Raw genomic sequence first — 112,096 nt, 5'->3', positions numbered from 1 at the left:
CCCTCAGTCCGCCGCCCCGCAGTCCGCCGCCCCGCAGTCCGCCGCTCCGCAGCCGGGTTCGCCGTGGCAGCAGCCCCAGCACCCGCAGCCGCCCCAGCCGGCCCAGGCCCACCCGCAGTCCCCGTGGCAGCAGCCGGGTTACCACCAGCAGCCCCAGCCGGCCTACGCCGGATATCAGCAATATGCGCAGCAGCCGGCCTACGCCGGCGCCTGGAACGGCGGCGCCCAGCCGCAGCCGGGCGTCGAGACCGACCCGCACGGCCAGGCCTGGTCGTCCGCCGAGGGCCAGCCGATCTGGGCCGTCCCGGTCGGCACCGACCAGCGCCCGCCGTCCAACGGCCGCGGGCGGAAGATCTTCGTGGCCGGCGCCGCCGCCGTGCTGATCGCGCTCGGCGCCGGCGGGGTGGGCGCCGCCACCGCGCTCGCCTTCGACAAGGGCTCCGGCAACAGCCCGAAGGTGCAGACCGGCAGCTCGTCGGTCACCCGGGTAGTCGACCGCTCCTCGCTCGCCCAGATCGCCTCGGCCGTGCAGGACAGCGTCGTCTCGATCACCACCGAGTCGGGCGAGGGCTCCGGCGTGATCCTCTCCGCCGACGGCTACATCGTCACGAACAACCACGTGGTCGCCACCGCCCAGGGCAGCACCGTCACGGTGATCTTCGCGGACGGCAAGAAGATGACGGCCACGATCGTCGGCACCGACCCGCGGACCGACCTGGCCGTGGTCAAGGCGACCGGCGCCTCCGGCCTGCACGCCGCGCAGTTCGGCAGCAGTGCGAACATGCAGGTCGGCGACACGGTGCTGGCGATCGGCAGCCCGCTCGGCCTGGAGGGCTCGGTCACCGCCGGCATCATCAGCGCCAAGGACCGCACCATCCAGTCCAGCGGTGAGGACCAGGGCCAGCAGAACCCGCTCGGCCAGCAACAGCAGGGCGCCAGCACGACGATGTCCGGCCTGCTGCAGACCGACGCGCCGATCAACCCGGGCAACTCCGGCGGCGCCCTGGTCAACACCAACGGCCAGGTCATCGGCATCAACTCGGCGATCGCCACCCAGGGGCAGAGCTCCGGCAACATCGGCCTCGGCTTCGCGATCCCGAGCGACAAGGTCAAGCAGGTCGCCGACGACCTGATGGCCGGCAAGAAGGTGAGCCACCCGGCGCTCGGCGTGAGCGTGGCCGACGCGGAGAACGGCGGGGCCCTGGTCTCCACGGTCGCCGCCAACAGCGCGGCGGCCAAGGCCGGCCTCCAGCAGGGCGATGTGATCACCTCGGTCGACGGCAAGGCCATCGACAACTCGAACGACCTGGTCGCTGCGGTGCAAGGCGGCACGGTCGGCCAGAAAATGGCGATCGAGTTCACCCGGGACGGGGCCAAGAAGCAGGTCACGGTCACCCTGGCCGAGGCCCAGTAGGGCCCCTCCCGCGGCGGCGGGCGGTGTGACAAGGGGGTTGTCACACCGCCCGCCGCACGCTTTTGTGGCATCTCGCATTAATCGCCGCGCGGACTCGCCAGGGGGCTGGCCGACCGCCTAGTCTCCAATCCGCCATCGACGGCGAGCAGCGAAAGGCCCCCAGTGACCTACGTCGAGACCCGGATGAACGTCTGGGAAGCCCTGGCCGGGCGGGCTCCGGGCGAGCCCGGCGGTCCGGCCGACCCTGGGCTGTGGGGCGCTGTCGTCGACCGGCTCAACCCGGCCAGCGCCCGGCCGGTCCTGCGGGTCGGCATCGAGGCGGTCCAGTTGACCGCGGCGCGCGGCGACGCGTACATCATGCTGCGCTCGCCGGACGGCGCCACCCGGGCCGGCTACCTGCGGCTGACCCCCGAGGAGTGGCAGCTCGCCCTGCTGATGGACGGGCAGAACACGGTCACCATGCTGGTCGCCGAGTTCGCCCGGATAGCCGGCCGGCTCGCCCCCGACCAGGTCCGCCGGGTGGTGGCCGACCTGGCCGGCAACCGGATGCTCGACGAACTGCCGATGGACGCGTTCCGCCCGCTGCAGGAGGCCCGGCACAAGCCGTTGCCGGAGCGGGTCGGCAACGGGATGCTCGCCGCCGCGCGCGGCCGCAAGACGCTGGTCTTCGACGTCGACGGCCTGATCACCGCGCTCTACCGGGCCGGCGGCCGGTTCCTCTTCGGCACCGGCGCGTTCGTCGGCATCGGCCTGTTCGCCGTGCTCGGCATCGGCCTGTTCCTGGCCACCTGGGTGCGCGGCAGCCGGTCGCTGTTCCTGACCTCCGACTCGTACCTGCTGGGCGCGATCGTGCTGATCGTGCTGAACGGCATCGTGCTGGTCACGCACGAGCTGGCCCGGGCGCTCGCCACCAAGGCGGCCGGGCGCGAGGTCCCCGCCGCCGGCCTGCTGGTCTACTTCGGCATCCCGTCGGTCTTCGTCGACACCACCGACGTCTGGATGGCCGGGCGCCGGGCCCGCCTGCTGGTCGCCGCGGCCGGTCCGGCCGGCGCGCTGTTCCTCGGCGGCCTGGTGCAGCTGGGCGGGCTGGCCGTCCCGGCGCTGGCCGGCCTCGCGTTCAAGCTCGCCTTCCTCTGGTACGTGAACGCGTTCTTCCAGCTCAGCCCGTTCCTCCCGCTCGACGGGCACTACCTGCTGATGGACTGGCTGGAGATCCCGCAGGTGCGCGCCCGCGGGCTGGCCTGGGTCGGCGGCCGGCTGCGCGGGCGTACGCCGCGCTGGTCGACGCTCGACCGCGAGGGCCGGCTCATCGCGCTCTACGGCATCCTCTCGGTCGCCTGGCTGGCGATGGCCGCCGTGCTGACCTACCGGGTCTTCGCCGACCGCATCTCCGGGCTGGCCACCGGCCTCTGGCAGGCCGGCCTCCTCGGCGGGTTGCTGTTGCTGCTGATCGTGCTCGGGCTCGGCGCGCCGGTCGTCTTCTTCGTGCTCGGCCGGGTCGCCCGCTGGTGGGGCCGCTCCCGCCGGCGGCGCGCCGAGAACGACCGGGAGGCCGACGCCCCGCGCCGGCTGGCCGCGCTGCGCGCCTCCGACCTGGGCGGGCTGCCCGAGGCGGCGCTGGCCGCGCTGGCCGCCCGGGCCCGCTGGGAGTACCCGAGGACCGGCCGCCAGATGGTCCAGGCCGGCGGCTCGCAGTCGGGCGTCTACGTGGTCGTCGAGGGTGCGCTGCAGGGCCGCAAGCCCGGCGACCCGCCCGGCACGATCCGCTACCACGTCGGCCCCGGCGGGGTGGTCGGCCTGGTCAACGCGATCGCCGGCCGCCCGACCCAGCTCGACTGGCACACCGCCGGCACCACCCTGCTCTACATCCCGGCCGCCACCGTGGCGTCGGTGGTCGGGCCGCTGCCCGGGCCGCCGCCGCAGGACCGGGCCGAGGCCGAGGCGCTCTTCGCGGACACGCCGGCGCTGGCCGGGCTGGCCGTCGACCAGCGGCTCGCGCTGATCGCCTCGGCGCACCCGGTCGACCTCGAGCCGGGCGCGCCGGTCATCCTGCCCAGCCCGACCCACGCGGTCGTGGTCGAGTCCGGCGTCATCGCCATGCCGGACGGCGTGGAGTTGCGCCGCGGCACCCTGGTCGGCCCGGTCGGCGACGGCATCCCCGGCATGGTGGCGCAGACCCTCGCCCCGGTACGCCTCTGGGTGCTGCCGGACGCCTCCGACCTGCCGCCGCTGGTCGGCACGGCCCACCGCCCCGGCTCGCCGATGCCGGCCGGCGCGCTGCGCCCGGGCGCGCCGGCCCCGGAGGCGTACCCGCCGCTGGCCGTGCCGCCGGGCCCGCCGGACGGCCTCGACAACCAGGCGCTCGACCGCCGCTTCGAGGGCCGTCTCTGGTGGCTCACCGTGTTCCTGCTGGTGGTGGCGCTGGTGCTGGTCGGGCTCAGCTTCCGGCCCGGTCCGGCCTGGGCCGAGATGCCCCGCGACCAGGTGCTGCTGACCGTCGACCGGGGGCACGCCAACGCGACCGTCGACGGCGCGGTGACCACCTTCGGGCCCGGCGACCGGGAGTACCTCGGCCAGGGCGCGCGGGTCGAGGTGCCGACCGAGTCCACCGCCCGGATCACCTTCCCCGGCGGCGGCGCAGCCGTGCTGTGCGCCGGCGCCCGGATCCAGCTCGGCGCGCTGGCCGTGACCGCCGGCCGGCACCAGGCGCCGCTCGGCGCGCTCGCCCTGGAGGCCGGCCGGGTGCTGGCCGACACCACCGGCACGAGCGGGGCGTTTCAGCCGCTCGGGCTGACCGTCACCCGCGCCTCCGGCGACGTGGTCAACTCCGGCGCCGCCTGGTTCGCGATCGACCGGGACGCGGTGACCGTCTCGACGGGCAAGGTGTCCGTCGGCGGCGCCGCCACCAAGACCACCGGCGCGCAGCTGAGCTGCGGCGACGGCGTGGCGGTCACGCCGCCCTCGACCGAGGGCACGCCCTCGGAGCAGCCGTCGCCGTCCGAGACCGACCTGCCGCTGCCGAGCGAGTCGGCGAGCGTCGCCCCGGCGGCCAGCGCGACGGCCACCACCACACCGGCCACCACCAGCCCGACCGCGACGCCGACCACCACGCCGGCGACGACGGCCGCCACCACCAAGCCGCCGGTCACCACGAAGCCGACGACCAAGCCGACCACGGCCGCGCCGACGACCTCGCCCACCACCACGGCGCCCACCTCGCCCCCGACGAGCGATCCGCCGTCGCCCGCCTCCGCCAGCACGTCGACCCCGGCATCGTCGGACGCGGAGTCGATCAGCACCCCGTGAGCGGAGTCGATCAGCTCCCCGTAAGTGGTGCTGCCGGAACTGGACCGACGGCCCTATCGTCTAGGAATGAGCACGCGGAACGACGATGACGACGACCTGGGCCCGTGGTCGGAGTTCGGCATGGCGCTGCACGCGCTGGCCGAGAGCGGCGATGCGCCGGTCGAGCCGCACAGCGGGCTGGGCGACCGGCCCGATCTCGACGGCCTGCCGCCGGTGACGCACAGCGGCCTGGGCGACGCGCCGCCGGCAGGCATCGGCGAGGCCCTGCACGAGGTGGCGCGGTACGCGCCGCCGAAGGGTTACCACAACCGGGTGGACGCCGACGGCGACGGCCACTTCGACAAGGCCACCTACCTGGGCGACGGCCACGGTGGCGCCGAGATCCTGGTCGACCTCAACGGCGACGGCCAGCCGGATTTCATCGGTCACGACACCAACCTGGACAACCGGGTCGACTTCGCCGAGTACGACAAGAACCACGACGGCTTCTTCGAGAAGCGGATGTACGACGACAACGGCGACGGCATCCTCGACCGCACCGAGTGGATCCACGACAGCTGATCGGCAATCTTCTATTTACAACTACAGTTAACAGTCCTAATAATTGGCCATGCCCATCCAACCGCCCCACCCGCCACCCAAAAAAGGACTAAAGGCAAGCCGGCCTCTAATCCTCGCCATGGCCGTCTCCATCGCAGCGGCCGGCACCACCTTCTACCTCGCCTCCTCGGCCAGTGCCGCGACCGCCTGCGCCCCGGCCTGGAGCGCGACGGCCGTCTACGTCGGCGGCAACTCGGCCTCCCAGAACGGCCACAACTACACCGCCAAGTGGTGGACCCAGAACGAGTCGCCCGCCACCCACTCCGGTCAATGGGACGTATGGGCGGATAACGGCGCCTGTGGAGGAGGCACGACGCCGCCAACGACGTCGCCCCCGACAACGACGCCCCCCACTACCGCGCCGACTACGGCCCCACCGTCGACCACCGGCATCCCCAAGCACGCCCTGATCGGCTACCTGCACTCGAGCTTCGCCAACGGCTCCGGCTACCTGCGGATGGCCGACGTCCCCGCCGACTGGGACATCATCGACCTGGCCTTCGGCGAGCCGACGAGCGCGACCTCGGGCGACATCCGGTTCACGCTCTGCCCCGCCACCGAGTGCCCCGGCGTCGAGTCGGAGGCCGACTTCAAGGCCGCCATCCAGGCCAAGCGCGCGGCCGGCAAGAAGGTGCTGCTCTCCATCGGCGGCGCCAACGGCCAGGTGCAGCTCACCACCACCGCCGCCCGGGACACGTTCGTGAGCTCGGTGAGCGCCATCATCGACAAGTGGGGCCTGGACGGCGTGGACATCGACTTCGAGGGCCACTCGCTGTCGCTGAACACCGGCGACACCGACTTCAAGAACCCGACCACCCCGGTGATCGTCAACCTGATCAGCGCGCTGAAGAGCCTCAAGGCCCGCTACGGCGCGAACTTCGTGCTGACCATGGCGCCGGAGACGTTCTTCGTCCAGCTCGGCTACCAGTACTACGGCTCCGGTCCGTGGGGCGGCCAGGACCCGCGCGCCGGCTCGTACCTCCCGGTCATCTACGCGGTCCGCGACTTCCTGACCATCCTGCACGTCCAGGACTACAACTCCGGCTCGATCATGGGCCTGGACAACCAGTACCACTCGATGGGCGGCGCCGACTTCCACATCGCGATGACCGACATGCTGATGGCCGGCTTCCCGGTCGCCGGCAACACCGCCAACATGTTCCCCGCTTTGCGCGAGGACCAGGTCGCCTTCGGCGCGCCCAGCTCGGTCAGCGCGGGCAACGGCTACGTCGCCCCCGCAGCCGTCCAACAGGCGGTCGGTTGCCTGGTCAACGGCAGCAACTGCGGCGGCTACACCCCACGCAGCGGCACCAATCCCAACTTCCGCGGCCTGATGACCTGGAGCATCAACTGGGACAAGTACTACGGTTGGGAGTTCCAGAACCAAAACGGCAAATACCTTAAAAGCCTTTGACCGTACGGGTGCGACCAGTCCCCGGTGAGCCCGGGCCGCGAGCTGCCACAACAGCTCCGCGCCCGGCCGCCGGGCGGGCCCGGCCCAAGACGTCGCCGCGTGCCAGGATGAATCATGGTCGACAAGCCGGTGGCGTTCGTACTCGGTGGCGGTGGCGTGCTGGGCGCCGTCGAGGTGGGCATGTTGCGGGCGCTCTTCCGGGCCGGGTTCCGACCCGATCTGGTGGTCGGCACGTCGATCGGGGCGGTCAACGGTGCCCTCGTGGCCGCCGATCCGAGCGAGGGGGTCACCGACCGGCTGGTTCGGCTGTGGACGTCGCCGGAGGCGGCCGCCGTCTACGGCGACTCGATCGGTCGGCAGATGCGCCGGTTCGCCGCGCGTACCCACCTGCACTCGCCGCGTCCGCTGCGCCGCCTGCTCGAGGGCGAGCTCGGCGAGCACACCACGTTCGGTGACCTGAAGGTGCCGTTCCGCTGCTGCGCGGCCAGCATCGAGCGGGCCGCCGAGCACTGGTTCGACAGTGGACCGCTGGTCGACGCCGTGGTCGCCTCGTCGGCGGTGCCGGGGCTGCTGCCGCCGGCGGAGATCGGCGGGGAGCACTTCGTGGACGGTGGGATCGTCAATTCGATCCCGATCGGTGAGGCGGTCCGGATCGGTGCGAAACTGATCTTCGTGCTCCAGGTGGGGCGGGTCGAGCGCCCGCTCAGCGTGCCCCGCCGGCCGTGGGAGGTGGCGCAGGTGGCGTTCGAGATCGCCCGCCGGCACCGGTTCGCACGCGAGCTTGCATCGCTGCCCGACGATGTACGGGTGCACGTGCTTCCCAGCGGCGGCGGCGAGACCCGCGACGACAGCCCGTGGGCGTACCGCGACATGGCCGCCGTCGGCCGGCGAATCAGCCGCGCGTACGTGGCGTCCCGCCGCTACCTGCACGCCAACGTGCTCCCGCTGCCGGGCGGCGGCTGATGCCGCTGGCCCCGGCCGGGGTCCGCCGGCTGATCATCGCGCCGGCGGTCGTGCTGCTCGCGGTCGGCCTGCTCGCCACCCTGCCGGTCTGGCTGCTGCTCGCGCTGGCCGCCTCCCCGCTGGTCCCCGGGCACCTGCGGGTGCCCCGCCTGGTGTTCCTGGCCATCGTGTACATCGTCTGGGACGCCGCCGCCCTGGTCGCGCTCTTCGTCCTGTGGATCGCCTCCGGCTTCGGCTGGAAGATCCGCAACCCGGCCTTCCAGCGCGCCCACTACGTGCTGACCGGCAAGTTCCTCGGCGTGCTGTTCTGGCTGGCCCGCTGGTCGCTGCACCTGACCGTGGAGGTGGTCGGCACCGACCCGGACACCGCGGTGCCGGGCCGGCCGGAGATCGTGGTGAGCCGGCACGCCGGGCCGGGCGACTCGTTCATCCTGATCCACGCGCTGGCCAACTGGTTCGACCGGGAGCCGCGGATCGTCCTCAAGGCCACGCTGCAGTGGGACCCGGCGGTGGACGTACTCCTGAATCGCCTGCCCAACCGGTTCATCTCGCCCGGCCGGGGGCGGAGCGGCAGCCTGGAGGAGGAGGTCGGCGAGCTGGCCGACGGCCTCGACGACAACGACGCCTTCGTGATCTTCCCGGAGGGCGGCAACTTCACCCCGCGCCGCCGGATCAAGGCGATCGCCTGGCTACGCGCCCGCGGGCTGGCCGACATGGCGGAGCGGGCCGAGGGACTGCGCAACCTGCTGCCGCCGAAGCCGGGCGGCCTGTCCGCGGCGATCGAGGCCGCCCCGGACGCCGGGGTGATCTTCGTGGCGCATACCGGGCTCGACCGGCTGATGACGGTCGCCGACGTGTGGCGCGAGCTGCCGATGGACAAGCAGCTGATCATGCGGTTCTGGAGCGTGCCGCCGGAGGAGGTGCCGGCCGGCGAGCAGGAGCGCGTCGACTGGCTCTACGACTGGTGGGCCCGGATCGACGCGTGGATCGAGGAGAACCGGCCGGCGGCCCGCCCGCTGGGCACGGACTGGACCGCCCGCCGCCGCGGTCCTCGAGAGCAGACTCAGGAGCCGAGCGAGCTGTAGAAGCTGTCCGGCGCCTCGGTGATCTCGTTCGGGGCCGGCGCGGTGACCTGCACCGGCTGGCCGTAATTCGCGTAGGTGACCCGCAGCGGCTCGCCCTGCGGCAGGTTCACGGTCAGCGTGGCGAGCCGCCCCTGCGCGTCGAGCGTGGCCGTGAACGGCACGGTGGTCTGCACCGGCGCACCCGAGGCCCCGACGCTGACCTGGCCCAGCCCGGCGACCCCGGCCACCTTCGACAGGTCCACCGAGCCGGCGTAGCTGGTGTCGCCGGTCGCCTTCACGTCGGTGGTGGCCTTGAGCAGGTTCGCCGTGTTCACCGGGTCGATCTGGCCGGGCCGCAGGCCGATGGTGGCGTTCGCGGGCAGCCGCGAGCCGTCGACGTGGGTCCAGGTGCCGGCCTTGGTGATCCCGGGCACCTGCGCGTACAGGTCCTGGCCGATCAGCGTGGTCTTGACGTTGATCTCGGCGTTCGGGCCGCTCGCGGTCAGCTGGGCGGCCGCCTTGCCGTTCGGGGCGTCGATCGAGCCGGTCATCCGGAAACCGGAGCCGGACGACGCCGTGAGCGTGAAACTGGTCTGGTCGAGCTGCTCGACCGCCTGGGAGAGCTTCGCGGCCGCCTGGGGATCGGCGGAGGTGGTCGTGGTCGGCGCCGCGCTGCCGGCGGCGCTGGGGGTGCTGGTGGCGGCCGTGTTGTCGGCGCAGCCGGCCACCGCGAGGGCCACCGTGGCCATCGTCGCGAGACCGAGCCCGGCGAGCCGTGGTGTCCGCATATGTCCGTCCTCCTTGACGCCTGTCTGGCTGAAGGACATCAATTCCCGACGGCCCCGGTGGGCAAACGGGTCGGACCGGCGCGGCATGATGGCGGGAGGCGAACAACCTGGAGGATCCGTGAGATTCGAGGTCAGCAAGGTCCTGGATGCCATCGAGGGCCGCCTGAGCACCGACCCGGCGCTGGCGCGCGCGGTGGTCGACCTGTCGGAGATCGTGCGCTACGCCGACCTCGACGGCGGCCGCCCGGCCAGCTCGGTCCGCCTCGGGTTGGTCATCGACGCGCTGGGCCGCTACCTGACCGAGGACAACGTGCCGGTCTACGTGATCTCCCCGCGCGGCCTGCTCTCCGACACCGACCTGACCTCCAACGAGCGGATGGTGATCCGCCGCTGGGCCGACGACGGCAAGGTCGAGGTGGTGCCGGTCCTGGAGGACCGCGTCTTCGAGGTGGCCGAGATGCTCGGCCTGCCGGTGCTGACCCGCACCCGGGGCGAGCAGTTCCGCGGCCGCCGCCCGTGGATCGACGAGCCGGGCCGCTTGCTGGCCGCGATCGCCGGCGAGAGCGGCCAGCCGGTGCTGGTCTCCCGGGTGGGCCGGGGCGACCCGGGCGTGCAGCCGGAGCGCTCGCCGATGGGGGAGCGGCTGCTGGCCCGGGTGTGGCAGTGCCCGGAGTCCAACTGCACGAGCTTCGGCTCGGGCGGCGACCCGGACAGCCCGTTCGCCGACATGCGTACCTTCACCAGCCCGGTCTCGCAGCCGCCGCCGGCGATCCGGGCCGGGGCGCCGACCTGCCCGCGGCACGGAACGAAGCTCAAGGACGCCGGCGCCCGGCCGGCCGTCGAGGTGCTGTCCGTCCGCATCGACGGCGTGGTCCGCAACCGCTTCGTGGTCTCCACCGAGGCCCCGGTGGTGGTCGGCCGGGCGCCCGAGGGCGGCGGGGGCATCATGCTCGGCCAGTGGCTCAGCGAGGACGCCCGGAAGTGGATCAGCCGCGGGCACGTGCAGTTCACCCTGATGCCCGGCGGCGGCCTGGTGGCGCAGGATGTGAGCACCAACGGCACCGGCGTCCGCCCGGGCGGCTCGTTGGACGACGACGAGCGGATCACCCTGAGCCGGAACGAGTCCCGTCAGCTGGCTCCGGACGACGTGGTCGAGCTGTACGGCGGGGTGAACGTGGGCCGCTCGAAGCTGTGGGCCACCGGCGGCCTCACCCAGACGGAATCCGTGATGGGCGAGGCACCGACGATGGCCCTCCGCAAGTTCGAGCGTTAGAGGATCGCGGCCAGCTGGGCCACCGCGTGGTCCAGCTCCTCCTCGGTCACCACCAGTGGCGGGGCCAGGCGGATGGTGGAGCCGTGGGTGTCCTTGGCGAGCACCCCGCGCTCGGCGAGCCGCTCGCAGGCCTGCCGGCCGGTCATCAGCGCCGGGTCGATGTCGACGCCGGCCCACAGCCCGCGCCCGCGTACCGCCACCACGCCCTTGCCGATCAGCGCGGTCAGGCCCGCGTGCAACCGGTCGCCCAGCGAAGCCGAGCGCCGCTGGAACTCGCCGGTCGCCAGCAGCCGGACCACCTCGGTGCCGACCGCGCAGGCCAGCGGGTTGCCGCCGAAGGTCGAGCCGTGCTCGCCCGGCTTCAGCACGCCGAGCACCGCGCGGTCCGCGGCCACCGCCGACACCGGCACGATGCCGCCGCCGAGGGCCTTGCCCAGCACGTACATGTCCGGAACGACGTCCTCGTGCTCGATCGCGAAGGTCCGGCCGGTGCGGCCCAGCCCGGACTGGATCTCGTCGGCCACCAGCAGCACGTTGTGGTCGTCGCAGAGCTCCCGCACGCCGCCGAAGTAGCCCTCCGGCGGCACCAGCACGCCCGCCTCGCCCTGGATCGGCTCGAGCAGCACGGCCACCGTGTTCGGGGTGATCGCGTCGGCCAGCGCGGCCAGGTTGCCATAGGGAACAACCACGAATCCGGGGGTGTACGGGCCGAAGTCGGCGCGCGCGTCCGGATCCGTGGAGAAGCTCACGATCGTCGTCGTACGCCCGTGGAAGTTGTCCGACGCGACGATGATCTCGGCCCGGTCGGCCTCGACGCCCTTCACCCGGTAGCCCCAGGCCCGGGACACCTTGATCGCGGTCTCGACGGCCTCGGCGCCGGTGTTCATCGGCAGCACGAGATCTTTTCCGCAGAGGGCGGCGAGCGCGTGGCAGAACTCGCCGAACTGGTCGTGCACGAACGCCCGGCTGGTCAGCGTGACCCGGTCGAGCTGGGCGTGCGCGGCGGCGATCAGCCCCGGGTGCCGGTGGCCGAAGTTCAGCGCCGAATACCCGGCCAGGAAGTCCAGGTAGCGGCGGCCGTCGACGTCGGTGACCCAGGCGCCCTCGGCCTCGGCGATGACCACCGGCAGCGGGTGGTAGTTGTGCGCGGTCCAGCGCTCGGCCTCGGCGAGCGCCTCGGGCGTACGCATGTCGACACTCGTCATCAGGAACGCACCTCCAACGTGCAGCACTTGGGTCCGCCGCCGGCCTTGCGCAGCTCGGAGACGTCGACCCCGACGGTCTGGTACCCGGCCGCGCGCAGCTCGGCGGTCAGGTGGGTGGCCTGGGCGGGCAGCACAACCGTACGGCCGTCGCTGACCGCGTTGAGGCCCAACACCTCGGCATCCTCCGCATTCGCGACGATCGCGTGCGGGAACAGCTGGCGGATGACCGCCTGCGAGCCGGGGGAGAAGGCCGGCGGGAAGTACGCGACGTTGGTGTCGTCGAGCACGCACAGCGCCGTGTCCAGGTGGTAGTAGGCCGGGTCGACCAGCTGCAGCGAGATCACCGGGCGCCGCAGCACCTCCTGCGTCTCGGCGTGCGCGGCGTGCGCGGTGCGGAACCCGGTGCCGGCCAGCAGCACGTCCCCGGCGAGCAGGATGTCGCCCTCGCCCTCGTTGGTGTGCTTCGGCTCGGTCACCGCGAAGCCGCGCTCCCGGAACCAGGCGGCGTACGCCGGGGCCTCGTCGGCCCGCTCGGCGTCACGGAACTGCACGGCCAGCACCCGCCCGTCGACCACGGTGGCGCCGTTGGCGGCGAAGACCATGTCGGGCAGGCCGGGCAGCGGGTCGATCAGCTCGACGGTGTGCCCGAGGTCCAGATATGTCTGCCGGAGCGCCTCCCACTGCGAGACGGCCAGGGCGTTGTCATAGGGCGCCGTGGGATCCATCCACGGGTTGATCCGGTACGTGACCGCGAAGTGGGTGGGGCGGCACATGAGGTATCGGCGCATGACTGAAACGCTAGGTCGCACCGGTGGTGCGAACCCAGCGTTCAACCGTGCGTGCCGCGTTCGATCGTTGCGTGCTCAGGCGCCCGACCGGCGAATCGTTAAGACCCGCCCGCCGGCGATCAGAAGTGGTTGACCGTGTGCACGTCGAGCCAGTGGCGGACGGCCGGCACCGTGTCGGTGTTCGTGCCCAGCCAGTGGAGCGAGCCGGTCAGCGCCAGCACGCCGAGCACGATCGCGCCCAGCGCCAGCACCATGCCGAGCAGCGCGTCGGTCTTGCCGGCCACGTGCCGCTTGCCGGTGGCGTGGACGCCGCTCAGCGACAGGACCAGCGCCAGGCCGGCCGCGCCGATGCCCCAGCCGAGCAGCGGCCCGGAGAGCACCAGCAGCACCGCCGCGACGCCGAGGATCAGGCCGAGGGTGGCGAGCAGGCTCGCCCGCGGCTTCGGCCCGGCCAGGACCGGCGGCGTCTTCTCGGTCAGCGTGTCGTCGTCGGAGCGCGGGAAGACCGGTCGGGAGACGGTCGACGGCGGCGGGGGCGGGGGCGGCTGCTTGCGCAGGTCCGCGGTCGTCGGCTCCTCGTCGCGTCGCGGTCGAACAGGCGTGGACGCGGCGGCCGTCGCCGGGGTGGGACGTTCCGCGTCCGCGGTTTCGGGCTGGGTCTGGCGGGAGAACGTCGGGATTCTCACGTCCAGCACCTCCTTGAAGATTCAGGGATGCCACCGCCTATACCCCGATCACCCGCCCGGCACACAAAAGGACGCGGAACCGACGGCCCGCGCCCTTTTCCCGGTGAATCTCAGGCGGGCAGCGACGCCACGTCGCTGGCCCGGCTGATCACGTGGTCGACCAGGCCATACGCCTTGGCCTCGTCGGCGGTGAACCAGCGGTCGCGGTCGGCGTCGCGCTCGATCTCCTCGGCGGAGTGGCCGGTGTGGAAGGCGATCCGCTCGTTCATCACGTTCTTGATGTGCAGCATGCTCTCGGCCTGGATGGCGATGTCGGCCGCGGTGCCGCCGATGCCGCCGGAGAGCTGGTGCATCATGATCCGCGCGTGCGGCAGCGCGAACCGCTTGCCGGGCGTGCCGGCGCAGAGCAGGAACTGGCCCATCGAGGCGGCCATGCCCATCGCGATCGTGGCCACGTCGTTCTTGATGTACTGCATCGTGTCGTACACCGCCATGCCGGCGCTGATCGAGCCGCCGGGCGAGTTGATGTAGAGCGCGATGTCCCGCTCGCTGTCGTTGGACGCGAGCAGCAGCATCTGGGCGCAGATGCGGTTGGTGACCTCGTCGTTCACCTCGCTGCCCAGGAAGATGATGCGCTCTCGCAGCAGCCGCTCGAAGACCTGGTCGTCGAAGGAAGCGCCGCCACCGCGCATCGTCAGCTCGTCAACACTCATGTATTCACCTTCCCGCATCGGCCCGCCGTCACCCAGCGATTCTCCTATGGGCATAACCGCGCCGCGCCCGACCGGATACCGGTGCTCAGGCGCGGCCGTGCACGAGCGGCACGCGTCGTACCTTACGAGCGACGAGTTGCAGTGCGACGCGGTGCGCATCACCGGCGGAGTCCAGGACCGGCTGGAGACGGCCGCGCGGTTCGCCGCCGAGGCCGGGCTCGAGGTGTGGTACTGCCCGTTCACCAACGGCCTGGACCGCGCCGGGCTCCTGGCGTTCGTGCTCGACGGCGCCGAGCGGGCCGAGCGGCTGCGGCAGGGCGGCGCCGCGGTCGTCTACCTCACCGGCTCCGAGATCTCCATGTTCACCGACGGCTTCCTGCCCGGACGCGACCTGGCCGAGCGGATGGCGCTGTTCACCGACCCGATGCGGATGCGCGCGGCCATCCCGGCCGCGCGCGCCGCGGTGCAGGACTTCCTCGCCGAGGCGGTGCCCGCGGTGCGGGCCTTCCACGCTCTGACCGATTACGGCCGCACCCGCCGGATGGCGCGGAATCGGGCTACTTGAGTACCGTTGCTCCCCGTGCCAGAGGGACACACCATTCATCGGCTCGCCGGGCGGCATCGGGAGCTGTTCGCCGGGCGGCGGCTCGCGGTCGGCAGCCCGCAGGGGCGGTTCGCGGCGGGGGCGGCTCTGGTCGACGGGCGCACTTTGCGGGACACCGAGGCGTACGGCAAGCATCTGTTTCACCACTACGACGGTGATCTCACCGTGCACGTCCATCTGGGACTCTACGGAAAGTTCAGTGACGGGGAGCCGCCGGTGCCCGCGCCGGTCGGCCAGGTGCGGATGCGGGTGGCCGGCGACGCGCACTGGCTCGACCTGCGCGGACCGACCGCGTGCGAGGTCTTCGATCCGGTGCAGTGCCAGGCGCTGCGCGACCGGCTGGGCGCCGACCCGCTGCGCGACGACGCCGACCCGGAGGCCGCCGGCAAGCGGGTACGCACCAGCACCAAGCCGGTCTTCGCGCTGGTGCTGGACCAGTCGATCGTGGCCGGCTGCGGGCTGATCTACGCGAACGAGGTGCTGTTCCGGGCCGGGCTCGCGCCGACCACGCCGGGCCGGCTGGTGACCGCCGGGCAGTGGGACGAGATCTGGGCCGACCTGCGCGCGCTGATGAAGGAGGGGGTGGCCCGCGGCCGGATCGACACCGTGCACACCCAGCACACCCCGGAGGCGATGCGGCGGGCGCCGCGGGTGGACCGGCACGGCGGCGAGGTGTACGTCTACCGCCGCCCCGGCCAGCCCTGCCTGGTCTGCGGCACGGCGGTGGCCCGGGGCCCGCTGGCCGGCCGGAATCTCTACTGGTGCCCGGCCTGCCAGCCGGGCACCTGACGGCCGGCTACCGAGGGGGCCGGCTACCGGGCGGGCCGGCTACCGGGCGTCGCTGTCGTCGCCCGTCGCGGGGGCCGCGGCCGGGTCGACCGACGCCGACGGGCTCGGTTCCGGCGTCGCCGTATCGGTCGGCGTCGGCGTCGCGGCCGGGGACGTGGTCGCCGCCGGGGCGGCCGGCTCGCCCGGGATGCCGAGCGTGAAGTTCGCCTTGAACCAGGGGAGCAGCTTCGCGTACGCCGCAATGGTGTCCGGCTGGTTGAAGTCGTGCGACAGCACGATCGCGCCCGGCCGCACGTCCTTCTTGATCTCCGCGACCACCCGGGCGGTGTGCGCGACGTCGGTCTCGCCCGTCTTGTGCAGCCAGTCCTGCGGGTCGACCTGCCAGTAGAGCGAGGTCATCCCGTCGGCCGCGGCCACGTCGACCAGCCGGTCGGTGAAGTTGCCGCCGGGCGCCCGGAAGAACGGGATCTTCACTCCCGGCGCCGCCGCCTCGATCGCCGCGTCGGTCCTGGCCAGGTCGGCCCGGATCTGCTCGGGCTTGTCCTTACCGATCGTGAGGCTGTGATTCCACGTGTGGTTGCAGAGCGTGTGCCCGTCCGCCACGATCTCGCGCACGATCTCGGGGTGCTTCACCACGTTCTGCCCGACCAGGCAGAAGGTCGCCTTGATCTGGTACTTGTCGAGCAGCGCGAGGATCTGCGGGGTCTGCGCCGGGTCGGGCCCGTCGTCGAAGGTGAGCGCGACCGCGGTCGAGCCGGTGACGCGCAGCGAGTTGGCCGGCCCGGCGTCCTTGTTCTTCGGCTTGGCGGGGCCGGTCGAGGGAACGACGGGCACGTCGGCGGGCGCGGACGCGGCCGGGGTGGGTTTCGGCTTGGCGGGGTCGGTCGCCGCGGTGCCGCCCTTCTGCTGCTGCGCGTGGTTGCCGGTGGCCCGGGCCGCGGCATTGATCGCGTCGAGGCCGTCCCGGGAGCGGGCGCCGGGCACCGCGATCAGCACCAGGCCGACCGCGACCAGCGAGGCGAGCAGAATCTGCTGCCGCTTCTTGCCCATCAGCAGCCAGGACTCGAGCGGTATCGTGCCGGGCGCGCGGTGGCTGCCGGTGACCGGCGGGCGGGTCGGGGCGGCCGCACGATGCGACGCCGTCCGCCGTTGCGAGGCCGGCCGGTGGTGGCGCGCGGAGCGCGGACCAGGGACCCAGGTGTCGCTCTCCAGCAGCGTGCTCACCCGGTAGACCGGGACCGGCCGGGGCTCATCGGCCAGCGACTCCGGACGTCGGTGCCGGCCGGTGCGGTCGGCGACGGGGGGCGCGAGCGGCGACATGGGACATCTTTACCGTGCGGCAAGATCTGACGCGAGACCGGTTCGGTGATCTCATCTGTACGGTGGGTAGTAACACCTGCTGGCGCTCCGTGATCGAGAGCTCACAAAATCGACCGGATCCTACAAATTCGGCTCACATCGCATGGTGGACGGCGTCGGTCGCCTTGCGGGCCGCGATCAGCACCGGATCCCACACCGGCGCGAACGGCGGGGCGTAGCTGAGGTCGAGGGCCGTCATCTCCTCGACGGTCATCCGGTTCCACACCGCCACCGCCAAAGCGTCGATCCGCTTGGCCGCCTCGGTACGGCCGACGATCTGCGCCCCCAGCAGGGTCCCGGTGCGGCGCTCGGCGATCAGCTTGACCGTCATCAGCGCGGCGCCCGGGTAGTAGCCGGCCCGGCTGGTCGACTCCACACTCGCCGTCACGAAGGCGAACCCGGCCCGGCGCGCCTCCTTCTCGGTGAGGCCGGTGCGGGCCACCTCGAGATTGCACACCTTCGTCACCGCGGTGCCGATCACCCCCGGGAACGTGGCGTAGCCGCCGCCGATGTTGATGCCGGCCACCCGGCCCTGCTTGTTCGCATGCGTGCCGAGCGGGATGTGCACGGGCTCGCCGGTCAGCAGGTGGTGCGTCTCGACGCAGTCGCCGGCCGCCCAGACGCCCTCGACGCCGGCCACCCGCATCCGCCGATCGGTGCGCACCCCGCCGGTCACGCCGACCGGGAGGCCGGCCTCTTCGGCGAGGGAGCTGTTCGCCCGTACGCCCAAGCCCATCACCACGATGTCGGCCGGCAGCGCGCCGCCCGGGGTGAGCACTTCCCGGACCCGGCCGCCGCCGGTCCCGATGCCGGACACCTCGGCGTCGGTGACCACCTCGATACCCATCTCGCCGATCGCCTTGCGCACCAGCGAGCCCATCTCCGGGTCGACCGTCTTGGCCATCGGCTCGGGCGACTTCTCCAGCAGCGTGACGTCGAGGCCGCGCAGCACCATCGCCTCGGCCATCTCCACCCCGATGTAGCCGCCGCCGATCACCACGGCCTTCCGGGGCTTCGGCTCGCCGTCCAGCCAGTCGTGGATGGCCGCGCCGTCGTCCAGCGTCTGCACGCCGAAGATGCCGGCCGCCGGGATCCGCGCCCACTCCGGGGTGACCGGGGAGGCGCCGGTCGCGTACACCAGATGGTCGAAGCCCTCCCGCACCTCGCCGCCGCCGACCAGATCGTGCGCGACCACCTCGCGCCGATCGAGGTCGATCCCGACCACCTCGTGCCGCAGCCGCACATCGATGCCGGCCTTGCGATGGTCTTCCGGCGAGCGCGCGACGAGCGCGTCGCGCTCGGCAACCGAACCACCGATCCAGTACGGGATGCCACACGCCGAATACGACGTGAAATGCCCCCGCTCGAACGCCACGATCTCCAGCTTCTCCGGCCCGAGCCGCTTGCGAGCCTGCGAGGCGGCCGACATGCCGGCCGCGTCCCCGCCGATGACCACCAGCTTCACGGGTCCAGCGTAGGCTCCGCGAACGCCTTCTCCATGACGATCGTCGGCCGCCCCTTGGCCCGATCCGGCCGCAGGTCGATCCGCCGGTAGCCGAGCGCGTGCCAGAACGGCTGCGCCGCCGTGTTCGCGACGAGCACTCCGAGCCTGATCGCCGGCACGCCCTCGCCGCGGAACCGCTCCTCGACCGCCCCGACGATGGCCCGCCCGTAGCCGCGCCCCCGACGCTGCCCGTCGACGAGCAGCAGCCCGATCCACGGGCACCCATCGACCGGATGCCGCAACAGCAACTGAGCGAACCCGGCGACCCGCCCGCCGTCGTCGCGTGCCACGACCGTCTCGCAGCCCTCGGCCGTGGCGTCCTCGCGCAGCATCGCGGCGATCGATTCCCGCGTCATGGTGTCCGGGTCCTGATCGCCGCTTACCCGCCAATACTCGGAATGCGACCGGCAGATCGCCTCGAGCTGCTCGATCTCGACGGCATCGAGACGCGCCGTCGCCAGTGTGATCACGCGAGGACACTATCAATCGATCATGTCGCCCCGGGTAGCGTTCGCGAGCCAGGTGACGACGTCGTCGACCGAGCCGCGCTGGGAGAGGATCGCTCGCTGGCGGGCCGCGCCGGTGCCGTGCGCCCGCAGCCGTCCCATCAGGACGGTGGCTATCCTCAGGTCGCCGTGGCGTTCCAATTCCGGGCGTACGTGGTCGAACAGCTGCCGCATCAGGCGCCACGCCGGGCGGGGCTCGCGGGTGGCCAGGTCGACCGCCAGACCCTCGAGGCCGTCGTGCGCGGCTCGCCAGTGCGCCGCCATCAGCAGCGGGTGCGACACCTTCGGGGCCGGAACGTCGTCCCGCACGTCGCGCAGCAGGGTGGCGACCAGGGCCCGGGCCAGCGCGGCCAGCAGCATCGCGTCGTCGAGGGTGGGCGTGACGTCGCCCATCCGGATCTCGACAGTCGGGTAGTGCGCGGAGAGCCGGGCGTACCAGTAGAGCATGCCCTCGTCGAGCATCGCGCCAGTCTGTTCGAGGTCGGCGACCAGCGTCTCGTACTCCGCCAGCGACTCGAGGTACGGCGTCGGGCCGACGGTGGGCCAGCGCTCCCACATCATCGAGCGCCAGCTGGCGTAGCCGGTGTCCCGGCCGCCGAACAGCGGCGAGTTGGCGGTGGCCGCGTGGAAGACCGGCAGCCAGGGCCGCAGGTGGTTCAGCACCCGCACGCCCGTCTCGCCGTCCGGGATGCTGACGTGGACGTGCGTGCCGCACATCCCCTGGCCCGGGGAGAGGTCGCCGTAGTGTTCGCGCATCCGGTGGTACCTCGGCCGGTCGACCACCCGGGCGACCGGGCCGGCGGCCGGCCCGGTGCCGACCGCGAGCAGGCGGGTGCCGGCCCGCTCGGCGGCACCGGCCACCTCGCGGCGCAGCTCGCGCATCGCCTGGTACAGGTCGCTCAGCTTCAGCTGCGGTGGGCTGGCTACCTCGATCTGGCTGCGCAGGTATTCATGCTGCACCGAGCCGCGGATCGCGTCGGGGATCAGGTCGACGACCTGCTCGACCGCCTCGACGCCGCGCGGCTCGACCGCGTCTACCAGGATGTACTCCTCCTCGATGCCGAGCGTGAGCAGATCGTGCGATTCGGCCCGCTCGGCCATCTCCGCGGAGATCGTGGTCCCACCTGATGCCGCGTCCATGGTTGTCGAAATACCCGATGGCGGCGCCGCGCTAACGTTGGGCCCATGCTGCTGCAGGGGATAGGGGCCTTCGTGGCCCTCGTCGACCCGACCCGCGCCGGTGCGCCGGGGCAGCTCGTGCTCGGCCTCGCCCTGGTTGCCACGGCCGTCCTGCTGATCGCCGCGGCCGCCGCGTTGCCGGTGCCTGCCCTGTTCGCCGCGCCGACCGTGCGCGCCTTCGCCCGCCGGGCCCGCGTCACGTGCCGCCCCCGCCTGGCCGACCCCGATGCGGCCGGCCGCCCGCGCTCCCGAGCGCCGTCGCCCGCCCTCGCGGCGGTTTGACGACGCACCTGGTTTTTGGGGTTTCGCGCAACCACTCACGCAGAATGAAGGGCCAGGGGCAGCGATAGCTGGGCCCCTGGACCGGCCTCGGCGGGAGCGACGATCTGTACACCCCACCCAGGCACGACCAGAATTTGATCTTCTGAATTTCGCGTCGGGAATCGCCGCCTCGCGTCCTTTTCTCCGTGGATCGCAAGGGGTGTCTCCATGTCCATTTTCGCCGTTCCGCATGCCATCGTCGGCGCCGCGCATTCCGCCATCACGTTGCTCGCCGGCCTGTTCGTCCCGATTGCCGGCGGGGCCGCCGCGGCCCTCGCCATCGTCGTCTTCACCCTGCTCATCCGACTGTTGATCAGCCCGCTCACCTATCAGCAGGTGCGCGCCCAGCGGCGGCAGGCCGCGCTCGCCCCGGAAATCGCGAAATTGCGCGAGAAACACGGCAAGGACCAGATGACGCTGGCCACCGAAACGCTCGCCCTGCAACGCGCCGCGGGGATCAGCCCGTTCGCGGCGATTCTCCCGGCGCTGGCGCAGGCGCCGTTCTTCATGGTGATGTACCGCGTCGCGCTGCGGGCGCCCGCGGGTGCGCTGATGGGGGTTCCGCTGACCGCGCATCTGGCCGCCGGGCTGCCGGTCTTCGCCGTGCTGCTGGCGCTCTCGGCGGGCCTGGCGTGGTGGTCGTCCCGGCGGATGATCTCGGCGGTGACGACGGGCAGCGTGGGCCTTCTGAAATACCTGCCCTATTTGTCGGTCCTGGCGGTGGCGTGGATGCCGCTCGCGGGCGGAATCTATCTGGTCACCTCGACTGCCTGGACCGCGGTGGAGCAGGCCGTCTATCGCCGGCCGGTAACATCGGGCAATCGTTGACCGCCGATATTGACACGCCACCGTAACGGGCGTGAAATGCGGCGAGAGAGCGCTCTCACGCCTCCTCACCCCCCTATGGAAAGGCGTATCTCCGATGGCATCTCGCAGCAGAAGACGGCTACGCGTGGCGCTGGCGGTATCGACCGCGGCCGTTGCCGTCGCGGCCACCGCCGTATTCACCATGGACGCGAACGCGGCCGTCCCGTCGGCCCCGGCCGGCATGACGACGGTATTCAGCGACGACTTCACCGGCGCGGCCGGCACCGGCCTGAACACGGCGAACTGGCTCTACGACACCGGCACCTCCTACCCGGGTGGCGCGGCGAACTGGGGCACCGGCGAGGTCGAGACGATGACGAACTCGACCGCGAACGTGTACCAGGACGGCGCCGGCAACCTGGTGATCAAGCCGATCCGGGACGCGGCCGGCAACTGGACCTCGGGCCGGGTGGAGACCCAGCGCACCGACTTCGCCGCGCCGGCCGGCGGCAAGGTGCGGATCGAGGCGCGGCTGCAGCAGCCGAACGTCAGCGGCGCGGCGGCGGCCGGCTACTGGCCCGCGTTCTGGGCGCTCGGTGCGGCGGCCCGCCCGGTCGGGGCCACGAACTGGCCCGGCATCGGCGAGTGGGACGCCATGGAGGACATCAACGGCCGCTCGTCGGTCTTCGGGGCGCTGCACTGCGGCACCAGCCCGGGCGGCCCGTGCAACGAGACCACCGGCCTCTCCAGCGGCGAGCACGCCTGCTCCGGCTGCCAGACCGGCATGCACACGTACGCGATCGAGTACGACCGCAGCGTCTCGCCCGAGCAACTGCGCTGGTACCTCGACGGCACCAACTACTTCACCGTGAACTCGTCCCAGGTCGACGCCACCACCTGGAACAACGCCACCCACCACGGCTTCTTCATGATTCTGAACGTGGCGATCGGCGGCGGCTTCCCGGCCGCGTTCGGCGGCGGCCCGACCTCGGCGACCCAGTCCGGCGTGCCGATGCTGGTCGACTACGTGGCCGTCTACCAGTCGACGGGCGGCACCACGACCCCGCCGACCACGGCACCGACCACCGCGCCGACCGGGACCACCCGGGACGCGTACTCGCAGATCCAGGCGGAGTCGTTCGACGCGCAATCCGGCACCCAGACCGAGACCTGTTCCGAGGGCGGCCAGGACGTGGGCTACATCGCCAACGGTGACTGGCTGCAGTTCAACAACGTCAATTTCGGTACAGGCGGCGTCAAGGACTTCCTGGCCCGGGTCGCCTCCGGCGCCGGCTCCGGGGTGAGCGGGCTCGTCGAGGTGCGGATCGACAGCCGGAGCAACGCGCCGATCGGCAGCTTCGCGCTCGCCAACACCGGCGGCTGGCAGACCTGGACGTCGATCCCCGGCAATGTGTCGAGTGTGACCGGCACGCACACGGTCTACCTGACCTTCACCAGCGGGCAGTCCGCCGACTTCGTCAACGTGAACTGGTTCCAGTTCCGCAAGTAGCGAGCCGAGTCGATGGAGCCGAGGGCGCGACCTGCGCCTTCGGCTCTTTTCGTGTGCTTGCCGCCATCCGAAAAGATTTAAGGTTGTTTAACGTTCGGCCGTCTGGACTTTACTGTTAATAGTCCTAAAGATTGATGCATGCCCTCCAGATCGGTGATTCTGGCGACCGTCACGGCGCTCGTCGCCGGCGGCGCGGCGGTCTACTTCGGCGGCGACGCGAGCGCCGCGACCGCCTGCGCGCCGGCGTGGAGCGCGACGGCCGTCTACGTCGGCGGCAACACCGCCTCGCAGAACAGCCACAACTACACCGCCAAGTGGTGGACCCAGAACGAATCCCCGGCCACCCACTCCGGCCAGTGGGACGTGTGGGCCGACAGCGGCGCGTGTGGCAGCAGCACACCGACCACGACGCCGCCGACCACGACGCCCCCGACCACCTCGCCGACCACCGCCCCGCCGACCACGAAGCCCCCGAGTGGAACCCTGCCGGCCCACTTCCTGACCGGGTACTGGCAGAACTTCTACAACGGCGCCGCGGCCCTCAAGCTGGCGAGCGTCCCGGCCACGTACGACCTGATCGCGGTGGCCTTCGCCGACGCGACCTCGACGCCGGGCGCGGTGAGCTTCACCCTCGACTCCGGCCTCGCCGGGCAGGTCGGCGGCTACACCGACGCCCAGTTCAAGGCCGACATCGCCACGCTCCATTCGCGCGGCCAGAAGGTCATCATCTCGGTCGGCGGCCAGAACGGCACGGTCAGCGTGGCCGACTCCGGCTCGGCCACCAACTTCGCCACCTCGGTCTACTCGCTGATGACGACGTACGGCTTCGACGGCGTCGACATCGACCTGGAGAACGGCATCAACCCGACCTACATGGCCGGCGCGCTGCGCAGCCTGCGGGCCAAGGCCGGCGCCAACCTGATCATCACGCTGGCCCCGCAGACCATCGACATGCAGAGCACCGGCTCGTCGTACTTCGCGCTGGCGCTGTCCATCAAGGACATCCTGACCGTGGTCAACACCCAGTTCTACAACTCCGGCTCGATGCTCGGCTGCGACCAGAACCAGGCGTACTCGCAGGGCACCGAGAACTTCCTGACCGCGCTCGCCTGCATCCAGACCCAGGGCGGGCTGCGCCCCGACCAGGTCGCGCTCGGACTCCCCGCGAGCGCGGCCGCGGCCGGCGGCGGCTACCAGTCCCCGGCGAACGTCAACGCCGCCCTGGACTGCCTGACCCGCGGCACCAACTGCGGCAGCTTCAAACCGCCGGCGACCTACCCGGGCCTCCGCGGCGCGATGACCTGGTCGATCAACTGGGACGTCAGCAACGGCAACTCGTTCGCCAACACCGTGCACCCCCACCTCGCCACGCTTCCCTAACTCCCCACCCCACATAGAGGAGTCCCCCGTGAAACTCGGCAGAAAACTGCTGATCGTCGGCTCGGTGACCGCCACCGCCCTGGCCGCCGCGATCGTCCCCATGCTGGCGTCGAACGCCGCCACCGCCTGCGCCCCGGCCTGGTCGTCGACGGCCGTCTACGTGAACGGCAACAGCGCCTCGCAGAACGGCCACAACTACACCGCGAAGTGGTGGACGCAGAACGAGTCCCCGGCCACCCACTCCGGCCAGTGGGACGTGTGGGCCGACAACGGCGCGTGCGGCGGCACCACGCCACCGACCACCCCGCCCACCACCGGCCCGACCACGAACCCGCCGAGCGGCGGCGGCAAGATGGCGAGCGCGCCGTACGTCTACCCCGGCTGGGGCAACCCGCCGGCCCCCTCGACGGTCACCGGCGCGACCGGCATCAAGGCGTTCACCATGGCGTTCGTGCTGGCCAGCGGCGGCTGCAACCCGGCGTGGGACGGCGAGAGCGGCCTGACCGGCGGCGTGCACGCCAGTTACCTCTCGCAGATCAAGGCGGCCGGCGCGGACGTGATCCCGTCGATCGGCGGCTGGCAGGGCAACAAGCTCGGCCCGAACTGCGGCTCGGTGGACGCGCTGGCCGGCGCGTACCAGAAGGTGATCAACGCGTTCGGCCTCAAGGCGATCGACATCGACATCGAGAACACCGACGAGTTCGAGAACACCGCCGTGCAGGACCGGATCCTCGGCGCGCTCAAGGTGATCAAGCAGAACAACCCGTCGGTGAAGACCATCGTCACCTTCGGCACCTCGACGACCGGCCCGACCTACTACGGCACCCGGCTGGTCCAGCAGGCCAAGGCGCTCGGCACGAACATCGACGTCTTCACCCAGATGCCGTTCGACTTCGGCGGCGGCTCGGACATGTACACCGCCACGGTGAACGCGTCCGAGGGCCTGAAGAACCTGCTCAAGACGACGTTCGGGTACTCCGACTCGCAGGCGTACTCGCACATGGGCATCTCCGGCATGAACGGCCTGTCCGACCAGCAGGAGCTGACCTCGACCGACACCTGGACCCGGATCCGCGACTACGCCAAGGGCAAGGGCTTCGCGCGGTTCACCTTCTGGGCGGTCAACCGGGACCGGGGCTGCGCCGGCGGCGGGGTGGTCTCGAACTGCTCCGGCATCGCGCAGGCCGACTGGGCCTTCACCAAGATCAGCGCAGGGTTCTGACGGGGACGCCACGCCAACGCCGTCCCCTTCGGGCTAGGAACCCACCGCTGATCACGACGGGCGGCCGCTACGCACAGCGGCCGCCCGTCGGTTTCGCCGGTGCCGATCGTGGCAAGTAACCTGGGCATGAGTGATCGGTGGTACAAGAAGGCCGTCGTCTACTGCCTCGACATCGACACCTTCGCCGACTCGAACGGCGACGGCGTCGGCGACATCCGCGGCCTGATCGGCCGGCTCGACTACCTGGCCCGGCTCGGCATCACCTGCCTGTGGCTCAACCCGATCCACCCGTCCCCCGACCGGGACGACGGCTACGACGTCGCCGACTTCTACAACGTGGACCCGCGCTTCGGGAACCTGGGCGACTTCGCCGAGCTGCTGCACCAGGCCGGCAACCTGGGCATCAAGGTGATCATCGACCTGGTGGTCAACCACACCTCGGACCAGCACCCGTGGTTCCAGTCCGCGCGGTCGTCGCCGGACTCGCCGTACCGCGACTGGTATGTCTGGAGCGAAACCGCTCCGGCGGACCGCCACCAGGGCATGGTTTTCCCCGGCGAGCAGGGCGAGACCTGGAGCTACGACCGCACCGCCAAGGCCTGGTACTACCACCGGTTCTACAAGTTCCAGCCGGACCTGAACATCAAGAACCCCGAGGTGCGCGCCGAGATCAAGAAGATCTGCGCGTTCTGGCTCCAGCTCGGTGTGGCCGGATTCCGGATGGACGCCGTGCCGTTCATCATCGAGGAGACCGAGCCGGGCAATCCGAACTCGCCGGAGGACTTCGACTTCCTCAGCGACCTGCGGCAGTTCGTGCAGTGGCGCAAGGGCGACGCGATGCTGCTGGCCGAGGCGAACGTGGAGCCGGCCCAGCTGGTCCGGTACTTCGGCGACGCCGGCGGCTCCAACGCCCGGCTGCACATGCTGTTCGACTTCTCGCTGAACGCGAAGCTGATGCTCGCGCTGGCCCGGCAGGACCCCGAGCCGATCATCGAGGCGCTCCGCGAGACGCCGAAGCTGCCGGTCGGTGGCCAGTGGGCGACCTTCTTGCGCAACCACGACGAGATCGATCTCTCCCGGCTGACCGCGGAGCAGCGTGCCGACGTGTTCGCCAAGTTCGGACCCGAACCCGAGATGCAGCTGTACGGGCGGGGCATCCGTCGCCGGCTCGCCCCGATGCTGGGCGGCGACCGGCGGTGGCTCGAGCTGGCGTACTCGTTGCAGTTCACCCTGCGCGGCACGCCGGTGCTGCGCTACGGCGAGGAGATCGGGATGGGCGACGACCTCTCGCTCGAGGGGCGCGACGCGATCCGTACGCCGATGCAGTGGTCACATCTGCCCAGCGGCGGCTTCACCACCGGCGAGCCGGTACGCCCGGTCGTCTCCGGCGGAGAGTACGGCTACCACCGGGTCAATGTGACCGACCAGCGGCAGGACGCGGGCTCGTTGCTGGCCTGGTTCGAGCGCATGATCCGGACGCTCCGCGAGGCGCCCGAGATCGGCGCCGGCTCCTGCACCCACGTCGATGTGCCGGTGCCCCGCGGCGTGCTGGTGCACCGCGCGGACGACGTCACCGGCACCATGCTGTTCGTGCACAATCTGTGCGCCGAGGACGCCGTCGTCGATCTCAGCTCGGTGTACCCCGACGCCGAGTTCCCGAACGACGTGCTGACCGACCAGGCGTACCCCGATCTGGACAAGTTCGCCGCCGTGCCGGTCGCCGGGCATGGCTATCGGTGGATCCGCCTGCGGCGCTGCGCGTGAGCCGGGATAAAGTCGCCGTCGGTGCTGAGATCACTTCCCGGAGGCCGCAATGTCGCAGTCCGCACCCAGCCGCGTAGCCATCGTGACCGGAGCCGCCCGCGGCATCGGTGAGGCCATCGCCCGCAAGCTCGCCGCCGACGGCATGTCCGTCGCCGTGGTGGACCTGGACGAGGGTGCCTGCGCCAACACCGTCACGGCCATCCACGACGCCGGCGGCACGGCGCTGGCGGTCGGCGCCGACGTCTCCGACTCCGCCCAGGTCGCCGCCGCCACCGAGCGGGTGGTGGCCGAGCTCGGCGCGCCCACGGTGCTGGTCAACAACGCCGGCGTGCTGCGCGACAACCTGCTGTTCAAGATGACCGAGGACGACTGGGAGACGGTCATGGCCGTCCACCTGCGCGGCGCGTTCCTGTTCAGCCGGGCGGTGCAGAAGCACATGGTCGATGCGGGCTGGGGCCGGATCGTCAGCCTCTCCAGCACCTCGGCGCTGGGCAACCGCGGCCAGGCCAACTACGCGGCGGCCAAGGCCGGCATGCAGGGCTTCACCAAGACCCTCGCGATCGAGCTGGGCCGCTTCGGCATCACCGCGAACGCGGTCGCCCCCGGCTTCATCGTGACCGACATGACCGCCGCCACCGCCGCCCGGGTCGGGATGGATTTCGCCGATTTCTCCAAGGCCGCGGTCAGCCAGATCCCGGTCGGCCGCGCCGGTCGTCCCGAGGACGTCGCGAACACCGTATCCTTCCTGGTCAGCGAGGGCGCCGGGTTCGTCTCCGGCCAGGTGATCTACGTGGCGGGCGGCCCTCGCGACTAGTCTGTGGGCGGTTGTCGGAAGGCGCTACAAAGAGATGATGAACCGACGCATGAGCTCCCGCAGCGTCACGCTGACCAGCAGCTTTCTGATGCTGGCCGCGGGCGGGGCGGCAGCCTGCGACAGCGGCAACCGCTACCACAACGAGGGCTTCTACTGCGCCGACGCGAACGGGCGGATCGTCGACGAGGACTTCTGCGACGACAACCGGTACTACTCGGGTAGCCATCCGTATTACATCTACCACTCGCCGTCGTACGCCCGTGGCCTCGCGGTCGGCAGCCTCCTGCCGGCCGGCGGCTCCCGGTTCGCGTACAACGACAAGTCGGCGCGCTCCTCGTTCGGCCTGCCCACCACCGGCAGGATCGGCAACGGCACGATCAAGACCAGCGTGGTGGGCAAGGGCGGCGGCAGCAAATCCTCGGGCGGGCACTCGTCCGGCGGCCACTCCTCGGGCAGCTGAGCGTGCGCCGAGTTCCGTACGGTCCGGTCCGCGACGGCTGGAAGCTCACCAACTACAGCCTCGGGCTGACCTACAACGACACCGAGCTGCCGGACGGGTCGATGACCTCGTACTGGCAGGAGGGTCCGTACTACGACTTCACGGCGGCCGAGATCGAGGAGCTCGAGTCGGCCACCTCGACCCTGTTCGCGATGTGCCTCGAGGCCGGCGACTGGATGGTCAAGCAGTGCCCGCGGCACACCGTCGAGGGCCGCCGGCAGGGCTACTTCGCCTCGGTGTGCAACCCGTCGAGCTGCTTCCTCGCGAAGATCGGCATTCCCGAGTTCGCGCACGAGCAGATCATCCGTACCTGGTTCGACGGCGACGCCGAGACCTGGACGCACTACGACAAAGACCCCGACATGCGGCTGCCGATGGAGACGCCCGACTTCTCGCCGAGCGTCTACGGCCGCTTCGACCTCTGGTACAACGGCGCCGGCAGCACGCCCAAGCTGCTCGAGTTCAACGCGCAGACGCCGACCTCGCTGGTGGAGAGCGCGGTCATCCAGTGGCACTGGGTCGACCAGACCGGCGTCACCCAGCACCCGTGGCGCCAGTGGAACTCGATCCACGACCGCCTGGTCGGCTGGGAGGCCGCCGACGGCGAGCCGGCCAATCCGGGCGCCTGGCGCCGCAACATCGACAAGCTGCGCGAGGCCCGCACCTGGCTGCCCGCCAAACCCAAGATCTTTTTTGCGTACGAGACGAGCGAGACGTCCGGCGAGGACCGGATGAACGTCGCGTACCTGATGTCGACCGCCGAGGAGGCCGGCTATCCGGTCGAGCTGATCGCGATGAGCCAGATCGGCTGGGACGTCGCCGGCGACCGGGTGGTGTTCGTCCCCGAGCCCGGCAAGGAGCACAAGGCGCAGCCGATCGACATCATCTTCATGCTCTACCCCTGGGAGTGGTTCTGGCACGAGGAGGGCGGCAAGGCCTTCTTCCGCAACATGGCCGACCCGACCAAGCACGGCACGGTCTGGATCGAGCCGCCGTACAAGGCCGGCCTGCTGGGTAACAAGGCCCTGCTCCCGGTGCTGTGGAAGCTCTTCGGCGACGACCCCGAGCGCTCCCGCTTCCTGCTGCCGAGCTACTTCGCCGGCTCGTCCGGGGCCGCCAGCTTGAAGAGCTATGCGAAAAAGCCGGTGTGGGGCCGGGAGGGCGGCTCGGTCACCCTGGTCCGCGAGGGCGAGACCATAACCGAAAACCCTTCCGAGTACGGGTCGGACGGGCTCTACGTGGTCCAGGAGCTGTGCGAGCTCCCCTCCTTCGACGGCCTGGAGGGCACGGTCCACCCGGTCCTGGGCGCCTGGCTGATCGACGGCGAGCCGGCCGGCCTGGGCATCCGCGAGGGCCTGGGCGTGGACGGCCTGGTCACGAAGAACCACTGCTTCTTCGTCCCGCACGCGGTCGAGTCCACGCCCTGACCGCTCTCAGTGGGCGGCTCGCCGTCTGCGCAGCGCCACCGCCAGGCCAATGAGGGAGAGGACGGCGGCGACCAGCTCGGCGACCGCCGAGGGGACCTTGCCGGGCGGCCGCCAGGTGTGCTCGTACAGGTCGGGCAGCGGGCCGAGCGCGCCGACGTCCACGTAGGTGTACAGGGTCACCGCCACGACCGCGCTTCCCGCGACCAGCAGCGAGAGGAGCCAGGTGAGCACGCCCGGCCAGATCAGGAGCAGGACGCCGACCACGATGGCCACGACGCCCTGGATGCGGAAGAGGGTGCCCTCGCTCATCGTCGAGGACTTGAACTGGTCATAGCTGTGGGCATAGTGCAGGTGGACGTACGCGTCCACGCCGAGCAGCGCGGCAGTGATCACGGCGAGCACCCGCTCGCCGGCTCTGTTCATCGGTCCGGCTCCTTTCGGCAGAAACTGTCCAGACCGATGGTCGTCCTCCGGCGCAAGCCTGGCTACGCCTTGTCGCGGGGGCGGTGCCGCCAGATCCACCAGAGGCCGACGAACGGCAGGAGCAGGGGCACGTAGCCGTACCCGCTGCCGTACCGGGACCAGACCGTGTCGTCCGGGAAGGCCACCGCGTCGGCGATGCTCAGGGTGCCGACGACCAGCACGCCGACCAGCTCGATGCTGCAGCTGACCAGGGCGATGCGCCGGCCGCGCTCGCCGCCGATCGCCAGGCCGACGGTGGCGACCAGGTAGACCAGGCCGGCGAAGGCGGACAGGACGTACGCCAGGGGAGCCTCGGCGAAGTGCGTGAAGACCTGGACCAGGCCGCGGGAGCTGGCCGACAGGGCGCCCAGCCCGTACACGAAAAGCAGCACGCGGCCGAAGCCGGTGTTGAGCGCGGAGTCGGCCGGCCGGGTGCGCCCGGGGGTGGGGGAGTCAGGCACCGGTGGTCACCGACGCGATCTGCTCGAGGCGCAGCACCAGGACCGGCAGCACCAGGCAGGCGACGCCGAGGATCAGGTTGCCCCAGCGGGTCGGCTCCATCCGCGCGAGGTACAGCGCGACCGGGGCGAACGCGATCGTGGTGATCAGGTAGCCGGAGAAGGTGGCCGTCTCGGACGGGCGGGAACCGCCGAAGAGGCCGATGACCGCGACCACGACGAGCACCGCGACCAGCACGCCGAGGGCGGCGGTGGCGATCAGCTCGGCGCGGCCGGGGGCGCGGTTCAGGGCGGCGCGCAGCAGGAACCACGCCGCCAGCACGAGGGCGACGACGATCGTCGCGACCGACAGGGGACCGTTCACCCGGCACAGCGTACTGATCCCGGATTGCCTGGCGGCTCGCGGCCGGATAGCTTGCGGATCATGCGCTTCGGATTGTTCGGCACCGGACCCTGGGCTCATCTGGCGCACGCGCCGGCTCTGGCTCACCACGAGGACGTCGAGTTCGTGGGGGTTTGGGGGCGCGATCCCGACAAGGCGGGCGCGCTCGCGGCCGAGCACGGCGTCCGGGCGTACGGGGAAATCGAAGAACTCATCGGGGCGGTCGACGCGGTCGCGATCGCCCTCCCGCCGGACGTGCAGGCGCCGATCGCCCTGCGCGCCGCCCGGGCCGGCCGGCACCTGCTGCTGGACAAGCCGGTGGCGTTCACCGCGGCCGAGGCCGACGAGATCGCCGCGGCGGTCGACGAGCGCGACCTCGCCTCGGTGGTGTTCTTCACCCGGCGACTCGTGCCGGTGACCGACGACTTCCTGGCCGAGGCCTGGGCGCTCGGCGGCTGGCGGGAGGGGCGCGTCGACCACCTCGGCCAGATCTTCACGAACGGCAGCCCGTTCGGCGAGTCGCCGTGGCGGCAGCAGAAGGGCGGCCTGTGGGACATCGGGCCGCACGCGCTCGCACTCGTGCTCCCGGTGCTCGGGCCGGTCATCGAGGTGACCGCGATGGCCGGGCCGCACGACATGACGCACGCGCTGCTGCGGCACGAGGGTGGCGCGATCAGCACGCTGACGCTGAGCCTCGATGCGGCGCCCGATCAGGGACGCCAGGAGGTCGTCTTCGCCGGGGAGGCGGGCCTGCTCCGGGCTCCCGACGCGCAGTGGCGGCCCGATGAGGCGCTCGGCGTCGCCATCTCCCAGCTGATCGCCGCGGCCGCCGGCGGCCCCAAGCCGGCGATCGACGTGCGGTTCGGCGCGGCGGTGACCGCCGTCCTGGCGGCCTGCCAGGAGGCGATCACCACCGGCCGGACGGTCGCTATCGGCACCGCCAGATGAACGGCCGCTCCGGCTGCGCCTTCGGGTCCGCGTGGGTGCTGAGGCCGTAACCGGCCACCACATGCGCGTCGGCACTGATCGCGGTGATCTCGAACGAGTACGTGCCGGACCGGCCGGCGATCGGGTTCCCGCCGAGCCGCAGCACCTCGCGGCCGACGAAGACGGATAGTTCGTCCGCGCCGGTGACCTGCGCGTCGCCGGCGCCGGTGCCGGGGAACTGCGCCTTGTGACCGGCGTCGGTGAGGTGCTGCCACGTGCCGGTGCGCGGCTCGTAGCGGGAGACGCCGTCCCGCAGGCTCACGCCGTACAGCCAGCCGAACCCGAACGACTCGGGTCCGGGCCGGAACACCCCGTCCGGGCTCGGCGGCGCGAGCTTGCGGACCTGGCCGTCCGGCGACCAGACGTACGTGTCGCTGAGGTACATGCCGGAGATCCAGCCGTCCGGGGCGACGTCCAGCACGAACTGGATCGTCGCGCCCGGCGGCATCGGCAGCGTCTCCGGCTCGGCGTCGGCCGACTTCCAGCGGACCGGATGCCGGTTGTTGACGCCGATGGTCCCGACGATCTCGCCGGAATCATTGATCGCGGACGCCACGCCGCGGCCGCCCTTGAGCCGCTCGATCTTGCCGTTCCGGTAGACGAACGGGTACGTGTCCCAGGCCGAGTTGTTCGACCCGACCGCCACCCCCGACGAGTTGATGTCGTGCAGCGTCGCGTCGCCGTTCGGCGGCGCGATCTGGGCGACCAGCTTGCCGTCGTGCCAGATCAGCATCGGCCCCTTGTCGCCGGCGTTCGGCGCCGCCGTGCCCACGTGCCACCGCCCGGTCGAGTCGCCGCCGGTCACCGTGACGGCCCGGTGACCGCCGTCCGGCAGCGGGCTGCCGGTGCAGGCGGCCGGCACGGCCGGCTCCGGCGGCAGGGTCGGCCTCGGCTTCGGCCCGGTCGAGGCGGGCGCGAGCGCCAGGCTGCCGGTCACCAGGGCGGCGGTCAACGCCGCGACCAGCGCGGCGAAGCCCGACCACCGGCGGCGGTGCCGCATCCGGCGGCCCTCGCGCATGGCCCGCTGCACATCGACCCGCGGCGACCCGGCCGGATCGCCGGCCAGCGGGCGCAGAAGCAGCGTGCCGAAGTCGTCGTCGTTCATCGTCGCCTCCTCCTCCTCACCCGCAGCGCCAGATGACCGGGCGGTCCGGCTGGGACGGGTCCCCGCTGCCGCCGCGGCTGAGCACGCCGGTCACCGTGTGCGCGTCGTCGCTGATCGACTGCAGCATCGCGTTGTCGACCTCGGGGTCGGCGAGCGGCATGGTCAGCGGCAGGTCGAGAACGGCGGTCCCGACGTAGACCCGCGGCCGGATGGTCCCGGCATGCAGGAAACCCCGGCCCGAGGAGGGCAGTTGTGGCCCGTCGGTGAACCTGTCGCCGCCGATCTTCTGCCATGTCCCGCTCGCCGGGTCGTACCGCACGAGCTGGATTCCGGCGATGACGGGCGTGTTGTCACTCCGATCGCTGAGCACCTGCTCGGCGTAGAGCCAGCCGTTCCGGAACGTCAGCGGGTTCAGGGCCGCGAGGGTGTCCCGCGCCGGCGGCGGCGCCGTGATCCGGCGGGTCGTGCCGTCGGGCAGCCAGAGGTACGTGGCGGTCTCCGCGAAGGTCGCCCCCGGGGCGAGGGGAAGGATGACGACACCGGCGACGGTGCCGTCCGGCGCGATCGCCAGGTTGTACATGGCGATGGGCGATCCCTCCGGGAGCCGGAGCCGCTCGGGCTCGGCACCCGCCGAACGCCAGCGGACCAGGACCGGATGCGTATCGCTGCCCAGCCGGCCCACGATCGTGCCGTCGTCGTTGATCGCGAGCGCCTCGCCGAGGCCGCCCTTGAGCGCGCTGAACTTGCCGTTCCGGTAGACGTACGGCCGGATGCCGGTCGTCTTGTCGTTGACCTCCCCGACGATGACGCCGGACGAGTTGACCGCGCGCAGGTTGACCTCGGAGCCGGGCTGCGCGGCGTCGCCGACCAGGACGCCGTCGTGCCAGACGAGGGTGTGCTGGGTGCCGGTGTTCGCCTGCGGGTTCGACTGCCCGAAATGCCACCGGCCGGTCGAGTCGCCGCCGGCGACATCGGCGCTGTGGTACTTGCCGGTCGGGAGGGCGGCCAGGGTGCAGGACTTCGGCAGCGGCGGGTCGGGCGGCAGCACCGGCTGGTGCGGCGTGGCCGGGGCGATCAGCAGGCTGCCGGTGACCAGCGTGGCGGTGAAGACGGCCAGGAACGCGCCGCCGAACGCCCAGCGCCGGCGCCGCATCCGCCGGCCCTCGCGGATGGCCCGGGCGACGTCGATCAGCGGCGGTCCGGCCGGCTCGCCGGCCAGCGGCCGCAGCAGGAGGGTGCCGTACTCGTCGTCGTTCATCGCCCGCCCCCGCTGCGCTGAACGGGCCGGGGCTCACCGAGGATCCTGCGGAGGGCGTTGAGGCCGTGTGTCGTCTGGCTCTTGACCGTCCCCTCCGAGCAGCCGAGGATCTCGGCCACCTCGGCCACGGACTGGTCGCAGAGGTAGCGCAGCACCAGCACGGCCTGCTGGCGGGGCGCGACCTTGGCCAGCGCGCCGCGCAGCATCGTGCGGTCCTCGGCGGCGCCGGCCACGGCCGCCGCGTGCTCCGGTGGCGAGCCGAACAGGCGGACCCGCCACCAGCCCCGGCGCTTCTCGTCCAGGAAGGCGCGCACCAACATGGTGTGCGTGTACGCGTCGACGTTGTCCACCGCCGCGATCCGGGGCCATCGCGCGTACAGCTTGGTTATGGTCTCCTGCACCAGGTCGTCGGCCTGGTGCTCGTCCCCGCACAGCAGATAGCCGATCCGGCGCAACGCCGGTATCCGGCCGTGGACGTACGCGAGGTACGCCTCATCCGTTCCGCTTTCCATCCCCCGCCTCCGTCACTGGTCTCCCCAGTAGACGGTGTGCGGGCCGGATGGGTTGTAGTCAATCTCGGGGCACGATTTCAGGGCACGGTTTCAGGGCACGATGCGCTCGATGGTCGCCGCGCCGTCCCGCTCGATCTCCCGGCGGGCGCGCTCGATGTTCTCCGGGGTCGGGTCGCGGCCCTCGGCCACGGCCACATCCTCCGGATCCCACTGCTGGTCGGCCCCGGTACGCCAGCGCGGCTCCTCGCCGGGCTGCAGGAACTCGGGGTTGTCCCGGTCCTCGCCGCCGCCGGTGATGAAAGCGTCCACGGCCACGTCGTCCTCGATCGCGTCGGCCACCTCCTCGGACTCCTCCAGCGGTGGCCGCTTCTCGTCACTCATGATCATCCTCCATGGTTGCCGTCCTTCCCGTCTTACCCTGGATCACCCATGCTGACCATGGGGCGGAAACGGACGATCATGCCGTCGGCCGGTCAAACTGAGCGCTAACTGGACAGTACCCGCGCGTTACGGATGGACGCACAGTAGCGAGCCGAATACATTTCGGTTCGGCACGTGTGGGGACTGGTGAGACGGGGAACTCCGTTTGGTTGTCCTCCCGCTCGTGCCCGGGTGAGGGGGAGACGCGTGACGAGCCTGTCCGACGCGGAACGGGACGCATCTGACGTCATGCAGGCGCTGGCGGGTCTGGCCGCGCTGCTGCGGCGACCGCCGGGCGACCTGGCCGGCCTGGAGCCGGGCGATCCGGCCTATGACCAGGCCCGGCACCTGCTGCTGGGCCTCACCGAGGACGCCGGTCAGGCGTGCGAGCGGGTGGTGGCCTACCTGCGGGAGCAGTGCGCCGCCGGGGACGGCGAGGTGATCGCGGTGCCCCGCCGGCTGGGGCCGTGGCGCGATTGGACGCCCGACCGGGGCCACCTGTTCGGGGTGTCGGCCGGTGTGCGCCGGGCGAACGGCGTGCCGCAGGCGCGTCGCAGCGACCCTGGCGAGTGACACCCGAGCGGGTGATACCGCCTCATTCCGTACGGCTTCGCCTCATTCCGTACGGCTTCGCCTCATTCCGTACGGCTTCGCCTCATCCGTGCGGCCCTGCCTCGTTTCGTGCGGCCTCGCTTCATCCCGCGCGGCCTTGGCTCATTCCGTGCGGCGGAGGGTGTCGGACGGCTGTTCGCCGAAGCGCTCGCGGTAGATGGAGGCGAACCGGCCCAGGTGCGCGAAGCCCCAGCGATGCGCGACCGCGGCCACCGTGGTGCGCAGCGGGTCGGCGAGGCGCAGGCCCTCGTGCGCCCGCAGCAGCCGTACTTGTTGCAGGTAGGCCATCGGCGTACACCCGAGGTGCCGGCGGAATCCCTCCTGCAGCGACCGCACGCTCATCCCGGCGATTTTCGCCAGGTCGGTGACCGAGAACGGCCGCTCCGGCTCCTCCTGCACCGCGTCCACCACCCGCCGGATGGCCCGCGGCGGCCCGGGGGTGGCCGGCGCGGTCAGCTCGGCCTGATATCGGTGCGGGAGACTCAGCAGCAGCCCGCTGAGCACGCTGCCGCGCAGTTGCTCGGCGATCAGCGGCTGGTAGATGAGGCTCTCCCTGTACTCCAGCTCGTCGCGCAGCAGCCGCACCAGCCGGCTCCAGCTGTGCCCGGGGCCGCCGGAGAGGTCGACGGAGGGCGGCAGGTCGATCGGCCCGTCGACCGGGCGGCCGAGCAGCCCGGCCAGCTCCTGCTCGAGCGCGCCCCGCTCGATCTTCACGGCGAGTTCGGCCGAGTTGGCGTCGTGCATCGTGTGGACCGCGTGCCCGGGGCCGAAGAGGATGGCGGTCGACGGCCCGGCCACCACCTCGCGACCGGCGTGCCGGGACCGCATGCGACCGGAAGTGGGCATGCTCACGTGATAGGCGTCCAACTCGGCGACGACCAGGCTGACCGGGCCGGAGAAGCTGATCTGCCCGACCGTCAGGGGTCCGAGTTGGATCACCTCGACCGACAGGCCGAAGCCGTCCGCGCCCTCCGGCGTGCCGACTGCCACAGGAAAGTAGAAACGATTTAGCACCGAACGAGCCTGATCGATATCTACACTGCTGAAATGGACTATGTCGGGCACTTCGGAGTACGTCGGGCCGGACCGCGGGAAGGGGTCACCCATGCCGCAGCGGGCTCCATTGCATACCGCAAGTATTCGCACCGGATACGTGGAACGTCAACGTTCCCGCCTCGGGCTGACCGTTCCAGCACATTCAGGCCATATGAACTACTCTGGCGTTCCGCGCCTACGTGGCGTAACTTGCAGCACAGCGGATTGTTGTAGGAACGCGGTGGGTCGGCGGCGCCTGGGCGAGGCGTCCCATGTCCAGCCAGGCCACACGACCGGCGGATGTGACCTCCACGCGGTAGGTTCGGCGTCGGCCCCGCTCGACGCCAGGAAGAGGGCAGCCGTGTATCTGCCGATCACCACCCGCCAGTTGGCCGATGGCACCGTCGAGATCGCGCCGAGCGGAGAGATCGACTTGGACAACGCCCACGTGATGCGGGACGCCGTGAACGACGTCCTGACCAGCACCACGCCGGGCAAGATCTGCCTCGACCTGCAACGGGTGATGCTGATCGACAGCATCGGCATCGGCATCCTCGTCGCCTGTTTCCACACCGCCGCCGCCAGCGGCATCAAGCTGGTGGTCAGCCATCCCAGCCCGACGGTCTACCGCCAGCTGTGGGTCTCCGGGCTGGTCGGCCTCCTGGGCTGCGCCGAGCCGCCCCAGCAGCGGACCTCGGTGGGCCTGCGCCCGTCCTGACCGGGCGGCGTCATCACTCCCGGCGGGAGATGGTGATGTCAAAACCGTCGGGGGTACGCACCCGGAGCTGATCGCCGAAGTCGCGGCCGATGGCCACCTCGGCGACCGGGTAGCCGGCCCGGTGCAGCCGCCGCTCCAGCTGCTCCAGCGGCATGGCCGCGCCGAAGTGCAGGTCGACGCCCGTCGCCCCGTCGGCGGCCAGCACGAGCTGCACGGTGCCCAGCTGCAGCAGCACCCAGCCGGAATCCGCGCCGCCGTGGATCAGCTCGGCGCCGAGCAGCTCGTAGAAGGCGAGCGAGGCGCCCAGGTCGCTGACGTGGACGACCGGCCGCAGCTGGAGGCCCGGATCGGTGCGCACGACGGCCATGCTCTCCTCCTCGATCGGGTGACGCGCTGTTCAACGACCGATCCCGCCGGTGGGTCGCCCTCGGTCGTTTCGCCGTCGTCGTTTCGCCGTCAGTCGTTGGCCGTGCGCGTTCGGTCTCGGTGCCGGCGGCGTCTCGGCTGGGCCCGCTCGATCTCGGTGGGGCGTCTTGCTGTCAGTCGTTCGGCTGGGCCCGCTCGATCTCGGTGGGGCGTCTTGCTGTCAGTCGTTCAGCTGGGCCCGCTCGATCTCGGTGAAGGTGGCGTCGAGGAACGGCCGGGGCGGGCGCGGGCCGAGCAACTCGGCGGTCAGCAGCGCGGCGTGCCGGGCCAGCACGTCGGGTTTCGGCGGGGGCGTCTCGTCATCCTCGTCGATCACGCCCAGCGCGCCGGCCAGCAGCACCAGCAGCACGTGCGGATCGACCTCGGCCTGCCACCCGGCCGACCGGACGCTGCGCTCGAGCACGGCCCGCACGGCCTCGCCGTCGAGCCCGTCGGGATGGGTGTCTTCCAGCAGGACTCGCACGAGGGTGCCCAGCACGAGCCCGGTCTGCCCCGGGTCGAGCGCGGCGAGATCGCCGGCCGCGGCGGCCAGTGACTCCTCGTCGCGGCGCTGGGCCGCCTCGACGGCGACGGTGGCCGCGGCCGCGATCGGCCGGGCCGGGGACGGCAGATGCCGCCAGTTCTGTTCCATGGCCAGGACCCTAGCCATGCCCTCCGACAGAACCGGCAAATGTCGGGGGGTGCTGGCAGGCTGTCCCCCATGAGTTCTCCACTGCGTGATGCCATCGCCGCCCGGGTCGGCCGCGGCGAGTTCCCCGGCGTGGTCGCTCTGCTCGCCCGCGACGACGACGTCACCGTGCACACCGTGGGCGTGACCAGGTTCGGGGGCGACGTCCCGATGCGCCGCGACACCCCGTTCCGGATGACCTCGATGACCAAGCCGGTGCTGGCCGCCGCCGCGCTGCTGCTCGCCGAGGATGATCGGCTCGACCTCGAGGAGCCGGTGGCCAAGCTGCTGCCCGAGCTGGCCGGTCAGCGGGTGCTGCGGGCGCCCGACGCCGAGCTCGGCGACACGGTCGCGGCGGTGCGCCCGATCATCGTGGAAGACCTGCTCACCTTCACCATGGGGTATGGGCACATCGTCACCCCCGAGGGCATCGACCCGCCCTATCCGATCGTGCGCGCCGCCGAGGAGCTGGGGCTGGTGCTGGGCCGCCCCGAGCCGCGGACGCCGCACGGCCCCGACGAGTGGATCCGCCGGTTCGGCTCGCTCCCGCTGATCCGCCAGCCCGGCGAGACCTGGCTGTACAACGCCGGCACGCTCCTGCTCGGCGTGTTGCTCGCCCGGGCCGACGCCCGCCCGCTGCCCGAGATCCTGTATGACCGGGTGTTCGCGCCGCTGGGCATGAGCCAGACCGGGTTCTGGCTGCCGGCCGACCGGGCCGCCGAGTTGCCGGCGATGTATATGACCGACCCGGCCACCGGCAAGATGACCGAGCAGACCGATTCCGGCCCCGAGCTCTGGAGCCGGCCGCCGGTCTTCCCGTCCGGCTCGGCCGGGCTGGTCTCCATCGCCGATGACTATCTGGCCTTCGCCCGCATGCTGCTCAACGGCGGGGTGCACGGCGGCACCCGGGTGCTCTCGGCGCAGTCGGTGGCCGCGATGACCCGCAACCACCTGAGCCCGGCCCAGATCGCCGACGGCGGCTTCCTGCTGGGCGGCAGCGGCTGGGGCTACGGCCTGGCGGTCACGGTCGCCGACGACGAGGTCTCCCCGCCGGGGCGGTACGGCTGGTCCGGCGGCTACGGCACGACCTGGTTCAACGACCCCGGCGCGGGGCTGATCGCGATCGTGCTCAGCCAGGTCGGCGATCTGTTGTGGGGCGGCGCACTGCAGGAGTTCAACCGCTTGGCGTACGAGGAGTATGGAAGGTCCTGACCAATCCCTGGGGAGGGCGCGATGACCAGTCTCGACGCGGTGACGGCGTGGATCGAGAACTATCGCAAGGCGTGGGAGTCGAATGATCCGCGCGACATCGGCGATCTTTTCGCGGAGGACGCGGCGTATTTCCCGGAGCCGTTCGCGGAGCCGTGGCTGGGCCGGGACGCCATTGTCGACCACTGGGTGAAGATTGCCGACAAGCCCGGCACCACGACCTTCGAGTGGCATCCGCTGATCGTTACCGACGAGCTGGCGATCATCGAGGCCACCACGACGTATCCGAAGAGGACGTACAGCAATCTGTGGGTGCTCCGGCTGGACAATCTCGGCCAGGCCCGGCAATTCACCGAGTGGTGGATGCAGCACCCCAAGAAGTGATTATTCGGCGGCGGCCACCGGGAGCGTCAGGGTCGTGGCGGTGCAGTGGATGGTGTGCCGTTGCGGGCGGTGGAGGTGGCCCTCGCCCGGGGCGCCGGGCAGGCCCAGGTTGCGGGCGAAGCGTGGGAAGGCGCCGCCCGAGACCTGCAGCCGCTTCGGGCGGCGCGGCGAACTTCGGCCCCTCGGGGCCTGTGGTGGTGGCGGCGCCCGGCGCTTCGGGCGGCGCGGCGAACTTCGGCCCCTCGGAGTCTGTGGTGGTACCGGCGCCTGGGCCTTCGGGCGGCGCGGAGAGCTCGGGCCCGTCCGGGGAGAGGCGGCGCATGGCGTCGGTGAAGTTGAGGGAGCGGCCGCGGTCGTCGACGTCGCAGAGGCGGACGAAGACGTCGGCGTACGGCGGATCCACCGCGACCGCCAACGTCAGGGTGGGGCGGCCGGCCACGTCGACGGCGGTCGGGAGCGGGTCGGTGGTGAAGGTGACGACGTCGGGGCGGGCCTCCAGCGGGCCGTTGTCCCTGACGCCCATCGTGCCGGTGAGGGTGCGCCCGCCCAGCGCCGGCGTCGGGTCGGCCGGGTCGTAGACGAAGCTCACGGTCTCGTCGCCGGCGACCGGCCGATCGGGGGTCTGCAGGGTCAGGGTCCGGTCGGCGTGCGGGCGGAAGACGGCCGGAACCGTGTTCGGCGGCCAGGACGTGAGGTCGTGCCAGCGGGATTCACCCGTACGGTGGACTCGCACCGGATAGGCGCGAGCCGTCGACGGGGTGGCGGCCAGGTGCTGGTCGAGCCAGGCGAGCGTTTCCCGGGACACGATCCCGAGGCCGCGGGTGCCGACGTCGAGATGGGTCCACGGCCCGATGGTCAGGCCGACCTCGACCCCTCGCTCGTCGAGCGTCCGGTACTGCTCCAGGGTCTGGTCCAGGAACAGGTCCTGCCAGCCGCTGATCAGCAGCACCGGGGCGGTGACCTTGGCCAGGGCGGCGCCCGCTCGATAGGGCTCCCACCAGGGATCCTCCTCGAGCGGGTGGGACAGCCACTCCCGGTACCAGGGCGCCCGGCCGCGTAGCACCGGGTCGGCCGCCGCGGGCAGGGGCAGGCCTTCGAGGGCGGGGCGCAGCCGGCGCGGGGCCCGGGCCATCACGGCGGCGCGCCGCAGGTAGCCGCCGTCCTCCTGATGGGCGATCTGGTCGCTCCAGCCGAGGAAGTCGCCGAGCGTGAACGAACCGGTCCCGTAGACCGCGGCCCGGAAGTCGTGCGGGGCGACGAGCACGACGGCGGCGCGCAGTTCCGGTGGCGGGTCGATCAGGGCGCTCCACTGTGTCCAGCCCAAGTAGGAGCCGCCGAGGGTGGCCAGCCGGCCGTCGAACCAGGGCTGGTCGCGCAGCCAGGCGACGGTGTCCGGGCCGTCCTCCACCTCCTGGGCCATCGGGCGGAACGTGCCGCCCGAGCCGAAGGTGCCGCGCACGCTCTGGATCACCACGTGGTAGCCGCGGGCCGCGAAGATCCGGCCGTTGAGCAGCGAGAGAGGCAGACCGCGGCCGTACGGCGTACGCACCAGAATTGTTCCTCGCGGTGTGCCCGACGACGGGGCGTAATGGTCGCCCCGCAGGATCACTCCGTCGCGCATCGGCATGCGGACCGGCGCGATCGTGTAGTCGTTGCGGGCCGCGGGCAGGCGCAGCAGCCGGTTGAGGGCGGCATCGGTGACCATGCGTCGTCCGCCGAGCGTCGATTCGGTCATCGGCGTACACCCCCTGCTCTTGATCGATTGTCGGCAGCCGCGGAAAAGGTATTTGATCACGCCGGAATACGAATGTGAATGGCATTCGAGTGGTTCCGATGTGCGATTTTCCCGCCGGACGGGCAGACTGCCACGGTGGAGGTTCGGCAGACGCTCGGCGACCGCTACGAATTGCTCGACGAACTCGGCAGCGGCGGCATGGCAGTGGTGTGGCGCGCTCGCGACGAGGTGCTCGGGCGGCCGGTCGCGATCAAACTGCTCGCCGGGCGATATGCCGGCGATCCGCAGTCCCGTGCCCGCATCCGGGAGGAGGCGCGCGCGGCCGCCACGCTGTCCCATCCGAACATCGCCCAGGTGTACGACTACGGCGAGGCGGCCGACACGGGCACGCCGTACGTGGTGATGGAATTGATCAACGGGCCGACCCTCCAGGAGCGGATGAAGGCCGGCAAGCTGCCGCCGCGCACGGTCTTCCGGATCTGCGGCGAGGTGGCCGCGGCGCTGGCGGCCGCGCACGCGCACGGCCTGGTGCACCGCGACATCAAGATGGCCAACATCATGGTCACGCCGGCCGGCGCCAAGGTCGTCGACTTCGGGATCGCGGCCGCGGCCGGCCCGGCCTCGCCCGAGGAGATGCTGGTCGGCACCCCCGCCTACCTGGCCCCCGAGCGCCTGACCGGCGAGCTGATCGTCCCGGCGTCGGATGTCTACGCGCTAGGCGTGCTGCTCTACCGGCTGCTGGCGGGGGAGTCGCCCTGGTCGGTGGAGAGCACGACGCAGATGCTGCGTGCCCACGTGTACCAGGATCCGACGCCGCTGCCGGCCCGGCCCGGGGTGCCGCCCGCGGTGGCCGATCTGATCGACCGCTGCCTGCGCAAGGATCCCGATGCAAGGCCGAGCGCGACCGAGGTGTCGGCGGCGCTGGCGGATGCGGCCGAGGCCGCACATCCCGATTCGGTACGAGGTGAGGAGGGGCCGCTTCCGCGCATTCCCACACCGGCGGCCGGCGGAGCGGAGGGTCTCGACGCCGAGACGTCGGTGCGGGCGCAGCGGCCACGCTCGGAGTCGGCGGGTTCTGAAGGCCGATCGAGCACTGCCCCGCGAAGGGCGAACGGAACCACGGCAGCCGGCACCGGGCCGATCGGCGACGCAGAGCAGATCGGTGGCGCTGCGCCGGCTGGTGGCGCTGGGCCGGCTGGTGGCGCTGGGCCGGCTGGTGGCGCTGGGCCGGCTGGTGGCGCTGGGCCGGCTGGTGGCGCGGGGCCGGCTGGCGGCGCGGGGAAGGTCGGCGGCGTCGGGCCGTTCGCTGGTTCTGGGCAGGTCGGTGGCGCTGGGCCGTTCGCCGGTGGTGGGCTGTCGGCGGGGGCCGAAGGGGCGCGGAATCGACGTGCGATCGACGGCGCGTCGCATGGGCGTGCGCTCCCGTCGAACGAGCGCTTCGGCGGTGCCGCGGAGAGCCGGGCCGGGGTCTCGCGGGTCGGGAACCAGCGGGCCGGGTCGCTGGCCGAGACCCTGCTGGGGCCGGTCGGGTGGGACAGTCCGGCCAGGTGGGGGCAGGATGGGGGCGGGGCTCGTCGCGTACCGAAGAAGTGGGTTTTCGCGGAGCCGGGGCGGATGCTGCTCGGTGGGACCATCCTCGCGGTGGTGATCGCGGCGCTGGTCGGGCTGGCGTTGGGCGGGCCGTCCTTGGTGAACGGTTCGGCTCCGAACGCTGTGTCGACCCCCGCGGCGGCACCCAGCGTGAGTAACGGTTCGGGGCTGCCGACGGTGAGTAACGGCCCTGCGGTTACCCCGACCGCGGCTACCAGGACGCCGATGCGACCGCCGATCGCGGGGAGCGAGCCGTCCGCCTCGGTCAGCACGGGCGGCGTGCCCGCCGGAAACACCACCTCCGGCCGGGCGTCGGCGAGCCCGACGGGCGGCACCGCCGCGCCGGCCGGAAAGCGGCTCGACTCGCCGGGCGGCTATGCGTATGCGACCTGCGACCAGGGAAAGTCGAAGCTGGCCTCGTGGCAGGCGAACCCGGGCTACTCGGTGGAGAAGGCCGAGCCCGGCCCGGCTCTCACCACGTCGGTCGTCTTCCGGGGCACGCTCGATCGCTACCGGATGACGGTAACCTGCGTGGCGGGCACGCCGACCCCGGTCGTGCTGCCACTCTGAGGAGGACGCGCCGAGGACACGGTTCTCCGAGCCGACATCGCCCCGAGCGGCGGAGGCAGGAGCGGCGGGCCTGGGAGCGGCGCAGGCGGGAGCGCCAGGGAGTCAGACGGCGGCGGCGAGGAGGGCCTCGGCGACCTCCGTGCGGGTGTTGAGCAGCGAGCGCCCCTGACGGTGCGTCACCACGAGCCCGGCCGCTCGCAGCGTCGTCAGGTGCTGCGAGACGCCGCCGGGAGTGATGCCAGTGCGCCGAGCCAGCTCCGTTGTGGACAGCGGCGAGGCCAACTCGGCCAGCAGCCGGGCGCGCCCGCGACCCAGCAGCGCGGTGAGCGCGTCCGACTCGCGGGACGAACGCTCCCACAGGGTGGCTACGCCGCGGGCCGGATACGCCAGCTGCGGCACCTCGCCGGCGGTCACGGTGAGCACCGAGGGCCAGACGAAGACGGACGGGATCAGGATCAGGCCGGCGCCGGACGGCACGTCGGCCGCCGTGCACTGCGGCTGGTCGATGGTCAGCCGACCGGCCCGCCACGTCACGCTGGGGTGCAGGTCGTTCAGGATCGCGGCGCTGCCGTTCTCGGCCAGCCGCCGGGCCCGCCGCTGCACCTCGGCTTCGAGCAGGGCGCGCATCCGTGGCCAGTCCGGAGCGATGGCGACCGCCCAGTACGAAGTGATCTCGTCGGCCAGCCGGGCCAGGCCCGCGGCCGGATCGTCGTAGAGCGGCCCTTCCGCGCGGCCGGCCAGCGCGAGGTGGTGGCGCACGACCCGCGGTGGCGTGGCGCGCAGCCCGTCCAGTTCGCGGTCGAGATCGGCGTCGAGCCCGGCCGGCACCGGGGTGAGGAAGTCGGGCGTGTAGCCGCCGCTCGGCGCGACCAGCCGCCAGAGCAGGCCACCCTCGTCCACGCCCGCCCGCGCCCGCTCGGCCCAGCGCCGGTGCACCGCCGGCACCCCGGGATCGCGCAGAATGCGCAGGCCGGCCAGCACCTCCCACAGGCCCGAGACCGCGAACCGGATGCGCGTCGCGGCCGCCGCCGACAGCCCGATCGTGGCCATTCCGCCTCCGTGGTTTTAGCTGGCGCTGAAACTTTACGCGGCCGCGCCGCCATCGCGAAGACTGAGCTCGTGACCGACAAAGCCGCACTTCTCCGTTCCCTGCACGTCCCCGGCACGCCGCTGGTGCTCGCCAACGCCTGGGACGCCGCCAGCGCCCGCGTCGCCGAGGCGGCCGGCGCCCCGGTCGTCGCCACCACCAGCGCCGGCGTCGCCTGGAGTCTCGGCGCCCGGGACGGCGACGCCCTCGATCGCGACGCCGCCGTGGCGGCCGTGCGCCGCGTGGTGGCCGCCGTGTCCGTCCCGGTGAGCGCCGACATCGAAGCCGGCTTCGGCGGCGACCCGGCCGGGGTCGCCGAGACCATCCGGGCCGTGGCCGCGGCCGGCGCCGCCGGTGTCAATCTCGAGGACGGCCTCCGGCCGGTCGACGAGGCGGCGGCCCGGTTCGCCGCGGCCCGGGCGGCGGCGAACCGCGACGACCTGTTCATCAACGCGCGGATCGACACCTTCGTGCTCGGCAGCGGCGACTTCGCCGAGACCGTGGCCCGCGCCGAGGCCTACCTCGCGGCCGGCGCCGACGGTATCTTCGTCCCGGGCGCGATCGATCCGGAGGTGGTCGGCGCGCTGGTCGCGAAGATCCCGGCACCGGTGAACGTGCTGGTCTGGCCGGGCGCGCCGACCGTCGCCGAGCTCGCCGGCCTGGGCGTGGCCCGGGTCAGTCTCGGCTCCGGGGTGGCCGAGGCCGCGTACGCCGTGATGCGCCGGGCGACCCTGGAGGTGCTTGCCTCCGGCACGTACGGCCCGATCGAGAATGCCATCGCCTACGGCGAGCTGAACGGGCTGCTGGGGGCCTGAGGCCCCCAGCAGCGGGGATCATTCCGCGTAGCGGGTGGGCGGGAACGGATTGTCCGCGGTCAGCGGTGCCGTCTCGCCCTCCGCCTCCTGACGAGCCGTCACGCTCTCGATGTCCTGCTCGTCCTCGTCGAAATCGGGGTCGAACGGGACCGGGTCGTCGGTGGCGGCGGGCACGTCGTTCGGGTCGTAATCGGACACTCCGGCGTCGGCGCGCTCGGCCTCGGTGCGCCGGGCCAGCTCGTCGTCGTCGAGGTGGGCGGGCGTGCCGCCGTGGAACCTACGGTCGCGATGTCCTTCGGCCGCCTCGGTGGTGAAGTCTTCGTCAGCCATCGTCCAGATCTACCACGACGACGTCGATCACGCCCCGGTCGGAAAGTGTGAGGAGAGGAACGTCAGCAGGACCGCGTTGACCATTTCCGCCCTCTTGGCCAGGGCGGCGCGGCCACCCACAGTCGCGCCGCCCGGGCGAGATTCATCGTGGTATCCCTTCCGGGCCGAGTCAACGCCTAAGTTCCGATGACTTTCCGATAGTTTCAGCCGCGCCCGGCTGTTTCTTCTTGCCAAGATCCGATCTGGAAGATCAATTGGTCGCTGAAACTATCGAGGGCTGGACCGGCGGCTGTATACTCAGTATTATCCCCGGTATGAGTATCCGGCACGCCCTCCTGGCCCTGCTGGCCGAGGGCCCGAAGTACGGTCTGCAGTTGCGCGAGGAGTTCGAGTCGCGTACCGGCGAGGTCTGGCCGCTGAATGTCGGGCAGGTCTACACCACCCTCCAGCGCCTCGAACGCGACGGCCTGGTCGAGTCCGACGGCGCGGCCGAGGGCCCGCAGAAGAGCTTCCATCTCACCGAGGGCGGCGCGGGCGAGCTGGCCGAGTGGCTGCGCACCCCGCCCGACCTCTCCTCGCCGCCCAGGGATGAGCTGGTCATCAAGATCCTGGTTGCGGTCCGGCTGCCCGGCGTCGACGTGCACGAGGTCATCCAGGCCCACCGGCGCTTTCTGATCGAGCTGATGCAGCAGTGGACCAGGCTCAAGAACGACGAGGCCGACTTCGATCTGAGCCTCGCGCTGGTGGTCGACGCCGAGCTGTTCCGGCTCGACTCGGTGATCCGCTGGCTGGACGCGGCCGACGGCCGGATCCGCCGGGCGCCCGCCGATGCCCCGGCCGGCAAGCCTGCCGTCGCCCTGCGCCGCAAGATCGGGGTCCGGCGATGAGCGTCCTCGAGATGCGTGCGGTGTCCAAGGTGTACGGCGAAGGCGCCACCGAGGTCGTCGCCCTGCAGGAGGTCGACCTCGCCGTCGACCCCGGCCAGATGGTCGCGGTGATGGGCCCGAGCGGCTCCGGTAAGAGCTCGCTGCTCACCATCGCCGGCAGCCTCGAGGCGCCCACCTCCGGCGAGGTGCTGGTCGGCGGGGGCCGGCTTGCGGAGATGTCCCGCGACGAGCTGGCCCGGCTGCGCCGCCGCTCGGTCGGCTACGTCTTCCAGGATTTCAACCTGCTGCCCGGCCTGACCGCGGTGGAGAACGTGTCGCTCCCGCTCGAGCTGGACGGCCTCGCCGCTCGTCGCGCCCGGGCCGCCGGGGTGGCCGCGCTGGAGCGTCTCGGCCTGGCCGACCGGGCCGGTCACTTCCCCGACCAGCTTTCCGGCGGCGAGCGCCAGCGGGTCGCGATCGCCCGGGCGGTGGTGGGCGATCGCCGGCTGTTGCTGGCCGACGAGCCGACCGGCGCGCTCGACTCGGCGACCGGCGAGGCGGTGATGCGCCTGATCCGGCAGGCCTGCCAGCAGGGTGTGGCCGCGGTGGTGGTGACGCACGACGCGCAGTCGGCGTCCTGGGCCGACCGGGTGATCTTCCTGCGCGACGGCCGGGTCACCGACGGAACCTCTCCGCCGCCCGGTCCCGAGTCCCTTCTCGCGCCGGGCTCGGGGCGGTGACCATGGCGGCCCGGCGCGCGGTCGTGCGCTGGGCGTGGCGGATGTTCCGGCGCGAGTGGCGGCAGCAAGCGCTGGTGCTCGCTCTGCTCACGCTGGCGGTGACGGCGACCGTGTTCGGCCTGGGCGTGGCGGCGAACGCGCCCGCGTCGCCGGCCGCGATCTTCGGCAACGCCGACTACCGGGTCGGCCTGCCGGGTTCCACTCCGAACCTCGACGCCCTGCGGGCGTCCTATCCCACTGCCGAGATCATCGAGCATCGGAAGGTCACGGTCCGGGGGTTGGCAACGGCGCTTGACGTACGGGGGCAAGCGCCGGACGGCCCACTGGGAAAGCCCAAGTTGCGGCTGACCGATGGCCGTTACCCGTCGAGCCCGGGTGAGGTGGCGCTGACTCCACGCGTCGCCCGCCTGCTCGGCCTGCGCATCGGCAGCGTCTGGCAACCGGCCGGCCACTCCTGGACCGTGGTCGGCCTGGTGGAGAACCCGCTCGATCTGCTTGACACGTTCGCCCTGGTCCAGCCGGGCTCGCCGGGCTCGGCCGACCGGGTCGAGATCCTGGTCAAGGCCACCCGCGCCCAATTCGAGGCGGTACACCGCCCGGACGGCTCGGCCGTCGACTTCCGCGACGCCGGCGACGCCTCGGCCGGCGCCCAGGCCGTGCTGATCCTGGCTACCGTCGGCCTGCTCTTCGTGGGTCTGCTCGCCGCGGCCGGCTTCACCGTGCTCGCGCAGCACCGCCAGCGCGCGCTCGGCATGCTCGGCGCGGTCGGCGCCCGGCAGCGCCACTTGCGCCTGGTCACCCAGGCCAACGGTGCCCTGGTCGGGATGGTCGCCGCGACGGTCGGCGGTGTGCTCGGCCTCCTGGTCTGGTTCGCCGGCGCCACCCGGCTCGAGCGCCTGGTCGAGCACCGTATCGACCGGTTCGACGTGCCCTGGCCCGAGGTGGCGATCGCCCTGCTGCTGGCGTTCCTCACCGCGGTGCTGGCCGCCTGGTGGCCGGCCCGCGGCGTGGCCCGGGTGCCGATCGTGACGGCGCTCTCCGACCGGCCGCCGCGACCCCGGCCGGCGCACCGCTTCGCCCTGGCGGGCGTGGTGCTGACCGCCGCCGGCCTGGCCCTGCTGGTCGCCTCGAAACATACCCGCCCGCTGCTGATCATCACCGGCATCCTCGCCACCGCGGTCGGCATGTTGCTGCTCGCCCCGCTCGGGGTGGCGGCGCTCGCGGCGGCGGCCCGGATCTGCCCGGTCGGGCCCCGGCTCGCGCTGCGCGACCTGGCCCGTTATCGGGCCCGCTCGGGCGCCGCGCTCGCCGCGATCTCGCTGGGCACCGGTATCGCGGCGGCTGTGGTGATCGGCGCCGGCGCGGCCCAGGCCGCCGGCGAGGCACCGCCCATCGGCGGCAATCTGCCGCCCGACCAGCTCATCGTCTGGCTCTCGCCGGAGCGGATCTCCGGGCCGGTGCCCACCCTGTCGGCCGAGGACCTGCGGAACACCCAGGCCGGCGTCCAGTCGGTCGCCGACGGGCTGCCCGCGAGCTGGACGCTGCCGCTGGTCGGGGCGCTCGACCCGAAGGCCCAGCCGATGGGCGGTGCGAGCGGGGTCAACGGCAGGCCGGTCGCGGTGCTGGGCATCCCGGAGCCGAGCGCTGGCCACACGAGTTACCGCGGGGACACGATGATTCCGCTGCTGGTCGCCACGCCGGCCCTGCTCCAGCGGTACGGCATCGACCCGGCCAGCGTCGACCCCTCGGCCGACGTGCTCACCGCGCGGACCGACCTGTCCCGCTACGACTTGCTGACCGGCGCCGAGCGGCCGCACAAGTGGCAGCCGGTCATCCAGCGGGTCACGCTGCCGGTATACACCTCCGAGCCGATCGTGCTGCTGACCGACCGCGGGATGCGGAGTCTCGGGCTCACCCGGACGGCCGTCGGGTGGCTGGTGCAGGCGCCGGCCGCGCTGACCCCCGACCAGGTGGACAAGGCGACCACCACCGCGATCGCCGCCGGCCTGAGCGTGGAGACCCGCCCGGTGCTGGCCGACATGGCTCGGGTACGGGCGATCGCGACCGGGATCGGGGTGGCGGTGGCGCTCGGTGTCCTGGCCATGACGGTGGGCCTGATCCGCGGCGAGGGTGCCGGCGATCTGCGGACGCTCACCGCGAACGGCGCCGGCGGCGGCACCCGCCGGATCCTGGCCGCCGCGACGGCGGCGGCGCTCGGCGGCCTCGGCGCGCTGCTCGGCGTCGCGGGCGCCTACGCGGCCCAGATCGCCTGGCACCTCCACCAACTGCACTGGCTCGGCCAGGTTCCGCTGGCGAACCTGGTCGGCCTGGTCATCGGGCTGCCGCTGGTCGCGGCCCTGGGCGGCGGGCTGCTCGGCGGGCGGGCACCGTCGGCGATCGCCCGTACGCCGCTCTAACGGGGGACCCGGAGCCGCCGGGCGACGACCGGGATGATGATCGCGCCGGCGATCAGGTGGGCGGCGGCGAGCACAATCTTGGTGGCGGTCGCGGTGTCCGCCGCCAGGATCGGCGCCGCGAGCGAGAGCACGAGCAGCGGCAGCGTCGTACGCAGGTAGACCCGCCGCGGGTCGCGGGCGAACCGGGCGATCAGCACGAGCACGAAGGTGAACCAGAACGTCACGACCATCGTCCCCATCGCGAACATCCCGACGGTGATCGCCGTCGCGTGCTCCGAGCCCAGGCCGGCGGCCCGCATCGGCACGCCGGCGGCGCGCCAGATCAGCCCCCACACCTCGACGACCACGCCGGCGGCCAGCGCGGCGAGGTAGTTGACCAGCCAGACGGGGCGGCGCGCCAGCAGCGGCGGGGCCGCGATCGCAGTGGACATGAGGTTCCTCCCGGATACTCGGATCGTGTCTTCCGTACGGGACGACGAAGCCGGCCCGGGGTCCTCGACATCGCCATGTCGAGCGGGCCGGTGGCGGCTTCGTCTCTCTCGTGAGAGCACGTCGACCGAGAGGAACCCACGGTGAAATACCTTCTGATGATCTACGGCAACCAGGAGAAGTGGTCGTCCATCAAGCCCGAGGACTGGCCGAGCGAGATCGCCAAGCAGGACGCCTACAACAGGAAGTACGCCGCGACCGGCGAGCTGCTCGCCGCGTACGGGCTGGCCGACGCCGTCGCCGCGAAGCAGGTCACCCGCAAGGACGGCGCCCCGGTGGTCAGCGACGGACCGTACCTGGAGACCAAGGAGTACATGGCCTCGTTCTGCTTCATCGACGTCGAGAGCGAGGAGCGGGCGTACGAGCTCGCCGCCGAGATGCCGTGGGCGGACATCAACCCGACCGAGGTCTGGCCGGTCCTGCACGAGTTCGCGCCCGACATGTGAGCACGCCACCGATCGAGGACCTGCTGCGCGAGCTGGCGCCGCAGGTCCTCGGCGCGCTCACCCGCCGCTACGGCCGGTTCGACGCGTGCGAGGACGCCACCCAGGAGGCGCTGCTGCGGGCCGCCCGCCGCTGGCCGGCCGACGGGATTCCGGACAACCCGCGCGGCTGGCTGGTGACGGTCGCCTCGCGGGTGCTGATCGACCAGCTACGCCAGGAGGACTCGCGCCGGCTGCGCGAGGAGGCGGTCTTCGCCGCGACGCCGCAGTCCGAGCTGCTGGCCGGCCCGGCCGACGGCGGCGCCGACGCGGACCGCGACGATTCGCTCGAGATGCTGTTCCTGTGCTGCCACCCGGCGCTGTCGGTGCCCAGCCAGATCGCGCTCACGCTGCGGGCCGTGGGCGGCCTGACCACGGCGCAGATCGCGGCGGCCTTCCTGGTGCCCGAGGCCACCATGGCGCAGCGGATCAGCCGGGCGAAGGCGACCATCAAGGCCGGCGGCCTCGGGTTCGGCCTGCCACCCGGCGAGGCCGGTGAGCGGCTGCGCGCGGTCCAGCACGTCCTCTACCTGATCTTCAACGAGGGCTACACCGCCTCCTCGGGCGAGCAGCTGACCGGCCCGAGCCTGTCCGGCGAGGCGATCCGGCTGGCCCGCCTGCTGTGCCGGCTGGTGCCCGAGGACGCCGAGACCTCTGGCCTGCTGGCCCTGATGCTGCTCACCGAGGCGCGACGCCCGGCCCGCACCGGGCCGGACGGGGCACTGGTGCCGCTGGCCGAGCAGGACCGCGCCCGCTGGACGCCGTCCCTGATCGCCGAGGGCATCGCCCTGGTCTCCGCGGCGCTGCCCCGCGGCGACGTCGGCCCCTACCAGCTGCAGGCGGCGATCGCGGCCGTGCACGACGAGGCGTCCACCATGGACGAGACCGACTGGCCGCAGATCCTCGGCCTGTACGAGGTGCTGGAGAGCGTCGCGCCGAACCCGATGACGACGCTGAACCGGGCCGTGGCCACTGCGATGGTGCACGGTCCCGAGGCCGGCCTTGCCCTGGTCGCCGTCCTGAAGGCGGACGGCCGGATGGCCCGCCACCACCGGCTCCTGGCGACCCGGGCGCACCTTCGCCAGCTGGCCGGCGACCGGGCCGGCGCCGCCGCCGACTACCGCGAGGCCGCCCGGCGCACCGCCAGCCTCCCCGAGCGGCGATACCTGACCGGCCGCGCGGATGCGCTGGATTAGACCGTGTCGAGCCAGAGCACGATGCCGGTCAGGTTGTGCAGCACGGCCGCCACCCCGGCGCGGATGGCGGCACCGCACCGCTCGGCGGTGAACGTGCCCGGGTCGTACGTGGACGAGGCCCCGAGCCCCTCGCCGCGGAACGACGCGCCGGACCAGTCGGCGGCGGTGAGGTTCGCGGTCGGCTCGGCGACCTCCGCGCCCACCACCAGGAACTGCTGCCCGAGGTGGCCCGTGGTCCGACTGATGTTCACCCGTGCCGTGCAGCGTGCTGTCGCATGTGTCGCCCGATCCGCTCCGCGGTTCTGCTCGCCGCCCTTCTCGGCGCCTTGTTGTTCGGCGCCGCACCGGCCGCCGCGCACGGTTTCAGCTCGACTGTCTACGTGGACGTGGCCAAGGGCGAGGGCGGCCAGGTGCGTACGAAATTAGGTTTGGAATACGACCTGTTCGTCGTCTCGACGGCCGACGCCGAGAAGGACGATCCGCTGTTCCGGGCCGGGACTGCGGCCTTCGACGACCGGGACGACGGGGCGATGGCCGCCGCGGTCAGGTGCCGGCCTTGGCCTGCAAATGGTTCCACCAGAGCCGGCCCAGGTGGCCCGCCGCGACGCCGATCACCCGGTCGGCGATCGGGACCGGGTTCCGGGCCACCACGTCGCGGATCAGGGTGGCCTGGGCGGCCTTCTGCTCGATCGCGACCCGGCTGGTGGTCGACGTGTCGTGCAGGCGGAACGCGGCGAGGCTGTCGACCTGTCCGATGAGGTCGCCGTGGTCCAGCAGGCGTACCCACATATCCAGGTCCATCAGCAGCGGCTGGTCGGCGGAGAAGCCGCCGGCCGCGTCGAACGCCTCGCGCCGGAACAGCACCGAGCCGGGCTCGCCGATCGGGTTGCCGCCGTGCCGGACGATCGCCCGGGCCACCTGCTCGCGGGTGTGCCGGCCGAGCAGCCCGCGCAGGCAGCCGGCGGCGCTGACCGTGGCGCCGTCGACGTCGATCAGGTCGCGGCGGCAGGCCACCAGCGCCGCCGACCGCCGGACCCGCATCGCCGCGACCTGGGTCTCCAGGCAGCGTGGGTAGATCACGTCGTCCGCGCACAGCAGCTTGACCAGCGGCGAGCGGCTCAGCTCGACGGCCCGGTTCCAGTTCTTGGTCATCGGCAGGACGGTCTCGTTGCGCTCCAGCCGGATCCGCGGGTCGGCCAGGCCGCCGATGATCGCGGCGGTGTCGTCGGTGACGCCGTTCTCCAGAACCACCAGCTCGAAGTCGCCGAAGGTCTGGGCGAGCACGCTCTCCACCGTGCTGCGGATGAAGCGCTCCGCCCTGTACGCCGGCACGACGACGCAAACCGGTGCAACCACACCAAAAAGGCTATACGTCCGGCCGTGACGGCGGCGCCGGATCGGACACGATCCAGGCCACGCACCCCCGCGGCACGGCCTGGATCGTATACGATCGGATCGTATACGATGTCTTCGAGCCCGTCCAGAGGAGTCGTCGCATGGCCCCACCACGCGTGCCGGCGGGTGACCTCTCCAAGCACGAGGCCGCGTATCGCACGCTGCGGCAACGCATCCTCGAAGGGCGGTACGGGCCGGGCTACCGGCTGGTGCTCTCCGGCCTCGCCCGCGATCTGGAGGTCAGCCCCGTCCCGATCCGGGAGGCCATCCGCCGGCTCGAGGCCGAGGGGCTGGTCACCTTCGAGCGCAATGTCGGCGCCCGCGTGGCCACCCTCACCGACGACGCCTGGGAGGAACTCGTCGAGATGCTCGCGCTGCTCGACGGGTATGCGGTGCGCCAGGCCCAGCCGATGCTGACGCCGGAGATCCTCGCCGAGGCCGAGCAGATCAACGCGGCGCTGCGTCGCCAGCTGACCGGCGGCATCGACAACGAGGCGGTCATGGCGCTGCACCGCCGTTTCCACCGGCTCATCTATTCGCGCGCCGCCAACACGTACCTCGTCGACGCCTTGGACCAGGTCTGGGACCGGATCGACGCGTCCCGCGTGCTGGTCTCGCTCTACCCGGCGAAACGGCTGGCCAGCGCCGTCGATGAACACGACGAGTTGCTGCAGCGGCTCCGCCAGGAGCGGGTGAACCCGTCCGACCTCGAGCAGTTCGCCCGCTGGCACAACCTCAACGCGGCGGTCACCATCCGCAACGCCCGCGGCCGCTGATCGGCGGCCTGGATGGCGGCGCAACAGCCCTAGAACAACATCATCCGGTACGGGTCCTCCACGCAATCGGCCACGAAGCGGAGGAAGCCCCCGGCCGTGCCGCCGTCGCAGACCCGGTGGTCGAAGGTGAACGAGAGCTGCGTGACACTGCGTACGGCCAGCTCGCCGTCGACCACCCACGGCCGCGGCACGATCCGGCCGACGCCGAGCAACGCCGCCTCCGGGTGGTTGATGATCGGCGCGCCGCCGTCGACGCCGAACACCCCGTAGTTGTTGAGGGTGAACGTGCCGCCGGTGAGATGCCGCGGCTCGAGGGTCCCGGCCCGGGCCGCCTCGGTGTGCTCGCGCAGGGCCGCGGCGAGCTCGGCCAGGGTGCGCTCGTGCGCGTCCCGTACCACCGGCACGACCAGGCCCCGCGGGGTCTGCGCGGCGAAGCCCAGGTGGACGTGCGAGAACTGGACGATCTCCGCCCGCTCGGTGTCCACGAAGGAATGGAGCTCGGGAAAGCGGCGCAGGGCGGCGACGCAGATGCGGGCCAGGAAGGCCATCAGGCTGATCGGGTCGGCGGCGGTGCGGTTCACCGCGGCGCGCATCGCCAGCAGCGCGGTGGCGTCGGCGTCGACCCAGGTGGTCGCCTCGGGGATCTCGGCGCGGCTGCGGGACAGCTTCTCGGCCATCGCCCGGCGCACCCCTCGGAGGGGGATGCGCAGGCCGGCGCTCTCCAACTGGGGGACCGCGGAGATCGCCGCCTCGACGTCGCGCCGCACGATGATGCCGCCGCTGCCGCTCGGGGTGAGCGTGGCGAGGTCGATGCCGTGCGTCCTGGCCAGGCGTCGCACGACCGGAGAGATGACGCGTACGGCGGCTTCGGTCGTTTCTTGTGGTTTTGCGGCCCTGCGCCGGCGCGTCGTGCCGGCGTGCGCGCCACTCGTGCCGTAGCCGATCAGGACGTTGCCCGACCCGCCGCCGTCCACCGCGATCAACGGCGCCCCGACCGCGACCACCGAACCGGCCGGCGCGCACAGTTCGACGACCGTGCCCGCGAACGGGATCGGCACCTCGACGGCCGCCTTCGCGGTCTCCACCTCGACGACGACCTGGTCCACGGCCACCGTGTCGCCGGCCGCCACCCGCCACTCGACGACCTCCGCCTCGGTGAGCCCCTCACCGAGATCGGGCAGCCGGAACACCTCCCGGCTCATGCCGCACCCCCGGCGAATCGAGTGTCGGGCTCGTCGTCGCGCTGCAGGCGGTCGAGCGTGTCCAGGATCCGGTCCACCCCCGGCAGGTGGTGGTGTTCGAGCATCGGCGGCGGGTACGGCACGTCGAAGCCCGACACCCGCAGCACCGGCGCGTGCAGGCTGTGGAAGCAGCGCTCCTGCACCCGGGCGGCGACCTCGGCGCCCACGCCCGCGAAACCGGCGGCCTCCTGCACCACCACGCACCGCCCGGTGCGGCGCACCGAATCGGCCACCGTGGCGTCGTCGAACGGCACGATCGTGCGCAGGTCGACCACCTCGACGTCCCAGCCCTCCCCGGCGGCGGCGTCCGCGGCCTCCAGCGCCACCGGCACCGACGGCCCGTACGCCACCAGCGTCACGTCCCGTCCCGGGCGGCGCACCACGGCCCGCCCGAACGGCTCGGCCCGCGCCGGCAGGTCCACTTCGGACTTCGTCCAGTAGAGCTTCTTCGGCTCGAGGAACACCACCGGGTCGGGATCCTCGACGGCCTCGCGCAGCAGCGAGTACGCGTCGGCCACGGTCGACGGGGTGACCACCTTCAGCCCGGGCGTGTGCGCGTAGTAGGCCTCGCTCGAGTCGCAGTGGTGCTCCACGCCGCCGATCCCGCCCGCGTACGGAATCCGGATGACCATCGGCAGGCCGAGCCGCCCCCGGGTCCGGTTGCGCAGCTTGGCCACGTGCGAGGCGATCTGCTCGAAGGCCGGGTAGGCGAACGCGTCGAACTGCATCTCGACCACCGGCCGGAACCCGCCGATCGCCATCCCCACCGCGAACCCGACGATGCCCGACTCGGCCAGCGGGGTGTCGAAGCAGCGCTCGTCGCCGAACTTGTGGGTCAGACCGTCGGTGATCCGGAAGACGCCGCCGAGCGCGCCGACGTCCTCGCCGAACACCACCACCGAGTCGTCGTCGTGCATGGCGTCGCGCAGCGCCGCGTTGAGCGCCTGCGCCATCGTGGTCGGCGCCATCAGCGCACCTCCGCGGCGAGTTCGGTCTCGAGGCCGGCGCGCTGCTCCCGCAGTTGCGGAGTCGGCTCGCCGTAGACGTGGGCGAAAAGGTCGGTGGGGTCCAGGCTCGGGTCGGTGTTCATCCGGGCCCGCAGTGCCGTCGCGAACTGCTCGGCCTCGGCGGCGACCGCGGCCACGTCCCCGTCGGTGAGGGCACCCCGCTTGCGCAGGTACGCCTCGAGCCGGGCGATCGGATCCCGCTTGCGCCACAGCTCGACCTCGCCCTCGGCGCGGTAGCGGGTGGCGTCGTCGGCGTTCGTGTGCGCCTGCATCCGGTAGGTGTGCGCCTCCACCAGGAACGGCCCGGCCCCCGACCGGGCGTGCCGGACGGCGGCCGACAGCACCGCGAGCACGGCCACCGGGTCGTTCCCGTCGACCTGCTCGGCGGGTACGCCGTACCCGATGCCCTTGTACGCCAGCGACGGCGCCGCGGTCTGCCGGCTCAGCGGCACCGAGATCGCGTAGCCGTTGTTCTGCACCAGGAACACCACCGGCGCGCGGAACACGGCCGCGAAGTTGAGCGCCTCGTGGAAGTCGCCCTCGCTGGTCGCGCCGTCACCGGTGAAGGCGAGCGTGACCCGGTCGGTGCCCTGCCGCCGCCGCGCGTAGGCGAGCCCGGTCGCGTGCAGCGTCTGGGTCGCCAGCGGCGTGCACTGCGGCGCGACGTGGTGCCGGCGTGGGTCGTAGCCGCAGTGGCTGTCCCCGCGCAGCAGCGAGAGCACCTCGACCGGGTCGATGCCGCGGGTCACCAGCGCCACCGACTCGCGGTAGGTCGGGAACAGCCAGTCGTCGTCCTCGACCGCGAGCACGGCGCCCACCTGGCAGGCCTCCTGCCCGTGGCTGGACGGGTAGACCGCGAGCCGGCCCTGCTTGGTCAGCGCCGTGGCCTGCTCGTCGAAACGCCGGCCGACCACCATTTTCCCGTACGCGAGCCGGAGCAGGTCCAGATCCGGCACGGGGTAGGCCGGCCGCGCCCGAACCGCCGTCCCGGCCTCGGTGAGGAACCGGACCGGCTCTCGCGAGGGCAGCAGCGCATCGGGTCCGGAGTCTTGCCGCCGCTGAGTCATCGCCCGCCCCTTCCGCACCATCCGTTGGACAGATGCTCGCCGAGCGCGGTCGAATGGCTCAACAGCCTGGCTGGATTCGGGACGGCTGACCTGTGAGGGAGCTTGCGGTGGACCATTTGTCGAACATTCGGCCGCTCCCGCAGCGCCCCGTGGGACGAACGGCGCCGCCCCTCGACGACGTCGACCGGGCGATCCTGCGCGAGCTGACCGCCGACGGCCGCCTGTCGGTGCGCACGCTGGCCGAGCGGGTCCGCGTCTCCCGCACCAACGCGTACGCCCGCCTGGAGAGACTGACCGCCGACGGCGTGATCACCGGCTTCACCGCCCGCCTCGACCCGGCGAAGGCCGGCCTGGGCACGACGGCGTACGTGTTGCTGACCATCGAGCAGAACACGTGGGAGGCGGTCGCGGGCCGGCTGCGTGCGGTCCCGTACGTCCAGCACATCGCCATGGTCGGCGGCGACGTCGACATCCTGATGCTGGTCCGCACCCCCGACAACGCCGCCCTCCGCGACGTGGTCCTGGCCCAGGTCCAGGCCGTCCCCGGCATCCGGTCCAGCCGCACCTGGCTCGTCTTCGACGAACTCTGACCGTGCCGTGGGCCGGGCCGGGGGCGGACGGGGTGATCGAGGCGACGAGGAACGTCCCGGCGATGATGTAGCCGACGCCTTCGAGGGTGTAACTGACCGCCAGTGCGGGTCGCGTTGCTCAGGCGGCCTTGGTGACCAGCTCGATCAGGGCGTCGGCCGCGGGGGCCGAGGAGGCGGGGTTCTGCCCCGTGATCAGCAGACCGTCCTGGAGGACGTACGGCTGCCAGTCATCGGTCTTGGAGTAGCGACCGCCGAGCTTGGTGAGCTCGTCCTCGACCAGGAACGGGACGACGTCGGTCAACTGGACGGCCGCCTCCTCGGAGTTGGCGAATCCGGTGACCCTGCGGCCCGCGACCAGCGGCGTGCCGTCCTCGTTCACGGTGTGCCGCAAGGCGCCGGGCGCGTGGCACACCAGTCCCACCGGCTTGCCCGAGCGCAGCGTGGTCTCGATCAGCCGCGCGGAGACCGCATCCTCGGCGAGGTCCCACAGCGGTCCGTGCCCGCCCGGGTAGAAGACCGTGTCGAAGTCGCCGGCCGAGACCGAGTCGAGGCGTACCGTGTGCGCCAGCGCCTCGGTCGCTTCCGCGTCGGCCTCGAAGCGCCGGGTGTCGTCGGTCTGGAAACCGGGCTCGTTGCTCTTGGGGTCCAGCGGCGGCTGCCCACCCTTCGGCGAGGCGAGGGTGATCTCCCACCCGGCCTCCTTGAAGCGGTAGTACGGCGCCGCCAGCTCCTCCAGCCAGAACCCGGTCTTGAGGCCGGTGTTCCCCAGCTCGTCGTGCGAGGTGAGAACGATCAGTACCTTCATGACGTACTCCTAACTCAGTAGACCAGTCTACTAGTAGACGGAAGGTGCCTCCACAACCGGGATCGGCCATGGAATGCGGGCCCGCTTACAGGTGCAGAATCCCGCGAGTCATTGCGGTGACGGTGTCGAGCGGCCCCAGGCTGCGATGAATCTTGGCCATCACGCTGGCGCCGAGCCACATGTCATACAGGGCCTGCGCGACCGCACGGGGCTCCCCGTCGATCGAGAGAGACCCATCCTCCAGCCCGCCGGCGATCGTCCGCTCGATGCGGTCGACGACGGCGTCCGTCCCCTCCTTCAGGGCTAGGCGCATCGCCTCGGACAGGTCCGACACCTCGGCGCCGAGCTTCACCGCCAGGCACTTGCCCTGGCACTCCTCGAGGCTCTGCGTCTGACGCCACTGCTCCCAGTAGGCCATCAGCCGCTCGCCGGCCGACTGCCCGGAACTGCCGAGAATGCCGTCCATCTCCGCCAGATAGTCCTCGAAGTAGCTCCGCAGCAAGGCCTCCCCGAAGGCATCCTTCGAAGCGAAGTAGTGATAGAACGACCCCTTCGGCACCCCCGCATCCGCAAGCACCTCGTTGATACCCACAGCCGAGTACCCCTTGCGCGCCATGATCCGCTGAGCGCTGTCAATCATGACCTGACGGGTATCCGTAGTGCGTGTAGTGCTCGGCACGCACCCAACCTAGCGCTCAAGTAGACCAGTCGTCTAGTGCGCCGAGACTCTCGCGGACGGTCTGACCCTCGGCGACCTGGATGAAGGCGCGAACCAGCGGAGTTCCATTGGCGGTGCGCCATACGGGCGCGTATCGCAGGATCGGTCCGTCGGTGATCGGCAGGAAGGTGATGTCATGGCGCAGCCGGGTGGCGGCCGAATACGACCCGACGGGGGAGATGAAGGCGCCGGTGGCGATGGCTGTGAGGCCCTCCTCGAGGGTGGCTACGGAGACTCCGCGCTGGATGGGCCGCCCGGACGGTGTCACCGACGGGGTGTGCATCTCCCACATGTAGTCCGGAATGGGCCCTTCCAGCCACGGCACTGGATGATCGCCGAGATCCTCCATCGCGACCTGGTCCCGGCCGGCCAGTGGATGGCCGGGGGCGACGGCCAGCACCAGCGGCTCGGTGTACAGCTCGGGTCCGACGGCGAGGTCCGGCTCGCGGACGGGTAGCCAGAGCACCGCGACGTCTATCCGCCCGTCGCGCAGCCCGCCGAACGGGTCGGCCGGAGGTACCTCACGCATGCGCAGCTCACATTGCGGATACCGCTGCCGGAACAGATCGAGGACGGCCGTAATTTTCTGGTGGTGGATGTCGTAGGTGCCGATGGCCAGGGTGCCGCTATGTCCGCGCGCGGTGGCGGCGGCCTCATCGATGCCTGCCATGATCTCGCCATAGCCTGCCTCGAGCCGGTCGCGTAGCCGCGCGCCGAGCGGGGTGAGCCGCACGTTGCGGCTGGTCCGTTCGAACAGGGCGCCACCGATCCGGCGCTCCTGCTGCTTGATCGACTGACTGACCCGCGCCTGGGACACCCGGAGCCGTTCGGCCGTACGCCCGAAATGGAGCTCCTGGGCCAGCGTCAGGAAGATCTCGATGTCGCGCAGCTCCACCAGGCCGTGTCTCCCTCCGGTCGCGGCTCGTCCGAATCCCGTGACTCGGCCGCGCAGTGGAGAAGTTTACGGATGGACCCCCGTGCGGGCGTGCACGGCGTCGAACGATAACCGGTGGCTAATCCCGCGGTTCGATCTTTCGCATTGATCCATTCGGGCAGCCCGGTGGATCGTGAGTGCCATGAGCGAAGCCTTGATCGACATCGTCGCGGTGTCGGGCCACACCGGGGTCTCGCGATGGCAGGCTCTGGCGCGGCGCGGCTCCGTGGCCGGGGTGGCCACCATGCGGCCGATCATCCTGTTCAGGCGTGGCTTCCTGCTGCCCGGGGCCCCGGCGCCGAGGCCTGGCGCCGCCGACCTTTCCCTGTACGTGGAGCCCGCGTGGCGGCGTCGCGGGATCGGTTCCCGGCTCCTGGCCGCCGTCCGGGAACAGGCCGTCGTGCCCAGCCTGGTCATCGACGTGATCACGGGCTCGCCGGGGGAGGCCTTCAGCCTGCGGAACGGCTTCCGGCGCATCCGGTCCAGCCGCCATGACCTACTGACCTACGGCGATGTTCACGGTGCCTGGCTGGGAGAGCTGGTCGACGTCGAGCACCCCGGCTACCGCCTGGTCCACTGGACGGGCGACCCGGTCGGCGCACCCCGGGCCGGGGAGTTGCTCCGCGACCCGAGCCGTCCCGGCAGCGCCGTGCTGACCGCTGCGGAGACGGACGGTGACCTGGCCGCATACGTCGTGGCGGTCGTCGGCGCCCCGTCCCCGCGGCGCGCCCGCCAGTACGGACCGGCCGTGTTCGCCGAGCATCGCGGACGGCCGTTGGGCCGCTGGGTCAACGCCGCCCTGATCCAGCGACTGCGTGAGATCCACCCAGAGGTCAACGAAATCGAAACCGACACCGCCGAGAACGACCTCGCCATGCTCGCCGAACGCGAGTACCTCGGCTTCCGCCCCCTCCGGCGAACTCGCCTCTACGAACTCACCCTTCCGTAATTCCGACCTACGCCGTACGCGGAGCCAACGCGCGCGGCTGACGAGAGGTTTGTCATGAATTGTCATCGCAGATCACCGGCGACGCCGTGAAAAGCCGCGACCCGCCCCGAGGCGCCGCTCAGGGAAGCCATGAGCGGCGAGGGCAGATCTCACCCAACGAACACTGTATGCAAGGAGATGAGATGCAATCCAGCAATGGCGGCCTTTCCAAGTCGGGGCTGTCCACCCTGCGTGACGTCCTGGGGCGGCATGTCGAGTCCGGAAGGATTCCCGGGCTGGTCACTCTGCTCAGCCGGGGTGATGAGACGTACGTCGAGGCGATGGGGACGATGGCCCATGGCGGTGGGCCGCCGATGCGCCGAGACACGATGTTCCGGATGGCGTCGACCTCCAAACCGGTCTCGGTCGCGGCGGCGATGGTCCTGCTCGACGAGTGCCGACTGCGGCTGGACGACCTGGTCGAGCCGTGGTTGCCGGAACTGGCCGATCGGCGAGTGCTGACCCGGATCGACGGGCCGCTGAGCGACACGGTGCCCGCGCGGCGGCCCATCACCGTGCGGGACGTGCTGACCTCCACCTTCGGGCTCGGCATGGACCTGACTGTGCTGGGTACGCCCATCATGAGCGCGCTGTTCGAGCGAGGGCTGACGCCGAACCTGCCCGAGCCGATGCCAGAGCCGGACGAGTGGATGCGTCGTCTGGGCGAGCTGCCGCTGATGCACCAGCCCGGCGAGCGGTGGCAGTACCAGATCAGCAGCGACCTGCTCGGCGTGCTCGTCGCCAGGGTGACCGGCCAGCCGTTCGAGACCTTCCTCCGGGAACGCATCTTCGACCCGCTGGGCATGAAAGACACCGGCTTCCACGTATCCGCCGACAAGATCGACCGGCTTCCCCCGCTGTACGCCCCCGACCCGCAGACCGGCGAATTCCACGTGTGGGACGAGCCGGCCGGGGGACGGTGGAGCCAACCGCCGGCGTTCCCGGGAGGCGGCGGCGGCCTGGTCTCCACCGTCGACGACTACCACGCCTACTTCCGGATGCTGCTCAACCGCGGCACGCACGGCGGCGAGCGGATCCTGTCCCGGCCCGCGGTCGAGTTGATGACCACCAACCGGCTGACCCCCGAGCAGAACGCCGCGCGAACCGCGCTGGCCCGGGACAACGTCCACATCTCGTTCGGCCAGGGCCAGCACGGCGGCTGGGGTTTCGGGATGGCGGTACGCACCTACCGAGGCGACTACGCCCCGATCGGCCAGTTCGGCTGGGACGGCGGCAGCGGCGCCTCCACCTACGCCGACCCGCACAACGACGTCGTGGGCATCCTGCTCACCCAGGTCGGCACGTCCGCGCCGAACTCAGCACACGTCTTCCATGACTTCTGGACCGCGCTCTACCAGGCAATCGACAACTGACACCAGCCCGGGCGCATTCCCCATCCCCTCCGGTAAACAAGGAGCACACCACCATGTCCCTCGCCCTCACCGACCAGGACAAGCTCACCCTACGTACCGCCGCATACGGCGCCGTCACGTTACTCGCCGCCGCGGACGCAGCCGGCTCGCCGCACAAGGCCGCCACCGCCGGCTCTATCGCCCTGACCTCCGCGACCGGCCCACTCGGACACGTACTCGCCGAGAAGTCCAAGGTGACGAGCCTGGACGGCAAGTCCGTGGCGGCGATCGCCGACCACGTGCTGCCGGCCCTGACGGCATCCATGATCCTGCTCACCAAGCAGGACCCGGCGGAGGCCGACAAATTCCGCAGCGCCGTCCTCGTCGCCGCCGAAGCGGCCGCCCGCGCCCACAAGGGCGAGCCCGGCCCCACCGTGGCGGAGATGATCCGCCAGATCACCCAGGCCCTCGACGCCGCCTAACGGGAGAACGGCCGGATCCTCCGGCCGGACTCTCTCCCACCTCACGGCTCCTCCGCTGGTCAGACAGGACGCCGTACGGGATCGGCGACTTTTTGTTCTGGTTTTTGTCGTCGCAGCTCACGCGGCCGCGGGTCGGTGGTGGCGCTCCCCTGTTGCGGAGAAAGCGCTTCGCTGAGCGGCGCCATGACCGCGTCTCCGAGCAGGCCGGCCAGCCGGAGGCCGAGCTGTGGCACGTGCACGTCGGCCTTCGGGTGGCCGGCCATCATGAGCAAGGAGGGCGGCGTCAGGAACGGAGGGAGCGCAGACCGGTGCGGATTTCCTCGACCAGGATCGCGGGCTGTTCGAGGGCTGCGAAGTGGCCGCCCTTGGCCGCCTCGCCGTAGTGGATCAGGTTGCCGTAGGTGTCCTCGATCCAGCTTCGTGGCAGGCGCGGGATGTCCTTCGGGAAGACGGTGACCGCGACCGGGATCGACAGCTTCGGGCCGGCGAAAGTGCTCGATCGGTTCTCCCAGTAGATGCGGGCGGACGACGCCGCGCTGTTGGTGAACCAGTAGAGGGATATCGCGTCGAGCATGTCGTCGACGCTGAGGGCGTCCTCGGCGAGCCCCTGGTTGTCGGTCTTCGACTGGAATTTGTCGTAGATCCAGGCCGCCTGACCGGCCGGAGAATCCGCCAAGCCGATTCCGACAGTCTCCGGCTTCGTGCCTTGAAGGTGGTTCGCGCCACCGAGGTCGCCGGTGTAGAGGGCGAGGCTCTCCACGGCGGCGCGCTGTTCGGGCGAGAGGATGTCGGGTATTTGTGCGGGAAAGGCGTATTGGGTGTTGAGATGTATGCCGAGAAGTCCCTCCGGCCGCATGGCTCCGAGAGCGGTGGTGACCACAGCACCCCAATCACCGCCCTGAGCGGCCCACCTCGAGTAGCCGAGACGCTTCATCAGCTCCACCCACGCGCCCGCGATGCGCGACACGGTCCACCCGGTCTGTCTGGGCTTCTGGGAGAACCCGAACCCGGGCAGCGACGGGACGACGACGTCGAAGGAATCGGCGACGTCCCCACCGAACGAGACCGGATCGGTCAGTGGGCCGATCAGCTTGAGAAATTCGACGATCGAGCCTGGCCATCCGTGCGTGAGGATCAGCGGCATCGCGTTCGGGTTCGTGGACCGGACGTGGATGAAGTGGATGTCCAGCCCGTCGATCTCGGTCAGGAACTGGGGAAGACCATTGAGCTCGGACTCGAATCGCCGCCAGTCATAGCCGCGCTGCCAGTAGTCGACCAGAGACCTGGCGTTCTCCAGGCGCACGCCCTGCGACCAGTCACCCACAGTCTCCGGATCCGGCCATCGGGTTCTGGCCAGGCGCTGCTTCAGGTCGTCGATCTCCCGGTCCGGGACCGAGACGGTGAACGGGCGTACGAGGGCCGAGGCCGGCGGCGTCGGTGCGATCATGGCCTTGTTCTCCTCAGCTGGGAAGCACGGCTCAGGCTCCGTTGCACATCTGTGTGCAACCTACTTCGCTGCACACAGATGTGCAAACATGGTGTCGTGCTCGCCGAGTCCGCCCGTGCCCGCGCGATGAAGGAAACACGCGATCGCATCCTCGACGTCGCCCTCGACGTGCTGGGTGAGCGACCCGACGCCGGCATGGGTGACATCGCCTCCGCTGCCGGCGTCGTCCGTCGCACCGTCTACGGCCACTTCCCCTCGCGGCTCGAACTGGTTCGAGCACTGACGGAACGAGCCGTCACCGAGATGACAGCCCTGCTCACCGATGTCAACCACCACGACGCGGGGGCAGACGCGAAGTGGGCCGAATTCATCGCCCGCGTCTGGCCGGTGGCGCACCGCTACCGAGTCCTGCTGGCACTGCGCCGCGGCGAGTACGGTGAGGTGATCCACGGCCTGCTCGGGCCCGTCGACGAACTCCTCGCCGACCTCGTGAAACTCGGCCAGGAAACCGGAACCTTCGCGCGGCACCTGCCGGCGGATATTCTCAGCCAAACCGCCTACGGCGCCGTATTCGCGATCGCGGACAAGCACCTGCCGGACGGGATCCACGGCGCCCGGGCAGCGACGATCACAAGCCTGCTGATGCTAGGAGTTCCGGAAACGCGCGCCATCGCGCTCGTCGACGACCAGCCTTGACGCCCAACACAAGACTTCCGCCAAACCGCCACGCCACCACCACCTCAACGGCCGCCGCGCCGTCGAGCGGGATGCTCGCGATCGCCTTCACCAACCCTTACGTGGGAGCCCGAGGCTCGGCCGCGAGCGCCCCACCGGCCTCGCGTGAAGTTCTGAGGCCTCGACCGCGAGCGCCCCACAGGTTTACCCGGGTTCTGGCATTTCGGCCCCCAGCTAGATATGACCCACGCTCAGGTGACCTTTTCGGTCTCGCGAGCGCCAGCGTTCGTCGGGATCGTGCGGAATCTCGGCGGTGGTGGTGGCTGCGAATCCGTCGTCGCCGCGGCGACCGCGAAGAAGCTCCCGTGCATCCTCGACACCGACGCGCCGACCGTGCCGAACTGGGCCTACGCGCGCTACCTCACGCCCCTCGACCTGCCGCACCACACCGACGCCCGATGCCTACGGAAGGCTTGGTGCCGGGCGGTCGAACCGCCTGGCACGTCGGCCGGTGGGTGCGCGGCTTCTCGCGGTCGCGGGATGTGCCGGCCGGGGCGTTCTCAGTGTTCGAGGGCCGCGGCGGCGATGTGCAGGAGCCGATCGTCGCTGGCCCGGGCGCCGTCCCAGAACGACATGAGGTTGGTGATCTTTCCCCACGGGTCCAGCTCGATCGCGTTGACGCCGCGAGGTACCTGTCCGGTGGCGGTCCATTCGTAGCCGCCGCCGGCGATGCTGCCGACCACGTGCCGCACGGCGGTGCTAGGTCCGGCGAACGGAAGCTGACTGCCGGCGTTGCCGAGGAACGAGGCGATGCTGCGCGGTCCGACGACCTGGACGTGGGAGACCAGGTCGGTGAGGGAAGCGTCCGGTGCGAACAGCGCCGCGGCGTGCGCGGCATCGCCGGCGCGTAGCGCCGCGGCCAGCTCGGCGACGACGCGCTTCAGGCGCGGTGCGGCGGTTTCGCCGACGGTGGATTCCTTGAAGTCCGGTGGGAACTGGTCGTCCGGTAGCTTCACCGCGTCGAGATTGGCGATCCCGTAGTGCCGGCCGTCCCAGTAGTCGACCCAGCGCGCGATCTTGCCGTACTGGAAGTTGACGACGCCGATGGTGCGCAGCTCAGACGGGCCGAACAGCCCCGGGGTGTTGGTGAAGAAGACCACCGCGCTGGTGGAATCTCCGATGATCCGGGTCGGGTAGGACTTCGCCCCGGCCGGCCAGGTCGGCATGTACTGGGCGAACACGTCGTGCACGCTTTGCCAGGTGTAGGACGGCCAGCCGAGGATGGCGTCGATGTAGGTGCACGGCGACTTCGCGAAGTGCGCCATCGTCGCCTCGACGTCGGCCGCGCTCTTGTCCCGGAAGTATGACCCGAACAGACGCGCGACTTCGGGTGCGGCGTGCGAGGTGTCCACCACCGTCGGTACGCCCGGCACCTGCGTCGGTGTTTCGGCGTACGCCGCGGTGCGGGGCAGGATCATCGAGGTGGCTACCGCAGCGCCACCGGCGGCGGCGCCGGTCAGCAGCTTGCGCCGGGACAGTGCGGGCCTCTGGACGTTGTTGATCATGTTAGTGCCTCCTGGCGGTCTCGATGGGGTCGTCCCAGCAAAGGCTCGCGACTGCACCGGCGGGCAGCCGACGGCGTTTACCCTGGGGTTGGTGGCAACAGGTTCAGGCCGGCTTCCGCGCGGCTGATGGCGTCGGCGGCCCACGTGTCGAAGGCAATGGTGTGGCCGGCGAGGGCGGGTTGGCGCAGGACGGCGAGGCTGTGGGTCATGAAGCCGGCGCCGATGACGAAGATGCCCTCCGCGCAGCTCGCGTAGCCGTTCGCCCAGCTTGAGCGGGTTCTGCGGCTCGAGTTTCGTGGGGTTCGGCGGGTCAGGAGCCGAAGGAGTACGGGCCGAAACGGCCCCAGACGACTGCGGCGGCGAGCAGTAGCAGGACCACGTTGACGCCGATGACCTGGGCTTCCTTGCGGCGGGCGTGGGTCACGATGGCGCCGAGCATGATCAGGACCAGGCCGAGTGCGGCGAGTGGCACCAGCACGGGGGCGATGCCGAGCGCGGCGGGCAGGATCAGGCCGATCGCGGCGAGGACTTCCAGGGCGCCGATCAGCTTGACCATGCCGGGGCTGAAGTCCTCGGTCCAAGCCATCCCGGACGCGGCGAGCTTCTCCTTCGGCTGGGTCAGCTTCATCGCGCCGGCGGCGGCGAACGCGGCGGCGAGCACCCCGGCGATGATCCAAAGAACGATGTTCATGAGGCCCTCCAGCCATCCAATTACCTAATGTGTTGAGTGAATTACTTAACGTGTTGAATGACGGCTAGGCACATTTGCTTCAGGAGACGTATGAGTGATCGTGCGGAGCCGCGCTGGCTCTATACCGGACACGTCGCCGAAGTCCGCCAGCTGATCTTCGGCACCCATGAGCCATCCCGGGCAACGGTCGGGTTGCTGGCCGTAGCTTTTGCTGTCCTTGCCTCGGGCCGGAGCCCGACTCGGCCGCGGTCGGGTCCGATGAGGCTAGGGCCGGAGCAGGTGGGCGTTGATGTCGCGGACCCGGTGTCCGAGGTCGGGGATCTCGATTACCTCGATGCCGTGGTGCCGGAGTGTTTCGATGCCGTGGCAGTCGGCGAACAGCAGTGGCTCGCGCAGGGCGAGCACTACCCGGGTGAGGCTGGTGGTGAGGATCAGGTGGGTGCAGGGTGTCGGGCGGGATTTGCGTACGGTGCACGGCTCCAGCGAGGTGTAGAGGGTGACCGGCCGGTCGGTTGGGGTGAGCTTCGCGAGGGCGGCCTCCTCGGCGTGTACGTGGGGGTCGGTTTCGCCGGTGTATCCGGTGGTGAGGACAGCGCCGGTGTCGTCGGCGAGGAGGGCGCCGACGGCGTAGTGGGTGGGTGCGGGTGGTGACAGCCGGGACAGGTCGATCGCCGCGGTGAGCAGGAGGCGGTCGGTGCGGGTCGGTCGCTGGGTGGTGGGGAGGCTCATGCGGGCTCCTGGGTGTGCGTGGCCGGCCCGGTGGTCAGGGAATGATGATCGTTTTGCCGTGGGTGTGGCCGGTCCGGGCTCGGGCGACGGCGGCTGGGGCCTGGTCGATGGGGACCTCGGCGGTGATGCGGACGCGGAGTGCTCCGGTGGCGGCGAGGTCGGCGAGGGTGGTCAGGACCTCGGGGGTGGGCTGGTTGCCGAGGTTGACGGCGCGGATGTCGCGCGCGGCCAGGGCGTCGGGGTCGGTGGCGTAGTTGGTGTTGATCAGGGTGCCGCCGGGGCGTAGCAGGCCGGCCAGCGGGGTGATGTCGCCGCCGGCCGGGGTGACCAGGTCGAGGACGGCGTCGATGCCGCCGGGGTGCAGGGCGGCGACCTGGTGGTGGGTGGGGGAGCGGGTGAAGTCGATGACGGTGTGGGCGCCGAGGTCTTTGAGGTAGCCGGCCAGTTCGGGGGTGCCGGTGGCCAGGATCCGGGCGCCGGTGCGGGCGGCGAACTGGATGGCCGACTGTCCGACGCCGCCGCTCGCGCCGTTGATCAGTAGGGTGTGCCGGTCGTCGAGTTTGGCGGCCTCGACGGCCTGGTAGGCGGTGACGCTCGCGGTGGGCAGGGCGGCGGCCAGCGCGTACGGCAGGATCTCGGGGATCCGGGCGATCGTGCCGTTCTGGTCGGCGACGGTGTATTCGGCGTAGGAGCCGTGGCCGGTTTCGAGGTGCATGAACTGGCCGTAGACGCGGTCGCCGGGCTGCAAGCGGGTGACGCCGGGGCCGGTGCGTTCCACGACGCCGGCGCCGTCGGAGCCCAGGATCAGGGGGAAGGCGTGCGGTACGGCGTCTTTGAGGGCGCCGTCGGCGACCTTCCAGTCGAACGGGTTGACGGCGGCGGCGTGCAGGCGGACCAGGAGCTGGCCGGGGCCGGGCTCGGGCACGGGCAGGTCGGCCAGGGTGGGTTCGGTGGCGAAATCGGTGACGACGACGGCTTTCATGACACTCCTTCTCAGCTGGCCAGGGCCATGGTGTGGTGGGTGTGTTCGACCTTGGCGTGCAGGTAGCGCAGGTTGCTCTCGGTGGCGTGCACGCCGGTGGGCACCGCCTCGGCGACGGTGATGCCGAGGTTGCGTAGCTGCCGTACCTTGTCGGGGTTGTTGGTCAGCAGGTTGAGTTCGGTGATGCCGAGGGCGGCCAGCATTTGGGCGGCGGCGGTGTAGTCGCGGGCGTCCTCGGGCAGGCCGAGGGCGATGTTGGCCTGGTAGGTGTCGAAGCCGGCGTCCTGCAGGGCGTACGCGTCGAGCTTGGAGTAGAGGCCGATACCGCGGCCTTCCTGCCGCAGGTAGAGCAGCACCCCGCCGGCGGTGGCGATACGTTGCACCGCCTCGCGTAGCTGCGGGCCGCAGTCGCAGCGGGCCGAGCCGAAGACGTCCCCGGTCAGGCACTCGGAGTGCATCCGCACCAGCGGGGTGCCGACACCCGGGTCGCCGAGGACGACCGCGAGGTGCTCGGCGCCGTCGGCCAGACCGTGGAAGGTGACCACGTCGGCGGTGACGGTGTAGCCGTCCGCGAAACGCAGCGGGACGGTGACCCTGGTACGCACGGTGGCGGCGGGGACGGTCATCGGGAGCTCCTCGTGATCTCGGTGTCTCGCAAGACAATAGTGCACCAGAAAGCTAACTGGCGAGATAATAGCCGGTGGTATAGTTCACTCACCCGGCAAGACTCGGAGGGGATACCGTCAACCCATGGATGCTGCGACCCAGGCCACCGACGCGGAGAGCATGCTGCAGCATTGGACCGCCGCCCAGGCCGGGTTCCACCGGCTGACCGTCCGGCTGGCCGAGGAGGTCACCCGGCGCACCGGTCTGCCGTCGTCGTCGGTGCAGGTGCTGCTGCTGCTGTTGCACAGCCCGCCCTGGCATTCGGAGCCGATGACCCTGCTCGCCCGCCACCTGGAGTTCTCCACCGCGGGGATAACCAAGGTCACCGATCGGCTGACCGCCGCCGGGCTCATCGAGCGCAGCCCGTGCCAGACCGACCGTCGCGTGGTCCGGGCCACCCTCACCCCGGCCGGTCTCGAGGCCGCCCAGCAGGCCGCCGACATCCTCGCCGAGGCCCTGCGGCGAGACGTCATCGGCAAGATCGGCCCGGAGGATTTCGCCCGGCTCACCGCCCTGGCCGCTGCCGTCGACCCCAACCGCTGACCATGGCCGCGCCGGAACAGCGCCTAATGACGGGATCCGCCCCTCCGCCGCGCCGGATCCGTCTGGGATCGCACCGACGTCCCGACCTGTCGGTGCGGCGCCTCCCCGAGTCTGGCCCCGCGCTCGAGGTCGTTCCGGATCAGCGCCGGACAGATGGCGCAGGGACCGGGTGAGTCCTGCGAGTTCGAGCAACGGCAGTATTTCCATCGGGTCCGGAGTGGGGATCGCCGCGAAGCCCTGGAACCGGTCAGGGTGCGCGGCAACGGCGTCGGCGAGCGCGTCGTTGGCGTGCCGGGCCATGGTCACCGCGTCAGGTGCGGGCAGAAGGCGGGCCGCGGTGATCGGCCTTCCTGTCCGGTGTGACGTTGCGTCGTCACCGAGACAGCCGGCAGGCAACCGGGCGCCCTCTCGGCGCTTGCGCAATTAGTGAAAGCGTCCGAGCCAGAGAAAATGATCGTCTAACGAGTCGGTCGGCTTGGCGGCCGTGAAGTTGGGCGCGTCGTCGGTGCTGCCGGTGCCGTTGTATCGGGCCACGAGCGGGTACGGGAATACCGGACGGGTGCGGACGCCCGGTAGAGCGGCGAGGACCCGTAGCGGCCCTGTGCCGGACTCGACCCAGTTGAGCAGCGGAGTGAGCAGGTCGAACGATTACATGAACAGCCGCGCGAACCGCTCGGCGGCGAGGCCGCCCATGCGGTCCTGGATCGCCTGGTAGTAGGCGACCGTGCCGGTGGGCGTTTTGGGCTGAGTCAACCGGACCTGCCCCGTCTGGACGCGGGTAGCAGGTAACTCGCTTCAACGATCAGCGTACCCGCTGGCAGTGCACAGTTCTGTGACGTGCCCCCGGCAGGAGATGCTCCTGCGCTGTTCCAAGGGGCAGGCAAGCACGTCTTGCTGCGGAAACTCGCTCGTTGACCTCGGCATTCGCACGGAACGAGGTGCGCAGGTTGGTGCCTCGGTGAGGCCGATCGGCACCCCGGATCGCTGACGGTACCCAGCATGTGACCATCGGCTTCCGCCCCGAGCACACCGAGCTGGTCGGGCCCGAGGACGGCGGCAGGCCGATCCAGGTCGACCTCGTCGAGGATCTCGGCTCCGACTCGGACGTCTGTGGGACCGTCGCGCTGGAGGGGCACGACGAGCGCTTCGTGGTCCGGATCGAGTCCCGCAAGACACCCGACCTGGGCGAGATCGCGTACGTCAAGCCTCGCGCTGGCGCGCACCACGCCTTCCACGCCACCACCGGCGAGCGCCTCCCGGACTGACCGGGGCGTCAGGTGTCGAGCAGCGGTCAGGTGTCGAGCAGCTCAAACGCTTCGTCGGCAGACCAGCGGCGGCTCGACAGGCCCTGCTCGTGGTGGTAGCGCAGGTACGTGTCCAGCGTCGTGCGGTTGGCGGCGATCCCGTACGGCCACCAGTCGTGCGGCAGCAGCCGCTCGTTGCGCTCGACGAGGGCGTTGGTCCACGGCTGCATCTGCTGCACCTGGTACAGCCGCCGACCCTGCCGGTACCGCTCGGCGGCGACCTCCTTCGCGTTGAGGAACGCGTCGTACACGGCGCGCGCCAGCCCAGGGTGGGCGGCGACCAAAGCCCGCGGCGCGACGACCGCGTGCATGATCGGGAAGATTCCGGTACGCCGGTAGTAGTCGCGTTCGAGCTGCTCGTACTGCGGGAAGAGCCGCCGGATCGCGGGGGAACCGTCCAGGAAGGGTTGCGGGACGTTCGCGGTGAAAAGCGCGTCGATCTCGCCGGTCACCAGCATGTCGCTGAGTGTCTTGCCGGCCGGCGCCGCGGTCACCTCCACCTCGCGCGGGTGCGGGTGGGTGGTGAAGGGGAAGGGTGGCATGGGCCGGTCGAGTCCGCCGATCACCCAGCGGTTCTTCTCGGGGCGGAAGCCGTACTCGTCCATCAGGATGCCCTTGGCCCACACGCCGGAGTCCTGCCCGTACACGCCGAACTCGCCGATGGTCCGGCCCACCAGGTCGGCCGGGTCGGCGATGCCGCTGCCGGCATGGACATAGACGCACGAGTGCCGGAAGACTCGGTTGGGAAAGATCGGCAGGGCTACGTACGGCGCGTCGTTGTCCAGCGTACGCAGGTAGAACGTCAAGCCGAACTCGGACACGTCCGCCTCGCCGCGCAGTAGCAGCTGAAACACGTCGGGGAGCGTCGCCGCGGTCGCCATCGTGACCGACCGGGGCCCGCCGACCTTGACGGCGCCGTCGAACAGGGCTCGCGTCGTGTCGTACTCGGCGGCGGCGACGCGCAAGTCGAGATTCTCCATACCGGCCTGATTGCCCCGCACCGTTATCGGCTACCGCACGCGGGTACGTGAGCAGCATGACTACGATCACTTCTGCGGCGACCGACCTGCACACGGTCGAACAACTCGCCGCCCAGCTGCGGGTCGACGCGATCCGCTCCTCCACGAGCGCCGGCTCCGGCCATCCCACGTCGAGCATGTCCGCCGCCGACCTGCTCGCCGTGCTCGTCGCCCGGCACCTGCGCTACGACTGGGACAACCCGTCCGCCGCGGGTAACGACCATCTGATCTTCTCCAAGGGCCACGCGTCGCCGCTGCTCTACGCGGTGTTCAAGGCCGTCGGCGTGGTGTCCGACGAGGAGCTGATGACCGGCTACCGGCGCTTCGGGCAGCGTTTGCAGGGCCACCCGACCCCGGTGCTCCCGTGGGTCGACGTGGCGACCGGTTCGCTGGGTCAGGGCCTGCCGGACGGGGTCGGGGTGGCGCTGGCCGGCAAGTGCCTCGACCAGCTGCCGTACCGCGTCTGGGTGTTGTGCGGTGACAGCGAGCTGGCCGAGGGCTCCGTCTGGGAGGCCCTCGACAAGGCGTCCTACTACCGGCTGTCCAACCTGGTCGCCATGGTCGACGTCAACCGGCTCGGCCAGCGCGGCGAGACCGAGCTCGGCTGGAACCTCGACGCGTACGCGGCACGCGCCGAAGCCTTCGGCGCCCGCGCGCTGACCATCGACGGCCACGACCTGACCGCCATCGACGAGGCCCTCGCCGCCGCCGCGACCGGCGCCGACGGCCGGCCCACCGTGATCCTCGCCAGGACCGTCAAGGGCAAGGGCTTCGCCGAGGTCGAGGACAGCCCCGACTGGCACGGCAAGCCGCTCCCGCCCGACATGGCCGAGCGTGCCGTCGCCGAACTGGGCGGCCCCCGGCAGCTCACCGTCCGCGGCCCCCGCCCGGAGGCCGGCCCTGCCTGGCGAGCACAGCCGGTGACCACCGCAGCCACCGAACCGGTCACGTACGAGATCGGCGCGAAGGTCGCCACCCGCAAGGCGTACGGCGACGCGCTGGTCGCCCTCGGCGCGCGGGACCCGCGGGTGGTCGCCCTCGACGGTGAGGTCAGCAACTCCACGTACGCGTCCGAGTTCGCCGAGGCCTACCCCGACCGGTACTTCGAGATGTTCATCGCCGAACAGCAGATGGTCGCCGCCGCCACCGGCCTCGCCGTACGCGGCTACCGCCCCTACGCCTCCACCTTCGCCGCTTTCCTGACCCGCGCCTACGACTTCATCCGGATGGCCTCGATCAGCGGCGTCGACCTGCGCCTGGTCGGCTCGCACGCCGGCATCGAGATCGGCCCGGACGGACCGTCCCAGATGGCGCTGGAGGACCTCGCCATGATCCGCGCGGTGCACGGCTCGACCGTGCTCTACCCCGCCGACGCGACCAGCACAGTCGCGCTGACCGACGCCATGGCCGGCACCTCCGGTGTCAGCTACCTGCGGACCACCCGCGGTGGTTACCCGGTGCTGTACCCCGCGGGCGAGACCTTCCCGGTCGGCGGTTCGAAGGTCCTCCGCGGCGGCGACCACGACCAGGTCACCCTCGTCGGCGCCGGCGTCACCCTGCACGCCTGCCTCGCCGCGGCCGACACCCTCGCCGAGCAGGACGTCGCCGCCCGGGTCATCGACGCGTACTCCATCAAACCGCTCGATTCCACGACGCTCGCCGCGGCCGTGCACGCGACCGGTGGGTGCATCGTGGTCGCCGAGGACCACCACCCGGAAGGCGGGCTCGGCTCCGCCGTCATCGACAGCCTGATCGACAACGGCATCACCGACCTGCACGTCACCCACCTCGCGGTCCGCGGCATGCCCGGCTCCGGCACCACCGAGGAACTCCTCGCCTGGGCCGGCATCGACGCCGAGCACATCGCCGCCGCCGCCCGCCGACTCCTCACCGACAAGTGAGCAGCTTCCGTTTCAGCATGGAGGCTCCAGGCGCGGCGTAGTCTCGTTGCCGCTCGGCCCATCCGCTCGTCGATGTTGGCGGTCGCACCCGGGTTTCCATGTCGTCTTTCAATGTCGTCGCAGATCGGCCGGACCGCGTCGGTGCCATTGCCCGCGGGGGTCGTCGGAGGTTCCAGCCCGGGCCCACGTCCACGGGCAGGCTTGCCCGCAAATACCGACGAAACGACATGGGGTACCTCGCAGCGCCGCCAGGCATGTGATGACGAGATCCGGGAAGGACCCGGCCACATCGAGGTCAACGCCAAGCCCGTCGCATCGACCGAGGTGTCCACGCCCGACCGGCCAACGCGGAGCTTCCCGCGGCGGGCGGTCGGCTCGCCGGCCACTACTCGCGCACGCCGTGCAGCACGTTGCGCACGACAGCGCGGGCGAAGTCGTCGGTCAGTGGCTGGTCGGGCATCATCTGCCGGTACAGGCAGGCGCCCCACAGTTGGTCGATGAGCACGTCCGGGTCGGCGTCGGGCCGGATCTGGCCGCGCTGTTGGGCCGCGCGCAGGGCGGCGAGCCCGACGGCGCGGCGCGGGCCTGAGTAGGTGTGGTGCAGCACGGCGGCGAGTTGGGCGTCGGTCTGGGCGGCGCCGATCAGTTCGGCGAGGACGCGGCCGGCCCGGGTGTCGCGCAGCAGGTGGACGTAGGTGAGCAGCTGGGTGGTCAGGTCTCGCTCGATGTCGCCGGTGTCGGGCACGGTCAGCGTGCTGCCGATCGTGGTGGCGTACCCCTCCAGGGCGAGCGAGCCCTTGGACGGCCACCACTTGTAGATCGTCATCTTGCTCGCGCCGGCCATCGCGGCGACGCGCTCGATCGTGAAGGCGCCCATGCCCTCTGTGAGCAGGAGCCGACCGGCCGCTTCGAGGATGTCCGCTCGCACCTGCGCATGCGACCGGCGCCCGCGGCCTCGGCGCGGCGAAGCAGCGATGGGGGTGACCATCCAACCATGCTGCCCGAGTGGACGGTCCGTACACAACGTGGTTGGGTGGACGGAGCGTCCAAATCTGAATCCTGGCCGATCTTCGACAGGAGGAAACCGATGAAGGTCTTGGCAGTGGGTGCGGCCGGTTCGAACGCGGGATCGGTGGCGCCGGAGCTGGTCAAGCGCGGCGTCCAGGTGCGTGGCCTGGTGCGCGATCGGAGCCGGATCGAGAAGGCGCAACGCGGTGGCGTGACCGAGACGGTCGTGGCTGACCTCGCCGACCTCGACGCGATCACCCGGGCGTGCGAGGGCGTCGACGGCGTCTTCGGAATCATCCCGGCCTTCGCCGAGGACGAGGCGCGCATCGGGACCAACATGGTCGAGGCGGCAGTGCGCGCCGGTGCCCGCAAGTTCGTGTTCTCCAGCGTGTACCACCCTTCGACGTCCGCGCTGTCGAACCACCGCAACAAACAGCCGGCCGAGGCCGCCCTGTACGACTCGTCCCTCGACTTCACCATCCTGCAGCCGGCGATCTTCATGCAGCAGCTCGCCGGGCTTTGGCAGTCGGCCCGGCAGACCGGCAGCATCGCGATGCCGTACTCGACCGAGTCCCGAATGGCCTACGTCGACTACCGCGACGTGGCCGAGGTGGCCGCGGAGGCGTTCGTCACCGACCGCTTCAACGGCGGCACGTTCGAGCTGTCGTCGCCGGGCACGTACAGCCGCAACGACCTCGCCGTCCTCATGAGCGAGACGCTCGGCAAACCGGTCACGGCGCAGGCCCCCGACTTCGATGCCTGGGCCGACTCGGCCCGGATACCGCACGGCCCCATGCGTGACGGGCTGAAGGCCATGAACGAGCACTACGACCGGCACGGCTTCCCCGGCGGCAACGCGCTCGTGCTGACCGCGATGCTCGGCCGGCAGCCGTGCACGGTACGCGGGTTCATCGAAGAGCTGGCCCGATGAACACAGCCGAGATCGGCGGTGCCCAGGTCGGCTACCTCAGCGGCGGAGACGGCCCCCCGGTCGTCCTGCTGCACGGCTGGCCCGAGACCTCGCGGGCCTGGCTACCGGTGCTGGAGCCGCTCACCCGCGCCGGCTACCGGGTGATCGCCCCGGACTTGCGCGGTACCGGCGATTCCGAACGGGCGGCGGACGGGTACACCAAGGATGACCAGGCCCGGGACCTGGGCTGCCTGCTCGATGAGCTCGGCGTGCGCGAGCCGATCCGGCTCGTCGGGCACGACATCGGCGGCATGATCGCGTTCAGCTTCGCCCGGCTCTACCCGGACCGGGTCGCGCGGCTCGCCCTCATCGACCTCGCACTGCCGGGCCTGGGCTTGGAACAGGCGATGGACGTGGCCTCCGGCGGGCTGTGGCACTTCGGGCTGTTCATGCAGCCGCACGTGCCGGCGATGCTGCTGGACGGGCACGAGCCGGAGTTCTTCCGCTGGTGGTTCGCCGCTCAGGCGGCCGCACCCGGCGCGGTCCCCGATGCGGCCGTCGACGCGTACGCCCGGGCCTACACCGGCCGCGAAGCGCTGGACGCCGCATTCGGCCACTACCGCACGCTGCTCGCCGATGGCGAGGCGAACCGGGTCTGGGTGACTTCGGGCGCGACGCTGCCGATGCCGGTGCTCGCGGTGGGCGGCGAGCGTTCGGCCGGCGGGCGCCTGGCCACCGCACTGCATGAGGTCGCACCCCAGGTACAAGCCGTCACCATCGCCGATTGCGGGCACTTCGTGATGGAAGAACAACCTGCCGCCCTGCTCGCGGCGCTCACACCGTTTCTGGACCCGAAGGAGCAGCAACCATGACCATCCCTGCTGACGACCCGGCCCGCGAGCTCGTCGTCACCGACGCCGACGCGCCCGGCGCGATCCACATCGCACTTGCCGGCGACACCTACACGATGCTGGTGACCGGCGAGCAGACCAACGGCGCCTACTGTCTCATCGATATGCACGTGCCCGACGGTGGCGGCCCGCCGCTGCACCGGCACGACTTCGAGGAGATGTTCACGATCCTCGACGGCGAGATCGAGTTCATCTTCCGCGGCACGACGAGCACCGCGACAGCAGGCACGACCGTCAACATTCCGGCCAACGCACCGCATCACTTCCGCAACCGTTCCGGCCGGCCGGCCCGGATGCTGTGCGCGTGCACACCGGCCGGACAGGACGAATTCTTCACGCGCTGCGGAGACCGCGTCGCCGGCCGCACCGCACCACCGCCCAGCCTCACCGACGACGAGATCAACGAGCGACAGCAACGGGCGATCGAGCTGGCGCCGCAGTACGCCACCGAGATGCTGCCCGACAACGGCAGCTGAGCGGCCAACGGCAAGGCCCCCGGACCGACAAAGACGAAGCGCCCCGATGCGAATGTGCCATCGATGCTGCCATAGGCCAATCTTTGGCCTATGGCTTCGCGACCGGGCAAGGCCGCGAAGCGCCGGAACCCGCAGGTGCCCAAAGCCCTGTTCACGCAGCTCAAGCAACATGAATGCCGCAGATGACCTTGGGTGGCCTGCGTGACCGCGGCTAATACACCACCGTCAGACGAAGCGTCGTCCCGCGCTGACGGATCCGGTCTCAACTCAGACCAACCTGCGCGTCCCGGACGGCCTACGGGCCGTAGCAAGCGCCAAGCGCCGCTACACACCGTCGGCAACGTCACCGGGCAGCAACTGTGGCCGCTGGCCCCGTGAGGCGGGCGAAGATCTGCGGGCTTGTCTCCGGCTTCGCGGAGGCCGAAGCGGATAGCTGGCTTCAACCACCAACGTGCTCGCTGGTACTGCACAGTTCTGTGACGTGCCCCCGGCAGGATTCGAACCTGCGCTTTCGCCTCCGGAGGGCGACGCTACAACCGACCGCCTACAGGGTGTTGTGACCCGGGAGGGATCAGCTGCGGCGTACGGCGTTGATGGTGTGGTTCAGCGTCGGAGCGAAACGGGTTATCTCCGCCTGGTTGATCCCGTTGCGGCGCGCGACCGACTCCCAGCCCTCGGCGGCTTCCGCTACTTCTCGGAGGACGGCGCGCGCCTGGTTGTCGGTCAGGCCGAAACTCTCCGCGTACAGGAGGAGCGCGTTGACCTCGTCGACCGGCCGGGTTGCCCCGCCGACGGTGGTTACGCGCTCGGCCGCGAGTTCCGGGTTCGGGTTGACGTCGAAGGCGGGCGCCAATCTCCAGCCGGAACCGTGACGCAAGAATCCGTGGTTCCGAAGGTGGTCGTCAGTGTTGTGAATGGCGATGGAGAACGCGATCCGTCTCCACAGCTGGCGGAGGTCGGCGACGGCTGCCGAGCTGTTCTCAGGGAGCACCTCGGCGATCTCGGTGTAGTCACGGGACTGCCCGTCCTGGGCCTCCAGCAGCGTCATCGCACTGATGTATCCGACGCGGCGGGCACCCTCTCGATCGAATCGGTCGAGCAGGAGCACGGGGCTGCCGTCGACGCCGACCAAGCGCCGTCCTGGGACGGGGATCCCCGCGGATTCCGCCAGATCAAGGGCGGTCTTCTCCCATGCGATGACGCTCCAAGCGTCGCCGTGGTGGGGGAATTTCGCGATCAGGAGGCGTTCGTCGTCGCGTACTGACGCTTTGGGGCGGGCTCCGCCGAGCGAACCCGTACCGGCATCCAGTAGCGTTTTGATGGCATCCAAATTGTCGGGATCGTCGTGGGCGACGGTGTTGGCGGCATGGAGCAGCGCGGGAAGGGCGATGAGCTTCGGTACGTCCGGCGCGGGGTGCTGGAACACGTCGTCGGCATCTGTCTTGAAGCGCAGCGCCCCCTGTCGGGTCTCATCACTTACTCCGAGCAGGTAGTCCCGGTCGTCCAGGGCCGGCGCGACCCGGCCTTCGGCGACTGCCTCGGCCCGCAGGCGCTTGGCGATCAGATTTCGGCCCCAGCGGTCGGGTGCCGCGTCGCTGAAAGCGCCGGGGAGTCCTTGCGGTAGCGGCCAGGATCCCGTTGTGAGGCGGAGGGCAGGGTCGATGGCGTACGCGCCAGGCAGCGCTATGTAGTCGCGATCGTAGGAAAAAGTCGCGGTCAGCCGGCCCCGGCGAAGACTGAAGTAGGCCTCCCCGGTAGCAATGGTTCGGCCTCCGATCTCGGTATAGGCGCGGACTCGGCTCACTGGCGTACCCGCCTAGGCAATGCCTCGTCGGCGCGGGCGCGCCCGAGATCGGTCTCATATGGATCCGTCGCTGCCACCAAGGCGTCCAACACGCCCAGGGCCCGGGCGACGCTCAGGAAGGCCCGCAAGCCGACACCGGTATCTCCGGTTTCGATCCGCCGCAGCGTGGTCCGCGATATCCCGGCCCGCTCAGACACCTGTTCAGCGGTGAGCCCCTGCAGCTTCCGCCAAGCCACGAACTGCTCCCCGATACTCCGGGCAGCTCCGCTCACCCGAGCAGAGGGCCGAGGCATGACCGCCTCCTCTAAGTTACGGTCAGGATACTAACCACTATACAACTTAAAGACCAGCATCGTGACCATTAAGTCGCAACGCCTGACCGCCACAAGACCAGCGCTGACGACGCACCGACCCCCATCCAGCCAGGCCCGGCAACATCCATTGAGCCTCGCGCACCCACCGGAGCCGCCACCCGGTCATACCTGGGCGCCAGCATGCACCACGACGGCGTGAGCTTTCCGCGAACAGGTATCCCGCGCGGTCTTACGTGGGGGTCTGGGGGCTCGGCCCCCAGGTCAGCATGCACCACGACGGCGTGAGCTTTCCGCGAACAGGTACCCCGCGCGGTCTTACGTGGGGGTCTGGGGGCTCGGCCCCCAGGTCAGCATGCACCACGACCAGGCGAGGCGAGACGAAGTCGAGCCGAGCACAAACCCCCTGAGTGGTGCCCCCGGCAGGATTCGAACCTGCGCTTTCGCCTCCGGAGGGCGACGCTCTATCCCCTGAGCTACGGGGGCTCAGTGGTTCAGAAGCCTAGCAGGGACCTCTGAACCACCGCCAACGGGGTTACTGCTTGCCCTGGATCTTCTTGAGCAGGTTGTCGATCACGGTGATCTCGCCCTGCTGGGAGGTGACCATCGTGCCGGCCAGCCACTTCACGTCGCTGTTGTGGGAGAGCTTCACGGCTTCCTGGGCCATGTGGATGCCGCCCAGGTGGTGCTGGCGCATCAGCGTGAGGTACTCCACGTTCAGCTCTTTGCCGGTGGCGTTGCGCAGGTCGGCCAGCTGCTCGGGGGTCGCCATGCCGGGCATCAGGCCGTTGACGACCGAGCCGGCCGAGTCGGGCATCCAGGCCATCGGCTGCTGGGTGCTGGTCAGGCTGAGGTGCCAGTCGCGCAGCCAGGCCTGCATGTAGCCGATCTGGCCGTGCTGGGTGAGGGCGATGTCGGAGGCCAGGTAGACGATTTCGGGATCGTCGGACTTCTGGTGGACGATCATCGACATCTCGACCGCCTGGGCGTGGTGGACCGCCATGTCGCGCAGGAAGCCGGCCTCCACCGAGTTGTCGCCGGGCGTGCTGAGGCGGGGTGCCACGAAGCCGATGCCGAAGCCGAGCAGGGTGCCGACGAGCAGCGCGGCGATCACCAGGAGCCAGTTGCGGCGGCCGCGGGCCGGGGCCGGGACGTCCTCGGGGTCGGCGGCCTCGGCCGCCGTCCCCGCGTCGGTGGAGGTGGTCATCACTTGCCGTTGTTCATGCTCGTGCCGTTGGCAGCGGCGGTCACCGGGCCGGTCGTGGTGTTGCCGCCGGAGCAGGAGACGCCGGGCTCCATGGCCGCGACGACCCGCGTGTCCTTGATGAACTGGTCGATCCGCGGGTCGTTCACGTCGTCGACCTTGAGCTGGTAGCCCCAGACCTGGACCGAGACGTTCTTGTCGAGGCCGGCGTACGGCGACATGAGCGTGTAGTCCTTGCCCTGCACCTTCTTCGCGAGGACGGCGACCTGGTCGGCGGGCAGGCCCTGCTTGTACGTGACCCAGACCGCGCCGTGCTCGAGGCTGTGCACGGCGTGCTCGTTGGCGATCGGCGCGTCGTACACATCGCCGTTGCAGTTCTGCGGTGTGGGGTTGTGCGCGCCGCCGACCGGCGGGCTGGTCACGTAACTCAGCGTGCCGTCCTTGTGGCTGCGGTCGTCGATCTGCGCGTTCTTCTGCGCGCGGTAGTTGACCACGCCCTTGATGTCGGCGACCTTGTCCTCCCAGCTGCGGGAGCCCTGGACGACGCTGTAGACGCCGAAGCCGATGATGGCCAGGGCGACCAGCGCGACGGCGCCGATCACGAGCATCGGGCCCATGCTGCGGCCGCCGCTCACCTTGACCGGCGCGACCGGCTTCTTGCCCTTGCCGCCGCCGGCCTTTTTCGCGGGCGGGCCGGCCTTCTTCGCGGCGGCGACGGTCTTCTTCGCCCCACCGGTGGGCGGCTTGCCCTGACCGGTGGTCTTGCCGACCTTGACAGAGGACGGGACCCGCTCGGGACCCGGCGTACTCATGCTCATCGTGCCTCGTCGATTCGTTGTCAGCGGAAGGGCGGGGCTCGGGTGGCCGCCGAGTGCGAAAGTCTACCCCCGATAGCATGGTTGGGTGACTCCCGCCAACCTTGCTGCCACCGTTCTCTCAGCTGCTCGTGCCGTGTTCGAGACGCGCGGCCTCGACGTCTCCACGCTGCCGGAGACGACGACCATGGAGCGACCGCGCAATCCTGAGCACGGCGACTACGCCTCCACGCTCGCCCTGCAGCTGGGCAAGAAGGCCGGGGTGGCGCCGCGTGAGCTGGCCGCGGCGCTGGCCGAGGAGCTCACCCAGCAGCCGGGGATCAAGACGGTCGACGTGGCCGGCCCCGGCTTCCTGAACATCCGGGTGGACGCCGCCGCGGTGGGCACGCTGGCCCGCGACATCGTGCTCGCCGGTGCGAATTACGGACATTCGGAAACGCTGGCCGGGGAGCGGATCAACCTGGAGTTCGTCTCGGCCAACCCGACCGGGCCCGTACACATCGGTGGGGTGCGGTGGGCCGCGGTGGGTGACGCGCTCTCCCGCCTCCTGCGCGCCGCGGGCGCGCAGGTCGGCACCGAGTACTACTTCAACGACGCCGGGTCGCAGATCGATCGCTTCGCGAGTTCCCTGTACGCGAGCGCCAAGGGCGAGGCCGCCCCCGCGGACGGCTACGGCGGCGCCTACATCGCCGAGATCGCCACCGCGGTCCGGGCCGAGGCGCCGGCGGTGCTGGAGCTGGGCGAGGCCGAGGCGCTCGAGGTGTTCCGCCGGGTCGGGGTCGACCTGATGTTCGCCGAGATCCGCCAGTCGCTGACCCAGTTCGGCGTCACCTTCGACGTCTACTTCAACGAGAAGGACCTGCACGACCGGGGCGAGCTGCAGGAGGCGCTGGACCGGCTGCGCGCCCAGGGGCACATCTACGAGGCGGACGGCGCCACCTGGCTGCGGACCACCGAGTTCGGTGACGACAAGGACCGGGTGCTGCGCAAGTCGGATGGCGACTGGACGTATTTCGCCGCCGATTGCGCCTACTACCTGGACAAGCGCAAGCGCGGCTTCGAGCGCATCGTGATCATGCTGGGCGCCGACCACCACGGGTACATCGGCCGGATGAAGGCGATGGTGGCCTGCTTCGGCGACAACCCGGAAACGAACCTCGAGATCCTCATCGGCCAGCTGGTGAACCTGGTGCGGGACGGCCAGCCGGTGCGGATGAGCAAGCGGGCCGGCACCGTGGTGACGCTGGAGGACGTGGTGGACGCGATCGGCGTCGACGCGACCCGCTACCAGCTGGCCCGGTTCTCCTCCGACTCGCCGATCAACCTGGACGTCGAGGAGCTCACCCGGGCGAGCAACGACAACCCGGTCTACTACGTGCAGTACGTCGCCGCCCGTACGGCGAACGTGGCCCGCAACGCCGCCGAGGTCGGCCTGGCCCGGGGCGACGCCGCCGGGTTCCACCCCGAGCTGCTCACTCACGAGAAGGAGAACGAGCTGCTCAAGACCCTGGGGGAGTACCCGGCCGTGGTGGCCCGCTCGGCCGAGCTGCGCGAGCCGCACCACGTCGCGCGGTACCTGGAGGAGGTCGCCGGCACGTACCACCGGTTCTACGACAAGTGCCGGGTGCTGCCGCTGGGCGACGAGCCGGTGACGGATCTGCAGCGCGCGCGGCTCTGGCTGAACGACGCCACCCGTACGGTGATCGCTAACGGGTTGGGCCTGCTCGGGGTCTCGGCCCCCGAAAGGATGTAGGGCATGCGAGCTCATGAGGCCGGGGCGCTGCACGGCGACCTCGGCTACCGGGGGCCGGCCTGGTTGCGTACGCCCGAGGACGTCAACGCCCTGGTGCCGCAGCTCTGGCCACGCACCGTGAGCCGTACGGACGCCGGGTCCTTGCAGGTCGGCGGTGTGAGCGTGGCCGACCTCGCGGCCGAGCACGGCACCCCCGCCTACCTGCTGGACGAGGCCGACCTGCGCGCCCGGTGCCGGGAGTTCGCCGCGGCCTTCGGCGACGCCGACGTCTACTACGCGGGCAAGTCGTTCCTGTGCAAGGCGGTCGTGCGGATCATCGAGGAGGAGGGCCTGTTCCTCGACGTCTGCTCGGGCGGCGAGCTCGCGGTGGCGCTGAAAGCCGGCTTCCCGCCCGAAAAGATCGGCTTCCACGGCAACAACAAGTCAGTGTCCGAATTGTCCCGCGCACTCGAAGCGGGCGTCGGCCGCATCATCGTCGACTCCTTCGACGAAATAAGCCGTTTGTCGGATTTGTCGGAAAAATTGGGCAAGAGGGCCGGCGTTCTCCTCCGGGTCACGGTAGGTGTCGAGGCTCACACCCACGAGTTCATCGCCACGGCTCACGAGGATCAGAAGTTCGGCTTCTCGCTGGCCGGCGGGGCGGCCTTCGCGGCGGCCGTCAAGATCCTCGACGAGGGCATCCTCGACCTGCGCGGGCTCCACTCCCACATCGGGTCGCAGATCTTCGACACCTCCGGCTTCGAGGTGGCCGCCCGCCGCGTCCTGGAGTTGCAGGCCCAGATCCGCGACGCCCGCGGCGTGGAACTCGAGGAGCTCGACCTCGGCGGCGGCTTCGGCATCGCGTACACCACGCAGGATGATCCCTCCACCGCGGGTGACCTGGCCAAACGCATCAACAAGATCGTTGAGGGCGAGTGCGAGCTGGCCAACCTCCGCAAGCCGCGGCTCTCCGTCGAGCCGGGCCGGGCGATCGTCGGGCCGGCCGTCTTCACGCTGTACGAGGTCGGCACGGTCAAGGACGTCGACGGCATCCGCACGTACGTGAGCGTGGACGGCGGGATGAGCGACAACATCCGCACCGCGCTCTACGACGCCTCCTACTCGGCGACGGTGGCCGGCCGGGCCAGCACCGCCGAGCCGATGCTGGCCCGCGTCGTGGGAAAGCATTGTGAAAGCGGGGACATCGTCGTGAAGGATGAATTCCTGCCCGCGGACGTGCAGCCCGGAGATCTTCTCGCCGTGCCGGGCACCGGCGCCTATTGCCGGAGCATGGCCAGCAACTACAACCACGTACCTCGGCCGCCGGTGGTCGCGGTGCGCGACGGCGCCTCGCGCGTGATCGTGCGCCGCGAGACCGAGGACGACCTGCTCGCATTGGATGTTGGATGAGCGTGAGTAAACCGATCCGCCTGGCCCTCCTTGGCTGCGGCACCGTCGGCTCGGAAGTGGTCCGCCTGCTGCATCACCAGGCCGACGACCTGACCGCCCGGATTGGCGCCCCGCTGGAGATCGTCGGCATCGCGGTTCGGCGGATCGGCCGCGAGCGTGGCGATCTTCCGGTCGACGACGGCTTGTTCACCACCGACGCGCTCGGCTTGGTCAAGCGGGACGACGTGGACGTGGTCGTCGAGGTGGTCGGCGGCATCGAGCCGGCCCGCACCTGGCTGGTCGAGGCCCTGCGCGGGGGCAAGAGCGTGATCACGGCCAACAAGGCGCTGCTCGCCGAGGACGGCGCCACCCTGCACGACGCGGCCGCCGAGGGCGGCGCCGACCTCTACTACGAGGCCTCGGTGGCCGGCGCCATCCCGCTGCTGCGCCCGCTGCGCGAGTCGCTGCACGGCGACAACGTCACCCGGGTCACCGGCATCGTGAACGGCACCACCAACTTCATCCTCTCGTCGATGGACGCCACCGGGGCCGGCTTCAGCGAGGCGTTGGAGGAGGCCACCGAGCTGGGGTACGCGGAGGCCGACCCGACCGCCGACGTGGAGGGCTTCGACGCCGCGGCCAAGGCGGCCATCCTCGCCTCGCTGGCGTTCCACACCCGGGTCACCGCGGCCGACGTGTTCCGCGAGGGCATGACCGGGGTGACCGCCGGCGACATGGCCAGCGCCCGCGAGATGGGCTGCACGATCAAGCTGCTCTGTATCGCGGAAAGAAATGAGGACTCCGTCAGCGTGCGGGTCCATCCGGCGATGATCCCGCGGACGCACCCCCTGGCCAGCGTGGGCGACGCGTTCAACGCGGTCTTCGTCGAGGCCGAGGCGGCCGGGCAGCTCATGTTCTACGGCCGAGGCGCGGGCGGCACGCCGACCGCGAGCGCGGTGCTCGGCGACGTCGTGGCGGCGGCCCGCAACCGCCTTTCCGGCACCCGCGCGCCGAGCGAGAGCAATTACGCCCACCTGCCGGTCCGCCCGATCGGCGCGGCCGTCACGAGATACCACATCAACCTCGATGTGGACGACAAGCCGGGCGTGCTGGCCGCGGTCGCCGGCGTCTTCGCGAAGCACGAGGTGTCGATCGCGACCGTCCGCCAGTCGGGCCGCGAGGAGGACGCGAAACTCGTCATCGTGACCCACGTCGCGCCCGACGCGAACCTGGCCGCTACCGTCGACGCGTTGTCGCAACTGGAGATCGTCCGGTCCATCGCGAGTGTGCTGCGCGTCGAGGGAGGGGTCTGAGCCGTGCTCGACCACGTGGGGTTCCAATGTGCCGACCTGGCCGCCAGTGCGGCCTTCTACGACGCGGTGCTCGCCCCGCTGGGCGGCAGCCGGCTGATGGACTTCAAGGTCGCCATCGGGTACGGCACGGGCGACCACGCCGACTTCTGGATCGGCGAGCTGAACGAGGGCGACGGCTTCCGTGAGTCGCACATCGCGTTCGCCGCCTCTTCGCGCGCCGCGGTCGACGAGTTCTTCGCGGCCGCCGTGGCGAACGGCGCCGAGGTGCTGCACGAGCCGCGGATCCACGAGGAGTACCACCAGCACTACTACGGGGCCTTCGTCCGCGACCCGGACGGCAACAATGTCGAGGCTGTCAGCCACCGTCCTGAGTAAGGAGTAAGGCCATGTATCGGGGACTCATCGAGCGTTATCGGGACCGGCTGCCGGTCACCGACGCCACCCCGGTGGTCACGCTGCACGAGGGCAACACGCCGCTCGTGCCCGCGCCGGTGCTGTCCCAGCGGGTCGGCGCCGACGTCTACCTCAAGGTCGAGGGCGCGAACCCGACCGGCTCGTTCAAGGACCGCGGCATGACGATGGCCGTCTCCAAGGCGGTCGAGGACGGCTCGAAGGCGATCATCTGCGCCTCCACCGGCAACACCAGCGCCTCCGCCGCGGCGTACGCCGCCCGGGCCGGCCTGACCTGCGCGGTGCTCGTCCCGCAGGGCAAGATCGCGCTGGGCAAGCTGGCCCAGGCGCTCGTGCACGGCGCCAAGCTGCTCCAGGTCAACGGCAACTTCGACGACTGCCTCGCGCTCGCCGCCAAGCTCTCCCAGGACTTCCCGGTCTCGCTGGTCAACTCGGTGAACATCTTCCGCCTGCACGGGCAGAAGACCGCGTCCTTCGAGATCGTCGAGGCGCTCGGCGACGCCCCCGACATCCACTGCCTCCCGGTCGGCAACGCCGGCAACATCTCGGCCTACTGGATGGGCTACCTCGAGGACAGCGCGGCCGGCAACGCCACCAAGCTGCCGAAGATGTACGGCTTCCAGGCCTCCGGCGCCGCCCCGATCGTGACCGGCCAGGTGGTTCCCGAACCGTCGACGATCGCCACCGCCATCCGGATCGGCAACCCGGCCAGCTGGACCAAGGCGCTGGACGCCCGGGACGCGTCCGGCGGCCTGATCGAGGCGGTCACCGACCGGGAGATCCTCTCGGCTTACCGGCTGCTGGCCCGCGAGGTCGGCGTCTTCGTCGAGCTGGCCAGCGCGGCGAGCGTGGCCGGACTACTGCAGCAGGCGCAGGCGGGCAAGGTGCCGGCCGGCTCGACCGTGGTGTGCACGGTGACCGGGCACGGCCTCAAGGACCCGGAATGGGCGATCTCGACCGCGCCGTCCCCCACCACGATCAAGAACGACGTGCTGATCGCCGCCCGGGAGCTAGGTCTCGCCTAGTTCCTCGGCTGCTTTCACCATCAACAGAGATGCGCGCGCCACCACGTCGAGGTCCTCGTCTGAGAGGCGGCTGAGGAGCGCGCGCATCTTTGCCTGACCGGCGTTGAAGATGCTTCCGATGAGCTCGGCGCCCTTTCTCGAGAGCCCGATCCGGCGGACGCGCCGGTCGTGCAGGTCTTCGCTGCGGACGACCAGGTCCTGCTGCACGAGTCGATCGATCATGCCGCTGAGCGCCGCGAGCCCGACGCCGAGCAGCCGCGCCAGTTCGCCGCCCGATACATTGCCGTTCCGGGCGAGCAGCATGAGGATCTTGAATTGCGACAGCGTCAGATGAGACGAGAAGAGCGGGTCGGAGCGGTCGTACCCGAACATCTGCTGGAGCCGTTCCTGGGCGCCCATAATGTCCGCGATGAGCTCTTCGTTCCGGGTCAACGCCAACCCTTCGTCGTGACGCGCTGATGGCCGGACCGTATCAAAACACCCCGGCGAAAAACCACTTGTTCGCGTCAGGCAAACTATTCGTGCAGGCCGAACTTTTACGGGGGGAGCGCCCATGTCATTCCTGACCCGGCTCAGTCTCGCCAACCGGGGTCTCGTCGCCCTGATCGCCCTGGTGATCACCGGCTTCGGGATCTTCGCCATCCCATCGCTGAAACAGCAGCTGTTCCCGTCGATCGAGTTCCCGGCGGCGTTCGTCGGCGCGACCCTGCCCGGCGCCAGCCCCGAGCTCATCCAGGCCCAGATCACCGAGCCGATCGAAAACGCGGTCAAGGGCGTCGACGGCGTCGAGAGCGTCACCTCGACCACCTCGGAGGGCTCCGCCACGGTCACCGTGTCGTTCGACTACGGCACCGACCTCGACCAGGCGGTCAACCAGTTGACCACCGCCGTCAACCGGATCCAGCCGACCCTCCCGCAGAACGTCGAGCCGCAGATCATCGCGGGCAGCACCGACGACATCCCGGCGATCGTGCTGGCCGCGTCCGGCGGCACCGACGAGAGCGACCTGCTCGCCAAGCTCAACCAGACCGTGGTGCCCGAGCTCAACGGGATCACCGGCGTCCGCGACACCCAGGTGACCGGCGCCCGCGCCAAGCAGGTCGTGATCACGCCGGACTTCGCGAAGCTCGCCGCGGCCGGCGTCAACCCGCAGTCGATCGCCACCGTGCTGCAGGCCAACGGTGTGTCGGTGCCGGCCGGCGCGGTCACCGACGGGGACAAGTCGCTCAGCGTCCAGGTCGGCACCCCGATCACCTCGGTCGACGACCTCGCGCGCCTCTACCTCACCGGGCGCAAGGGGCCGGTCAAGCTCGGCGACGTCGCCGCGGTGGAGAGCAAGCTGCCGGCGGCGACCTCGTACACCCGGACCGACGGGGTGGACAGCCTCGGCATCCAGGTCACCGCGAAGCCGACCGGCAACCCCGTACAGATCTCGAAGGACGTTCGCGACAAGCTCGCCAAGCTGCAGCAGGACAGCGGCGCCAAGCTGACCGTCGTCACCGACCAGGCGCCCTACGTCCAGCGGTCGATCAAGAGCCTGACCACCGAGGGCCTGCTCGGCCTGGTGATGGCCGTGATCGTCATCCTGGTCTTCCTGCTCTCGGTCCGCTCGACGCTGGTCACCGCGGTCTCCATCCCGCTGTCGGTGCTGATCGCGCTGATCGCGCTGTGGATCGGCGACTACACGCTGAACCTGCTGACCCTGGGCGCGCTGACCATCGCCATCGGCCGGGTCGTCGACGACTCGATCGTCGTGCTGGAAAACATCAAGAGACATTTGGAGTACGGCGAGGAGAAGGGGCACGCGATCGTCACCGCGGTCCGGGAGGTGGCCGGCGCGGTCACCGCCTCGACGCTCACCACGGTCGCGGTGTTCCTCCCGATCGCCCTCGTCGGCGGCCTGATCGGGCAGATCTTCTCGTCCTTCGCGATCACCGTGACGGTCGCCCTGCTGGCGTCGCTGTTCGTGGCGCTCACCGTGGTGCCGGTGCTGGCGTACTGGTTCCTCAAGCCGCCTCCGCCCGGCAGCGGCGCCGAGGCCATCCGCCGCCAGGCGGAGGAGAAGGAGCTGCGCAGCCCGCTGCAACGCGCCTACCTCCCGGTGATCCGGTTCGCCACCCGGCGGCGCCTGACCACGCTGGTGATCGGTGTCCTCGTGCTCATCGTCACGGTCGGCCTCGGCACCCAGCTCAAGACCAACTTCCTCGACCAGTCGGGGCAGGACTCGATCCGGTTCAACCAGGCGCTGCCGGTCGGCACCAGCCTGGCGGCCACCGACACCGCGGCCAAGCAGGTCGAGGCGGTGCTCGACGCCGACAAGGACGTGAAGACCTACCAGGTCACGGTCGGCAACGGCACCTTCAACCCGTTCGTCGGCAGTTCCGGCGCCAGCCAGGCCAGCTTCCAGGTCGGCCTCGGCGAGAAGGCGGACGCCGAGGTGGTCACCGATCGCCTGCGCGCCAAGTTCGCCGGGATGAGCGGCATCGGCGAGGTCACCTTCGGCGACAACAACTCCGGCCTCGGCGGCAGTGAGCTCTCGGTCGACGTGCGGGCCGCCGACCAGGAGGTGCTGCAGCAGGCCACCCAGCAGGTGCAGCAGGCGATGGCCGCGACCAAGGGCGTCGCCGACGTGACCACCACACTGGCGGCCAGCGTCCCGCGCCTCGACGTCCAGGTGAAGCGGGACGTCGCGGCCCAGTACGGGCTGACCGAGGCGCAGATCGCGCAGACCGTGGCCGGCGCCTTCCGGTCCGCCCCGGCCGGCCAGATCACGGTCGACGGCGCCGGCGAGAACGTGGTGGTGTCGTACGGCGTGGCGCCGGCCGACCCGACCGCGCTCCAGGCCCTGCCGATCACCACCGCCAGCGGCGTGATCCGGCTCGACCGGGTGGCCGACGTCAACCAGGTGGCCGGCCCGGAGAAGGTCACCCGAGTGGATGGCAACCGCAGCGCCACGGTCAAGGGCACCGCGACCGGCTCGGATGTCGGCGCCGCGACCGCCGAGCTGAAGACCAAGCTGTCGGCGCTCACCCTGCCGGCCGGCGCGTCGTACTCGCTCGGCGGCGTGAGCCAGGACCAGGCGGACGCGTTCAAGCAGCTGGGCCTGGCCGTGCTGGCCGCCATCGCGATCGTCTTCATCATCATGGTGGCGACCTTCCGCAGCCTGATCCAGCCGGTCATCCTGCTGGTCTCGATCCCGTTCGCGGCGACCGGCGCGATCGTGCTGCTGCTGGTCACCGGCACCGCGCTCGGCGTGCCCTCGCTGATCGGCGTGCTGATGCTCGTCGGCATCGTGGTCACCAACGCGATCGTGCTGATGGATCTGATCAACCACTACCGGGCGCAGGGCATGGGCGTGCAGGAGGCGGTGATCGAGGGCGGCCGGCACCGGCTGCGGCCGATCCTGATGACCGCGATCGCGACCATCTTCGCGCTGCTGCCGATGGCGCTCGGCCTCACCGGCGAGGGCGGCTTCATCTCCCAGCCACTGGCCATTGTGGTCATCGGCGGCCTGGTCAGCTCCACGCTGCTGACCCTGGTGCTGGTGCCGACCCTCTACACGATGGTCGAGAACCGGAAGGAGAAGCGGCGGGCCAAGCGGGCCGCGCGGCGGGCGGCCAAGGGCCTGCCGATCGAGATGCCCCGGCACGCGGCCGACGAGCCGGGCGCGGATGTTCTGGCGGGTGTGGCGCCCGACTCCAGCGGCGGCGCGCACGAGGCGCCCGCCCAGCCCACCTCCGCTCAGCCGAGCGGGGCGCTGCGGGGCTACACCGACCAGTTCGAGGTGTTGAAGGTCACAAAGCGGCGGCCCAACGAGGCGAAGTGATCGACGCCGAGGCCGGCCCACCCGGGCCGGCCTCGGCCCTTGGCTCAGGGTCTGTCCTAAATTCCTTGCTGTGCCAGCCTCCTTCGCGGTCGTCGGCCGCAACCGGGACTTCCGTCGCCTGTTCGCGGCCGAGCTGGTCGTCTTCGGGGCCGACTGGTTCGTCATGGTGCCGCTGCTGGTGCTGCTGCCGAAGCTGACCCACAGCGGCGCCTGGGGCGGGCTGGTGCTGGCCGCCGACACCGGGATCAACACGCTGCTGCTGCCGTTCACCGGGACGATCGCGGACCGCTTCGACCGCCGCAGGATCCTGGTGACAGCCAACGTCTGCGCGTTCCTGGCGGCGCTGCTGTTGTTCGCCGTCCGCTCGGCGGCGACCGCGCCACTCGCCCTGCTCGCCATCGGCGCGATGGCGGTGGCCAAGGCCTTCTACACGCCGGCCGCCTCGGCCGCGCTGCCCAACGTCGTCGACGAGGCCGACCTGCCGGCCGCCAACGCCATCTCCGGCTCGGCCTGGGGCACCATGACGATCGTCGGGGCCTCGCTGGGCGGCGTGGTGGGCGAGCTCGCCGGGCCGTACTGGAGCTTCGCGGTCACCGCCACCCTGCTGCTGGCCGCCGCGGCGCTCAACGGCTCGGTCCGCCGCCCGCTGCAGGCCGCCCGGGCCGACGGCGAGGTGACCGCGCAGACCTGGCACGCGCTGCTCGAGGCGCTGCGCTACATCGGCGCCCGGCCGCGGATCCGCGCGCTGGTCACGGTCAAATCGGCGGCCGGCCTCGGCAACGGCGTGCTGATCGTGTTCCCGCTGCTCGCCCAGTCGTACGGCGTCGGCGCGTTCGGCGCCGGCCTGCTCTTCGCGGTCCGCGGCTTCGGCGCGCTGGTCGGCCCGTTCGCGTTGCGCCCGGTGCTGAGCCACCGCGGCTGGCTGCTGCCCAGCCTGGCGCTGTCGATGGGGCTGTACGGCGCCGGCTACCTGGCGATCTCGGTCACGCCGTGGTTCTGGCTGATGCTCGTGCTGGTCTTCGTCGCGCACTTCGCCGGCGGCACCAACTGGACGCTCTCCAACTACGCCCTGCAGGGCGAGGTGCCCGACCAGCTGCGCGGCCGGGTCTTCGCCACCGACCTGATGCTGGCCACCCTGGCCATCACGGTCAGCCAACTGGTGGCCAGCGCCGTCGTCGACCGGGTGGACCACCGGGCGATCCTGGCCGGCTGCGGGCTGGTCACCCTCATCTACGCGATCGGCTGGCGCGTCGCCACCCGCAAGCTGGCCCTAAGGCCTGCTCCATGACTGAGGCTCCCGCCCCAGTCATGAAACAGGCCTTGCCGCGGCCCGATGAATGATCAACGCTTAGCATGTGCCGATGGGCCTGACCTTCGCGACCGACCCGGTCACCGTGCGTACGCCGGCCACGAGCGCCAACCTCGGCCCCGGCTTCGACGCCCTGGGCCTCGCGCTGACCCTCTACGACGACCTCGAGGCCACGGTCACCGACGGCGGGTTCACCGTGACCGTGACCGGCGAGGGCGCCGGCGAGTTGCCCGGGGACGAGGAGCATCTGGTCGTACGGGCGATGCTGGCGACCTTCGACGAACTCGGCGAGCGCCCGGCCGGCCTGTCCGTGAGCTGCGTGAACCGCATTCCGCAGGCGCGCGGCCTGGGCTCCTCGTCGGCCGCCATCGTGGGCGGCGTGCAGCTGGCCCGGGGCCTGGTCGAGGACGGCCTGCGGCTGATCGACGACGAGGACGCGCTGCGCATCGCCGCCCGGCTGGAGGGCCATCCGGACAATGTCGCGCCCTGCCTGCTCGGCGGCTTCACCATCGCCTGGAACGAGGGCGCCGGCGCGCGGGCCGTGCGGTTGGCGGCCCACGAAGGCGTACGGCCGATTGTCTTTGTGCCCGCGGAGCGGGGGTATACCGCCTCGGCCCGAGCGGCGCTGCCCTTCGAAGTGCCGCACCGGGATGCGTCCTTCAACGCCGGGCGTGCCGCGCTGCTGACCCATGCGATCACCGGCGATCCGGCGCTGCTCCTGCCGGCCACCGAGGATCGGCTGCATCAGGGGTACCGGGCCGAGTCGATGCCGGGCACCGCGTCGCTCGTCGCGTCGCTGCGCTCGGTCGGCGTGGCCGCGGTGGTCAGTGGCGCGGGTCCGACAGTTCTGGCGTTGTCCGAGGTCCCGGCCGATTTCCAGCCGGGAACAGAATGGCGCGTCGAGACGTTGGGCGTGGATGCGCGCGGTGCTCTTGTCAAAGGGAGTATGGTGGAACTCGCCTAGCGGGGCCCTGTTGCCGCAGGTCGCATGAGTTGACTACGCTCAAGACCAAGCACAGCCGCGAAGCAAGCGATCTTATTGCGGTTCGGCGCGCACCCCCATGAGACTCAAGACCTCATCAGGTCGTCTCCATTCTCAGCAAGGCACACGCCGGGCGGCAGTCTCCCAAGATCGCTGCACTCGCCGAGACCTACTCGTCAATGTCCGACGGGCAGGGACACCGTCGAGCTGCCGTGCTGCACAACCACCTGCGTCGCTTCGGCGAAGCAGGATCCGAGTCACCCGGCCACCAGGCTGCAGACCGGGAGTCTCGGGCTTTTTCCGACGGAAGGAATCCATTGAGCGACACCACCGACGTGACGTCGGGTGTTTCTGACGTCGCTGACGGCGCCGGCACCACCGCGACCGCCACGAAGCGCCGCCGAGGCGGCACCGGGCTGTCCGCGATGCTGCTGCCCGAGCTGCAGAGCCTCGCCGCGTCCCTCGGTATCTCGGGTACCGCCCGGATGCGCAAGGGCGAACTGATCACCGCGATTACCGAGCGGCAGAGCGGCGGCGCGCCGGCCGAGGCCGCGCCGCGTCCGCGGGCCAGCGAGGTAGCGACCGCCGCGCCGGTCGTCGCCGCGTCCGCCCCCGCGGCCGCGCCGATCGAGACCGCGCCGACCGTCGTGCAGCCGGAGTCCGCGCCGGTCGCCGAGGGGGGCAGCCGTCGTAACCGCGAGCGGGTCCGCCGCGACGCCGCTCCGGTCGTCCGCGACGCCGCCCCGGTCGTCGAGGCCGCCGCGCCCGTCACCGAGCAGCCGGTGGCTCAGCCCACCGCCCAGCCGGAGGCCGGCGAGCGTACCGAGCGCCCGGAGCGGACCGACCGCAACCGCGACCGCCAGCGCAACCAGGGCCAGCGGGACGACCGCCAGCGCGACGACCGCAACCAGCGGGACGACCGCAATCAGCGGGACGACCGGGGCCAGCGGGACGATCGCGGGCAGCGGGACGACCGTGGTCCGCGCAACAGTGACCAGACTCACGACGACGACGACAACGACTCGGGCGAAGGCGGGCGGCGCAGCCGCCGCAGCCGCTTCCGGGACCGCCGCCGGGGCCGTGACCGCGACGACAACAGCGGCGGCGGCCAGCGGGACGGTCAGCGCGATGGCCAGCGCGACGGCGGCCGCGAGCCGCACGTCAGCGAGGACGACGTGCTGGTCCCGGTGGCCGGCATCCTCGACGTGCTGGACAACTACGCGTTCGTGCGCACCACCGGCTACCTCTCCGGGCCGAACGACGTCTACGTCTCGATGTCCCAGGTCAAGAAGTACGGCCTGCGCCGCGGCGACGCGGTCACCGGCGCCGTGCGGGCGACCCCGCGGGACAGCGGCGGCGACAACCGGCGGGACAAGTACAACCCGCTGGTCCGGCTGGACACCATCAACGGGATGGAGCCCGAGGAGGCCCGGCGCCGCCCCGAGTTCTACAAGCTCACCCCGCTCTACCCGCAGGAGCGCCTGCGGCTGGAGACCGAGCCGCACATCCTGACCACCCGGGTCATCGACCTGGTCATGCCGATCGGCAAGGGCCAGCGGGCGCTGATCGTCTCGCCGCCGAAGGCCGGTAAGACGATGGTGCTGCAGGCGATCGCCAACGCGATCACCCACAACAACCCCGAGTGCCACCTGATGGTCGTGCTGGTCGACGAGCGGCCCGAAGAGGTCACCGACATGCAGCGCTCGGTCAAGGGCGAGGTCGTCGCGGCCACGTTCGACCGCCCGCCGCAGGACCACACCACGGTCGCCGAGCTCGCCATCGAGCGGGCCAAGCGGCTGGTCGAGCTCGGCCACGACGTGGTCGTGCTGCTCGACTCGGTGACCCGGCTCGGCCGGTCGTACAACCTGGCCGCGCCGGCCTCCGGCCGGATCATGTCGGGTGGTATCGACTCGACCGCGCTCTACCCGCCCAAGCGGTTCCTGGGCGCCGCGCGCAACATCGAGAACGGTGGCTCGCTCACCATTCTCGCGACCGCGCTGGTCGAGACCGGCTCGATGATGGACACGGTGATCTTCGAGGAGTTCAAGGGCACCGGCAACGCCGAGCTCAAGCTCGACCGGAAGATCGCGGACAAGCGGGTGTTCCCGGCGATCGACATCGACCCGTCCGGCACGCGTAAGGAAGAGATCCTGCTCGGCAAGGAAGAGCTGGCGATCATCCACAAGCTCCGCAAGGTGCTGCACTCGCTGGACTCGTCGGCCGCGCTCGACCTGCTGCTCGACCGGCTCAAGCAGACCCGCACGAACGTCGAGTTCCTGATGCAGATCGCGAAGTCGACGCCCGGCGAGTAACTCCCCGTCGTCAAGAAAGGACGCAGCCTCGGACAACGACGGGGCTGCGTCCTTTTTGTCGCACACGGTGTGTGATCGGCTCCCGAGGGCCGTGCCAACCTCGTCGGGAGCACTCACCGCGGGAGGCACCTCGATGATCGTGCCCGGTTACCGGGACCACCCGACCGAGCCGTGGGACCCGACCGCGCCGGTCGATCCCGGCGAGGCCGAGGACTTCCTGCGCCGCTGCTACGTGGAGAATCCGCGGCTCGGCCCGGTCGAGCCCCGGCTGGCCATCGTCCGCGCGCAGATCGCCGCGACCGGCAGCTACGTGCACACCACCGACGAGCTGGCCCACGGCGCGAAGATGGCCTGGCGCAACGCGGGCCGCTGCATCGGCCGGCTGTACTGGCGGAGCCTGCTGGTCCTCGACCGGCGCCGGGCGCGTACCGCCGACGAGATCTTCTCGCTGCTCGTGCACCACCTGCGGGCGGCCGGCGAGGGCCAGCTGCGCCCGGTGATCAGCATCTTCGCCGCGGCCCAGCCCGGCCAGCCGCACGCCCGGGTGTGGAACGAGCAGCTGATCCGGTACGCCGGGTATCGCGACGAGGACGGCCGCACGGTCGGCGACGCCCGGCAGGTGGGCTTCACCGCGGCGATGAGCGGGTTCGGCTGGCGGGGCAAGGGGGAGCACTTCGACGTGCTCCCGCTGGTGATCGAGACGCCGGCCGAGGGCGTACGCCTCTACGAGCTCCCGGAGCGGGCGATCCGCGAGGTGCCGATCACCCACCCCGAGTACGGCTGGTTCACCGAGCTGGGCCTCCGCTGGCACGCCGTCCCGGCCATCTCCAACATGCGGCTCACGATCGGCGGCGTGCACTACCCGCTGGCGCCGTTCAACGGCTGGTACATGGGCACCGAGGTGGGCGCCCGCAACTTCGCCGACACCGACCGGTACGACCTGCTGCCCGCGGTCGCCGCCCGGCTGGGCCTGGACACCAGCCGCGAGTCGACGCTGTGGCGCGACCGGGCGCTGGTCGAGCTCAACCGCGCGGTGCTGCACAGCTTCGAGAAGGCCGGCGTGAAGATGTCCGATCACCACACCGAGTCCCGGCGCTTCCTGACCCACCTGCGCAACGAGGAGAAGGCCGGCCGCCCGGTCCCGGCCGACTGGACCTGGATCGTCCCCCCGATGTCCGGCTCCCTCACCGGCGTTGTCGTGCCTGGTTGCATGGTGCAGACCGTCGCTCACGCCGAGGCCGGGCCAGGGGCCCAGCTGACGCTGCCCCTGACCCTTCATTCTGCGTGAGTGGTGAGAACCCATTTGAGATCATGCTGGGATGACATCGTTCATCTCGCATACGACCGTTGACTGTGCCGATGCGTACACGCTCTCGCGGTGGTGGCAGGGGGTGCTGGACTACGTCGAGGACGCCGACGACCCGAACCTGCCGGAGCACGAGGAGTGCCTGATCATGTCGCGGGACGGGTCGCACAAGGTGCTGTTCATCGAGGTGCCGGAGGCCAAAGAGGGGAAGAACAGGATCCACTTCGATCTGCGGCCCGCCGAGGGGACCCGGGACGAGGAACTGGTGCGGCTGATCGACCATGGAGCCAAGCCGATCGACGACCTGCGCCGGCCTGACGGCACCGGCTGGGTGGTGCTGGCCGACCCGGAGGGCAACGAGTTCTGCATCCTGCGTAGCCTCGCGGAGATCCGGGGCTAGGCGAACTCGTTCACGGCGAAGTCGTCGCGGTGGCGCCAGGCGTCGTCGGTGCGCACGTGTTCGGCGCGTACCCACTTCAGGAGCTTGTGGGAGAACTCGGCCGCCGGGATGCGGCCGGCCGCGCGGACCACGAAGCCCTCGGAGGTTTCGGGGTTGCGCTGCGCCGCCCAGGCGGCCCGCGCCTCGGAGAGGCTGCCGCCCCGGTACAGCACCGGCACCACCGGCAGTTCGAGGCGGCGGGCCCAGTCGACCGTGTCGTCCCAGCCGAGCAGCGTGTCGGTCTCGTCCCAGATGCCGAAGACGATGAACACGCCGGGCAGGTCCGAGTACGCGATGCTGCGCCGCGCCCACATCGACTCGCCGCACACCCGCCAGTCGTCCGGGATCTGGTAGGCGGTCATCGCCCAGAGCGCCTTCGCCGGCCGGTCCCACGGCTGCGTGCCGGAGTCGGGGGACCGGCCGTACATCGCGTCCCGGGTGAAGGTCAGATTTCCGCCGTCGAGCTTCTCGGTCACCACCAGCTCGCCGTCCAACCAGGACAGATCCCTTTGAATCAGGTCTTCAGTCCGCTTGTGGGCGGTGGGCGGGGTGGTTGGATGGTTGTCGTCGGCGGATGCGCCGGGCGAGTCGGGCAGGTGGAAGGTGCGGGGATACTTCAAGGTCAGAAGTCTCCCTCCGCGACCTGGAAAACGGTGAGGCCGAGCGCCCGCCACATGCGTACCACCTGTTGGCGGTCGTCGAAAACCCCGACGATCCGCCAGTCGTCGCGGATGTCCCGGTCGAAGATCTCGCGCTTGACCACGGCGTCCTTGCGGCCGTCGCCCTCGGGCCGCATGAACAACGCCTCGTACGGGACACCGACGTACAGATCGAGCCACGCCTCGGTCTCCGGCCGGCACACCTCGTCCCGCCCCGAGCAGAAGATGATCGCGTTCCCGGCCGCGTGCATGGCCCGGACCGCCGTGATCACCGCAGCGTTGGGCAGGTCCGAGCCCACTTTGTCCCAGTCGTACGGCGAACGGTCGTCCATCAGCGCCACGGTTCCGTCGATGTCCACCAGCACGGCCGCCGGGAGCGCCGGGTCCGGCTCGTACAACCTATGCGGAATTTCGGGAATGTACGGAATAGGCAAGGGCAGGTTGCGGCCCGCGAGGTAACGGGCATGCATCCGCCGGATCGCCTCCTCGCCCACCCGATCGTCGGCCGGCCGCGAGACGTCCCGCCGGATGCACTCCTCCAGCGGCACGTCGGTGAAGTCGTGCACCTCGAACTGCGCGCCCAGCCGGGCGGCCAGCTCGGCCCAGTCCCGTACGGTCTTGTTCCGCAGGTTGGTGTCGTCCACGATCACGTCGGCATGCGCCCGCAGCAGCGCCTCCACCGCCGCCCGCTGGGCGTGCGTGACCTGCCCCTCGGCCCACTGCGTGTAGAGCCGCTGGCCGTGCAGCATCCGCCGCAGATCGTCCCGGTTGACCCGGGTCACCCGCGGCTGCAACTTCCGGGCGAAACTCGTCTTCCCGGACGCCGGCAACCCACGGGTGATCAGCAGTCGTGTCATTCCTCGTTCCCTTTGTCCGTTTCGCTCCCGGTCGAGGGAATGCCGTGCGGGTGGTTCACGTTATCGACCTTGGATCAGGAAAGTGGCCTCGATTTCTTGTCGGGCCGTGTCACATGGCAGACTGGTCCATCGGCCAGTAAAAGGTTCCGGTTCACGCCCGAGCCCACCGCCCTGGCGGGGCGGCGCGGTGCTGACAGCGACCCGGCGACCAGATCATCGAGAGGGACCGAGAGATATGAAGTCCGGCATCCACCCGGAGTACAAGACCACCGAGGTCATCTGCTCCTGCGGCAGCACCTTCACCACCCGGAGCACCGCCAAGGGCGGCGAGATCCGCGTCGAGACCTGCAGCGCCTGCCACCCGTTCTACACCGGCAAGCAGCGCGTTCTGGACACCGCCGGCCGGGTCGCGAAGTTCCAGGCCAAGTACGCCAAGGTGAACGCGGCCAAGAAGAAGTAACTGCTTCGACGGCGCCCGCACCCCGGCCATCGGGGGGCGGGCGCCGTTCGCGTGGGGAGAAACTACTGTGAGTAACGACCGGCTGACCACGCTTCTCGAGGAGTACGCGGCCCTGGAGAAGCGGATGGAGGACCCCTCCATCCACGCCGACCAGGCCCTCGTACGCCGGGTCGGCCGTCGCTTCGCCGAGCTGGCCCCGATCTACGCGGCCAACGCCGAGCTGGAGGCCGCGCGCGCCGACCTGGCCGCCGCCAAGGAGCTGGCCGCCGAGGACCCGGCGTTCGGCGCCGAGGTGGAGGCGGTCGCCGCCGCGCTGCCGCCGCTCGAGGAGAAGCTCGGCGAGATGCTGATCCCGCGCGACCCGAACGACGCCAAGGACGTGATCATCGAGATCAAGGCGGGCGAGGGCGGCCAGGAGTCGGCCCTGTTCGCCGGCGATCTGCTGCGCATGTACACCCGGTACGCGGAGCGCCGCGGCTGGGTGGTCGAGGTGATCGACTCGCAGGAGTCGGACCTCGGCGGCGTCAAGGACATCTCGGTCGCGGTCAAGACCAAGGGCGTGCCCGACGGCGGCCACGGCGTCTGGTCCCGGCTCAAGTGGGAGGGCGGCGTGCACCGGGTGCAGCGCGTCCCGGTCACCGAATCGCAGGGCCGGATCCACACCTCGGCGGCGGGCGTGCTGGTGCTGCCCGAGGCGGAGGACGTCGACGTGCAGATCGACCCGAACGACCTGCGGATCGACGTGTTCCGCTCGTCCGGCCCGGGCGGCCAGTCGGTCAACACCACCGACTCGGCCGTCCGGATCACCCACCTGCCCACCGGCACCGTGGTGAGCTGTCAGAACGAGAAGAGCCAGCTGCAGAACAAGGAGTCGGCGCTGCGCATCCTGCGGTCCCGGCTGCTGGCCATCGCGCAGGAGGAGGCGGACGCCGCGGCGGCCGACTCGCGCAAGGCCCAGGTGCGGACCGTGGACCGGTCGGAGCGGATCCGGACGTACAACTTCCCGCAGAACCGGATCACCGACCACCGGATCGGCTACACCGCGTACAACCTGGACCTGGCCCTCGGCGGCGAGCTGGACGGGGTGCTGGACGCGCTGGCCGAGGCCGACCGGCAGGCCCGCCTCTCGGGCGAGACGGACCTCAGTCGACGGCCATGACGTGCAGGCCGTCGAACCGGGGACAGGCGAGGTAACCGCGCGTCGCCACGCAGAACGACTGATCGGACCCGCCCGTGCCGAAGACGCCGAGCGGGGTCTGGGTGCCGTCCGCGAGGTCGAGCCGGGTGACCACGAGCCGTCCCGGCAGGTTGCTGCTCGGGCGTACGAAATAGAGGTTCTCGGTTTCTTCGAAGTCGTAGGCCTGCGCACCGAGGACGGGTGGCCCGAGGGGACGGCCGGTGCGGCTGTCGACGAGCTGCGCCTTGGTCAACTCGGGGTTCTGGGCGATCAGCACGCGGTTGTCACCGGCCGGGAACATGTTGTGCACGCCCGGTACGGTCCAGATCTTCCGCCCGGTGTCCGGGTCGTGTCCGGCGACGCCGTCGTCCGCCACCGAGCAGAGCAACTCCCCGCAGGGACTGAGGTAGCCGGCCGACCACAATGGCCGGAGGTCGCCGGCCGAGTAGACCGTCGTCTTGCTGTCCCGGGACGGGTCGTCCCGGATCACCGCGATGTTCCGGCCGGCCGGGATCAGCGTGGCCGAGCGGGTCTTGGTCTCCCAGGGCACCTTGGTGGTGGCGCGTAGCTTGCCGTCGGCGTAGCCGTAGACGCTGAGCAGGCCGTCCACGCCAGCCGTGGCGATCGCCTCCGGGTGCCGGTCGTCCGGCAGTGTGGTCCAGCCGGCCAGCTGGGGCGTCGAGCGGCGCCAGATCTCGCCGCCGTCGCGCAGCCGCACCACCCGCAGCAGGCCGTCGCTGACCACCAGCGCGGTGCCGGTGCCGGCCGACGGTATGGCATTGCCCGCCGTACGCCAGAGCTCCCGACCGGTCCACGCATCCAGCGCGACGGTGGTCCGCGGGCTCATGTCGACGTATTCACCGCCGTCCGGCAACAAGCCTCTGGTCGTCGCCGGGTCGGTCGGGTCGAGCACGGTGTCGCCGGCCGGCCGCGGCGGCCCGAGGGCGAGCTGCGCGCCGGTCACCGCGGTCCACCGCAGCTTCCGGCCGGCCAGGTCGTAGGCGGCGACCTGAGGGTGGCCGTCGGCCAGCCGGGAGACGTACGCGGTCGGGCCGGCCAGCACCACCGAGTCGTCGTCGTGGAAGTCGCCGATCGTCCACAGCGGACGAAGGCTGGTCGCGCCGCCGGGCACCGACCCGGTGAGCACCAGCAGGCCGGCGAGCGACAGCACGGCGAGCGCCGCCCGCAACAGCCGCCGATGGTCGACCGGGACCAGCGGCGCGTGCTCCTCGCCGGTCACCTCGCCGAGGTCGATCACCGCCATCAGCCGACCGCCGTGACCGTGTACGCGCCGTCCTCGTAACAGCCCAGATAGCGGGCGACGGCCTGGCACCGGTTCACCACGATGCGGTCGATCGCGCCGAGCAGGTCCCGCCGCCCGGTGGTCAGGTCCCAGCGGGTGATCGCGGTGCGCTGCGGCGCCGACCTGGTCGGCTGGAGCACCAGCAGCGCCTCCTCCGGCTCGGTGGTCCAGACCGACTCGCCGGGGCCGGGCGTGCCGACTCGGGTGCCGGTCTCCGCGTCGATCAGGAACTGGCCGCCGGGCTCGTTCGCCTCCTCGAAGACCACCCGGTCGATGGTGGCCGACCAGGCGCTGCCCGCCCCCGGCACCCGCCAGCGGATCCGGCCGGTGTCGGCGTCGTACGAGGTCAGGCTCTGCCCGTTGCTGAAACAGAGGCCGCTGCCGCAGGGGAAGGCGAACCCGTCGGTGCCGTCGGTCCGCCACAATCGCTCGAGCGTGGCCAGCCGGTAGACGCTCAGCTCGGCGCGGTCCTGCGCGTTGCGGTTGACCACGAGGTGATCGCCGCTGACCACGACGTCGTTGAACTGCTCGCGGTCGGGCAGCGGCCCGGCCCAGTCGATCCGGGCCCGGGCGACGACCGCTCCGTCGGCGAGGCGCAGCACCGTGGCCTGTCCCTCGTCGGTCACCAGGACGACCTGGCCGGGGGAGTCGCCGGTCAGGGCGAACGAGACGCTGGTGACCCCGGGGGTCTCCCGCTGCCAGAGTGTGCTGCGGTCGGCGAGCCGGATCAGCCGGAGCCGGGCGTACGCCGCGGAATCGGTGTGGTCGGCCATCAGCGCCGTGTCGCCGGTCACGATCGCCGGCTCGCCCGGAGCGCTCCACACCTGGGCGCCGGTGGCCGCGGCGATCGCCACCGTGCGGCGGCTGAACTGGGTGAAGACGTTGCCCCGGTGACCGGTCTGCTGATCGGCGGGGAGCAGGAGCAGCCCGCCGGCGAGCTGGGCGTAGCCGAGCGTGTTCTCGACCGTGGTCCGCCACCGCATCGTGCCGGAGGCCAGGTTGTACGCGGTGAGCGACGCCCCGCGGTAGACGTAGAGCGTCTCCGGGCCGAGCGTGATGCCGTCCGAGTCGGAGATCGGCACGCTCCACAGCGGCCGGACGCCGGGTGGCGCCGGGCGGGCCGACCCGGCCGCGCCGATCAGGCAGAGCAGCAGCACGAGGGCGATAACGATCTCCCGGACCAGCCGGCGGTCGAACTCGGCGGACGGCTCGGCAACCGGCGCCGAGGAGATCTCACCGAGCTCGATCGTGCTCATCTCGTGGGGGCACGGTTGGCGGCGGCGGCCGCCAGGGCGGCGCTGAGCGTACGGCCGTTGGTGCCCACCTCGGACCAGCCGGCCGCGAGGCTGATCGGCGTGCCCGGCACCAGCACCTGCCAGTTCTCCGCGTTGGTCGCGGCGGTGATCCGCCGGGACACCTCGGCGGCCTGCGCGGTGCCGGCGCCCGGCAGCACCACCACGAACTCGTCGCCGGCGAACCGGGCCACGAAGTCGCCGCGGCGCATCACCCGGTTGAGCACGCCGGCGATCCGCTGCAGCACCAGGTCGCCGCAGTGCCGGCCGTGCCGCAGGTTGACCGCGGTGAAGCCGATCAGGTCGCAGACGCCGATCGCGGCCCGCTCGCCGCGCTCGAGCATCGAGCCCACGTAGCGCTCCAGTTGGCGGCGGTTGGGCAGGCCGGTGAGCGGGTCGGTGAGCGTCTCGTCGCCGTACCGGCCGGCGTCGCGCTGGGTCTCCTGGGCGTCCAGCCGGGCCGCGACGCCGTCCAGGTAGCCGTCCCGGAGGCGGTCGATGCGCTGGGCGGCGAGGCGGAACGCGTACCGGTCGGCGGCGTGCGCGGCGGCGTGGTCGCCGGCCGCGGCGTAGCAGATGCTGCGCAGCCGGGCCGGCTCCGCGGCGCCGAGGATCTCCGGCGAGACCGGCACCGCGTCCAGCATGGTCAGTGCGTGCTCGGGCTTGCCGGCCGCGATCGACAGGCAGACGTGGCCGAGGTGGTTCAGGTCGCGGGTGCGCACGCTGTCGCCGCCGCCGGTCAGCCACTCGGCCGCGTTCGCCTCGGTGTCCTCGCCGAGCGCCGCCCGCCGGGCCAGCGCGTACCCGTAGGCGGCGCGGCTGCTCGGGCGCATCTGGTCGGCGCCGATCGCCACGTACCGGGTCAGCTCGGCGTCGATGTCGCGCAGCACCCGCAGGCAGCCGTCGGTGTCGCCCTGGTGGTCGAGGGAGACCGCGTTGCGCAGCCGGATGCTGGGCGCCGCGAAGATCTCCGGGGCCAGCCCGACCGCGGCGCCGACCTGCCGGGCCTGCTCGATCGCGGTCAGCGCGTGGCCGTGGAAACCGAGGTACGAATACGCCATCGCGAGATCGGCCCAGCCCCACGCGGTCTCCGAGTCGTTCTCCTGCACCGCGGCCAGCGCCCGGGAGGCCTGCACGAGGTGGGTGACGCCGCGGTCGGTGTTGCTCTGCAGGAGCGAGCCGAGCGCCGCGAACGCGTGCATCTGGCCGCGCAGATAGGGATCCGGGATCTCGCGTACGGCGTTGGCCGTGGCCGTCATGGCGGTCGACAACTCGGCCACCCGGCCCAGGTTGATCAGCGCGCCGAAGCGCTGGACCAACGCGTACGCCCTGGTGGTGGGGTCGGTGGCGGAGGCGAGCACGCGTTCGATGATCGGCAGAGCCTCGGCGGAGCGGCCGTTCTGCTGCAGCCGCCCGGCCCGCTTCAGCTCCTCGACGTATTCAGGGAGCTGGTCCAACCAACTCACCGGGCGCCTCCCACCGCGTGTCCCCGCGTCGATCCGCCGACCCGGCCGGCCGGCGTCGCACGTGACGTTTGATGATTATGCCGTGGACCCGGACGACGAACACCCCTCCCGGCCGTTGGCGCGGACGCGCCTTGCGCCGGCGCTGGCCGAAGCGGTCGCGGAACTGTCCGCCGTGGGCATCGAGTCGCCCCGGGTGGATGCCGAATTGCTGGCCGCGCACGTGCTCGAGATCCCGCGTGGCCGGCTGTTGCTGGTGGACACGATCCGCGAGGACGAGCTGAGCCGCTTCCGGGTGCTGGTCGCGTCGCGCGCCCGCCGGGTCCCGTTGCAATATCTGCTCGGCACGGCGGCGTTCCGCCATCTCGAGCTGGCGGTCGGCGACGGTGTCTTCGTCCCGCGTCCGGAGACCGAATTGCTGGCCGGTTGGGGCATCGAGCGGGCCCGATCGGGCGACATCGTGGTCGATCTTTGCAGCGGCAGCGGCGCGATCGCGTTGTCCGTCGCTCAAGAGCTCAAAACCGCTTTTGTGTACGCCGTGGAAAAGTCGCCGGTGGCCCTGTCCTACTTGCGGCGCAACGCTTCCGGCTTCCCCGCGGTGCACGTCGTCGCCGGCGACGTAACCGACAATAGCCTTTTGTCTGATTTGTCGGGCAGGGTGGCCGTGGTGCTGTGCAACCCGCCGTACGTGCCCGACGGCACGCCGGTGCCGCCCGAAGTGGCCGACCACGACCCGTCGTCGGCGGTCTTCGGCGGCCCCGACGGCCTCGACGTGATCCGGCCGGTGATCGCGCTGGCCGCCCGGCTGCTGAAACCCGGGGGACATGTCGGAATTGAGCACGACGACGTGCACGGCGAAGCGGTGCCCGCGCTGCTTCGCGCGGACGGCCGGTTCACCGAGGTGACCGCCCATCGCGACCTGGCCGGCCGCCCCCGGTTCGCGACCGCCCGGCGCACCTGATCGGCGCGCGCCCGCACATGGCAGACTGCACGGTGTGATGCTCTACGACTGCCGTACGACCGCGGACCGGGATCGCGGCATCGCCGCCGCCGTCGAGGCGGTCAAGAGCGGTGAGCTGGCCGTGCTGCCCACCGACACGGTGTATGGCATCGGCGCGGATGCGTTCACCCCGCACGCGATCACCGCGCTGCACCACGCCCGCAGCGTGACCAACCGGGTGCCCCCGCCGGTGCTGATCGGCTCGCGGCACACCCTCGACGGGCTGACGTACTCGCTGACCAGGGCGGCGCGCGAGCTGGCCGACGCGTTCTGGCCGGGCGCCCTGACCCTGTATGTCGAGCACACCCCCAGCCTGCAGTGGGATCTCGGCGAGACCGGCGGCAACGTCGCGGTCCGCATGCCGCTGCACCCGGTCGCCCTCGAGGTGCTGCGTGAGGTCGGCCCGATGGCGGTCACCACGGCCAACAAGGTGGGCCACCCCGCCCCGACCACCGCCGAGGAGGCCCGCGACCAGTTGGAGTATGCGGTCCGCGTCTACCTCGAGGCGGGCCCGGCGCAGGACCCGGCGCCCAGCACGATCATCGACGTGACCGGCGAGGTCCCGCGCGTCCTGCGAGCCGGTGCGATCCCGCTCGAAAAACTCCGCGACGTGGTGCCGGACATCCTGGCGCCGGAGGCGTGAGGTGGCAGTGTTCCTTGGGGCCGGAGGCGTGAGGTGACCGCGCCCTTCACCGTGCTGCACGTCTGCATGGGCAACATCTGCCGGTCGCCGATGGCCGAGCGCCTGCTCGCCCGGGCCGTCCGCGACCGGGGCGGGGACGGCTTGATCCGCAGCGTCAGCGCCGGCACCGGCGGCTGGCACGAGGGCGAGGAGATGAACCCGCCCGCCGCCCGCCAGGTCCGCGCCCGCGGCGGCGAGGCCACCGGCTTCGAGGCCCGCAAGCTGCGCGGCGACTTCATCGACGAGGCCGACCTGATCCTCACGGCCACCGCCGACCAGTACGACTACGTGGTGGCCCTGCGCCCCGACGCCGCCGACCGCACCTTCGTGATGGGCGAGTTCGGCCGCCTGCTCGGCGCCGTCGACACCGCGACCCTGCCACCGGCCGGCGACGACGCCGATTCGGTGCACGCCCGGGGCGCGGCCATCGTCGAGGCGATCCACCACCTGCGCGGCTCCGACGGCCCGATGCCCGGCGACGACCTGGACGACCCGTGGGGCCGCGGCGACCAGACGTTCCAGCGCATCGGCGACGAGATCGAGGACACCACGGTCCCGTTCGCCAAGCTCCTGCTCTCGTGACCGGTCGTCTCGCTCAGCCCGACGAAGCCGGCATCGCCGCGGCCGTCGACTTGCTGCGCGCCGAGTCGGTGGTCGCCTTCCCCACCGAGACGGTCTACGGCCTGGGCGCGGATGCGTTCTCCCCGAAGGCGATCGGCGAGGTCTACCGCCTGAAGAACCGCCCGTCGTGGAACCCGCTGATCGTCCACGTGGCCGACGTGGCCGCGGCCCGCTCGCTGGCCGCCGACTGGCCGGCCGCCGCCGACCGCCTGGCCGCCGCCTTCTGGCCCGGCCCGCTCACCATCGTGGTCCGCCGGGCCCCGCACCTGACCGGCGTGGGCGCCGACAACGACACGATCGCCATCCGCATCCCCGCCCACGACGTGGCGCTGCGCCTGCTGGCGGCGGTCGGATTGCCGCTGGCCGCGCCCAGCGCCAACCGCTCCGAGAGCCTCTCGCCGACCACGGCCGAGCATGTGCTGCGCAGCCTCCCCGACGTCCCCCTGGTCCTCGACGGCGGCCCCAGCTCCTGGGGCATCGAGTCCACGGTCCTGGACCTGACCACGCCCGTGCCCACTCTGCTGCGCCCCGGCGCCCTGGCGTTGCGCGCCCTGCGCGACGTGACCGGCGCGATCGCCCTGCGCGACACCGAAACGGCCGACGGCACCGCCCGCCCGTCCCCCGGCATGAGCCGCCGCCACTACGCTCCGCGCGCACCCCTTGTCCTGGTCCCGGACGTGCACTCCATCGACATTCCCGAAAAATCCGGCATCCTCACGTACGAGGGAATGGCGGCCCCAGACGCCGAGGTGCTCTCGGCCAACCCGCGCGAATACGCCGCCGACCTGTACGCGGCCCTGCACCGCCTGGACGACGCCGGAGTCGAGACGATCCTGGTCCAGCAGCCCCCCGACACCGAGGACTGGCTGGCCATCCGCGACCGCCTGTCCCGAGCCGCCGCCAAGTAACCGCGCCCACCCCGCCGCCAGCGCGCCAACCCGCCAAGTCGCCACCCTGCCCGGCCTTCAAGCCGCGACATCGGGCCGCCCCGCAACCACCTCCTCCGCCCGCGACGCGATGTTGCGGGCCATCCCGCTGAAGACGATCCCGTGGAAGGGCACCACGGACGCCCAATACGCGTGCCCCGCCAACCCCCGCGGCAAGAACACCGCACGCTGCCGGTACACGCTGCCTCCATCCGGCGACGCCACCGCCGACATCTCCAGCCACGCCCGCCCCGGCACCCGCATCTCCGCCCGCAACCGCAGCAACTCCCCAGGCACGATCTCCTCCACCCGCCACCAATCGAGCGCCTCGCCCACCCGCAGCCGATCCCGATCACGCCTTCCGCGCCGCAGCCCGACCCCGCCGACCAGCCGATCCAGCCACCCCCGCACCGACCACGCCAGTGGGAACGAATACCACCCGTTCTCCCCGCCGACCCCCTCGATCACCTGCCACAACGCGGCGACCGGCGCGTCCACCGCACGGCTGCGCTCGTCGACGTAGACGCTTCCGCCGGACCATTCCGGGTCGCTCGGAAGAGGCTCCGCCGCAGCATCCCGGCCGGCCGCCGAAGACCAGCGGGTCTCCACGTCGGCGTTGCGGATCTTGCCGAGGGCCAGCCGGACCGCCTCGTCGAAGCCGAGCGGGTGGACCGAGGGGACCAGCGTGCGGATCGACGCGTCGTGTGCCACCGCCTCGTGCACGACGCTCGCGACCAGCGGCCGGGCGATGCTGTTCGGCACCGGCGTGACCAGGCCGACCCAGTAGGCGGACAGCCACGGGCTGAGCACCCGGGTCGGCACGATCACCCGGCGGCGAAGGCCGGCCACCCGGGCGTACCGCTGCATCATCTCGGCGTAGCTGAGCACGTCGGCGCCGCCGATGTCGTACCCGCCGGGCGGCAGGGTCGCCGCCGCGATCAGGTAGGAGAGCACGTCCCGGACCGCGATCGGCTGGATGCGGTTGCCCACCCAGCGCGGGGTGACCATGGCGGGCAGCCGCTCGGTGAGGTGGCGCAGCATCTCGAACGAGGCCGAGCCGGAGCCTATGATCACCGGGGCACGCAGCACGACCGTCGGGACGCCGCTGTCGGTCAGGACCCGGGCCACCTCGGCGCGGGAGCGCAGGTGCGCCGACGTACGTACGGCGGGCGGTGGCTCGGGGCCGCCGAGGTAGACGATCCGCCGGACGCCGGCCTCCCGGCAGGCGGCGGCGAAATTGCCGGCGGCGGTCCGGTCGACTTGCTCGAAGTCGCGCCGGCCCAGCGAGTGGACCAGGAAGTAGGCGACCTCGATGTCGTCCAGCGCCGCGCGCAGCGACGCCGGGTCGGTCAGGTCGCCCTCGGCGATCTCGACCCGGGCGTGCCAGGGCACGTCGCGCAGCCGGGCCGTGCTGCGGGACAGGCAGCGCACCCGATGGCCGGCGGCGAGCAGCCGGGGCGCGAGCCGGCCGCCGATGTAGCCGGTCGCGCCGGTCACCAAGCACCGCATAACCGCAGAGTGTGCCCTTTGCCGGGGCTTTGAAGCCATATGCTGCTTTTCAGGCGGCGTTGCCACACGGCTCGATCGGGGAGGAGGGCACGTGGACACCTTCTGGGGGCCGGATTTCGCGCATCTCGAGCGCGCGGATCCGGAGATCGCCCACGTCCTCCTCGACGAGCTGGCCCGGCAGCGCGGCGGCCTGCAGCTGATCGCGAGCGAGAACTTCACCTCGCCGGGCGTGCTGGCCGCGCTCGGGTCGACGCTCAACGACAAGTACGCCGAGGGCTATCCGGGCTCGCGCTACTACGGCGGCTGCGGCGAGGCGGACCGGGCCGAGCTGCTCGCCGTCGAGCGGGCGACCCAGCTGTTCGGGGCCGAGCACGCCAACGTGCAGCCGCACTCGGGGACCTCGGCGAACCTGGCGGCGTTCGCGGCGCTGGCCGAGCCGGGCGACGCGGTGCTGGCCATGGAGCTGCCGCACGGTGGGCACCTCACGCACGGCAGCCGGGTCAACTTCTCCGGGAAGTGGTTCCACCCGATCGGCTACCGGGTGTCCCCGAACACCGAGGAGATTGACTACGACGAGGTACGGGACCTCGCGCTCGCGCACCGGCCGAAGCTGATCATCTGCGGCGCCACGGCGTACCCGCGTCTGATCGACTTCGCGCTGTTCCGCGAGATCGCCGACGAGGTGGGCGCGTACCTGCTGGTCGACGCCGCGCACTTCATCGGCCTGGTGGCCGGCAAGGCGATCCCGTCGCCGGTGCCGCACGCCGACGTGGTCACCTGCACCACGCACAAGGTGCTGCGCGGTCCCCGCGGCGGCATGATCCTGTGTCGTGCGGAGCTCGCCCAGCGGGTGGACAAGGCCGTCTTCCCGTTCAGCCAGGGCGGTCCGATGATGCACGCGATCGCGGCCAAGGCGGTCGCGTTGCGCGAGGCGTC

Annotated in this window: 112 protein-coding genes and 2 tRNA genes (2 of these 114 only partly in view); 60 read left to right on the top strand and 54 right to left on the bottom strand. The window is 71.2% G+C overall.

Annotated elements, in window-relative coordinates; genetic code table 11:
* From IH26_RS0112795 to IH26_RS0112770, 6 genes are all read left to right on the top strand, one after another.
* Positions 1-1,414: the 3' portion of a S1C family serine protease gene (locus IH26_RS0112795; RefSeq protein ID WP_030436389.1), read on the top strand. 140 nt of this gene lie to the left of the window's left edge; the window shows 1,414 of its 1,554 coding nt (coding positions 141-1,554); its start codon lies beyond the left edge, outside the window; the stop codon is at positions 1,412-1,414.
* A gap of 162 nt (positions 1,415-1,576) precedes the next feature.
* Complete coding sequence (locus IH26_RS0112790; protein ID WP_030436388.1) at positions 1,577-4,720, top strand: zinc metalloprotease; 3,144 nt, start codon at positions 1,577-1,579, stop codon at positions 4,718-4,720.
* 66 nt (positions 4,721-4,786) lie between these two features.
* The gene (locus IH26_RS57875; RefSeq protein WP_051808023.1) at positions 4,787-5,281 is read left to right on the top strand and encodes a hypothetical protein; all 495 of its coding nucleotides are present in this window, start codon (positions 4,787-4,789) and stop codon (positions 5,279-5,281) included.
* 118 nt (positions 5,282-5,399) lie between these two features.
* The gene (locus IH26_RS0112780; protein ID WP_030436386.1) at positions 5,400-6,734 is read left to right on the top strand and encodes a chitinase; all 1,335 of its coding nucleotides are present in this window, start codon (positions 5,400-5,402) and stop codon (positions 6,732-6,734) included.
* Positions 6,735-6,848: 114 nt separating this feature from the next.
* Positions 6,849-7,697 (top strand): patatin-like phospholipase family protein, encoded by an 849-nt coding sequence (locus IH26_RS0112775; protein WP_030436385.1) that lies wholly within the window; start codon positions 6,849-6,851, stop codon positions 7,695-7,697.
* The gene (locus IH26_RS0112770; RefSeq protein WP_030436384.1) at positions 7,697-8,782 is read left to right on the top strand and encodes a 1-acyl-sn-glycerol-3-phosphate acyltransferase; all 1,086 of its coding nucleotides are present in this window, start codon (positions 7,697-7,699) and stop codon (positions 8,780-8,782) included. Before IH26_RS0112775 ends, IH26_RS0112770 begins: the two co-directional genes overlap by 1 nt.
* Here the strand turns inward: IH26_RS0112770 and IH26_RS0112765 are convergent.
* Complete coding sequence (locus tag IH26_RS0112765) at positions 8,761-9,549, bottom strand: LppX_LprAFG lipoprotein (protein ID WP_030436383.1); 789 nt, start codon at positions 9,547-9,549, stop codon at positions 8,761-8,763. The two genes, IH26_RS0112770 and IH26_RS0112765, sit on opposite strands and share 22 nt — an antisense overlap.
* Positions 9,550-9,667: 118 nt before the next feature.
* Between IH26_RS0112765 and IH26_RS0112760 the strand changes: the two genes are divergently transcribed.
* The gene (locus tag IH26_RS0112760) at positions 9,668-10,822 is read left to right on the top strand and encodes an FHA domain-containing protein (protein ID WP_030436382.1); all 1,155 of its coding nucleotides are present in this window, start codon (positions 9,668-9,670) and stop codon (positions 10,820-10,822) included.
* Here the strand turns inward: IH26_RS0112760 and rocD are convergent.
* The 4 genes from rocD to IH26_RS0112740 all read right to left on the bottom strand — a co-directional run bounded on the left by rocD (position 10,819) and on the right by IH26_RS0112740 (position 14,214).
* Entirely contained in the window at positions 10,819-12,027 is a 1,209-nt protein-coding gene (gene rocD / locus IH26_RS0112755; RefSeq protein WP_030436381.1) for an ornithine--oxo-acid transaminase, read from the bottom strand. The genes IH26_RS0112760 and rocD overlap by 4 nt on opposite strands.
* Entirely contained in the window at positions 12,027-12,815 is a 789-nt protein-coding gene (ddaH, locus tag IH26_RS0112750; protein ID WP_030436380.1) for a dimethylargininase, read from the bottom strand. The genes rocD and ddaH overlap by 1 nt, the downstream gene beginning before the upstream one ends.
* Positions 12,816-12,934: 119 nt before the next feature.
* The gene (locus IH26_RS55775; protein WP_157437163.1) at positions 12,935-13,501 is read right to left on the bottom strand and encodes a hypothetical protein; all 567 of its coding nucleotides are present in this window, start codon (positions 13,499-13,501) and stop codon (positions 12,935-12,937) included.
* 110 nt (positions 13,502-13,611) lie between these two features.
* Entirely contained in the window at positions 13,612-14,214 is a 603-nt protein-coding gene (locus tag IH26_RS0112740) for an ATP-dependent Clp protease proteolytic subunit (RefSeq protein WP_030436378.1), read from the bottom strand.
* Between the two features lie 97 nt (positions 14,215-14,311).
* Between IH26_RS0112740 and IH26_RS53475 the strand changes: the two genes are divergently transcribed.
* Together IH26_RS53475 and IH26_RS0112730 are read left to right on the top strand one after the other, a co-directional pair.
* Positions 14,312-14,779, top strand: coding sequence for a hypothetical protein (locus IH26_RS53475; RefSeq protein WP_245665135.1), 468 nt, complete (start codon positions 14,312-14,314; stop codon positions 14,777-14,779).
* A gap of 15 nt (positions 14,780-14,794) precedes the next feature.
* Positions 14,795-15,607, top strand: a complete 813-nt coding sequence (locus IH26_RS0112730; protein ID WP_030436376.1) for an Fpg/Nei family DNA glycosylase — start codon at positions 14,795-14,797, stop codon at positions 15,605-15,607.
* Between the two features lie 39 nt (positions 15,608-15,646).
* Here IH26_RS0112730 and IH26_RS57060 read toward each other — a convergent pair whose 3' ends face one another.
* The 4 genes from IH26_RS57060 to IH26_RS0112710 all read right to left on the bottom strand — a co-directional run bounded on the left by IH26_RS57060 (position 15,647) and on the right by IH26_RS0112710 (position 20,077).
* The gene (locus IH26_RS57060) at positions 15,647-16,927 is read right to left on the bottom strand and encodes a polysaccharide deacetylase family protein (RefSeq protein ID WP_063763680.1); all 1,281 of its coding nucleotides are present in this window, start codon (positions 16,925-16,927) and stop codon (positions 15,647-15,649) included.
* A gap of 133 nt (positions 16,928-17,060) precedes the next feature.
* Positions 17,061-18,431, bottom strand: a complete 1,371-nt coding sequence (locus tag IH26_RS0112720) for an FAD-dependent oxidoreductase (protein ID WP_030436374.1) — start codon at positions 18,429-18,431, stop codon at positions 17,061-17,063.
* Positions 18,428-18,940, bottom strand: a complete 513-nt coding sequence (locus IH26_RS0112715) for a GNAT family N-acetyltransferase (RefSeq protein WP_051808017.1) — start codon at positions 18,938-18,940, stop codon at positions 18,428-18,430. Before IH26_RS0112715 ends, IH26_RS0112720 begins: the two co-directional genes overlap by 4 nt.
* A 12-nt stretch (positions 18,941-18,952) precedes the next feature.
* Positions 18,953-20,077 carry a carboxylate-amine ligase gene (locus tag IH26_RS0112710; protein WP_030436372.1) on the bottom strand — a complete coding sequence of 375 codons (1,125 nt, stop codon included), beginning with the start codon at positions 20,075-20,077 and terminating at the stop codon, positions 18,953-18,955.
* Between the two features lie 84 nt (positions 20,078-20,161).
* Between IH26_RS0112710 and IH26_RS0112705 the strand changes: the two genes are divergently transcribed.
* The 9 genes from IH26_RS0112705 (at position 20,162) to IH26_RS0112665 (ending at position 29,899) form a co-directional block, all read left to right on the top strand.
* Positions 20,162-20,437, top strand: coding sequence for a DUF6412 domain-containing protein (locus IH26_RS0112705; protein ID WP_030436371.1), 276 nt, complete (start codon positions 20,162-20,164; stop codon positions 20,435-20,437).
* Between the two features lie 207 nt (positions 20,438-20,644).
* Positions 20,645-21,304 (top strand): YidC/Oxa1 family membrane protein insertase, encoded by a 660-nt coding sequence (locus tag IH26_RS0112700; RefSeq protein WP_030436370.1) that lies wholly within the window; start codon positions 20,645-20,647, stop codon positions 21,302-21,304.
* 94 nt (positions 21,305-21,398) lie between these two features.
* A complete protein-coding gene (locus IH26_RS0112695) occupies positions 21,399-22,793 on the top strand; it encodes a carbohydrate-binding protein (RefSeq protein WP_030436369.1) in 1,395 nt (464 codons plus the stop codon).
* A gap of 138 nt (positions 22,794-22,931) precedes the next feature.
* Positions 22,932-24,173 carry a chitinase gene (locus IH26_RS0112690; RefSeq protein WP_030436368.1) on the top strand — a complete coding sequence of 414 codons (1,242 nt, stop codon included), beginning with the start codon at positions 22,932-22,934 and terminating at the stop codon, positions 24,171-24,173.
* Between the two features lie 28 nt (positions 24,174-24,201).
* Positions 24,202-25,395 carry a glycosyl hydrolase family 18 protein gene (locus IH26_RS0112685; protein WP_030436367.1) on the top strand — a complete coding sequence of 398 codons (1,194 nt, stop codon included), beginning with the start codon at positions 24,202-24,204 and terminating at the stop codon, positions 25,393-25,395.
* A 126-nt stretch (positions 25,396-25,521) separates the two neighbouring features.
* The gene (locus IH26_RS0112680) at positions 25,522-27,159 is read left to right on the top strand and encodes an alpha-amylase family protein (RefSeq protein ID WP_030436366.1); all 1,638 of its coding nucleotides are present in this window, start codon (positions 25,522-25,524) and stop codon (positions 27,157-27,159) included.
* Between the two features lie 49 nt (positions 27,160-27,208).
* Positions 27,209-27,973: a 3-oxoacyl-ACP reductase FabG gene (fabG, locus tag IH26_RS0112675; protein WP_030436365.1), complete on the top strand. Its 765-nt coding sequence runs from the start codon at positions 27,209-27,211 to the stop codon at positions 27,971-27,973.
* A gap of 49 nt (positions 27,974-28,022) precedes the next feature.
* Positions 28,023-28,433 carry a hypothetical protein gene (locus IH26_RS0112670; RefSeq protein ID WP_030436364.1) on the top strand — a complete coding sequence of 137 codons (411 nt, stop codon included), beginning with the start codon at positions 28,023-28,025 and terminating at the stop codon, positions 28,431-28,433.
* A 2-nt stretch (positions 28,434-28,435) separates the two neighbouring features.
* Complete coding sequence (locus tag IH26_RS0112665) at positions 28,436-29,899, top strand: glutathionylspermidine synthase family protein (protein ID WP_030436363.1); 1,464 nt, start codon at positions 28,436-28,438, stop codon at positions 29,897-29,899.
* 6 nt (positions 29,900-29,905) lie between these two features.
* On the opposite strand, the gene IH26_RS53470 is transcribed toward IH26_RS0112665, so the two are convergent.
* From IH26_RS53470 to IH26_RS0112650, 3 genes are all read right to left on the bottom strand, one after another.
* On the bottom strand, positions 29,906-30,322 hold the full coding sequence (locus IH26_RS53470; protein WP_063763679.1) for a hypothetical protein: 417 nt from the start codon (positions 30,320-30,322) through the stop codon (positions 29,906-29,908).
* A 62-nt stretch (positions 30,323-30,384) separates the two neighbouring features.
* Positions 30,385-30,822 carry a hypothetical protein gene (locus IH26_RS0112655; protein WP_030436361.1) on the bottom strand — a complete coding sequence of 146 codons (438 nt, stop codon included), beginning with the start codon at positions 30,820-30,822 and terminating at the stop codon, positions 30,385-30,387.
* Positions 30,815-31,183 (bottom strand): hypothetical protein, encoded by a 369-nt coding sequence (locus tag IH26_RS0112650; RefSeq protein WP_030436360.1) that lies wholly within the window; start codon positions 31,181-31,183, stop codon positions 30,815-30,817. Before IH26_RS0112650 ends, IH26_RS0112655 begins: the two co-directional genes overlap by 8 nt.
* 60 nt (positions 31,184-31,243) lie before the next feature.
* On the opposite strand from IH26_RS0112650, the gene IH26_RS0112645 reads away from it, so the two are divergent.
* Entirely contained in the window at positions 31,244-32,149 is a 906-nt protein-coding gene (locus IH26_RS0112645) for a Gfo/Idh/MocA family protein (protein ID WP_030436359.1), read from the top strand.
* Here IH26_RS0112645 and IH26_RS0112640 read toward each other — a convergent pair.
* The 4 genes from IH26_RS0112640 to IH26_RS0112625 form a co-directional block, all read right to left on the bottom strand.
* Positions 32,130-33,293 carry a hypothetical protein gene (locus IH26_RS0112640; RefSeq protein WP_030436358.1) on the bottom strand — a complete coding sequence of 388 codons (1,164 nt, stop codon included), beginning with the start codon at positions 33,291-33,293 and terminating at the stop codon, positions 32,130-32,132. The two genes, IH26_RS0112645 and IH26_RS0112640, sit on opposite strands and share 20 nt — an antisense overlap.
* Before the next feature lie 16 nt (positions 33,294-33,309).
* Entirely contained in the window at positions 33,310-34,551 is a 1,242-nt protein-coding gene (locus IH26_RS0112635) for a hypothetical protein (RefSeq protein ID WP_030436357.1), read from the bottom strand.
* Entirely contained in the window at positions 34,548-35,063 is a 516-nt protein-coding gene (locus tag IH26_RS0112630) for a SigE family RNA polymerase sigma factor (protein WP_030436356.1), read from the bottom strand. Before IH26_RS0112630 ends, IH26_RS0112635 begins: the two co-directional genes overlap by 4 nt.
* A 90-nt stretch (positions 35,064-35,153) precedes the next feature.
* Positions 35,154-35,444 carry a hypothetical protein gene (locus IH26_RS0112625; RefSeq protein ID WP_030436355.1) on the bottom strand — a complete coding sequence of 97 codons (291 nt, stop codon included), beginning with the start codon at positions 35,442-35,444 and terminating at the stop codon, positions 35,154-35,156.
* A 246-nt stretch (positions 35,445-35,690) separates the two neighbouring features.
* On the opposite strand from IH26_RS0112625, the gene IH26_RS0112620 reads away from it, so the two are divergent.
* Positions 35,691-36,056: a hypothetical protein gene (locus tag IH26_RS0112620; protein ID WP_030436354.1), complete on the top strand. Its 366-nt coding sequence runs from the start codon at positions 35,691-35,693 to the stop codon at positions 36,054-36,056.
* Positions 36,057-36,197: 141 nt separating this feature from the next.
* Here the strand turns inward: IH26_RS0112620 and IH26_RS0112615 are convergent, their stop codons facing one another.
* Positions 36,198-37,109 carry an AraC family transcriptional regulator gene (locus tag IH26_RS0112615; RefSeq protein WP_245665133.1) on the bottom strand — a complete coding sequence of 304 codons (912 nt, stop codon included), beginning with the start codon at positions 37,107-37,109 and terminating at the stop codon, positions 36,198-36,200.
* 382 nt (positions 37,110-37,491) lie between these two features.
* Here IH26_RS0112615 and IH26_RS0112610 point away from each other — a divergent pair, with 382 nt between their 5' ends.
* Positions 37,492-37,848, top strand: coding sequence for an STAS domain-containing protein (locus IH26_RS0112610; protein WP_051808009.1), 357 nt, complete (start codon positions 37,492-37,494; stop codon positions 37,846-37,848).
* 13 nt (positions 37,849-37,861) lie between these two features.
* On the opposite strand, the gene IH26_RS0112605 is transcribed toward IH26_RS0112610, so the two are convergent.
* Both IH26_RS0112605 and IH26_RS0112600 read right to left on the bottom strand, forming a co-directional pair.
* The gene (locus IH26_RS0112605; protein WP_030436351.1) at positions 37,862-38,215 is read right to left on the bottom strand and encodes a VOC family protein; all 354 of its coding nucleotides are present in this window, start codon (positions 38,213-38,215) and stop codon (positions 37,862-37,864) included.
* A gap of 219 nt (positions 38,216-38,434) precedes the next feature.
* Positions 38,435-38,905, bottom strand: a complete 471-nt coding sequence (locus IH26_RS0112600; RefSeq protein WP_030436350.1) for a hypothetical protein — start codon at positions 38,903-38,905, stop codon at positions 38,435-38,437.
* 69 nt (positions 38,906-38,974) lie between these two features.
* Between IH26_RS0112600 and IH26_RS0112595 the strand changes: the two genes are divergently transcribed.
* Together IH26_RS0112595 and IH26_RS0112590 are read left to right on the top strand one after the other, a co-directional pair.
* Complete coding sequence (locus IH26_RS0112595) at positions 38,975-40,153, top strand: serine hydrolase domain-containing protein (protein WP_030436349.1); 1,179 nt, start codon at positions 38,975-38,977, stop codon at positions 40,151-40,153.
* Between the two features lie 21 nt (positions 40,154-40,174).
* A complete protein-coding gene (locus IH26_RS0112590) occupies positions 40,175-40,534 on the top strand; it encodes a nuclear transport factor 2 family protein (RefSeq protein WP_030436348.1) in 360 nt (119 codons plus the stop codon).
* Here IH26_RS0112590 and IH26_RS0112585 read toward each other — a convergent pair.
* Positions 40,500-42,269, bottom strand: a complete 1,770-nt coding sequence (locus tag IH26_RS0112585) for a CocE/NonD family hydrolase (RefSeq protein ID WP_245665131.1) — start codon at positions 42,267-42,269, stop codon at positions 40,500-40,502. The two genes, IH26_RS0112590 and IH26_RS0112585, sit on opposite strands and share 35 nt — an antisense overlap.
* 135 nt (positions 42,270-42,404) lie before the next feature.
* Here IH26_RS0112585 and IH26_RS57870 point away from each other — a divergent pair, with 135 nt between their 5' ends.
* Positions 42,405-44,429 (top strand): serine/threonine-protein kinase, encoded by a 2,025-nt coding sequence (locus tag IH26_RS57870; RefSeq protein ID WP_157437162.1) that lies wholly within the window; start codon positions 42,405-42,407, stop codon positions 44,427-44,429.
* A 102-nt stretch (positions 44,430-44,531) separates the two neighbouring features.
* On the opposite strand, the gene IH26_RS0112575 is transcribed toward IH26_RS57870, so the two are convergent.
* Positions 44,532-45,479 (bottom strand): ArsR/SmtB family transcription factor, encoded by a 948-nt coding sequence (locus IH26_RS0112575; RefSeq protein ID WP_030436345.1) that lies wholly within the window; start codon positions 45,477-45,479, stop codon positions 44,532-44,534.
* A gap of 69 nt (positions 45,480-45,548) precedes the next feature.
* Here IH26_RS0112575 and IH26_RS0112570 point away from each other — a divergent pair, with 69 nt between their 5' ends.
* On the top strand, positions 45,549-46,331 hold the full coding sequence (locus IH26_RS0112570) for an isocitrate lyase/PEP mutase family protein (RefSeq protein ID WP_034214791.1): 783 nt from the start codon (positions 45,549-45,551) through the stop codon (positions 46,329-46,331).
* Between the two features lie 18 nt (positions 46,332-46,349).
* Here the strand turns inward: IH26_RS0112570 and IH26_RS0112565 are convergent, their stop codons facing one another.
* Positions 46,350-46,661, bottom strand: a complete 312-nt coding sequence (locus IH26_RS0112565) for a hypothetical protein (protein WP_030436343.1) — start codon at positions 46,659-46,661, stop codon at positions 46,350-46,352.
* Between the two features lie 314 nt (positions 46,662-46,975).
* On the opposite strand from IH26_RS0112565, the gene IH26_RS0112560 reads away from it, so the two are divergent.
* From IH26_RS0112560 to IH26_RS0112550, 3 genes are read left to right on the top strand one after another with little or no spacing between them, the layout of a single operon-like run.
* Positions 46,976-47,548: a PadR family transcriptional regulator gene (locus tag IH26_RS0112560; RefSeq protein WP_030436342.1), complete on the top strand. Its 573-nt coding sequence runs from the start codon at positions 46,976-46,978 to the stop codon at positions 47,546-47,548.
* Complete coding sequence (locus IH26_RS0112555) at positions 47,545-48,267, top strand: ABC transporter ATP-binding protein (protein ID WP_030436341.1); 723 nt, start codon at positions 47,545-47,547, stop codon at positions 48,265-48,267. The genes IH26_RS0112560 and IH26_RS0112555 overlap by 4 nt, the downstream gene beginning before the upstream one ends.
* A 2-nt stretch (positions 48,268-48,269) precedes the next feature.
* Positions 48,270-50,684 carry an FtsX-like permease family protein gene (locus IH26_RS0112550; RefSeq protein WP_034214787.1) on the top strand — a complete coding sequence of 805 codons (2,415 nt, stop codon included), beginning with the start codon at positions 48,270-48,272 and terminating at the stop codon, positions 50,682-50,684.
* On the opposite strand, the gene IH26_RS0112545 is transcribed toward IH26_RS0112550, so the two are convergent.
* Complete coding sequence (locus IH26_RS0112545) at positions 50,681-51,115, bottom strand: DUF6069 family protein (protein ID WP_030436339.1); 435 nt, start codon at positions 51,113-51,115, stop codon at positions 50,681-50,683. The genes IH26_RS0112550 and IH26_RS0112545 overlap by 4 nt on opposite strands.
* Before the next feature lie 141 nt (positions 51,116-51,256).
* Between IH26_RS0112545 and IH26_RS0112540 the strand changes: the two genes are divergently transcribed.
* Positions 51,257-51,619 (top strand): YciI family protein, encoded by a 363-nt coding sequence (locus IH26_RS0112540; RefSeq protein ID WP_030436338.1) that lies wholly within the window; start codon positions 51,257-51,259, stop codon positions 51,617-51,619.
* Positions 51,616-52,851 (top strand): RNA polymerase sigma factor, encoded by a 1,236-nt coding sequence (locus tag IH26_RS0112535; RefSeq protein ID WP_030436337.1) that lies wholly within the window; start codon positions 51,616-51,618, stop codon positions 52,849-52,851. The genes IH26_RS0112540 and IH26_RS0112535 overlap by 4 nt, the downstream gene beginning before the upstream one ends.
* Here the strand turns inward: IH26_RS0112535 and IH26_RS0112530 are convergent.
* Positions 52,848-53,102 (bottom strand): hypothetical protein, encoded by a 255-nt coding sequence (locus IH26_RS0112530; RefSeq protein WP_030436336.1) that lies wholly within the window; start codon positions 53,100-53,102, stop codon positions 52,848-52,850. The genes IH26_RS0112535 and IH26_RS0112530 overlap by 4 nt on opposite strands.
* Before the next feature lie 292 nt (positions 53,103-53,394).
* Positions 53,395-54,207 (bottom strand): glycosyltransferase, encoded by an 813-nt coding sequence (locus IH26_RS0112525; RefSeq protein WP_169789745.1) that lies wholly within the window; start codon positions 54,205-54,207, stop codon positions 53,395-53,397.
* Between the two features lie 140 nt (positions 54,208-54,347).
* On the opposite strand from IH26_RS0112525, the gene IH26_RS0112520 reads away from it, so the two are divergent.
* A complete protein-coding gene (locus tag IH26_RS0112520) occupies positions 54,348-55,022 on the top strand; it encodes a GntR family transcriptional regulator (RefSeq protein WP_030436334.1) in 675 nt (224 codons plus the stop codon).
* Between the two features lie 29 nt (positions 55,023-55,051).
* Here IH26_RS0112520 and IH26_RS0112515 read toward each other — a convergent pair whose 3' ends face one another.
* From IH26_RS0112515 to pdhA, 3 genes are read right to left on the bottom strand one after another with little or no spacing between them, the layout of a single operon-like run.
* Positions 55,052-56,224, bottom strand: a complete 1,173-nt coding sequence (locus tag IH26_RS0112515) for a dihydrolipoamide acetyltransferase family protein (RefSeq protein WP_030436333.1) — start codon at positions 56,222-56,224, stop codon at positions 55,052-55,054.
* Positions 56,221-57,231 (bottom strand): alpha-ketoacid dehydrogenase subunit beta, encoded by a 1,011-nt coding sequence (locus tag IH26_RS0112510; RefSeq protein ID WP_030436332.1) that lies wholly within the window; start codon positions 57,229-57,231, stop codon positions 56,221-56,223. Before IH26_RS0112510 ends, IH26_RS0112515 begins: the two co-directional genes overlap by 4 nt.
* The gene (pdhA, locus tag IH26_RS0112505) at positions 57,231-58,358 is read right to left on the bottom strand and encodes a pyruvate dehydrogenase (acetyl-transferring) E1 component subunit alpha (protein WP_030436331.1); all 1,128 of its coding nucleotides are present in this window, start codon (positions 58,356-58,358) and stop codon (positions 57,231-57,233) included. Before pdhA ends, IH26_RS0112510 begins: the two co-directional genes overlap by 1 nt.
* A 128-nt stretch (positions 58,359-58,486) precedes the next feature.
* On the opposite strand from pdhA, the gene IH26_RS0112500 reads away from it, so the two are divergent.
* Positions 58,487-58,927 (top strand): Lrp/AsnC family transcriptional regulator, encoded by a 441-nt coding sequence (locus tag IH26_RS0112500; RefSeq protein ID WP_245665127.1) that lies wholly within the window; start codon positions 58,487-58,489, stop codon positions 58,925-58,927.
* A gap of 118 nt (positions 58,928-59,045) precedes the next feature.
* On the opposite strand, the gene IH26_RS0112495 is transcribed toward IH26_RS0112500, so the two are convergent.
* From IH26_RS0112495 to IH26_RS0112485, 3 genes are all read right to left on the bottom strand, one after another.
* A complete protein-coding gene (locus IH26_RS0112495; RefSeq protein WP_030436329.1) occupies positions 59,046-59,732 on the bottom strand; it encodes a type 1 glutamine amidotransferase domain-containing protein in 687 nt (228 codons plus the stop codon).
* 85 nt (positions 59,733-59,817) lie between these two features.
* Complete coding sequence (locus IH26_RS0112490; protein ID WP_034214782.1) at positions 59,818-60,372, bottom strand: TetR/AcrR family transcriptional regulator; 555 nt, start codon at positions 60,370-60,372, stop codon at positions 59,818-59,820.
* Between the two features lie 55 nt (positions 60,373-60,427).
* Entirely contained in the window at positions 60,428-61,345 is a 918-nt protein-coding gene (locus IH26_RS0112485) for a LysR family transcriptional regulator (protein WP_034214779.1), read from the bottom strand.
* A 181-nt stretch (positions 61,346-61,526) separates the two neighbouring features.
* On the opposite strand from IH26_RS0112485, the gene IH26_RS0112480 reads away from it, so the two are divergent.
* From IH26_RS0112480 to IH26_RS0112470, 3 genes are all read left to right on the top strand, one after another.
* On the top strand, positions 61,527-62,333 hold the full coding sequence (locus IH26_RS0112480) for a GNAT family N-acetyltransferase (RefSeq protein ID WP_051808001.1): 807 nt from the start codon (positions 61,527-61,529) through the stop codon (positions 62,331-62,333).
* A gap of 182 nt (positions 62,334-62,515) precedes the next feature.
* Positions 62,516-63,745, top strand: coding sequence for a serine hydrolase domain-containing protein (locus tag IH26_RS0112475; protein ID WP_030436325.1), 1,230 nt, complete (start codon positions 62,516-62,518; stop codon positions 63,743-63,745).
* 53 nt (positions 63,746-63,798) lie between these two features.
* The gene (locus IH26_RS0112470) at positions 63,799-64,206 is read left to right on the top strand and encodes a hypothetical protein (RefSeq protein ID WP_030436324.1); all 408 of its coding nucleotides are present in this window, start codon (positions 63,799-63,801) and stop codon (positions 64,204-64,206) included.
* Between the two features lie 59 nt (positions 64,207-64,265).
* Here IH26_RS0112470 and IH26_RS59725 read toward each other — a convergent pair whose 3' ends face one another.
* A complete protein-coding gene (locus IH26_RS59725; protein WP_157437161.1) occupies positions 64,266-64,472 on the bottom strand; it encodes a hypothetical protein in 207 nt (68 codons plus the stop codon).
* 17 nt (positions 64,473-64,489) lie between these two features.
* Positions 64,490-65,653 carry an epoxide hydrolase family protein gene (locus tag IH26_RS0112465; protein WP_030436323.1) on the bottom strand — a complete coding sequence of 388 codons (1,164 nt, stop codon included), beginning with the start codon at positions 65,651-65,653 and terminating at the stop codon, positions 64,490-64,492.
* Positions 65,654-65,749: 96 nt separating this feature from the next.
* On the opposite strand from IH26_RS0112465, the gene IH26_RS0112460 reads away from it, so the two are divergent.
* Positions 65,750-66,349: a TetR/AcrR family transcriptional regulator gene (locus tag IH26_RS0112460; protein WP_157437160.1), complete on the top strand. Its 600-nt coding sequence runs from the start codon at positions 65,750-65,752 to the stop codon at positions 66,347-66,349.
* A 539-nt stretch (positions 66,350-66,888) separates the two neighbouring features.
* Here IH26_RS0112460 and IH26_RS59720 read toward each other — a convergent pair.
* From IH26_RS59720 to IH26_RS0112430, 5 genes are all read right to left on the bottom strand, one after another.
* Positions 66,889-67,893: a hypothetical protein gene (locus IH26_RS59720; protein WP_051807999.1), complete on the bottom strand. Its 1,005-nt coding sequence runs from the start codon at positions 67,891-67,893 to the stop codon at positions 66,889-66,891.
* Between the two features lie 310 nt (positions 67,894-68,203).
* Positions 68,204-68,584, bottom strand: a complete 381-nt coding sequence (locus IH26_RS0112445; protein WP_030436320.1) for a DoxX family protein — start codon at positions 68,582-68,584, stop codon at positions 68,204-68,206.
* A gap of 264 nt (positions 68,585-68,848) precedes the next feature.
* Positions 68,849-69,313 carry a cytidine/deoxycytidylate deaminase family protein gene (locus IH26_RS0112440; protein ID WP_030436319.1) on the bottom strand — a complete coding sequence of 155 codons (465 nt, stop codon included), beginning with the start codon at positions 69,311-69,313 and terminating at the stop codon, positions 68,849-68,851.
* Positions 69,314-69,347: 34 nt separating this feature from the next.
* Complete coding sequence (locus IH26_RS0112435; protein WP_030436318.1) at positions 69,348-70,295, bottom strand: NADP-dependent oxidoreductase; 948 nt, start codon at positions 70,293-70,295, stop codon at positions 69,348-69,350.
* Positions 70,296-70,306: 11 nt separating this feature from the next.
* The gene (locus IH26_RS0112430) at positions 70,307-70,921 is read right to left on the bottom strand and encodes a GTP cyclohydrolase II (protein ID WP_030436317.1); all 615 of its coding nucleotides are present in this window, start codon (positions 70,919-70,921) and stop codon (positions 70,307-70,309) included.
* 124 nt (positions 70,922-71,045) lie between these two features.
* On the opposite strand from IH26_RS0112430, the gene IH26_RS0112425 reads away from it, so the two are divergent.
* The gene (locus IH26_RS0112425) at positions 71,046-71,504 is read left to right on the top strand and encodes a MarR family winged helix-turn-helix transcriptional regulator (RefSeq protein ID WP_051807998.1); all 459 of its coding nucleotides are present in this window, start codon (positions 71,046-71,048) and stop codon (positions 71,502-71,504) included.
* 423 nt (positions 71,505-71,927) lie between these two features.
* Here IH26_RS0112425 and IH26_RS64485 read toward each other — a convergent pair whose 3' ends face one another.
* On the bottom strand, positions 71,928-72,143 hold the full coding sequence (locus IH26_RS64485; RefSeq protein WP_157437171.1) for a tannase/feruloyl esterase family alpha/beta hydrolase: 216 nt from the start codon (positions 72,141-72,143) through the stop codon (positions 71,928-71,930).
* A gap of 362 nt (positions 72,144-72,505) precedes the next feature.
* Between IH26_RS64485 and IH26_RS0112410 the strand changes: the two genes are divergently transcribed.
* On the top strand, positions 72,506-72,769 hold the full coding sequence (locus IH26_RS0112410) for a TOBE domain-containing protein (RefSeq protein ID WP_030436315.1): 264 nt from the start codon (positions 72,506-72,508) through the stop codon (positions 72,767-72,769).
* A 26-nt stretch (positions 72,770-72,795) separates the two neighbouring features.
* Here the strand turns inward: IH26_RS0112410 and IH26_RS0112405 are convergent, their stop codons facing one another.
* The gene (locus IH26_RS0112405) at positions 72,796-73,788 is read right to left on the bottom strand and encodes a substrate-binding domain-containing protein (protein WP_030436314.1); all 993 of its coding nucleotides are present in this window, start codon (positions 73,786-73,788) and stop codon (positions 72,796-72,798) included.
* Positions 73,789-73,844: 56 nt separating this feature from the next.
* On the opposite strand from IH26_RS0112405, the gene IH26_RS0112400 reads away from it, so the two are divergent.
* Positions 73,845-75,728, top strand: a complete 1,884-nt coding sequence (locus IH26_RS0112400; protein WP_030436313.1) for a transketolase — start codon at positions 73,845-73,847, stop codon at positions 75,726-75,728.
* A gap of 385 nt (positions 75,729-76,113) precedes the next feature.
* On the opposite strand, the gene IH26_RS0112395 is transcribed toward IH26_RS0112400, so the two are convergent.
* A complete protein-coding gene (locus IH26_RS0112395) occupies positions 76,114-76,656 on the bottom strand; it encodes a TetR/AcrR family transcriptional regulator (protein WP_030436312.1) in 543 nt (180 codons plus the stop codon).
* A 159-nt stretch (positions 76,657-76,815) separates the two neighbouring features.
* Between IH26_RS0112395 and IH26_RS0112390 the strand changes: the two genes are divergently transcribed.
* The 3 genes from IH26_RS0112390 to IH26_RS0112380 are packed head-to-tail and all read left to right on the top strand — an operon-like array spanning position 76,816 to position 79,033.
* Complete coding sequence (locus tag IH26_RS0112390) at positions 76,816-77,667, top strand: SDR family oxidoreductase (RefSeq protein ID WP_030436311.1); 852 nt, start codon at positions 76,816-76,818, stop codon at positions 77,665-77,667.
* Entirely contained in the window at positions 77,664-78,518 is an 855-nt protein-coding gene (locus IH26_RS0112385; RefSeq protein WP_084598802.1) for an alpha/beta fold hydrolase, read from the top strand. Before IH26_RS0112390 ends, IH26_RS0112385 begins: the two co-directional genes overlap by 4 nt.
* Positions 78,515-79,033, top strand: a complete 519-nt coding sequence (locus IH26_RS0112380; protein ID WP_030436309.1) for a cupin domain-containing protein — start codon at positions 78,515-78,517, stop codon at positions 79,031-79,033. Before IH26_RS0112385 ends, IH26_RS0112380 begins: the two co-directional genes overlap by 4 nt.
* A 482-nt stretch (positions 79,034-79,515) precedes the next feature.
* Here IH26_RS0112380 and IH26_RS0112375 read toward each other — a convergent pair.
* The 6 genes from IH26_RS0112375 to IH26_RS0112350 form a co-directional block, all read right to left on the bottom strand.
* A tRNA-Arg gene (locus IH26_RS0112375) sits at positions 79,516-79,585 on the bottom strand.
* Between the two features lie 19 nt (positions 79,586-79,604).
* Entirely contained in the window at positions 79,605-80,837 is a 1,233-nt protein-coding gene (locus tag IH26_RS0112370) for a type II toxin-antitoxin system HipA family toxin (protein ID WP_030436308.1), read from the bottom strand.
* The gene (locus IH26_RS64205; protein WP_030436307.1) at positions 80,834-81,130 is read right to left on the bottom strand and encodes a helix-turn-helix domain-containing protein; all 297 of its coding nucleotides are present in this window, start codon (positions 81,128-81,130) and stop codon (positions 80,834-80,836) included. The genes IH26_RS0112370 and IH26_RS64205 overlap by 4 nt, the downstream gene beginning before the upstream one ends.
* A gap of 429 nt (positions 81,131-81,559) precedes the next feature.
* Positions 81,560-81,634: transfer RNA gene (locus IH26_RS0112360), tRNA-Arg, on the bottom strand.
* 49 nt (positions 81,635-81,683) lie between these two features.
* Entirely contained in the window at positions 81,684-82,355 is a 672-nt protein-coding gene (locus tag IH26_RS0112355) for a DUF305 domain-containing protein (protein WP_030436306.1), read from the bottom strand.
* The gene (locus IH26_RS0112350) at positions 82,355-83,170 is read right to left on the bottom strand and encodes a DUF3105 domain-containing protein (protein WP_030436305.1); all 816 of its coding nucleotides are present in this window, start codon (positions 83,168-83,170) and stop codon (positions 82,355-82,357) included. The genes IH26_RS0112355 and IH26_RS0112350 overlap by 1 nt, the downstream gene beginning before the upstream one ends.
* Before the next feature lie 85 nt (positions 83,171-83,255).
* On the opposite strand from IH26_RS0112350, the gene argS reads away from it, so the two are divergent.
* The 5 genes from argS to thrC are packed head-to-tail and all read left to right on the top strand — an operon-like array spanning position 83,256 to position 89,037.
* Entirely contained in the window at positions 83,256-84,920 is a 1,665-nt protein-coding gene (argS, locus tag IH26_RS0112345) for an arginine--tRNA ligase (RefSeq protein WP_030436304.1), read from the top strand.
* A 3-nt stretch (positions 84,921-84,923) separates the two neighbouring features.
* Complete coding sequence (lysA, locus tag IH26_RS0112340; RefSeq protein WP_030436303.1) at positions 84,924-86,309, top strand: diaminopimelate decarboxylase; 1,386 nt, start codon at positions 84,924-84,926, stop codon at positions 86,307-86,309.
* Positions 86,310-86,323: 14 nt separating this feature from the next.
* On the top strand, positions 86,324-87,601 hold the full coding sequence (locus IH26_RS0112335; protein WP_030436302.1) for a homoserine dehydrogenase: 1,278 nt from the start codon (positions 86,324-86,326) through the stop codon (positions 87,599-87,601).
* Between the two features lie 3 nt (positions 87,602-87,604).
* Entirely contained in the window at positions 87,605-87,976 is a 372-nt protein-coding gene (locus IH26_RS0112330; RefSeq protein ID WP_030436301.1) for a VOC family protein, read from the top strand.
* An 11-nt stretch (positions 87,977-87,987) separates the two neighbouring features.
* Positions 87,988-89,037: a threonine synthase gene (gene thrC, locus IH26_RS0112325; protein WP_030436300.1), complete on the top strand. Its 1,050-nt coding sequence runs from the start codon at positions 87,988-87,990 to the stop codon at positions 89,035-89,037.
* Here thrC and IH26_RS0112320 read toward each other — a convergent pair.
* Complete coding sequence (locus IH26_RS0112320) at positions 89,023-89,469, bottom strand: MarR family winged helix-turn-helix transcriptional regulator (RefSeq protein WP_030436299.1); 447 nt, start codon at positions 89,467-89,469, stop codon at positions 89,023-89,025. The two genes, thrC and IH26_RS0112320, sit on opposite strands and share 15 nt — an antisense overlap.
* Before the next feature lie 121 nt (positions 89,470-89,590).
* Here IH26_RS0112320 and IH26_RS0112315 point away from each other — a divergent pair, with 121 nt between their 5' ends.
* The 6 genes from IH26_RS0112315 (at position 89,591) to IH26_RS0112290 (ending at position 99,172) form a co-directional block, all read left to right on the top strand.
* Positions 89,591-92,863, top strand: coding sequence for an efflux RND transporter permease subunit (locus tag IH26_RS0112315; protein ID WP_030436298.1), 3,273 nt, complete (start codon positions 89,591-89,593; stop codon positions 92,861-92,863).
* A gap of 70 nt (positions 92,864-92,933) precedes the next feature.
* A complete protein-coding gene (locus tag IH26_RS0112310) occupies positions 92,934-94,151 on the top strand; it encodes an MFS transporter (protein WP_030436297.1) in 1,218 nt (405 codons plus the stop codon).
* A 73-nt stretch (positions 94,152-94,224) separates the two neighbouring features.
* A complete protein-coding gene (gene thrB / locus IH26_RS0112305; protein WP_030436296.1) occupies positions 94,225-95,136 on the top strand; it encodes a homoserine kinase in 912 nt (303 codons plus the stop codon).
* A 335-nt stretch (positions 95,137-95,471) separates the two neighbouring features.
* Positions 95,472-97,466: a transcription termination factor Rho gene (gene rho / locus IH26_RS0112300; protein WP_030436295.1), complete on the top strand. Its 1,995-nt coding sequence runs from the start codon at positions 95,472-95,474 to the stop codon at positions 97,464-97,466.
* Positions 97,467-97,599: 133 nt separating this feature from the next.
* Positions 97,600-98,754, top strand: a complete 1,155-nt coding sequence (locus IH26_RS0112295; protein ID WP_084598801.1) for a nitric oxide synthase oxygenase — start codon at positions 97,600-97,602, stop codon at positions 98,752-98,754.
* Between the two features lie 31 nt (positions 98,755-98,785).
* On the top strand, positions 98,786-99,172 hold the full coding sequence (locus IH26_RS0112290) for a VOC family protein (RefSeq protein ID WP_030436293.1): 387 nt from the start codon (positions 98,786-98,788) through the stop codon (positions 99,170-99,172).
* Here IH26_RS0112290 and IH26_RS0112285 read toward each other — a convergent pair.
* Together IH26_RS0112285 and IH26_RS0112280 are read right to left on the bottom strand one after the other, a co-directional pair.
* Positions 99,169-99,831 (bottom strand): RNA ligase family protein, encoded by a 663-nt coding sequence (locus IH26_RS0112285; protein ID WP_030436292.1) that lies wholly within the window; start codon positions 99,829-99,831, stop codon positions 99,169-99,171. The genes IH26_RS0112290 and IH26_RS0112285 overlap by 4 nt on opposite strands.
* 2 nt (positions 99,832-99,833) lie before the next feature.
* Positions 99,834-100,727 (bottom strand): phosphatase domain-containing protein, encoded by an 894-nt coding sequence (locus IH26_RS0112280; protein ID WP_030436291.1) that lies wholly within the window; start codon positions 100,725-100,727, stop codon positions 99,834-99,836.
* 235 nt (positions 100,728-100,962) lie between these two features.
* Here IH26_RS0112280 and rpmE point away from each other — a divergent pair, with 235 nt between their 5' ends.
* Both rpmE and prfA read left to right on the top strand, forming a co-directional pair.
* Positions 100,963-101,187, top strand: a complete 225-nt coding sequence (gene rpmE / locus IH26_RS0112275) for a 50S ribosomal protein L31 (protein ID WP_030436290.1) — start codon at positions 100,963-100,965, stop codon at positions 101,185-101,187.
* A 67-nt stretch (positions 101,188-101,254) separates the two neighbouring features.
* Positions 101,255-102,346, top strand: a complete 1,092-nt coding sequence (prfA, locus tag IH26_RS0112270) for a peptide chain release factor 1 (RefSeq protein ID WP_030436289.1) — start codon at positions 101,255-101,257, stop codon at positions 102,344-102,346.
* Here prfA and IH26_RS0112265 read toward each other — a convergent pair.
* From IH26_RS0112265 to IH26_RS0112255, 3 genes are read right to left on the bottom strand one after another with little or no spacing between them, the layout of a single operon-like run.
* On the bottom strand, positions 102,330-103,628 hold the full coding sequence (locus IH26_RS0112265; RefSeq protein WP_030436288.1) for an outer membrane protein assembly factor BamB family protein: 1,299 nt from the start codon (positions 103,626-103,628) through the stop codon (positions 102,330-102,332). The genes prfA and IH26_RS0112265 overlap by 17 nt on opposite strands.
* Complete coding sequence (locus IH26_RS0112260) at positions 103,628-104,923, bottom strand: outer membrane protein assembly factor BamB family protein (RefSeq protein ID WP_030436287.1); 1,296 nt, start codon at positions 104,921-104,923, stop codon at positions 103,628-103,630. Before IH26_RS0112260 ends, IH26_RS0112265 begins: the two co-directional genes overlap by 1 nt.
* Positions 104,920-106,425 (bottom strand): GGDEF domain-containing protein, encoded by a 1,506-nt coding sequence (locus IH26_RS0112255; protein ID WP_030436286.1) that lies wholly within the window; start codon positions 106,423-106,425, stop codon positions 104,920-104,922. The genes IH26_RS0112260 and IH26_RS0112255 overlap by 4 nt, the downstream gene beginning before the upstream one ends.
* Positions 106,426-106,507: 82 nt before the next feature.
* On the opposite strand from IH26_RS0112255, the gene prmC reads away from it, so the two are divergent.
* From prmC to IH26_RS0112235, 4 genes are read left to right on the top strand one after another with little or no spacing between them, the layout of a single operon-like run.
* Positions 106,508-107,383 (top strand): peptide chain release factor N(5)-glutamine methyltransferase, encoded by an 876-nt coding sequence (prmC, locus tag IH26_RS0112250; RefSeq protein WP_084598799.1) that lies wholly within the window; start codon positions 106,508-106,510, stop codon positions 107,381-107,383.
* A 37-nt stretch (positions 107,384-107,420) separates the two neighbouring features.
* On the top strand, positions 107,421-108,065 hold the full coding sequence (locus IH26_RS0112245; protein WP_030436284.1) for an L-threonylcarbamoyladenylate synthase: 645 nt from the start codon (positions 107,421-107,423) through the stop codon (positions 108,063-108,065).
* Positions 108,066-108,098: 33 nt separating this feature from the next.
* Positions 108,099-108,686 carry an arsenate reductase/protein-tyrosine-phosphatase family protein gene (locus IH26_RS0112240; RefSeq protein WP_281179728.1) on the top strand — a complete coding sequence of 196 codons (588 nt, stop codon included), beginning with the start codon at positions 108,099-108,101 and terminating at the stop codon, positions 108,684-108,686.
* Entirely contained in the window at positions 108,683-109,633 is a 951-nt protein-coding gene (locus tag IH26_RS0112235; protein ID WP_030436282.1) for an L-threonylcarbamoyladenylate synthase, read from the top strand. The genes IH26_RS0112240 and IH26_RS0112235 overlap by 4 nt, the downstream gene beginning before the upstream one ends.
* A 57-nt stretch (positions 109,634-109,690) precedes the next feature.
* Here the strand turns inward: IH26_RS0112235 and IH26_RS0112230 are convergent, their stop codons facing one another.
* Positions 109,691-111,160, bottom strand: coding sequence for an SDR family oxidoreductase (locus IH26_RS0112230; RefSeq protein ID WP_030436281.1), 1,470 nt, complete (start codon positions 111,158-111,160; stop codon positions 109,691-109,693).
* Positions 111,161-111,251: 91 nt separating this feature from the next.
* On the opposite strand from IH26_RS0112230, the gene IH26_RS0112225 reads away from it, so the two are divergent.
* Positions 111,252-112,096: the 5' portion of a serine hydroxymethyltransferase gene (locus tag IH26_RS0112225; protein WP_030436280.1), read on the top strand. Its footprint extends 445 nt past the window's final position; the window shows 845 of its 1,290 coding nt (coding positions 1-845); its start codon is at positions 111,252-111,254; its stop codon lies beyond the right edge, outside the window.

This window comes from Actinoplanes subtropicus, from assembly GCF_000721705.1.
GTDB classification, from domain to species: Bacteria; Actinomycetota; Actinomycetes; order Mycobacteriales; family Micromonosporaceae; genus Actinoplanes; species Actinoplanes subtropicus.
The sequence above is the reverse complement of the archived record's forward strand: the minus strand, read 5'-3'. Positions and strand labels throughout refer to the sequence as shown.

Bases quoted from the DNA above. Each gene is read 5' to 3' on its own strand.
- IH26_RS57875 (WP_051808023.1), top strand. From the start codon at position 4,787: ATGAGCACGCGGAACGACGATGACGACGACCTGGGCCCGTGGTCGGAG.
- IH26_RS0112780 (WP_030436386.1), top strand. From the start codon at position 5,400: ATGGCCGTCTCCATCGCAGCGGCCGGCACCACCTTCTACCTCGCCTCC.
- IH26_RS0112775 (WP_030436385.1), top strand. From the start codon at position 6,849: ATGGTCGACAAGCCGGTGGCGTTCGTACTCGGTGGCGGTGGCGTGCTG.
- IH26_RS0112770 (WP_030436384.1), top strand. From the start codon at position 7,697: ATGCCGCTGGCCCCGGCCGGGGTCCGCCGGCTGATCATCGCGCCGGCG.
- IH26_RS0112765 (WP_030436383.1), bottom strand. From the start codon at position 9,549: ATGCGGACACCACGGCTCGCCGGGCTCGGTCTCGCGACGATGGCCACG.
- rocD (WP_030436381.1), bottom strand. From the start codon at position 12,027: ATGACGAGTGTCGACATGCGTACGCCCGAGGCGCTCGCCGAGGCCGAG.
- ddaH (WP_030436380.1), bottom strand. From the start codon at position 12,815: ATGCGCCGATACCTCATGTGCCGCCCCACCCACTTCGCGGTCACGTAC.
- IH26_RS0112740 (WP_030436378.1), bottom strand. From the start codon at position 14,214: ATGAGTGTTGACGAGCTGACGATGCGCGGTGGCGGCGCTTCCTTCGAC.
- IH26_RS57060 (WP_063763680.1), bottom strand. From the start codon at position 16,927: ATGTCGCCGCTCGCGCCCCCCGTCGCCGACCGCACCGGCCGGCACCGA.
- IH26_RS0112710 (WP_030436372.1), bottom strand. From the start codon at position 20,077: ATGGCCGAGCGGGCCGAATCGCACGATCTGCTCACGCTCGGCATCGAG.
- IH26_RS0112705 (WP_030436371.1), top strand. From the start codon at position 20,162: ATGCTGCTGCAGGGGATAGGGGCCTTCGTGGCCCTCGTCGACCCGACC.
- IH26_RS0112700 (WP_030436370.1), top strand. From the start codon at position 20,645: ATGTCCATTTTCGCCGTTCCGCATGCCATCGTCGGCGCCGCGCATTCC.
- IH26_RS0112695 (WP_030436369.1), top strand. From the start codon at position 21,399: ATGGCATCTCGCAGCAGAAGACGGCTACGCGTGGCGCTGGCGGTATCG.
- IH26_RS0112690 (WP_030436368.1), top strand. From the start codon at position 22,932: ATGCCCTCCAGATCGGTGATTCTGGCGACCGTCACGGCGCTCGTCGCC.
- IH26_RS0112680 (WP_030436366.1), top strand. From the start codon at position 25,522: ATGAGTGATCGGTGGTACAAGAAGGCCGTCGTCTACTGCCTCGACATC.
- fabG (WP_030436365.1), top strand. From the start codon at position 27,209: ATGTCGCAGTCCGCACCCAGCCGCGTAGCCATCGTGACCGGAGCCGCC.
- IH26_RS0112670 (WP_030436364.1), top strand. From the start codon at position 28,023: ATGAGCTCCCGCAGCGTCACGCTGACCAGCAGCTTTCTGATGCTGGCC.
- IH26_RS53470 (WP_063763679.1), bottom strand. From the start codon at position 30,322: ATGAACAGAGCCGGCGAGCGGGTGCTCGCCGTGATCACTGCCGCGCTG.
- IH26_RS0112645 (WP_030436359.1), top strand. From the start codon at position 31,244: ATGCGCTTCGGATTGTTCGGCACCGGACCCTGGGCTCATCTGGCGCAC.
- IH26_RS0112640 (WP_030436358.1), bottom strand. From the start codon at position 33,293: ATGAACGACGACGACTTCGGCACGCTGCTTCTGCGCCCGCTGGCCGGC.
- IH26_RS0112635 (WP_030436357.1), bottom strand. From the start codon at position 34,551: ATGAACGACGACGAGTACGGCACCCTCCTGCTGCGGCCGCTGGCCGGC.
- IH26_RS0112630 (WP_030436356.1), bottom strand. From the start codon at position 35,063: ATGGAAAGCGGAACGGATGAGGCGTACCTCGCGTACGTCCACGGCCGG.
- IH26_RS0112625 (WP_030436355.1), bottom strand. From the start codon at position 35,444: ATGAGTGACGAGAAGCGGCCACCGCTGGAGGAGTCCGAGGAGGTGGCC.
- IH26_RS0112605 (WP_030436351.1), bottom strand. From the start codon at position 38,215: ATGGCCGTCGTGCGCACCGATCCGGGCCTCCAGCTGCGGCCGGTCGTC.
- IH26_RS0112600 (WP_030436350.1), bottom strand. From the start codon at position 38,905: ATGGAACAGAACTGGCGGCATCTGCCGTCCCCGGCCCGGCCGATCGCG.
- IH26_RS0112595 (WP_030436349.1), top strand. From the start codon at position 38,975: ATGAGTTCTCCACTGCGTGATGCCATCGCCGCCCGGGTCGGCCGCGGC.
- IH26_RS0112590 (WP_030436348.1), top strand. From the start codon at position 40,175: ATGACCAGTCTCGACGCGGTGACGGCGTGGATCGAGAACTATCGCAAG.
- IH26_RS0112585 (WP_245665131.1), bottom strand. From the start codon at position 42,269: ATGACCGAATCGACGCTCGGCGGACGACGCATGGTCACCGATGCCGCC.
- IH26_RS0112575 (WP_030436345.1), bottom strand. From the start codon at position 45,479: ATGGCCACGATCGGGCTGTCGGCGGCGGCCGCGACGCGCATCCGGTTC.
- IH26_RS0112565 (WP_030436343.1), bottom strand. From the start codon at position 46,661: ATGGCTGACGAAGACTTCACCACCGAGGCGGCCGAAGGACATCGCGAC.
- IH26_RS0112560 (WP_030436342.1), top strand. From the start codon at position 46,976: ATGAGTATCCGGCACGCCCTCCTGGCCCTGCTGGCCGAGGGCCCGAAG.
- IH26_RS0112555 (WP_030436341.1), top strand. From the start codon at position 47,545: ATGAGCGTCCTCGAGATGCGTGCGGTGTCCAAGGTGTACGGCGAAGGC.
- IH26_RS0112550 (WP_034214787.1), top strand. From the start codon at position 48,270: ATGGCGGCCCGGCGCGCGGTCGTGCGCTGGGCGTGGCGGATGTTCCGG.
- IH26_RS0112545 (WP_030436339.1), bottom strand. From the start codon at position 51,115: ATGTCCACTGCGATCGCGGCCCCGCCGCTGCTGGCGCGCCGCCCCGTC.
- IH26_RS0112520 (WP_030436334.1), top strand. From the start codon at position 54,348: ATGGCCCCACCACGCGTGCCGGCGGGTGACCTCTCCAAGCACGAGGCC.
- IH26_RS0112515 (WP_030436333.1), bottom strand. From the start codon at position 56,224: ATGAGCCGGGAGGTGTTCCGGCTGCCCGATCTCGGTGAGGGGCTCACC.
- IH26_RS0112510 (WP_030436332.1), bottom strand. From the start codon at position 57,231: ATGGCGCCGACCACGATGGCGCAGGCGCTCAACGCGGCGCTGCGCGAC.
- pdhA (WP_030436331.1), bottom strand. From the start codon at position 58,358: ATGGTGCGGAAGGGGCGGGCGATGACTCAGCGGCGGCAAGACTCCGGA.
- IH26_RS0112495 (WP_030436329.1), bottom strand. From the start codon at position 59,732: ATGAAGGTACTGATCGTTCTCACCTCGCACGACGAGCTGGGGAACACC.
- IH26_RS0112490 (WP_034214782.1), bottom strand. From the start codon at position 60,372: ATGATTGACAGCGCTCAGCGGATCATGGCGCGCAAGGGGTACTCGGCT.
- IH26_RS0112480 (WP_051808001.1), top strand. From the start codon at position 61,527: ATGAGCGAAGCCTTGATCGACATCGTCGCGGTGTCGGGCCACACCGGG.
- IH26_RS0112475 (WP_030436325.1), top strand. From the start codon at position 62,516: ATGCAATCCAGCAATGGCGGCCTTTCCAAGTCGGGGCTGTCCACCCTG.
- IH26_RS0112470 (WP_030436324.1), top strand. From the start codon at position 63,799: ATGTCCCTCGCCCTCACCGACCAGGACAAGCTCACCCTACGTACCGCC.
- IH26_RS59725 (WP_157437161.1), bottom strand. From the start codon at position 64,472: ATGATGGCCGGCCACCCGAAGGCCGACGTGCACGTGCCACAGCTCGGC.
- IH26_RS0112465 (WP_030436323.1), bottom strand. From the start codon at position 65,653: ATGATCGCACCGACGCCGCCGGCCTCGGCCCTCGTACGCCCGTTCACC.
- IH26_RS59720 (WP_051807999.1), bottom strand. From the start codon at position 67,893: ATGATCAACAACGTCCAGAGGCCCGCACTGTCCCGGCGCAAGCTGCTG.
- IH26_RS0112445 (WP_030436320.1), bottom strand. From the start codon at position 68,584: ATGAACATCGTTCTTTGGATCATCGCCGGGGTGCTCGCCGCCGCGTTC.
- IH26_RS0112440 (WP_030436319.1), bottom strand. From the start codon at position 69,313: ATGAGCCTCCCCACCACCCAGCGACCGACCCGCACCGACCGCCTCCTG.
- IH26_RS0112435 (WP_030436318.1), bottom strand. From the start codon at position 70,295: ATGAAAGCCGTCGTCGTCACCGATTTCGCCACCGAACCCACCCTGGCC.
- IH26_RS0112430 (WP_030436317.1), bottom strand. From the start codon at position 70,921: ATGACCGTCCCCGCCGCCACCGTGCGTACCAGGGTCACCGTCCCGCTG.
- IH26_RS0112425 (WP_051807998.1), top strand. From the start codon at position 71,046: ATGGATGCTGCGACCCAGGCCACCGACGCGGAGAGCATGCTGCAGCAT.
- IH26_RS0112405 (WP_030436314.1), bottom strand. From the start codon at position 73,788: ATGGAGAATCTCGACTTGCGCGTCGCCGCCGCCGAGTACGACACGACG.
- IH26_RS0112400 (WP_030436313.1), top strand. From the start codon at position 73,845: ATGACTACGATCACTTCTGCGGCGACCGACCTGCACACGGTCGAACAA.
- IH26_RS0112390 (WP_030436311.1), top strand. From the start codon at position 76,816: ATGAAGGTCTTGGCAGTGGGTGCGGCCGGTTCGAACGCGGGATCGGTG.
- IH26_RS0112385 (WP_084598802.1), top strand. From the start codon at position 77,664: ATGAACACAGCCGAGATCGGCGGTGCCCAGGTCGGCTACCTCAGCGGC.
- IH26_RS0112380 (WP_030436309.1), top strand. From the start codon at position 78,515: ATGACCATCCCTGCTGACGACCCGGCCCGCGAGCTCGTCGTCACCGAC.
- IH26_RS64205 (WP_030436307.1), bottom strand. From the start codon at position 81,130: ATGCCTCGGCCCTCTGCTCGGGTGAGCGGAGCTGCCCGGAGTATCGGG.
- IH26_RS0112355 (WP_030436306.1), bottom strand. From the start codon at position 82,355: ATGACCACCTCCACCGACGCGGGGACGGCGGCCGAGGCCGCCGACCCC.
- IH26_RS0112350 (WP_030436305.1), bottom strand. From the start codon at position 83,170: ATGAGCATGAGTACGCCGGGTCCCGAGCGGGTCCCGTCCTCTGTCAAG.
- lysA (WP_030436303.1), top strand. From the start codon at position 84,924: ATGCGAGCTCATGAGGCCGGGGCGCTGCACGGCGACCTCGGCTACCGG.
- thrC (WP_030436300.1), top strand. From the start codon at position 87,988: ATGTATCGGGGACTCATCGAGCGTTATCGGGACCGGCTGCCGGTCACC.
- IH26_RS0112315 (WP_030436298.1), top strand. From the start codon at position 89,591: ATGTCATTCCTGACCCGGCTCAGTCTCGCCAACCGGGGTCTCGTCGCC.
- thrB (WP_030436296.1), top strand. From the start codon at position 94,225: ATGGGCCTGACCTTCGCGACCGACCCGGTCACCGTGCGTACGCCGGCC.
- IH26_RS0112295 (WP_084598801.1), top strand. From the start codon at position 97,600: ATGATCGTGCCCGGTTACCGGGACCACCCGACCGAGCCGTGGGACCCG.
- IH26_RS0112290 (WP_030436293.1), top strand. From the start codon at position 98,786: ATGACATCGTTCATCTCGCATACGACCGTTGACTGTGCCGATGCGTAC.
- IH26_RS0112280 (WP_030436291.1), bottom strand. From the start codon at position 100,727: ATGACACGACTGCTGATCACCCGTGGGTTGCCGGCGTCCGGGAAGACG.
- rpmE (WP_030436290.1), top strand. From the start codon at position 100,963: ATGAAGTCCGGCATCCACCCGGAGTACAAGACCACCGAGGTCATCTGC.
- IH26_RS0112265 (WP_030436288.1), bottom strand. From the start codon at position 103,628: ATGGCGGTGATCGACCTCGGCGAGGTGACCGGCGAGGAGCACGCGCCG.
- IH26_RS0112260 (WP_030436287.1), bottom strand. From the start codon at position 104,923: ATGAGCACGATCGAGCTCGGTGAGATCTCCTCGGCGCCGGTTGCCGAG.
- IH26_RS0112245 (WP_030436284.1), top strand. From the start codon at position 107,421: ATGCTCTACGACTGCCGTACGACCGCGGACCGGGATCGCGGCATCGCC.
- IH26_RS0112230 (WP_030436281.1), bottom strand. From the start codon at position 111,160: ATGCGGTGCTTGGTGACCGGCGCGACCGGCTACATCGGCGGCCGGCTC.